Below are 114,688 nucleotides of genomic sequence, written 5' to 3'. Positions count from 1 at the left end.
CGACGTAGCGCCCGCGGCGGAATTCCTGGAACTCACGCTGCTTGGCGGTGAACGCCTCGTGCTTGCGGCGCTGGACGATCGGCAGGTAGGCGTCGATGTAGGCATCGCCGATGGCGCGCATGAAGGCGAAGCTGGTGTCGAAGTCCCACTCGTTCAGGTCATCGAAGAACAGGCCGCCGATGCCGCGCGGCTCGTGGCGGTGCTTGATGTGGAAGTAGGTGTCGCACCAGGCCTTGTAGCGCGGGTAGACGTCCGGGCCGAACGGCGCGCAGGCCTGGGCGGCGATGCGGTGCCAGTGGACGCAGTCTTCTTCGTTGCCGTAGTACGGGGTCAGGTCGAAGCCGCCGCCGAACCACCAGACCGGTTCTTCGCCTTCCTTTTCGGCGATGAAGAAGCGCACGTTGGCGTGGGACGTCGGCACGTGCGGATTGTGCGGATGGATCACCAGCGACACGCCCAGGGCCTCGAAGCCGCGTCCGGCCAGCTCCGGCCGGTGGGCGCTGGCCGACGGCGGCAGGCCGCTGCCGAAGACGTGGGAAAAGTTGACGCCGCCCTTTTCGATCACCGTGCCGTTCTCGATCACCCGGGTGCGACCGCCGCCGCCGGCCGGACGGGACCAGGCGTCTTCGACGAAGCGCGTGCCGCCGTCTTCGGTCTCCAGCGCGGCGCAGATGCGGTCTTGCAGGTCGAGCAGATACGCCTTTACGGCGTCGGTGCGGGTCGTCATGGCATCACCTTGGATCGGGCAAAACTGCGCGCGGCCCCCGCAAACAAGGGGCGCCGCGCAAATGGGCGCACAGCATACCATCGCAGGCGAGCCTGCCGCAGTTGACGAAGATCAAGCTTGGGGGTTCGATAGCAGGCTTCCCGAATGTCTCAAGGAGCAGGCAGATGGCCAAGCGTATCCAGTTCCGCGCCCACGGCGGCCCCGACGTGCTCGAATACGTCGACTACTCGCCCGTCGAGCCCGGCCCGCAGCAGGTCCGCGTGAGCAACAAGGCCATCGGCCTGAACTTCATCGACACCTACTACCGCAGCGGTCTGTATTCGCCGCCGTCCCTGCCGTCTGGGCTCGGCGCCGAAGGCGCGGGCATCGTCGAGGCGGTGGGCAGCGCGGTGACCCGGTTCAAGGTCGGCGACCGCGTGGCCTACGGCAGCGGCCCGCTGGGGGCCTACAGTGACGTGCATGTGCTGCCCGAAGCCAACCTGGTGCACCTGCCGGACGCCATCGGTTTCGAGACCGCCGCCGGCGTGATGCTCAAGGGCCTGACCGTGCAGTACCTGCTGCGCCAGACCTACGAGCTCAAGGGCGGCGAAACCATTCTGTTCCACGCGGCGGCCGGCGGCGTCGGCCTGCTCGCCTGCCAGTGGGCCAAGGCCTTGGGCGTGAAGCTGATCGGCACCGTCAGCTCCAAGGAAAAGGCTGAACTGGCCAAGGCCAACGGTGCCTGGGCGACCATCGACTACAGCCACGAGAACGTCGCGCAACGGGTGCTGGAACTGACCGACGGGAAGAAGGTCCCGGTGGTGTACGACGGCGTCGGCAAGGACACCTGGCCGGCCTCGCTCGACAGCGTGGCCCCGCGCGGGCTGGTGGTGAGCTTCGGCAATGCGTCCGGCGCGGTGGAGGGGGTCAACCTGGGGATCCTCGCGGCCAAAGGTTCGCTGTACGTGACCCGCCCGACCCTGGCGACCTACGCCAACAACGCCGAGAACCTGCAGCGCATGGCCGACGAGCTGTTCGGGATGATCGCCGCCGGCAAGCTCAAGGTGGAGATCGGCCAACGCTATCCGCTGGCGGACGCCGCCAAGGCGCAGACCGAACTGGCGGCGCGCCGCACCACCGGCTCGACCATCCTGTTGCCCTGAAGCCAGCCTGCTGGCGATGGCGGTGGGTCATTCACCACCGATGCCGGCAGTGCCGGCCTCATCGCTTGCAGGCAAGCTCCCACAGGGTTTTGGGGGGTGCAGGGATCCTGCTAATACCCGGGATCCTTTGTGGGAGCCAGCCTGCTGGCGATGGGGGTGCAGCCTGTCTCAGGCCGGGCGCACCACGTTGCCGGTCGCCAGGTCGCGGATCAGGCTAGGGTTCTTGCGCCCGCCGAGCATGCCGCCGAGCACCAGGTCGACCTGGCCGCGGAAATACTGCTCGACCCGCAGCCGGGTGCGCGCCGCCGGACGCCCCTGGGGGTTGGCCGACGTCGACACCAGCGGCCCCACCAGCGCGCACAGGTCACGCACCTGCGGATGATCGCTGACGCGCAGCGCCACGGTGTCATGCACGCCGGTGATCCACTCGGGCAGTAGGTTCTGGTGCGGCACCAGCCAGGTGTTGGGCCCGGGCCAGGTGGCGGCCATGCGGTCGATCCACTCCTGCGGGAAGTCTTCGAACAGGAAGTCGAACTGACGGATGTTGTCGGCGACCAGGATCAGCCCCTTGTCCGCCGACCGGTTCTTGATCGCCAGCAGCCGATCCACCGCCTCCTCGTTCCACGGGTCGCACCCCAGCCCCCAGACGGCTTCGGTTGGGTAGGCAATCACCGCCCCGGCGCGAATCTCTCGTGCGGCTTGCTGCACACGCCAACTGTTGACCATGAAACACTCTCCGCAAACAGGTTTCGCGCAGTTTACCGATCTTCCCCGTAAAACCCAGCCTCCCGAGCGTCAGCTCACCCGCGCCAGCCAGCGGCCGCTTTCGCACACGGCGCGGCCGTCCATCTCCAGCTCGGTCAGCGCCGCCAGCACTTTGGGCAGCGCCCAGCCGCAGCTTTCGGCCAGGGCTTCGCTGGTGTGCGGCGCGGCATGCAGCAGCCGCAGCAACGGGTGATCGGCCGGCGACGGGGCTGTGGACAACGGCACGCGCTGCCAGCCGCGCAGGGCTTCGAGGATGTGCTCGATGGTCTCCACCAGCGCCGCGCCGTCGCGGATCAGCTGATGGCAGCCCCGGGCGCCGGGATGATGGATCGAACCAGGTATCGCAAAGACCTCGCGCCCCTGTTCCGCCGCCAGCCGGGCGGTGATCAGCGAACCGCTGGCCACGCTGGCCTCGACCACCAGCACGCCGAGCGCCAGGCCGCTGATGATCCGGTTGCGCCGGGGAAAGTTGCTGGCGACGGGGCCGGTGTCCAGCGGAAACTCCGACACCACTGCGCTGCCGGAGGCGATCATCGCGTCGGCCAGCCGTCGGTTGCGCTGTGGATAAAAATTTTCCAGCCCCGTGCCCAAGACGCCGACGGTGCGCCCGCCGACGTCCACGGCGGCCTGGTGCGCCGCCGCGTCGATGCCCAACGCCAACCCGCTGGTGATGACGAACCCGGCCCCGGCCAGGCTGCGCGAGAACGCGGCGGCGCTGTCCATTCCAGGGCGCGACGCGCGGCGGCTGCCGACCATCGCCAGTTGCGGCCTCTCAAGGATCTGCGGGTCGCCGGCCACGAACAGCAGCGGCGGCGGATCGGCAATCTGCGCCAGCAGCGCCGGGTAATCGGGCTGGCCCCACATCAGCACATGCCGGTCCGGCCGCTCTAGCCAGCGCAATGCGTGGCTGGCGCCATCGCGCACCTGCGGACAACGCCGGGCCTCGGCGCAGGTCGCCGGCAACCCCAGCGCCCGCCAGGCGCTGGCCGGAGCGCTGATGGCCTTGGACGCCGAGCCGAAGGCTTCGAGCAGTTTGGCGAAACGTTTGGGACCGATGTCCGGCATACGGTGGAGGCGCAGACGCGCCTCCAGTTCCGCCGGGGAAACCGGCGTACAGGCAGACAGTTGCATGGATCATCCTTGACCGTCGGGCGTCCCGAACCATTCGGGACAAGCTGTGGATAACTCTGTTGGTAACTTGTGAAGCCAACTAAGGGTTGCGCACCTTGTCCAGCACCGCCAACGAGCGCGTGGCGTTCAGCACCAGGCCGTAACTGAGCTTGTCGTAGGTGCGGAACACCATCAGCAGGCCGGCGCGCTCGTCCGGGATCTTCAGCGGCTGGCCGGTGATCCGGTCGCGCACGGTTTCCCCGGTCTTCATCACCACCAGCACGTTGCCTTCGGCCAGGCCGTCGCGCTTGCCCTTGTTCAGCGTCACCACGTCCATGGCGCCGATCTGGGTGACGCCCCGCGGCACGTCGATGATCAGGCCGTTGATGTCGGTCTGCGGCGCGCTGGGCATGAAGGTCGAGTTGATCGAGCGCTCCTCGCCGCTGAACAGACGGTCACCCAGGCGCACTTCCTGGGTGGTGCGCTGCAGGGCGAGGGTGGCCACGTCGCCTTCGGTGGCGATGATCTCGCCGCCGCCGACGTCATCGGCGTTGATCCCCAGGAACTCCTTGCTCTGCGGGTCGGTGTAGACCTTGCCCTGGCGGAAGATCCCGTACACCGGCCGGCTCATGTCGAAGCGGCCGCGGGCGAAGATCCGGTCGCCGGTGCCGCTGAGCACCCGTTCGGCATCGCCGGCGACGATGTACGGCGCCTTGTCGAAATCCTCGACCTTGTCGACGATCCGGTTGCTGAGCAGGAAGCTGTTGATGGACTTGAGCGGAATGCTCGGGATGGCCTCGGCCACCGGACTGCTGCGCACCCGCGGCGACAGCTTGATGGTGCCGCGCGAGGCGCCGCGGTTGAGGGTCAGGCGCGGCTGGCCGTTGACGTAGTCGAGCGTCAGCGTGTCGCCCGGGTAGATCAGGTTGGGGTTTTCGATCTGCGGGTTGGCGTGCCACAGCTGCGGCCATTGCCAGGGCTCGCGCAGGTATTTGCCGGAGATGTCCCAGAGGGTGTCCCCCGAAACCACCGTGTATTGCCGTGGAAAACCTTCCTTGAGCTGCACTTGCCCGTGCGCGGCGCCGGCCGAGGCCAGAAGCAGCAGGGCGAACAGTGTTTTCCTCATGCGGTGAATCCCTTTATCATGTGCATTCGCGTGAATCGTCAGAGCCCCCGTGGCTCGCCCCGGCCTGCACTGCAAAAGCCAGGGGCTACGCTTCACAACGGTAGCCTGCATCCTCGGACCCGCCAGGCCATCGACCCGACTTTACCTCACACGTGCAGCAATCAAGCCTATGGCCATTTTGAACATCCTCGAATTTCCGGACCCGCGCCTGCGCACTATCGCCAAACCCGTGGCCGTAGTGGACGACGAAGTGCGTCAACTGGTCGATGACATGTTTGAAACAATGTATGAAGCGCCGGGCATCGGCCTCGCCGCGACCCAGGTCAATGTGCACAAGCGTATCGTCGTGATGGACCTTTCCGAAGACCGCACCGAGCCCCGGGTGTTCATCAACCCCGAGTTCGAGCCGCTGACCGACGAAATGGATCAGTACCAGGAAGGCTGTCTGTCGGTGCCGGGCTTCTACGAAAACGTCGACCGCCCGCAGAAGGTCAAGATCAATGCCCTGGACCGCGAAGGCCAGCCTTACGAACTGATCGCCGAAGGCCTGCTCGCGGTGTGCATCCAGCACGAATGCGACCACCTCAACGGCAAGCTGTTCGTCGATTACCTGTCCACGCTCAAACGCGACCGCATCAAGAAGAAGCTGGAAAAGCTCCACCGCCAGAACGCTTGATGCCCTCCTTCAAAGGCTTGCTGCGGCAAGCCTTTTTCTTTTTCAAGACGCTTTGCACTTAGAGACCCCCGAATGACTGAGCCACTGCGCATCGTTTTTGCCGGCACCCCGGAATTCGCCGCCGAACACCTCAAGGCCCTGCTGGCCAGCCCTTACGAGATCGTGGCGGTCTACACCCAACCGGACCGTCCGGCCGGCCGCGGGCAAAAACTGATGCCGAGCCCGGTCAAGCAGCTGGCTGTGGATAACCATATCCCGGTGCTGCAGCCGCCGACCCTGCGCAACGCCGACGCCCAGGCCGAACTGGCCGCCCTCAAGCCTGACCTGATGGTGGTGGTGGCCTACGGCCTGATCCTGCCGCAGGCGGTGCTGGACATCCCGCGTTTGGGCTGCATCAACAGCCACGCGTCCTTGCTGCCGCGCTGGCGCGGTGCGGCGCCGATCCAGCGCGCCGTGGAAGCGGGCGACGCCGAAAGCGGCGTGACCGTGATGCGCATGGAGGCCGGCCTGGACACCGGGCCGATGCTGCTGAAGGTCGTCACCCCGATCAGCGCCGACGACACCGGCGGCAGCCTGCACGACCGTCTCGCCGAAATGGGCCCGCCGGCCGTGGTGCAGGCGATCGCCGGCCTCGCCGCCGGGACGCTGGAAGGCGAGGTGCAGGACGACGGCCTCGCCACCTACGCCCACAAGCTGAACAAGGACGAGGCCCGCATCGACTGGCGCCGTCCGGCCATCGAACTGGAACGCCTGGTGCGCGCCTTCAACCCGTGGCCGATCACTCACAGCACCCTCGACGGCGAAGCGCTGAAAGTGCTGGCGGCCACCCTGGCCGACGGCAAGGGCGCCCCCGGCACCATCCTCGGCGCCAGCAAGGACGGCCTGATCGTCGCCTGCGGCGAGCAGGCGCTGTGCCTGACCCGCCTGCAACTGCCCGGCGGCAAGGCGCTGAACTTCAGCGACCTGTTCAACAGCCGCCGCGAGAAATTCGCCGTCGGCATCGTCCTCGGCGAAACGGCGGACACCCCATGAATCCACGTCTGGCAGCCGCCAAGGCCTTGGCCGCCGTCCTCAGCGGAAAAGCCTCGCTCAACAGTTCCCTGCCCACGCAACTGGACAAGGTCGAGGACCGCGACCGCGGCTTCACCCAGGATCTGGCGTTCGGCACCGCCCGTTGGCAGCCGCGGCTGTCGGCCCTGGCGGAAAAACTGCTGCAGAAGCCGTTCAAGGCCGCCGACGCCGACGTCGAGGCCCTGATGCTGGTAGGCCTCTACCAATTGCTCTACACCCGGGTGCCGGCCCACGCGGCCATCGGCGAAACCGTCGGCTGCGCCGACAAGCTGAAGAAGCCTTGGGCCAAAGGCCTGCTCAACGCCGTGCTGCGCCGGGCGCAACGGGAAAGCGAAGCGCTGTTCGCCGAACTGGCGCGGGACCCGGTGGTGCGCACCGCCCACCCGCGCTGGCTGCAGAAATCCCTGAAGGCCTTCTGGCCCGAGCAGTGGGAAGCGATCTGCGAGGCCAACAACGCGCACCCGCCGATGATCCTGCGGGTCAACCGCCGCCATCACAGCCGCGACGCCTACCTCGCGCTGCTGACCGACGCCGGGATCGCCGCGCAACCGTGCGCCTTCAGCCGCGACGGCATCGTGCTTGAGGCCGCCGCCGACGTGCGCAGCCTGCCGGGCTTCGCCGAGGGCTGGGTCAGCGTCCAGGACGAAGCCGCGCAACTGGCCGCCGACCTTCTGGACCTGGCGCCGGGCCAACGGGTGCTGGACGCCTGCTGCGCCCCCGGCGGCAAGATCTGCCATATCCTCGAAGCCGAACCGGCGCTGGCCGGCGTGGTGGCGGTGGACCTGGAAGCCAAGCGGCTGGTGCGGGTGAAGGAAAACCTCGAACGCCTTGGCCTGAGCGCCGAGCTGATCGCCGCCGACGGCCGCGACACCGCCGCCTGGTGGGACGGCAAGCCGTTCCAGCGGATCCTGCTCGACGCGCCGTGCTCGGCCACCGGCGTGATCCGCCGCCATCCGGACATCAAGCTCACCCGCCAAGCCGACGACATCGCCGCCCTCGCGCAACTGCAGGGCGAGCTGCTCGACACGATGTGGAAAACCCTGGAGGTGGGCGGCATCCTGCTCTACGCCACCTGCTCGACCTTGCCCACCGAGAACACCGAGGTCATCGCCGCGTTCCTTGAGCGCACCCCGGGCGCCCGGGAGCTGGACCTGGCCACGGCGGCCGGCATCAGGCAGCCCCACGGCCGTCAATTGCTGGCCCAGCAAGGCGGACACGACGGGTTCTACTACGCCAAGCTGATCAAGATCGCTGCCGCGCGCGGCTAAACGGATTCAACGGAGTGACTGGATGAAGATCATCATCCTCGGCGCGGGGCAGGTCGGCGGCACGCTGGCCGAACACCTGGCCAGCGAAGCCAACGACATCACCGTGGTCGACACCGACGGCGAGCGCTTGCGCGATCTCGGCGACCGCCTCGACATCCGCACCGTGCAGGGCCGCGGCTCGCTGCCCACCGTGCTGCGCCAGGCCGGCGCGGACGACGCCGACATGCTGGTGGCGGTGACCAACAGCGACGAGACCAACATGGTCGCCTGCCAGGTCGCCCACACCTTGTTCCACACCCCGACCAAGATCGCCCGGGTGCGCGAGGCCGCCTACCTGACCCGCGAGGAGCAGCTGTTCCAGAACGAAGCGATTCCGGTGGACGTGCTGATCAGCCCCGAGCAGGTGGTCACCAACTACATCAAGCGCCTGATCCAGCACCCGGGCGCATTGCAGGTGATCGACTTCGCCGAAGGCCAGGCCCAGCTGGTGGCCGTGCGCGCCTACTACGGCGGGCCGCTGGTGGGCCAGCAGCTGCGCCAGTTGCGCGAGCACATGCCGAACGTCGAGACCCGGGTCGCCGCGATCTTCCGCCGCGACCGGCCGATCCTGCCCCAGGGCGACACGGTGATCGAGGCCGACGACGAAGTCTTCTTCATCGCCGCCCGGGAGGACATCCGCGCGGTGATGAGCGAAATGCGCCGCCTCGACGAAACCTACAAGCGCATCGTCATCGCCGGCGGCGGGCAGATCGGCGAACGGCTGGCCGAAGCCATCGAAAGCCGCTATCAGGTGAAGATCATCGAGATGAACCCGGCGCGCTGCCGCTACCTCTCCGACACCCTCGACAGCACCGTGGTGCTGCAGGGCAGCGCTTCGGACCGCGACCTGCTGCTGGAAGAGAACATCGCCGACGCCGACATCTTCCTGGCCCTGACCAACGACGACGAGGCCAACATCATGTCGTCGCTGCTGGCCAAGCGCCTCGGGGCGAAGAAGGTGATGACGATCATCAACAACCCGGCCTATGTGGACCTGATCCAGGGCGGCGACATCGACATCGCCATCAGCCCGCAGCTGGCGACCATCGGCACCCTGCTGGCCCACGTGCGCCGCGGCGACATCGTCAGCGTGCACTCCCTGCGCCGAGGCGCTGCGGAGGCCATCGAGGCGGTGGCCCACGGCGACGCCAAGTCGAGCAAGGTCATCGGCAAGGCCATCGAACACATCGCCCTGCCGCCGGGCACCACCATCGGCGCGATCATCCGCGACGAAGAAGTGATCATTGCCCACGACGACACGGTGATTCAGGCCGGCGACCATGTGATCCTGTTCCTTGTGGACAAAAAGCACATCCGCGATGTGGAGAAGCTGTTCCATGTGGGACTGAGCTTCTTCTGAGGCTGGCTCCGACCCCTGCTCGCGATAGCGGTCTGCCTGAGCCCGACCGACAACTGACACAACCGGAAAAGGAGTCCACCGATGATCGAATCCCTGGAGAAAATGCTCGCCAAGGGTGTGGATAACGCACTGCTGCGCTTCGGCCTGGGCAAGGGCTACCTGGATCTGGGGGAGAACGCCAAGGCGGCGGAGCATCTGCAGCGCTGCGTGACGTTCGATCCGAAGTATTCGGCGGCGTGGAAGCTGCTGGGCAAGGCGCAGCTCGCGGCGGGCTCGCCCGACGCCGCGCGCCAGGCCTGGGAGCAGGGCCTGGAGGCCGCCCGCGCCCACGGCGACAAGCAGGCGGAAAAGGAAATGACGGTGTTCCTCAAGAAGCTCGACCGCCAGCCCCGCTGATCCCGCGACGCTACAGGTAACGCAGGCCGATGCCTTCGGCGTCCACCGTCACCACTTCCATCCGCACCCGCGGCGCGCCTGTGGGCAAGTCCTGGACCTGGCCGTACACCACGGCGCCCTTGGGCAGCGACGCCAGGCGCGGATGCTCGACGTACACCCCGGTCGTGGATAGGTTGCGGGTCTGGCCCAGGCATTCGCCGAAGCTTTCGTGAGTGATCTTGATGCGAAACGATTTGCGGTGTTCGGACATCTTCTGCGCCCTTGAATGAACGGTTGTGGATAACCTTGCCCAAGAAGGTTATCCACAGATCGTGCCAATCGACTCAATACCAGCGGGCCTCGCCCGGCGGACGTTTCTTGAAGCGTTTCATGCTCCACATGTACTGGCTGGGGTAGGCCGCGACGTAACGCTCGACCACCTGGCTCATGGCCGCGCAGGACACCTCGGTGTCGGTGCTGTACATGGCTTCGGGCGCGGCTTCGAGGATCACCTTGTAGCCGGAGCCGTCGGGCAGCCGCAGGGCGTGCAGGAACACGCCGACCGCCTTGCCGCCGGCCAGCATGTTCGGCACGAACTTGCTGGTCAGGGCCTGGGTGGCGAAGAACGGCACGAAGATCCCGGCGGATTCGGCCGGTTCCGGGTCGGCAGGGATGCCCACTGCACCGCCTTTGCGCACTTCCTTGATGACGCTGAGGATGCCTTCCTTGGTGGAGGCGGCGACGCGGTTGCCCAACTGCACCCGCTGCTTGCGCAGCAATTCGTCCACCGCCTTGAGCTTCGGCGGGCGGTAGAAGATGATCGGTTTGCACTGGCTGCAGTAGAAGTGGTTGAGCACTTCCCAGTTGCCCAGGTGGCTGGTGATGCCGACCACGCCCTTGCCGGACGCCAAGGCGTCCTTGAGGATGTCCAGGCCTTCGACTTCACGCACCAGTTCGATGGAGCGCCGGGCCGGCCAGATCCAGGCGCAGGCGCTTTCGGTCAGGGACTTGCCGATGTCCTTCAGGCTCTGGCCGACCAGGCGCTCGCGCTCGGCCGGATCCATCGCGGGAAAACACTTGGCCAGGTTGATCCGCACCACGTCGCGGGAGCGGTTGGGGGTTTTCCACATGATCCAGCCGATCGCCGAACCCACGGCCTGCACGGCCCGCCACGGAAGCAGGGCAAACAGCCGCAGAGCGCCTACCAGCAAGGCGCCTTTAAACTTATCCACAGGTCACTCCTGATCTTGTGCTGTGCGCGAGGCGGCCATTCTAACCGGCGTTGACGAGCTGCGCGTAGCGGTCGCAGTCCCGGGTGTGGTCCATGACCATGCCCGAGGCCTGCATCAGCGCGTAGCAGATGGTCGGGCCGACGAAGGTGAAGCCGGCCTTCTTCAGGCCTTTGCTCATGGCCTCGGCCTGCGGGGTGATGGCCGGGACTTCGCTGCGGTCCTGGAAATGGTTGACCACCGGCTCGTTGCCGACGAACGACCAGAGGAACCCCGCCGGATCCTCCAGCGCCAGCCAGGCCCGGGCGTTGCGCCGGGCGGCCTCAAGCTTGAGGCGGTTGCGGATGATGCCCGGATCGAGCATCAGCTCGGCGATGTACGCGTCGCTCATCTGCGCCACCCGCTGCGCGTCGAAGCCGAACAGCACCTGGCGGTAGCGTTCGCGCTTGCGCAGCACGGTGATCCACGACAGCCCGGCCTGGAACCCTTCGAGCAAAAGCAACTCGAACAATCCCTGCGCCTCGCGCAGCGGCGTTCCCCACTCCTGATCGTGGTAAGCCATGTACAGCGGATCTTCGGTGCACCAAAAGCAGCGTGGCATAAGGCTCCAGGGGGTGGTGGCGCGACTGAATCGGGTATACTCCCGCTCTTTAAATCGCAGCCCAAGAAACAGGTGAATTTCGTGAGCCAGCCTACGCCAGCCGTGCGTACCTTCCAAGACTTGATCCTCGCGCTCCAGCAGTACTGGGCCGAGCAAGGTTGTGTGGTACTTCAGCCCTACGATATGGAAGTAGGCGCCGGCACTTTCCACACCGCTACATTCCTGCGCGCCATCGGTCCCGAAACCTGGAACGCCGCCTACGTGCAGCCAAGCCGCCGCCCGACTGACGGCCGCTACGGCGAGAACCCGAACCGCCTGCAGCACTACTACCAGTTCCAGGTGGTGCTGAAGCCGAACCCGGAAAACTTCCAGGAGCTGTACCTGGGCTCCCTCAAGCACGTGGGCCTCGACCCGCTGGTGCACGACATCCGTTTCGTCGAAGACAACTGGGAATCGCCGACCCTCGGCGCCTGGGGCCTGGGCTGGGAAGTCTGGCTCAACGGCATGGAAGTGACCCAGTTCACCTACTTCCAGCAGGCGGGCGGCATCGAGTGCTACCCGGTGACCGGCGAAATCACCTACGGCCTTGAGCGCCTGGCCATGTACCTGCAAGGCGTGGACTCGGTCTACGACCTGGTCTGGGCCGACGGCCCGTTCGGCAAGGTGACCTACGGCGACGTGTTCCACCAGAACGAGGTGGAACAGTCCACCTACAACTTCGAGCACGCCAACGTCGACAAGCTGTTCGAACTGTTCGACTTCTACGAAAGCGAAGCCAAGCGCCTGATCGAACTCGACCAGCCGCTGCCGCTGCCGAGCTACGAAATGGTGCTGAAGGCTTCGCACACCTTCAACCTGCTGGATGCGCGCCGGGCGATCTCGGTGACCGCGCGTCAGCAATACATCCTGCGCGTGCGCACCCTGGCGCGTTCCGTCGCCCAAGCCTACCTGCTGGCCCGCGCCAAGCTGGGCTTCCCGATGGCGACCCCGGACCTGCGTGACGAAGTACTGGCCAAGCTGGAGGCTGCACAATGAGTGCTCAAGATTTTCTGGTTGAACTGGGCACCGAAGAACTGCCACCCAAAGCCCTGAACACCCTGGCCGAAGCGTTTTTGGCCGGCATCGAGAAAGGCCTGCAGGCCGCCGGCCTGAACTACCGGGGCAAGGCCGTCTACGCCGCGCCGCGCCGTTTGGCCGTGCTGATTTCCGCGCTGGACACCCAGCAGCCGGACCGCAGCATCAACCTCGACGGCCCGCCGCGCCAGGCCGCCTTCGACGCCGAAGGCAATCCGACCCAGGCCGCCCTGGGCTTCGCCAAGAAGTGCGGCGTGGAGCTGAGCGAAATCGACCAGAGCGGTCCGAAGCTGCGCTACAGCCAGAACATCGCCGGCAAGCCGACCGCCAGCCTGCTGCCGACCATCGTCGAAGACTCGCTGAACGACCTGCCGATCCCCAAACGCATGCGTTGGGCTGCGCGCAAGGAAGAGTTCGTGCGTCCGACCCAATGGCTGGTGATGCTGCTCGGCGACCAGGTCATCGACTGCACCATCCTGGCCCAGAAGGCCGGCCGTGAGTCCCGCGGCCACCGTTTCCACCACCCGGAAAACGTGCGCATCGGCTCGCCGTCGAGCTACCTGGCCGACCTGCGCGCCGCGTACGTGCTGGCCGACGCCAACGAGCGCCGCGAGATCATCAGCAAGCGCACCGAAGAGCTGGCCACCCGCCAGGAAGGCACCGCGATCGTGCCGCCGGCCCTGCTCGACGAAGTGACCGCGCTGGTCGAATGGCCGGTGCCGCTGGTGTGCTCGTTCGAGGAGCGTTTCCTCGACGTGCCGCAAGAAGCCCTGATCACCACCATGCAGGACAACCAGAAGTACTTCTGCCTGCTGGACGCCGACGGCAAGCTGCTGCCGCGCTTCATCACCGTGGCCAACATCGAGAGCACCGATGCGCAGCAGATCATCGCCGGCAACGAGAAAGTGGTTCGCCCGCGCCTGACCGACGCCGAGTTCTTCTTCAAGCAGGACAAGAAGCAGAAGCTCGAAGCGTTCAACGACCGTCTGCAGAACGTGGTTTTCCAGGAAAAGCTCGGCAGCGTCTACGACAAGGCCGAACGCGTTTCCAAGCTGGCGGCCTACATCGCTGCGCGCATCGGCGGCAACGCGTCGTGGGCGGCCCGCGCAGGCTTGCTGTCCAAGTGCGACCTGGCCACCGAAATGGTCGGCGAGTTCCCGGAAATGCAAGGCGTGGCCGGCTACTACTACGCCCTCAATGACGGCGAGCCGCAAGACGTCGCCCTGGCGCTGAACGAGCAGTACATGCCGCGCGGCGCCGGCGCCGAACTGCCGGCCACCCTGACCGGTGCAGCCGTGGCAATCGCCGACAAGCTCGACACCCTGGTCGGCATCTTCGGCATCGGCATGCTGCCGACCGGCAGCAAGGACCCGTATGCCCTGCGCCGTGCGGCCCTGGGCGTGCTGCGGATTCTGATCGAGAAGCAACTGGACCTGGACCTGAACGATGCCGTGGCCTTCGCGGTGAACGGCTTCGGCGCCAAGGTCAAGGCGGCAGGGCTGGCCGACTCGGTGCTGGAGTTCATCTTCGACCGTCTGCGTGCCCGTTACGAAGACGAAGGCGTGGATGTCGCCACCTACCTGTCGGTGCGTGCCCTGAAGCCGGGTTCGGCGCTGGACTTCGACCAGCGCGTGCAAGCGGTGCAGTCCTTCCGCAAACTGCCGGAAGCGGCGGCGCTGGCGGCGGTGAACAAACGTGTGTCGAACCTGCTGAGCAAGGTGGAAGGCTCGGTGCCGACCGTGGTCGAGGCCAAGTACTTCGACAACGCCAACGAGTTCTCCCTGTACTCCGCCATCCAGCAGGCCGACCAGGCCGTGCAGCCGATGGCCGCTTCGCGCCAGTACAGCGAATCGCTGGCGCGCCTGGCCGCCCTGCGCGAGCCGGTGGACGCGTTCTTCGAGGCCGTGATGGTCAATGCCGACGACGCCAACGTACGGGCCAACCGCTACGCGCTGCTGGCGCGCCTGCGTAACCTGTTCCTCGGCGTCGCCGACATTTCGCTGCTGGGTTGAGGGGTTGCCGTTGAAACTGCTGATTCTCGATCGGGACGGAGTGATCAATTACGACTCCGACGCTTACATCAAGTCGGTGGAGGAGTGGATTCCGTTGCCCGGCTCGATCGAAGCGATCGCGCAGTTGAGCAAGGCCGGCTGGACGGTGGCGGTGGCCACCAACCAGTCGGGCATTGCCCGCGGCTACTACGACCTCGCCACCCTGGAGGCCATGCACGCGCGCCTGCGCGCGCTCGTGGCCGAGCAGGGCGGCGAAGTCGGGCTGATCGTGCATTGCCCGCACGGGCCGGACGAGGGCTGCGATTGCCGCAAACCCAAACCCGGCATGCTCAAGGCCGTTGCGCAGCATTACGGCGTGCCCCTGGCCGGCGTGTGGTTCGTGGGCGACAGCCTTGGTGACCTGGAGGCCGCCAAAGCCGTCGATTCACAGCCTGTTCTGGTGAAGACCGGAAAGGGCGAAAAGACCCAAGCCAAAAACTTGCCGGTCGGCACCTTGATTTTTGACGATCTGGCGGCGATTGCCGCAGAACTTATCCACAACTAGAGTGCTTCTGACGTTCCTGACCAAGGATTGATCGGGAGTGCGCTTGAACAGTCGGGCATCGCCCGTAACGGTAAACGTCGCCATGTCGATACTGCAGGCCATCAGAATTGCTCTCTTTTACCTGCTGCTGGGCACCAGTTCCCTGCTGTGGTGCAGCCTGAGCTTTTTCATCGCGCCCTTTCTGCCGTTCAAGGCGCGCTATCGCTTCATCAACGTGTACTGGTGCCGCTGCGCCTTGTGGCTGAGCAAGGTATTCCTCGGCATCCGCTACGAAGTCAAAGGCGCGGAAAACGTGCCTGACCGGCCCTGCGTGATTCAGTCGAACCACCAGAGCACCTGGGAGACGTTCTTTCTCTCCGCCTATTTCCAGCCCTTGAGCCAGGTGCTCAAGCGCGAACTGCTGTACGTGCCGTTCTTCGGCTGGGCGATGGCCATGCTGCGCCCCATCGCCATCGACCGCGACAACCCGAAAGCCGCGCTCAAGCATGTGGCGGCCAAGGGCGACGAGCTGCTCAAGGACAACGTGTGGGTGCTGATCTTCCCTGAAGGCACCCGCGTTCCCTACGGCACCATGGGCAAGTTCTCGCGGGGCGGTTCTGCCCTGGCGGTGAACGCGTCGCTGCCGGTGCTGCCGGTCGCCCACAACGCCGGCAAGTTCTGGCCCAAGACCGGCTGGGGCAAGAAACAGGGCGTCATCACCGTGGTCATCGGTCAGCCGATGTACGCCGAAGGCGCAGGACCTCGGGCCATCGCCGAGCTGAACGACCGGGTCCAGGCCTGGAACGAGCAGGCCCAACGGGATATGGGCTCGCTGCCGCCGGCGCCTGTCGCCAATGGTGAGGCCACGGTCTGAGATTTTGTGGATAACCTGTGTACGAGTTCGTTGAAAAGTGGCGGATTCAAGTTTTAACTGGTTGATTTACTTATATATTTCCCAAGCTCATAAAACCCCGGAAATGGTGCATAAGTTTTTCCGGGCGCAAAGGAACCGGCTGATATAGCCGGTTTTTTTATGCGTGCTCTTCCGCCAACAGCGGCAGCTCCAGACGGAACGTAGTGCCTTGACCGACCACGCTCAGGCACTCGATCCGCCCGCCGTGGTGATCCACCACCGCCTTGACCATCGAAAGACCCAACCCGACGCCGTCGATGCCCTGGGCAGAGGAAAAACGCCGGTACTGGCTGAACAGTTCAGGCAGTTCCCCGGCGGCGATGCCCTTGCCCTGATCCGTCAGTTCGATGCACAACCAGTCTTCGTGACAACGGATCCGCAGGCGCACTGCCGTTCCCGGATCGCTGTACTTGATCGCGTTCTCCAGCAAGTTGAACAGGGCCCGGGTCAGCAGGCCCTGATCGGCCATGACCAAGCGCTCCTGGGCAGGCTCGTCTATGTCGTGAAGCAATTCGATGCGCTTTTGCTGGGCGATGGGCAGGGCCTGATCCAGCACGTCCAGCACCAGCATCGCGAACAGGCTCGGCTGGAACTGATAGGCCTGGGATTCGGCGCGGGCCAGCAGCACGAAGCCATCGGTGAGATCGAGCGCCCGCCGCACCTGGCGCTCGATCTGCTCGAACAAGGGCGAGTCCGCGCCGGCCTGGTGCCGGTGCACGTCCAGCAGGGCGAGGATCGCCGAATGCGGGGCGCGCAGATCGTGGGAGAGAAACCGCAACAGCACGCTGCGCTGCTCTTCCGCCGCACGCTCGGCGCTGAGGTCGGTCAGGCTCAACAGCCAGCCGATCGGCATGTCGCCGTCCACCGGCAGCAACGCCGCCCGTTCCAGCCGCAGGCTGCGTTCCTTGCGGTCGCGGAACTCCAGCAGGGGCAGGGCAGACAGCAGCGGGCGTGGCACTTGGTCCAGCTCCGGGTAGCCGAGGCGGGCCAGTTGATCGAGCACGTCGTCCCCCACCAGGTCGCTGCCGAACAGGTTCCGCGCATTGCGGTTGCCCAGCAGAATCTGGCCATGAGGATCGCTGATCAGGGTGGCCACCGGCAGGTATTCCAGGCCATCGGCAATGAAACGTCGGGTATCGCGGGTGCGGCTCATGGCCTGTTCCAGCGCCATGATCTGCCCCTGCAGACGGTCGGCGCCCTGAAACCGGGCGCGGCGGCGCTCAGGGAACACCTTCGGTTCGCTGTCCAGTCGCGCCAGCTCCCAGCCGAAGTACGTCAGCACCACGCTCAGGCGCCGCCAGTTCCAGATCAGATAACCGAACAGCATGCCCAGCACCGCCGGCGTCGGCGACCACCAATGGCGCAGTTCCGCCAGCCCGACGCTGGCCAGCAGCGCGCAGGCCATGCCGATCAAGGTCAGCCACAGCGCCAGGCGCGGACGCCACAGCAGCAAGCCCAGCACGCTCGTCACCAGCGCCACCGACAGCAGCGCGCCCATGACGGGCGAGGGGTCATCCAGGTTGATTTGCGAACGCCACGACAGCAGCGCAGTCAGCGGCAATAGCACTAGACTTATCCACAACCACTCACGCACCAGTCGCCGAAACAGCCTCTGCACTTGGCTCGGCACCCGACTTTCATGCCGGCGCGGGTTATTCATGGGGAACGGGGCAGGGCGGGTTGAATGGTTTCATCGGCCAAAGGTCTGAGGGCGTGTCTGAATGATTTCAAGGAATCATAGCGGACGCCGGAACACCGGGCCGCCGACTTTTGCAGTCCCGACCCACCGCCCAACGAAAAGGAATGATCGCGTATGCGCGTTGCGATACTGGACGACGAACCGGCCGAACTGCGCCGGGTCGAGCAGACCCTGCAGCAAATGGCCGAGAACGGCGAACAGCCCTGGTCGCTGCACAGCTTCGAGAGGGGCGAAGAGCTGCTGCGGCAACTGCGCCGGGAAACCTTCGACCTGCTGATCCTCGACTGGCAACTGCCGGACCTCACCGGCCTGTCATTGCTGCGCTGGACCCGCGAGCACATGGAAGCGCCGCCGGCCGCCATAATGCTCACCAGCCGCGACGGCGAAAACGACATCGTCCAGGCGCTCAACGCCGGGGCCGACGACTACGTCAGCAAGCCGTTCCGTCCCAATGAACTGAAAGCGCGGGTGTCGGCCGTGCTGCGCCGCCACGCCCAACAACGCCCGGCCGCCGGCGAAGTGCTGCACTTCAACGATCTGGTGTTCGACGACGGCGAACTGACCGTCACCCGCGACGGCAAACCGATCGCCATGACCGAACGCGAATACCGCCTGGCCCGCTGCCTGTTCAGCAACCTCGGCCGGCCGCTGTCCCGGGACTACCTGTACGAACGATTCTGGCCCCATGAGGAAATGTCGTCTTCGCGACCGCTGGACACCCACATCTATCGCCTGCGCAACAAGCTGGGGCTGACGGCGGACCGGGGTTGGCAGTTGTTGACGATCTATGGGTATGGGTATCGGTTGGAGAGTGTGGGGACTTAGTCACCAGTGCACCCGTGAGCATTCACTCTTCGGAGGAGTTGCCACGGAGCTTTTTCGCGGCTGCTTCGATTTGTTGGATGCTCTTTTTCGGTACGGGAAGTTCCTCAGGCATGGTTCCACCCAAGTCAGCGATGGTTTCCCGTACCTTTCTGCCAACCTCCAGATGCACCTGATTGGCCTGCTGCTTACCTTGCACCTTATCGCGACGCAGCTTTTCCTCAGCCTGGGTGGCACGGAACAGATTGGCGGCCAGTTCGGTCGACCCCATGTGATCCAGTATTCTCTGACTTTTTTTCAAACCTTTCCGCTGATGAATGGCCCTTTGATCGAGGCCGCCATAAAGCCCCTGATAACCATGATTCTGGAAGACAGCGAAATCGAGACCCGATTCGACCCCAGCCTGCTGCGCAGCTTCAACTAATTGCTTGTTGTGTTCTCGTAACTCGTTACGCAGCAGCAAACGCTTCTGATCATCCCTCAACGCCTGAAAGGAGGCATCGTCTGAGAGTTCTTGGCGTCTTGTCTGAACCGCGAAATAGGTCTGTCCCGCCGCGATGACAGATTTCGCAGGATCGCCATTCTGGACAGTCAGATAGCAGGCATAGCGAGAAAGGTGAAAATCCTTCAGCTCCCGCTGAGCCCCTGACCCTAAAGAAACCATTTTGGTGGTTTCAACAAAATGGTTGCCGACTGGATGATGACTGAGCTCGCAAGCCTGTACCGCTTTGCCGATGACGTTTTCGAAGTTCCGCCACTCCCGGTACTCCAAGAGGGGAGCAAGCTCTCGTGCAGACCAGTATTCCCCATCCTCATCGGATAGATGCCTGATCTCCTCAAAAGACTGGTGTTGCTCACTCAAAGGTCAATCCTCCCATGGAGAGCCGGAACAGACTCAGCTCAAAACTCACGTGAGACTCGCACTGATACATCGACTGATCAATGGCGTATTAACAACTGCACACATTGTCGGGCGGGGACATACGGTTTCCAGAGGAACCTGTACTGATTCAAAATGTGAACAGCCCGGTGAATCCAAGACTCACCGGGCTGTTCATTTGTTGGCCGTAGACCGCGTCTAGATCAGAAATCCAGGTTCGCCACCGACAGGGCATTGCTCTCGATGAAGTCACGACGAGGCTCGACCGCATCACCCATCAGGGTGTTGAAGATCTGGTCCGCGGCGATGGCATCTTCGATGGTCACTTTCAGCATGCGGCGCACGGTCGGGTCCATGGTGGTTTCCCACAGCTGATCCGGGTTCATCTCACCCAGACCTTTGTATCGCTGGATGGTGTGGCGCTTGGTGCTTTCGGCCATCAGCCAGTCCAGGGCTTCCTTGAACTCGGTGACCGGCTTCTTGCGTTCGCCGCGCTGGATGTACGCGCCCTCGTCCAGCAGGGTGCTCAGCTGGGCGCCGAGGGAAACGACGGTCTTGTAGTCGTTGCTGCCGAAGAAGTCGCGGTTGAAGGTGACGTAGTTCGACAGGCCGTGGGAGATCTGCTCGACCTCCGGCAGCCACACGCCACGCTCGCGGTCTTCGCGCAGGCTGGCCTTGTAGACCAGGCCGGACTTCTCGACGGTGCGCAGGCGCACTTCGTACTTGGCCAGCCATTCCTGCATGGCGGCGTGGTTGCCCAGCATCTCCAGGCTCACCGCCGGCAGGTAGATGAAGTGCTCGGTCAGCTCCTGCGGGTACAGGCGCGACAGGCGCTTGAGGGTCTTCATCACCATGCGGAAGTCGTTCACCAGGCGCTCCAGCGCTTCGCCGGAAATGCCCGGGGCGTCTTCGTCCAGGTGCAGGCTGGCGTCTTCCAGGGCCGACTGCGTCATGTACTCTTCCATGGCGTCGTCGTCCTTGATGTACTGCTCCTGCTTGCCCTTCTTGACCTTGTACAGCGGCGGCTGGGCGATGTAGATGTAGCCGCGCTCGATCAGCTCAGGCAACTGACGGAAGAAGAAGGTCAGCAGCAGGGTGCGGATGTGCGAACCGTCGACGTCAGCATCGGTCATGATGATGATGTTGTGATAACGCAGCTTTTCGATGTTGTACTCTTCGCGGCCGATGCCGCAGCCAAGCGCGGTGATCAGCGTGCCCACTTCCTGGGACGAGATCATCTTGTCGAAGCGGGCCTTCTCGACGTTCAGGATCTTGCCCTTGAGCGGCAGGATGGCCTGGGTCTTGCGGTTGCGCCCCTGCTTGGCAGAGCCGCCCGCGGAGTCACCTTCCACGAGGTACAGTTCGGACAGCGCAGGATCCTTTTCCTGGCAGTCGGCCAATTTGCCCGGCAGGCCGGCGATGTCCAGCGCGCCTTTGCGGCGGGTCATCTCACGGGCCTTGCGCGCCGCTTCACGGGCACGGGCCGCGTCGAGCATCTTGCCGACGACCAGCTTGGCTTCGTTCGGGTTCTCCAGCAGGAAGTCGGAGAAGTACTTGCCCATTTCCTGTTCGACCGCGGTCTTCACTTCGGAAGAGACCAGCTTGTCCTTGGTCTGGGAACTGAACTTCGGATCCGGCACCTTCACCGAGATGATTGCGGTCAGGCCTTCACGGGCGTCGTCACCGGTGGTGGCGACCTTGTGCTTCTTGGCCAGGCCTTCCTGCTCGATGTAGTTGTTCAGGTTACGGGTCAGCGCGGAACGGAAGCCCACCAGGTGGGTGCCGCCGTCGCGCTGCGGAATATTGTTGGTGAAGCACAGAAGGTTTTCGTTGAAGCTGTCGTTCCACTGCAGGGCGATTTCGACGCCGATGCCGTCCTCACGCTGAATGTTGAAGTGGAACACCTGGTTGACCGCGGTCTTGTTGGTGTTCAGGTATTCAACGAATGCGCGCAGGCCGCCTTCGTACTTGAACAGCTCCTCTTTGCCGCTGCGCTCGTCCTTGAGGACGATGCCGACGCCGGAGTTGAGGAACGACAGTTCGCGAATGCGCTTGGCCAGGATGTCCCAGCTGAAGTGGATGTTCTTGAAGGTTTCCTTGGAAGCCTTGAAGTGGATCTGGGTACCGGTGGTTTCGCTGTCGCCCACGATCGCCATCGGCGCCTGAGGCACGCCGTGCACGTAGGTCTGCTCCCAGATCTTGCCGCTGCGGCGAACGGTCAGCACCAGCTCTTCGGACAGGGCGTTCACCACCGACACACCTACACCGTGCAGGCCGCCGGAGACCTTGTAGGAGTTGTCGTCGAACTTACCGCCGGCGTGGAGGACGGTCATGATGACCTCGGCGGCGGAAACGCCTTCCTCCTTGTGCACATCCACCGGGATGCCGCGACCGTTGTCGCGCACGGTGATGGATTCATCCGGGTGGATGATGACGGCGATGTCGTCGCAATGGCCGGCGAGGGCTTCGTCGATCGAGTTGTCGACCACCTCGAACACCATGTGGTGCAGACCGCTGCCATCGTCGGTGTCACCAATGTACATACCGGGACGTTTGCGCACGGCATCCAGGCCTTTCAGCACTTTAATGCTCGATGAGTCGTACGTATTTTCTTCGCTCAATGCCTTCACTCCCGATGGTCGTGGGTCTGGGTGATACGGCCCTGTTCCACGTGGAACAGAGCGACTGGCGTTTCCGTCTGCCAGCCTTCCCTCAAAAATTCGTGGTCTACACAGGTGATAAAGACCTGGCAGCGTAAGTCTTCCAGCAAGCGGCACAGCGCACGGCGGTGCTGCTCGTCCAGCTCGGACGGCAAGTCATCCACCAGATAAATACACTGCCCGCGACGGGCCTGGCTCACCAGGTGCCCCTGGGCGATCCGCAAGGCGCAGACCACCAGCTTCTGCTGCCCCCGGGACAAGATGTCCGCGGCGTTGTGCGCACCCAATCGAAGGCGCAGGTCAGCGCGTTGCGGCCCGGCCTGGGTATGGCCCATCTGCTGGTCCCGTTGCAGGGAGCCGGCAAGCACGGCGCTCAGTTCCCGGTCCTTGTCCCAGCCCCGGTAATAGCTGAGCGTCAAACCCTCGAGCTCAACCAGTTCGCTCAAGGTCTGTTCAAAGACCGGTTTCAAGGCTTTGATGTAAGCGCGGCGGTATTCATCGATTTCAGCGCTGGCCTGGCACAGTTCCCTGTCCCAAACCGCTTGCGAAACGGCGTCAAGTGTACCATGCCGCAGCCAGGAGTTTCTCTGGCGCAAGGCCTTCTGCAAACGCTGCCAAGTGGCCATGAACCGCGGTTCGACGTGGAACACGCCCCAGTCCAGAAACTGCCGGCGGATCTTCGGCGCGCCTTCCAGAAGGCGAAAACTGTCCGGGTTGATCAACTGCAGCGGCAGGATTTCCGCCAGTTGCGCAGCGCTGCGGGCGTTCTGCCCGTCGATGCGGATCTGGAACTCACCCTGGCGGTCGCGGGATATCCCCAGCGCGCTGTGTCCGCCTTCGGCCAGCTCGACCTGGCCGAACACGGTGCAGCTGAGCTGTTCGTGCTGAATGACCGGCAACAGCCGCGTGCTGCGAAACGAACGGGCAAGCCCCAGCAGGTGAATGGCTTCCAGGACACTGGTTTTGCCGCTGCCGTTGGCGCCGTAAAGGATGTTGATGCGGGGAGAGGGGGAGAAGGTCACCGGGTGCAGATTGCGCACCGCGGTGACCGAGACGCGACTGAGCGACATCTAGTTGGCGCTGATTACAGACGCATCGGCATGACAACGTAAGCCGAATCGTCGTTGTCGGATTCCTGCACCAGCGCACTGCTGTTGGAGTCGGACAGGATCAGGCGAACCTGCTCGGTGGTCATCACGCCCAGCACGTCCAGCAGATAGCTGACGTTGAAGCCGATCTCCAGCGAGCTGCCGTTGTATTCCACGCCCACTTCTTCTTCCGCCTCTTCCTGCTCCGGGTTGTTGGCCTGGATCTTCAGCTGGCCGCTGGCCAGTTGCAGACGGATACCGCGGTACTTCTCGTTGGACAGGATCGCGGTACGGCTGAACGCCTCACGCAGGGCCTGGCGGTCGCCCAGCACCAGCTTGTCGCCACCCTTGGGCAGGACGCGCTCGTAGTCCGGGAACTTGCCGTCCACCAGTTTCGAGGTGAAGGTGAATTCGCCGGTGGTCGCGCGGATGTGGTGCTGGCCCAGCACGATGCTGACGTTGCCGTCCGGCTCGGTGAGCAGGCGCGCCAGTTCCAGGATGCCTTTGCGCGGCACGATCACCTGGTGGCGGTCCTGCTGGCCGATGTCGGCCTGCATCGAGCACATCGCCAGGCGGTGACCGTCGGTGGCCACGGCGCGGATCACGCCGGTGGACACTTCCAGCAGCATGCCGTTGAGGTAGTAGCGCACGTCCTGCTGGGCCATGGCGAAGCTGGTGCGCTCGATCAGGCGACGCAGCTTGCTTTGCTCAAGGCTGGTGGTCAGCGAGCCCGGGCCTTCTTCCACGGTCGGGAAATCGTTGGCCGGCAGGGTCGACAGGGTGAAGCGGCTGCGGCCGGCCTTCACCACCAGTTTCTGCTCGTCGACCTTGATGTCGATCAGCGCGTCGTTCGGCAGGCTCTTGCAGATGTCCATCAGCTTGCGCGCAGGCACGGTGATGGAGCCGGTTTCCGCAGGCTCTTCGAGCTGCACGCGGCCGACCAGCTCGACTTCAAGGTCCGTGCCGGTCAGCGACAGCTGCTGGCCGTCGACGACCAGCAGCACGTTGGACAGCACCGGCAAGGTCTGTCGGCGTTCGACGACACCTGCGACCAGTTGCAGGGGTTTCAACAGGGCTTCGCGTTGAATGGTGAAATGCATGGTCTAGTCCCTTGCCTCAATAAGCTGCGCTGGCGTTCATCAAGTGGTCAGTGTACGCAGCAGGTTCTTGTAGTCCTCGCGGATGTCCGCGTCGGATTCCTTAAGTTCGTTGATCTTGCGGCAGGCGTGCAGAACGGTGGTGTGGTCGCGGCCGCCGAACACATCGCCGATTTCCGGCAGGCTGTGGTTGGTCAGTTCCTTGGACAACGCCATGGCGACCTGACGCGGGCGCGCCACCGAGCGCGAACGGCGCTTGGACAGCAGATCGGAGATCTTGATCTTGTAGTACTCGGCGACGGTGCGCTGAATGTTATCCACAGAGACCAGCTTGTCCTGCAGCGCCAACAGATCCTTGAGGGATTCGCGGATCAGCTCGATGGTGATCTCGCGGCCCATGAAGTGCGAGTGGGCGATCACGCGCTTGAGCGCGCCTTCGAGCTCACGGACGTTGGAACGGATGCGCTGGGCGATGAAGAACGCCGCATCGTGGGGCAGCTCGACCTTGGCCTGGTCGGCCTTCTTCATCAGGATCGCGACGCGGGTCTCCAGTTCCGGAGGCTCGACCGCCACGGTCAGGCCCCAGCCGAAACGGGACTTCAGGCGCTCTTCGAGGCCTTCGATCTCCTTCGGATAGCGGTCGCTGGTGAGGATCACCTGCTGGCCACCTTCAAGCAAGGCGTTGAAGGTGTGGAAAAATTCCTCCTGGGAGCGTTCCTTGCGGGCGAAGAACTGGATGTCGTCGATGAGCAGGGCGTCCACCGAGCGGTAGAACCGCTTGAACTCGTTGATCGCGTTCAGTTGCAGCGCCTTGACCATGTCGGCCACGAAACGCTCGGAATGCAGGTACACGACCTTGGCGTTCGGGTTCTTCTTCAACAGGTGGTTGCCCACCGCGTGCATCAAGTGGGTCTTACCCAGGCCGACGCCGCCGTACAGGAACAGCGGGTTGTAACCGTGCTTGGGGTTGTCCGCCACCTGCCAGGCCGCCGCACGGGCGAGCTGGTTGGACTTGCCTTCGACGAAGTTCTCGAAGGTGAAGGTGCGGTTCAGGTAGCTGGTGTGCTTGAGGGCGCCCTCGACCTGCACGGTGCGCTGTTCGGTGCGCACCGGGGCCTGCTGGGAAGCGGCGCCGGCCATCGGATCGAAACTGTCGCGCGACGGCTCCTCGATGACTTCTTCGGCTTCGGCCTTCTGCGCAGCACGCTTGGCCGGCGCTGCCACCGGGGCCGGTGCGGGCGCGGCAGGCGCCGCATTCACCTGGGCCTGTGCCGCTGCGGCCGCCAACGGGGCGTTCGGCGCGGCGCGGGGGGCCGAGCTGCGTTTGCTGCCTATTAATAAGGAAAGCGCCGGCGCCATGCCGTTGCCGTGCTCATCCAGCAGCTCGAGGACGCGTCCCAGGTACTTTTCGTTGACCCAGTCCAGAACAAAACGGTTGGGCGCATAGACGCGCAACTCGTCGCCTTCGGCTTCGACCTGCAGTGGACGGATCCAAGTGTTGAATTGCTGGGCAGGCAGCTCTTCGCGCAAAAGCTCCACGCACTGCTGCCAAAGTTCCACTGACACGGAGATCCCCTAAGTTGAAAGCCGGTAAGGCAAAAACAAGCGGCCATTGTAGCGGCCAGCCGTCCACTTATCCACACGCAGGTGACCCGATGGAGGCGAATTATCAATGCGTTAACCGGGAAAAAGGTGACCGACGGTGTTCCAGGGAGCTCTGTGGATAACCGCCGATGAGGGCACTGGACAACTGGGGGCAAAAGCGCGTGGATAACCGGCCTGTGGATAACCATCCATTGCATACACAGGTTTTCCGGCCTCGCGGCACAGGCTGACCACGGTTTTCCAGCGTAGTTGTCATTCTCTGTACATCAGACGGAATAAGGCCTCGGCGTAGTTATCCACAAAGGAAGGCCACACTAGCTTTAACAAGCTTTACAGAAAAGCTTTAAATTCTTCGCTTCTTTATTTTTATGTTTGCCAGCGGGTTCTCAAGCCAGAAGGCCGAGGACGATCTGTCCATAAGGAAACGTTGGTTGGAAATTGACCTGAGGACTTGCTTTCTCTAGAATCCCCGGTCTCTTAAAACAGGGGCCATTCCGGCCGTTGTGGACGAACCAGGTAACACGACATGAAACGTACTTTCCAACCAAGCACTATCAAACGCGCTCGTACCCACGGTTTCCGTGCTCGCATGGCCACCAAGAACGGTCGTGCCGTCCTGTCGCGTCGCCGCGCCAAAGGCCGTGCGCGTCTGACCGTTTGATATCCCGGTACTGGAGGTGAGTCAGGACTTCAGTCGGGAAAAGCGTCTGCTTACACCCCGGCACTTCAAGGCAGTCTTTGACTCCCCTACCGGCAAGGTTCCGGGGAAAAATCTCCTGCTCCTTGCGCGCAACAACGATCTCGATCACCCCCGCCTCGGGCTGGTCATCGGGAAAAAGAGCGTAAAGCTCTCCGTCGAGCGCAATCGCCTCAAACGCCTGATGCGCGAGTCGTTCCGTCTGAACCAGGATTCACTGGTCGGCTGGGACATCGTCATCGTCGCGCGCAAAGGTTTGGGCGATGTTGAAAACCCCGAATTGATCCAACATTTCGGCAAGCTCTGGAAACGCCTGGCGCGCAACAAGCCGGCATCTCCAGCCAAAACCGAAACTGTGGGGGCTGACAGTCCAGATGCGTAAACTGGCGCTCGTTCCGATCCGGTTCTATCGCTATGCCATTAGTCCGCTGATGGCCAGTCACTGTCGTTTTTACCCCAGCTGTTCTTGCTACGCGTACGAAGCCATCGAAAATCATGGCCTTCTGCGCGGTGGCTGGCTGACCTTTCGTCGTTTAGGTCGCTGTCATCCGTGGAATCCCGGTGGTTATGACCCGGTTCCACCTGTCCCTACCTCCCGTTCTTCTTCGATGGCCGAGTAATCATGGATATCAAACGCACGGTCCTGATCGTCGCCCTGGCAATCGTGTCCTACGTCATGGTCCTTAAATGGAACCAGGACTACGGTCAAACTGCCCTGCCGACTCAGAATGTTGCCTCGAGCACGACCACATCTGGCTTGCCGGACACCGCAACCGGCAATAACGCCTCCGCCAACGACGACATTCCGCACGCCGCGAGCGACAGCAACGCGCCCGCCGAAGCGCCGGTCGCCGTCAGCAAGGACCTGATCCAGATCAAGACCGACGTGCTCGATCTGGCGATCGATCCACAGGGTGGCGACGTCGCTCAACTGACCCTGCCGCTGTATCCGCGTCGCCAGGACCGTCCGGACGTGCCGTTCCAGCTGTTCGACAACGGCGGCGAGCGCATCTACCTGGCGCAAAGCGGCCTGATCGGCACCAACGGCCCGGACGCGAACCCGGCCGGCCGTCCGCTGTACGCGTCGGAGAAGAAGACTTATCAACTGGCCGACGGCCAGGACCAACTGGTCGTCGACCTGAAGTTCAGCAAGGACGGCGTCAACTACATCAAGCGTTTCACCCTGAAGCGCGGCCTGTACGACGTGACCGTTTCCTACCTGATCGACAACCAGAGCGCACAACCCTGGACTGGCGCGATGTTCGCCCAGCTCAAGCGTGACGCCAGCGCCGATCCGTCGTCCACAACTGCCACCGGCACCGCGACCTACCTGGGCGCCGCTCTGTGGACAAGTTCCGAGCCGTACAAGAAAGTGTCCATGAAGGACATGGACAAAGGTCAGCTCAAGGAAACCGTCAACGGTGGTTGGGTCGCCTGGCTGCAGCACTACTTCGTGACCGCGTGGGTGGCTCCGAAGGGCGAAAGCAACATCGTCCAGACCCGCAAGGACAGCAAAGGCAACTACATCATCGGCTACACCGGCTCCACATTGACCGCTGCGCCAGGCGCCAAGGTCGAAACCAGCGCCGTGCTGTACGCAGGTCCAAAGAGCCAGGCGGTCCTGAAAGAGTTGTCCCCAGGCCTGGAACTGACCGTCGACTACGGCATCCTGTGGTTCATCGCCCAGCCGATCTTCTGGCTGCTGCAACATATCCACAGCATCGTCGGCAACTGGGGCTGGTCGATCATCTTCCTGACCATGCTGATCAAGGGTCTGTTCTTCCCGCTGTCGGCCGCCAGCTACAAGTCCATGGCCCGCATGCGCGCCGTGGCGCCGAAACTGGCTGCACTGAAGGAACAGCATGGCGACGACCGGCAGAAAATGTCGCAAGCCATGATGGAGCTGTACAAGAAAGAGAAGATCAACCCGCTGGGCGGCTGCCTGCCGATCCTGGTTCAGATGCCGGTCTTCCTCTCGCTGTACTGGGTACTGCTCGAAAGCGTGGAAATGCGCCAGGCGCCGTTCATGCTGTGGATCACCGACCTGTCGATCAAGGATCCGTTCTTCATCCTGCCGATCATCATGGGCGCCACCATGTTCATCCAGCAGAAGCTGAACCCGACGCCGCCGGATCCGATGCAGGCCAAGGTGATGAAAATGATGCCGATCATCTTCACCTTCTTCTTCCTGTGGTTCCCGGCCGGTCTGGTGCTGTACTGGGTTGTGAACAACTGCCTGTCGATTGCCCAACAGTGGTACATCACGCGTAAGATCGAATCGGCGACGAAAAAAGCCGAGGCGTAACTTACTCTGTGGATAACCACTCAAAACGCCCCCTAGTGGGGCGTTTTGCTATCTGCCACTTTTGTCTGGATACCGGTTTATGAGCGCACCTCGTGAAACCATCGCCGCCGTCGCCACTGCCCAGGGGCGCGGCGGTGTGGGCATCGTCCGCATTTCCGGCCCGCTGGCCGGTGCCGCGGCGAAAGCCATCAGCGGCCGCGAACTGAAACCCCGGTTCGCCCACTACGGCCCGTTCTTCAGCGCCGACCGAGAGGTGCTGGACGAAGGACTGGCGCTGTATTTCCCGGGCCCCAATTCCTTCACCGGCGAAGACGTGCTGGAACTGCAGGGCCATGGCGGCCCGATCGTGCTGGACATGCTGCTCAAGCGCTGCCTGGAACTGGGCTGCCGACTGGCGCGCCCCGGCGAATTCAGCGAACGCGCGTTCCTCAACGACAAGCTCGACCTGGCTCAGGCAGAGGCCATCGCCGACCTGATCGAAGCCAGTTCCGCACAAGCGGCGCGCAATGCGTTGCGCTCTCTGCAGGGTGCGTTCTCCCAGCGTGTGCATGAACTCACCGAGCAACTGATCGGCCTGCGCATCTATGTGGAGGCCGCCATCGACTTCCCCGAGGAAGAGATCGACTTTCTCGCCGATGGCCATGTGCTGAGCATGCTCGACAAGGTGCGTGACGACTTGTCCACCGTGCTCCGTGAAGCCGGGCAGGGCGCATTGTTGCGCGACGGCATGACCGTCGTGATCGCCGGTCGGCCGAATGCCGGCAAATCCAGCCTGCTCAATGCGCTGGCCGGCCGGGAAGCGGCGATCGTGACCGAGATCGCCGGCACGACCCGGGACATTCTGCGCGAACATATCCACATCGACGGCATGCCGTTGCATGTCGTGGACACCGCCGGCCTGCGCGACACCGACGACCATGTGGAAAAGATCGGCGTCGAACGCGCCCTCAAAGCCATCAATGAAGCGGACCGGGTGCTGCTGGTGGTCGACGCCACCGCGCCGGAGGCCGCCGATCCGTTCGCTCTGTGGCCGGAATTCCTGGAAACGAAGCCGGATCCGGCCCGCGTGACCCTGATCCGCAACAAGGCTGACCTGACCGGGGAGGCGATCGCCCTGGAGGTCAGCGACGATGGCCATGTCACGATCAGCCTCAGTGCGAAGTCGGCGGGCGAGGGGCTTGAGTTGCTGCGCGAACACCTCAAGGCCTGCATGGGCTACGAACAGACGGCGGAAAGCAGCTTCAGCGCCCGACGCCGGCACCTCGAAGCCCTGCGTCACGCGAGTGCGGCGCTGGAGCACGGCCGCGCGCAACTGACCCTCGCCGGCGCCGGTGAACTGCTGGCCGAAGACTTGCGCCAGGCCCAGCAATCCCTGGGGGAAATCACCGGCGCGTTCAGTTCGGACGACCTGCTGGGACGAATCTTCTCCAGCTTCTGCATCGGCAAGTAATCCAGCCGTCTCCCATAGACAGGCCCAATCGCGGCCTGTCTGCCCTTCCTTCCCATCATTCCTCTCTCAAACGTCGACCAGACACGTTCTGCCCGGTCGGATTTTCCATGCCCGGAGCGTTCTCGTTCGTCTGATTTCTGTGGATTAAGCCCTGTGAATAACTGCCGATGAGGTCAGTTGATAACAGGGCCTGAAAACTGGATATAACCGCATCTGTGGATAACGACCCCTTTCATCCACAGGCTTAAGGCGGTTATCCCAATGGCTCCGTGGCACATGGACACAGACTTATGAATCTCTGTACAGATTGAAAACAAAGGCGTTCAGCCTGTTATCCACAGATAGGGGCGGGCCTAAGAATAAACATAAAAACAAGGTTTTATACATTTCTTTCCTTTTTAATTTTTTTGTCCGCGATTTTTCCACAGCTGGTTAAATTTTGTGCAAAGGGTTCTTTAGGAAAGGCGAAGTCCCTATACTTGCCGACCAGGTCCAGAAACCTGAGATCGAATTTTTCCTTAAATACCTACTTAAGCAGGCACGAGGTGCGTGGTGGATTTCCCTTCCCGTTTTGAAGTGATCGTCATCGGCGGCGGTCATGCCGGTACCGAGGCAGCACTGGCGTCAGCGCGCATGGGGGCAAAGACCCTGTTGCTGACGCACAACGTGGAAACCCTCGGCGCCATGAGCTGCAACCCGGCCATCGGCGGCATCGGCAAGAGCCATCTGGTCAAGGAAATCGACGCCCTCGGCGGCGCGATGGCCATGGCCACCGATCTGGGCGGCATTCAGTTCCGCGTATTGAACAGCCGCAAAGGCCCGGCGGTGCGGGCGACCCGCGCACAAGCCGACCGGATCCTGTACAAGGCCGCTGTCCGCGAGATCCTGGAAAACCAGCCCAACCTGTGGATATTCCAACAGGCCGCCGACGACCTGATCGTCGAGCAGGAACAAGTGCGCGGTGTCGTCACCCAAATGGGTCTGCGTTTCTTCGCCGATTCCGTGGTGCTGACCACCGGCACGTTCCTCGGCGGACTTATCCACATCGGCCTGCAGAATTATTCCGGCGGCCGCGCCGGCGATCCGCCCTCGATCGCCCTGGCCCGTCGCCTGCGTGAGCTGCCGCTGCGCGTCGGCCGCCTGAAGACCGGTACGCCGCCGCGCATCGACGGCCGGTCTGTGGATTTCTCGGTGATGACCGAGCAGCCGGGCGACACGCCGATCCCGGTCATGTCGTTCCTGGGCACCAAGGAACAGCATCCGCGGCAGGTCAGCTGCTGGATCACCCACACCAACGCGCGCACCCACGAGATCATCGCGGCGAACCTCGACCGTTCGCCGATGTACTCCGACGCCGGCGAGATCGAGGGCATCGGCCCGCGCTACTGCCCGTCGATCGAAGACAAGATCCACCGTTTCGCCGACAAGGAAAGCCATCAGGTGTTCATCGAACCTGAAGGCCTGACCACCCATGAGCTGTACCCGAACGGGATATCCACAAGCCTGCCGTTCGACGTCCAGCTGCAGATCGTGCAATCGATCCGTGGCATGGAGAACGCGCACATCGTGCGGCCGGGCTATGCGATCGAGTACGACTACTTCGACCCCCGCGACCTGAAGTACAGCCTGGAGACCAAAGTCATCGGCGGCCTGTTCTTCGCCGGCCAGATCAACGGCACCACCGGCTACGAAGAGGCCGGCGCCCAAGGTCTGCTGGCCGGCGCCAACGCCGCGCTGCGGGCCAAGGGCAAAGAAGCCTGGTGCCCGCGCCGCGACGAGGCGTACATCGGCGTGCTGGTCGACGACCTGATCACCCTCGGCACCCAAGAGCCGTACCGCATGTTCACTTCCCGTGCCGAGTACCGCCTGATCCTGCGCGAGGACAACGCCGACCTGCGCCTGACCGAAAAAGGCCGCGAACTCGGCCTGGTCGACGACGCGCGTTGGGCGGCGTTCTGCAAGAAGCGCGAAGGCATCGAGCTGGAAGAGCAGCGGCTGAAAAGCACCTGGGTTCGCCCGGGCACACCCCAGGGCGATGCGATCGCCGAAAAGTTCGGCACGCCACTGACCCACGAATACAACTTGCTCAACCTCTTGAGCCGTCCGGAAATCGACTACGCTGGTCTGGTCGAAGTGACCGGGCAGGGCGCCGAAGATCCACAGGTCGCCGAACAGGTCGAGATCAAGACCAAGTACGCCGGTTACATCGACCGGCAGCAGGACGAGATCGCCCGCCTGCGCGCCTGCGAAGACACGAAACTGCCTGTGGATATCGATTACGCGAGCATTTCCGGTCTCTCCAAGGAGATCCAGGGCAAGCTCGGCGCGACCCGCCCTGAGACCCTGGGCCAGGCGTCGCGGATTCCGGGCGTCACCCCGGCGGCGATTTCCCTATTGATGATTCATTTGAAAAAACGCGGCGCGGGCCGTCAGTTGGAGCAAAGCGCTTGAGTTCTAAGGTCACTTCGCAACACGCCGAAGAGTTATCCACAGGAGCCCGTGCGCTCGGTGTCAACCTCAGCGAAACCCAGCACGAGAAACTGCTGGGTTACCTGGCCCTGTTGATCAAATGGAACCAGGCCTACAACCTGACCGCCGTGCGCGATCCGGACGAGATGGTTTCCCGTCACCTGCTCGACAGCCTGAGCGTGATGCCGTTCATCGAAAACGGCCGTTGGCTGGATGTGGGCAGCGGCGGCGGCATGCCGGGCATCCCGTTGTCGATCCTGTATCCGGACGCACAAGTGACGTGCCTGGACGCCAACGGCAAGAAGACCCGCTTCCTGACCCAGGTCAAACTCGAGCTCAAACTGGATAACCTGCAAGTTGTCCACAGCCGGGTCGAGGCCTTCCAGCCTGCGCAGCCGTTCAACGGGATCATTTCCCGGGCGTTCAGCAGCATGGAGAACTTCACCGGCTGGACCCGCCACCTCGGCGACGCCGACACCCGCTGGCTGGCAATGAAGGGCGTCCATCCGGCCGATGAGCTGGTAGCATTGCCGGCAGACTTCAAACTCGATAGCGAACACGCCCTGGCCGTACCCGGTTGCCAAGGCCAACGCCATCTGCTGATACTGCGCCGCACGGCATGATTGGGAACACAAGCAAGAATGGCTAAGGTATTCGCGATAGCGAACCAGAAGGGTGGTGTGGGCAAGACCACCACCTGCATCAACCTCGCAGCATCCCTGGTCGCGACCAAGCGCCGGGTGCTGCTGATCGATCTCGATCCACAGGGCAACGCCACCATGGGTAGCGGTGTGGATAAACATGGCCTGGAAAACTCGGTCTACGACTTGCTGATCGGCGAATGCGACCTGGCCCAGGCCATGCACTTTTCCGAGCACGGCGGTTATCAACTGCTGCCGGCCAACCGCGACCTGACCGCGGCGGAAGTCGTCCTCCTGGAAATGCAGATGAAGGAAAGCCGTCTGCGCAGCGCCCTGGCGCCGATCCGCGAGAACTACGACTACATCCTGATCGACTGCCCGCCGTCGCTGTCGATGCTGACGCTCAACGCGCTGGTGGCCGCCGATGGCGTGATCATCCCCATGCAGTGCGAGTACTACGCGCTCGAAGGCTTGAGCGACCTTGTGGATAACATCAAGCGCATCGCTGAACTGCTGAACCCCAACCTCAAGATCGAGGGGCTGCTGCGCACCATGTTCGACCCGCGCCTGAGCCTGATGAACGACGTCTCCGCGCAGCTCAAGGAGCACTTCGGCGATCAGCTGTACGACACGGTGATCCCGCGCAACGTGCGCCTGGCCGAAGCGCCGAGCTACGGCATGCCGGCCCTGGCCTACGACAAGCAATCGCGCGGTGCGCTGGCCTACCTGGCCCTGGCCGGCGAGATGGTTCGCCGTCAGCGCAAGAATTCACGCATCGCCGCCGCCCAGCCAACTTAAGGAATCCCCATGGCCGTCAAGAAACGAGGTCTCGGACGTGGACTGGATGCACTGCTGAGCGGTCCGAGCGTCAGCGCACTGGAAGAGCAGGCGGCGCAGGCCGATCTGCGCGAACTGCAGCACCTGCCGCTGGACCTGCTCCAGCGCGGCAAGTACCAACCGCGCCGGGACATGGATCCGCAAGCGCTCGAAGAGCTGGCGCAATCGATCAAGGCCCAGGGCGTGATGCAGCCGATCGTGGTGCGCCCCATCGGCAGCGGCCGCTTCGAAATCATCGCCGGCGAGCGCCGCTGGCGCGCCAGCCAGCAGGCCGGGCAGGAAACCATCCCGGCGATGGTGCGCGACGTGCCGGACGAAACGGCCATCGCCATCGCGCTGATCGAGAACATCCAGCGCGAAGACCTGAACCCGATCGAAGAAGCGATCGCCCTGCAGCGCCTGCAGCAGGAATTCCAGCTGACCCAGCAACAGGTCGCCGAGGCGGTGGGCAAGTCCCGCGTCACGGTGGCCAACCTGCTGCGGCTGATCGCCTTGCCTGAAGTGATCAAGACCATGCTGTCCCACGGTGACCTGGAAATGGGGCACGCCCGTGCCTTGCTCGGTTTGCCGGACAATCAGCAGGTCGAAGGGGCGCGACATGTTGTCGCACGCGGCCTCACCGTGCGCCAAACCGAGGCACTGGTTCGGCAATGGCTCAGCGGCAAACCGCAGCCTGCGGAGCCGGCCAAACCGGACCCGGACATCGCCCGCCTCGAACAGCGTCTGGCCGAGCGCCTAGGCTCTGCGGTGCAGATCCGCCACGGCAAGAAGGGCAAGGGTCAGCTGGTGATCGGCTACAACTCCCTCGACGAGCTTCAGGGCGTGCTTGCACACATCCGCTGAAACAATTCCTCTTGTAGCGCGCAGTCGGAAATCACTACCTGACAGTTGAATAGGGGCAGAACCGCCCCTATACTCTGCGCGCATTTTGTCGGCACAAATTATGCCAAGTTATTGAATTTCGGCAGCCGACCATTGGAGAGCAACAGTGATGGAAACCCGCACGCCAAACCGCTTGCCTTTCCATCGCCTGGCGGTTTTTCCGGTGTTGATGGCTCAGTTGGTCATTCTGCTGATCGCCGCTTTGGCGCTTTGGCAATGGCGCGGAGTCGTTGCCGGATACTCGGGTCTTTGCGGAGGCCTGATAGCCTTGCTGCCCAATGTTTATTTCGCTCACAAGGCATTTCGGTTTTCCGGCGCCCGAGCAGCCCAGTCCATCGTCCGGTCTTTTTACGCCGGCGAGGCAGGCAAACTGATTTTGACGGCAGTGCTGTTTGCACTGGTGTTTGCAGGTGTGAAGCCATTGGCGCCGATCGCTGTGTTCGGCGCGTTCGTGCTGACCCAGTCGGTCAGCTGGTTCGCTCCCCTGCTGATGAGAACAAGACTTTCGAGACCTTAGGGCGTTTGAGGCAACCATGGCAGAAACAACGGCTTCGGGCTATATCCAGCACCACTTGCAGAACCTGACCTTCGGTCAGCTACCCAACGGCGGCTGGGGCTTTGCCCACACCGCGGCAGAAGCCAAGGAAATGGGTTTCTGGGCTTTCCACGTCGATACCCTCGGCTGGTCGGTTGCCCTGGGCCTGATCTTCGTATTCCTGTTCCGCATGGCGGCCAAGAAGGCGACCTCCGGTCAGCCGGGCGCGCTGCAGAACTTCGTTGAAGTCCTGGTCGAGTTCGTCGACGGCAGCGTGAAGGACAGCTTCCACGGCCGCAGCCCGGTGATCGCACCGCTGGCGCTGACCATCTTCGTATGGGTGTTCCTGATGAACGCCGTCGACCTGGTGCCGGTGGACTGGATCCCTCAACTGGCCATCCTGATCTCCGGTGACCACCACATCCCGTTCCGCGCCGTGTCGACCACCGACCCGAACGCGACCCTGGGCATGGCGTTCTCGGTTTTCGCACTGATCATCTTCTACAGCATCAAGGTCAAGGGCATCGGCGGCTTCATCGGCGAGCTGACCCTGCACCCGTTCGGCAGCAAGAACATCCTGGTCCAGGCGCTCCTGATCCCGGTGAACTTCCTGCTGGAGTTCGTGACCCTGATCGCCAAACCGATCTCTCTGGCACTGCGTCTGTTCGGCAACATGTATGCCGGCGAGCTGGTGTTCATCCTGATCGCCGTGATGTTCGGCTCCGGCCTGCTGTGGCTGAGCGGCCTGGGCGTTGCGCTGCAGTGGGCGTGGGCTGTGTTCCACATCCTGATCATCACCCTGCAGGCGTTCATCTTCATGATGCTGACCATCGTCTACCTGTCGATGGCGCACGAAGAAAACCATTAAGGGCAGCTTCGGCTGGTCTGATGTCCCTCCCGGTCAAACGGGAGGGGGCTCCTGACGGGGCCTCTGAAACGATTTGTTTTACCGCTTTAATCTAAAAAACCTAAACCATACGACGTAAAAGTCGGGAGGAAAGATGGAAACTGTAGTTGGTCTAACCGCTATCGCTGTTGCACTGTTGATCGGCCTGGGCGCACTGGGTACCGCAATTGGTTTCGGCCTGCTGGGCGGCAAGTTCCTGGAAGGCGCTGCGCGTCAGCCGGAAATGGTTCCAATGCTGCAAGTCAAAATGTTCATCGTTGCCGGTCTGCTCGACGCCGTAACCATGATCGGTGTTGGTATCGCTCTGTTCTTCACCTTTGCGAACCCGTTCGTTGGTCAGATCGCTGGCTGATTACTCGGATCTTCCGGGTAATTTGGTGTGATGGACAACGTAACTGCGAGGTGTTGGCGTGAACATTAATGCGACCCTGATTGGCCAGTCCGTTGCGTTCCTGATTTTTGTACTGTTCTGCATGAAGTTCGTATGGCCTCCGGTCATCGCGGCTCTGCACGAACGTCAAAAGAAGATCGCTGATGGTCTGGACGCTGCCAGCCGTGCAGCTCGCGACCTGGAGTTGGCCCAAGAGAAAGCGGGTCAGCAACTGCGCGAAGCGAAAGCCCAGGCAGCTGAAATCATCGAGCAAGCCAAGAAGCGCGGTAACCAGATCGTTGACGAAGCCCGTGAACAGGCTCGCGTCGAAGCTGACCGTGTGAAGGCTCAGGCTCAGGCCGAGATCGAACAGGAACTGAACAGTGTCAAAGACGCGCTGCGTGCCCAAGTGGGCAGCCTGGCCGTTGGCGGCGCTTCGAAGATCCTGGGCAAGTCAATCGATCAAAACGCGCACGCAGAGCTGGTTAACCAACTGGCTGCTGAAATCTAAGCGAGGGCGATCATGGCAGAACTGACCACGTTGGCCCGACCTTACGCTAAGGCGGCCTTCGAGCACGCTCAGGCCCACCAGCAACTGGCCAATTGGTCAGCCATGCTCGGCCTGGCAGCAGCGGTGTCGCAAGACGGCACCATGCAGCGCGTGCTCAAGGCCCCGCGACTGACGAGCGCAGAAAAGGCCGCCACGTTCATTGACGTGTGCGGCGACAAGTTTGATGACAAGGCACAGAACTTCATCCACGTCGTTGCCGAAAACGACCGTCTCCCGCTGTTGCCGGAGATCGCCGCCCTGTTCGACCTGTACAAGGCCGAGCAGGAGAAATCGGTAGATGTGGAAGTCACCAGTGCATTCGCATTGAACCAAGAACAGCAAGACAAACTCGCCAAGGTTCTCAGTGCACGACTCAACCGGGAAGTGCGCCTGCAGGTCGAGGAAGACAGCTCCCTTATCGGGGGCGTTGTCATCCGCGCCGGCGACCTGGTTATCGATGGCTCAGTTAGCGGCAAACTCGCGAAACTGGCCGAAGCATTGAAATCTTGAGTTTGAAGGGGCAGCAGAGCAATGCAGCAACTCAATCCTTCCGAAATTAGTGAAATTATCAAGGGCCGCATCGAAAAGCTCGATGTGACCTCCCAAGCCCGTAACGAAGGCACTGTCGTCAGCGTATCTGACGGCATCGTGCGGATTCACGGTCTGGCCGACGTCATGTACGGCGAGATGATCGAGTTTCCGGGCGGCGTCTACGGTATGGCCCTCAACCTGGAGCAAGACTCCGTAGGTGCCGTTGTACTGGGCGCGTACACCAGTCTGGCTGAAGGCATGAGCGCCAAGTGCACCGGCCGCATCCTGGAAGTTCCTGTCGGTAAGGAGCTGCTGGGTCGCGTCGTCGACGCACTGGGCAACCCTGTCGACGGCAAAGGTCCGCTGAACAACACCGAGACCGACGCGGTCGAGAAAGTTGCTCCGGGCGTGATCTGGCGTAAGTCGGTAGACCAGCCTGTACAGACTGGCTACAAGGCCGTCGATGCCATGATCCCTGTCGGCCGTGGCCAGCGTGAGCTGATCATCGGCGACCGTCAGATCGGCAAGACCGCTCTGGCGATCGACGCGATCATCAACCAGAAAGACAGCGGCATTTTCTGCGTCTACGTAGCCGTTGGTCAGAAGCAATCGACCATCGCCAACGTGGTTCGCAAGCTGGAAGAGAACGGTGCACTGGCCAACACCATCATCGTTGCCGCCAGCGCCTCGGAATCCGCCGCACTGCAATTCCTGGCTCCTTACGCCGGTTGCACCATGGGCGAATTCTTCCGTGACCGCGGTGAAGACGCACTGATCGTCTACGATGACCTGTCCAAGCAGGCCGTTGCCTACCGTCAGATCTCCCTGCTGCTGCGCCGTCCGCCAGGACGCGAAGCGTACCCAGGCGACGTGTTCTATCTCCACTCCCGTCTGCTGGAGCGCGCATCCCGCGTTTCGGAAGAGTACGTCGAGAAGTTCACCAACGGCGCAGTGACCGGCAAAACCGGTTCCCTGACCGCTCTGCCGATCATCGAAACCCAGGCTGGCGACGTTTCCGCGTTCGTTCCGACCAACGTGATCTCCATCACCGACGGTCAGATCTTCCTGGAATCGGCCATGTTCAACTCGGGCATCCGCCCTGCAGTGAACGCCGGTGTTTCGGTATCCCGTGTGGGTGGTGCCGCTCAGACCAAGATCATCAAGAAGCTGTCGGGCGGTATCCGTACCGCGCTGGCCCAGTACCGTGAACTGGCGGCATTCGCCCAGTTCGCATCGGACCTGGACGAAGCGACCCGCAAGCAACTCGAGCATGGTCAGCGCGTTACCGAGCTGATGAAGCAGAAGCAATACGCGCCGATGTCGATCGCCGACATGTCGCTGTCGCTGTATGCCGCTGAGCGTGGGTTCCTGACCGACATCGAAATCGCCAAAGTCGGCAGCTTCGAGCAAGCGCTGATTGCTTACTTCAACCGCGATCACGCCGATTTGATGGCCAAGATCAACGTGAAGGGTGACTTCAATGACGAAATCGACGCTGGCCTCAAAGCCGGTATCGAGAAGTTCAAGGCCACCCAAACCTGGTAAGCCGCAGCGGGAGCCGCAAGGCTCCCGCTTGCTAACCTGATAGGTGTTACATGGCAGGCGCAAAAGAGATTCGCAGTAAGATTGCGAGCATCAAAAGCACGCAAAAAATTACCAGCGCCATGGAAAAAGTGGCGGTCAGCAAAATGCGCAAGGCACAACTGCGCATGGCTGCTAGCCGTCCTTATGCGGAGCGTATCCGCCAGGTAATTGGGCATCTGGCCAACGCCAACCCGGAATACCGCCATCCGTTCATGATCGACCGCGAAGTGAAGCGTGTCGGCTATGTCGTGGTGAGCAGTGACCGTGGTCTGTGCGGCGGCTTGAACACCAACCTGTTCAAGGCCCTGGTCAAGGACATGACGGTAAACCGCGAAAACGGCGTCGAGATTGATCTGTGCGTTGTAGGCAGCAAGGGTGCGGCGTTTTTCCGCAACTTCGGCGGTAACGTCGTCGCAGCCATCAGCCACTTGGGTGAAGAGCCGTCGATCAATGACCTGATCGGCAGCGTCAAGGTAATGCTGGATGCCTACCTGGAAGGCCGTATCGACCGCCTGTCCGTGGTGTCCAACAAGTTCGTCAACACCATGACGCAGACGCCGACCGTGGAGCAGTTGATTCCACTGGTGGCGACCCCGGATCAAGAACTCAAGCACCACTGGGACTATCTCTACGAACCGGACGCCAAAGAGCTGCTTGACGGCCTGATGGTGCGTTACGTGGAGTCGCAGGTGTACCAGGCGGTGGTCGAGAACAACGCGGCTGAACAAGCTGCGCGGATGATCGCGATGAAGAACGCCACCGACAACGCCGGTGATTTGATCAGCGATTTGCAGCTGATCTACAACAAGGCGCGTCAGGCTGCGATCACCCAAGAGATCTCGGAAATCGTCGGCGGCGCTGCCGCGGTTTAACGGTTCAAATATTCAGAGGATCCAGCTATGAGTAGCGGACGTATCGTTCAAATCATCGGCGCCGTCATCGACGTGGAATTCCCACGCGACAGCGTACCGAGCATCTACGACGCCTTGAAGGTTCAAGGCGCCGATACCACCCTGGAAGTTCAGCAGCAGCTGGGCGACGGCGTGGTTCGTACCATTGCGATGGGCTCGACCGAAGGCCTGAAGCGTGGTCTGGACGTCAACAACACTGGCGCAGCCATCTCCGTACCGGTCGGTAAAGCGACCCTGGGCCGGATCATGGACGTGCTGGGCAACCCGATCGACGAAGCCGGCCCGATCGGCGAAGAAGAGCGCTGGGGCATCCACCGCGCCGCTCCTTCCTTCGCGGAACAAGCCGGCGGCAACGACCTGCTCGAAACCGGCATCAAGGTTATCGACCTGGTCTGCCCGTTCGCCAAGGGCGGTAAAGTCGGTCTGTTCGGTGGTGCCGGTGTAGGCAAGACCGTAAACATGATGGAACTGATCCGTAACATCGCCATCGAGCACAGCGGTTACTCCGTGTTCGCCGGTGTGGGCGAGCGTACCCGTGAGGGTAACGACTTCTACCACGAGATGAAGGACTCCAACGTTCTGGACAAAGTGGCACTGGTCTACGGCCAGATGAACGAGCCGCCGGGAAACCGTCTGCGCGTAGCCCTGACCGGCCTGACCATGGCCGAGAAGTTCCGTGACGAAGGTAACGACGTTCTGCTGTTCGTCGACAACATCTACCGTTACACCCTGGCCGGTACCGAAGTGTCCGCACTGCTGGGCCGTATGCCATCGGCGGTAGGTTACCAGCCGACCCTGGCTGAAGAGATGGGTGTGCTGCAAGAGCGCATCACTTCGACCAAGCAAGGTTCGATCACCTCGATCCAGGCCGTATACGTACCTGCGGACGACCTGACCGACCCGTCGCCGGCGACCACCTTCGCCCACTTGGACGCCACCGTCGTTCTGTCCCGTGACATCGCTTCCCTGGGTATCTACCCAGCGGTAGACCCACTGGACTCGACTTCGCGTCAGCTGGACCCGAACGTGATCGGCAACGAGCACTACGAAACCGCTCGCGGCGTTCAGTACGTGCTGCAGCGCTACAAAGAGCTGAAGGACATCATTGCGATCCTGGGCATGGACGAGCTGTCGGAAACCGACAAGCAGTTGGTGGCCCGCGCCCGTAAGATCCAGCGCTTCTTGTCGCAGCCGTTCTTCGTGGCTGAAGTCTTCACCGGTGCTTCGGGTAAATACGTTTCCCTGAAGGACACCATTGCTGGCTTCAAAGGCATCCTCAACGGTGACTACGACCACCTGCCGGAACAAGCGTTCTACATGGTTGGCGGCATCGAAGAAGCGATCGAGAAAGCCAAGAAACTGTAATCCCGGCGCCCGGCAACGGGCGCTAATTTAGGTTGAGGCAATCAGATGGCTATGACAGTCCATTGCGACATCGTCAGTGCGGAAGGGGAAATCTTTTCCGGCCTGGTCGAGATGGTGATTGCGCACGGTGCACTGGGTGATCTGGGTATCGCCCTGGGTCACGCGCCGCTGATCACCAATCTCAAGCCGGGTCCGATCCGCCTGATCAAGCAAGGCGGGGATGCCGAGGTGTTCTACATCTCCGGCGGTTTCCTCGAGGTTCAGCCGAACATGGTCAAGGTTCTCGCCGACACCGTGCAACGTGCTGCCGACCTGGATGAAGCCTCTGCTCAGGAAGCCGTCAAGGCCGCCGAGCGGGCTCTGCACGACAAAGGCGCTGATTTCGATTACGGCGCTGCGTCCGCACGTCTGGCCGAGGCCGCAGCTCAGCTGCGTACCGTCCAGCAGATCCGCAAGAAGTTCGGTGGTTAATCCACCGGTCGCTTGTTGTGCGATTGTTAAAAAAGGGTAGCCTCGGCTACCCTTTTTTATTTCCGATTTTCACAACCCGGTCGCAATCGCTGACCACCCAGGATTGGTAGCCAGTCATGTCTCTTGAAATCGTTATCCTCGCGGCCGGCCAAGGCACCCGCATGCGTTCGGCACTGCCGAAGGTGCTGCACCCGATCGCCGGCAACTCCATGCTCGGCCATGTTATCCACAGCGCCCGCCAGCTGGAGCCGCAGCGCATCCATGTGGTGATCGGGCACGGGGCCGATGCGGTGCGCGAACGCCTGGCGGCCGATGACCTGAATTTCGTGCTGCAGGACAAGCAACTGGGCACCGGCCACGCCGTCGCCCAAGCCGTGCCGTTCATCCAGGCCGATACCGTGCTGATCCTCTACGGCGATGTGCCGTTGATCGAGGTCGACACCCTGCGCCGCCTGCTGAAGCAGGCAGGCCCTGAACAGCTCGGGCTGCTGACCGTCGAGCTCGACGACCCGACCGGCTACGGCCGCATCGTGCGCGACGCCGACGGCAAGGTCACGGCCATCGTCGAGCAGAAGGACGCCAACGAGGCCCAGCGGGCCATCACCGAAGGCAACACCGGCATTCTGGCCCTGCCGTTCCGGCGCATGGGCGACTGGATGGGCCGGCTCTCCAACAACAACGCCCAGGGCGAGTATTACCTGACCGATGTGATCGCCATGGCGGTCAGCGACGGCCTGGTGGTGGCCACCGAGCAGCCTGATGACGCGATGGAAGTGCAGGGCGCCAACGACCGCAAGCAGCTGTCCGAACTGGAGCGCCACTATCAGTTGCGCGCCGGCCGCCGGCTGATGGCCCAGGGCGTGACGCTGCGTGACCCGGCCCGTTTCGATGTGCGCGGGGAAGTGACCGTCGGTCGGGACGTGCTGATCGACATCAACGTCATTCTCGAAGGCAAGGTGGTCATCGAGGACGACGTGGTCATCGGCCCGAACTGCGTGATCAAGGACAGCACCCTGCGCAAGGGCGCGGTGGTCAAGGCCAACAGCCACCTCGAAGGGGCGGTGCTGGGCGAAGGCAGCGATGCCGGACCGTTCGCCCGCCTGCGCCCGGGCACCGTGCTGGAAGCCCGGGCCCATGTGGGTAACTTCGTCGAACTGAAGAACGCCCACATGGGCGAGGGCGCCAAGGCCGGGCACCTGACGTACTTGGGCGATGCGCAGATCGGCGCCCGCACCAACATCGGCGCCGGCACCATCACCTGCAACTACGATGGCGCCAACAAGTGGAAGACCGTGCTGGGCGAGGACGTGTTCATCGGCTCCAACAACTCGTTGGTGGCGCCTGTGGATATCTCTGCCGGTGCGACCACCGCGGCCGGATCGACCATCACCCAGAATGTGGATAAGGCCCAATTGGCGGTCGGCCGTGCGAAACAGCGCAACATCGACGGCTGGAAACGACCGGAGAAGATCAAGAAGGGCTGAGTTATCCACATCAGCAGGCGGGCCGACAGTTATGCACAGCTCGGCTCCTCCCTTTCGCGGGCAAGCCGCTCCAACAGGTTCCTTGAGAATCATGGTGGGAGCGGGCTTGCCCGCGAAGCTTTTCCACAGAAGAAATTCCAGCGGCAGGCTTGACCATTTTCCCCTGATAGGTTTTGATTGCGCCCATTATCTTTCGAATCGAAACTTAATCGGCCATGTCGAAACGCAACACGCCCCAACGCCGCCATAACATCCTGGCCTTGCTCAACGAGCAGGGCGAAGTGAGCGTGGATGAACTGGCGAAACGCTTCGAAACCTCCGAAGTTACGATTCGCAAGGATCTGGCCGCACTGGAAAGCCATGGCCTGCTGCTGCGCCGTTACGGCGGCGCCATCACCATGCCGCAGGAACTGGTGGCGGACACCAGCCAGAACGTCTCGAAATATAAGCAGGCCATCGCCCGCGCGGCGGTCACGCGCATCCGCGAGCACGCCCGCATCATCATCGACAGCGGCAGCACCACCGCCGCCATGATCCCGGAACTCGGCCATCAGCCGGGCCTGGTGGTCATGACCAACTCCCTTCACGTCGCCAATGCCTTGAGCGAGCTCGAGCACGAACCCGTGCTGCTGATGACCGGCGGCACCTGGGATCCGCATTCGGAGTCCTTTCAGGGCCAGGTCGCCGAGCAGGTACTACGCTCATACGACTTCGACCAGTTGTTCATCGGCGCCGACGGCATTGACCTGGTGCGCGGCACCACGACGTTCAACGAGCTGCTCGGCCTGAGCCGGGTGATGGCCGAAGTGGCGCGGGAGGTGATCGTGATGGTCGAGGCCGACAAGATCGGCCGCAAGATTCCCAACCTGGAGCTGCCCTGGAGCAGCGTCCATACCCTCATCACCGATGATCGCCTGCCTCAGGAGGCACGGGATCAGATACAGGCCCGCGGCATCAATTTGATTTGCGCGACTGTCAGTCAGGAGAAATAAGCATGTGTGGAATTGTCGGCGCCGTCGCTGAACGCAGCATCACCGCCATCCTGCTCGAAGGCCTCAAGCGCCTCGAATACCGGGGCTACGACAGCGCCGGCGTGGCGGTGTACACCAACGCCAACACCCTGGAGCGCACCCGCCGCGTGGGCAAGGTCAGCGAACTGGACGCGGCCCTGGCCGAGCACCCGCTGGTCGGTCGCCTCGGCATCGCCCACACCCGCTGGGCGACCCACGGCGCGCCGAGCGAGCGTAACGCCCACCCGCATTTCTCCGGCGACATCGCCGTGGTGCACAACGGCATCATCGAGAACCATGAAGCCTTGCGCGAACAACTGAAGGCGCTCGGGTATGTCTTTTCCTCGGACACCGACACCGAAGTCATCGCCCACCTGCTCAACCACAAGCTCAAGGAGCTGAAGGACCTGACCGTCGCCCTCAAGGCCACCGTCAAGGAACTGCACGGCGCCTACGGCCTGGCGGTGATCAGCGCGCAGCAGCCCGATCGCGTGGTCGCCGCCCGCAGCGGCAGCCCGCTGGTGATCGGCCTGGGCCTGGGCGAGAACTTCCTCGCCTCCGACCAATTGGCCCTGCGTCAGGTCACCGACCGCTTCATGTACCTGGAAGAGGGCGACATCGCCGACATCCGCCGCGACAGCGTGCAGATCTGGGACGTCAACGGCCAGGCCGTCGAGCGCCAGACCGTGCAGTACAGCGACGGCGCCGAAGCCGCCGACAAGGGCGAGTTCCGCCACTACATGCTCAAGGAAATCCACGAGCAGCCAACGGTGGTGCAACGCACCCTGGAAGGTCGCCTGAGCCAGGACCAGGTCCTCGTTCAAGCCTTCGGCCCGCAGGCCGCCGAACTGTTCGCCAAGGTGCGCAACGTGCAGATCGTCGCGTGCGGCACCAGCTACCACGCCGGCATGGTCGCCCGTTACTGGCTCGAAGAGCTGGCCGGCATTCCGTGCCAGGTCGAAGTCGCCAGCGAGTTCCGCTACCGCAAGGTGGTGGTGCAGCCGGACACCCTGTTCGTCACCATTTCCCAGTCCGGCGAAACCGCCGACACCCTGGCCGCGCTGCGCAACGCCAAGGAACTGGGCTTCCTCGCCAGTCTGGCGATCTGCAACGTCGGCATCAGCTCGCTGGTGCGCGAGTCCGACCTGACCCTGCTGACCCAGGCCGGCCGCGAAATCGGTGTGGCTTCGACCAAGGCCTTCACCACCCAACTGGTGGGCCTGCTGCTGCTCACCCTGTCCCTGGGTCAGGTGCGCGGCACCCTGGGCGCCGGTGTCGAAGCCACCCTGGTGGAAGAACTGCGCCGCCTGCCGACCCGCCTCGGCGAGGCCCTGGCCATGGACAGCACCGTGGAGAAGATCTCCGAGCTGTTCGCCGAGAAGAACCACACCCTGTTCCTGGGCCGTGGCGCGCAATTCCCGGTGGCGATGGAAGGGGCCCTGAAACTCAAGGAGATCTCCTACATCCACGCCGAGGCCTACCCGGCCGGCGAGCTGAAGCACGGCCCGCTGGCGCTGGTGGACAACGACATGCCGGTGGTCACCGTCGCGCCGAACAACGAACTGCTGGAGAAGCTCAAGTCCAACCTGCAGGAAGTCCGCGCCCGCGGCGGCGAACTCATTGTGTTCGCCGACGAAAAGGCCGGGATGTCCAACGGCGAAGGCACCCACGTGGTGCAGATGCCGCACATCAACGACATCCTGTCGCCGATTCTCTACACCATCCCGCTGCAACTGCTGTCGTACTACGTCGCCGTGCTCAAGGGCACCGACGTGGATCAGCCGCGCAACTTGGCGAAGTCGGTGACGGTGGAATAACTTATCCACAGCTGGCGTACCCTCAAGAATCGCAGCTTCGGCTGCGATTTTTTTCGACTCGAGGATTTCGATGGACCGCTTCCAGGAAATGCAGGTCTTCACCGCCGTCGCCCAGGAGCAAGGCTTCTCGGCGGCGGCGCGGCGGTTGGGGTTGTCGGCGGCCAGTGTCACCCGGGCGGTGGCGGCGCTGGAGCAGCGGATCGGCACGCAGTTGCTGGTGCGCACCACCCGCAGCGTGCATGTCAGCGAGGCGGGGCAGCGGTATCTGGAGGACTGCCGGCGGATCCTGGCCGAGGTGCAGGAGGCCGAGGATTCCGCCGCCGGCAGCCATGCCCGGCCCCGTGGGCAGTTGACGGTGACCGCGCCGGTGCTGTTCGGCGAGCTGTTCGTCACGCCGGTGATGGCCGGTTACCTGGCGCAGTATCCCGAGGTGTCGATCAATGCCTTGCTGGTGGATCGTGTGGTGAGCATGGTCGAGGAGGGCGTCGACGTGGCGGTGCGCATCGGGGAGTTGCCGGACAGCAACCAGCACGCGATCCGGGTCGGCGAGGTGCGGCGGGTGATCTGCGGTTCGCCGTCGTACTTTGCCGCGCACGGGCGGCCGGAGAGCCCGCAGGATCTGGCCGGGGCGCCGGTGGTGGCGACCTCTTCCATCGGTCAGGTGCGCAACTGGCCGTTCATCGAGCACGGCGAACCGGTCAGCGTGCGCCCGGAGCCTCGACTGGTGGTGACCGCCAACCAGGCCGCCATCGCCGCCGCGTGCCTGGGGCTTGGGCTGACGCGGGTGCTGTCTTATCAGGTGGCCGGCAAGATCGCGTCCGGCGAACTGGAGATCGTCCTCGCCGAGTTCGAGCTGCCGCCGCTGCCGATCCACGTGGTGTATCAGGGCGGGCGCAAGGCTGCGGCGCGGGTGCGCAGTTTTGTCGACTACGCCGTGAAGGCGCTGCGCGAGCATCCGGGGTTGAAGAATGCGGCGTTATTTCGCCCAGTGAAATAATCGATTGCGTTTGCTGGTAATTCTATAGGTCTGGTGAAAGGCGGAAGATGGCCGCCACGGTTGTCGCCCATTCCGGGCGGCGCTTTCCTCCTGCGGAGTCGACCATGCAAGCGATCAAACTGTACAACTTCCCGCGTTCCGGCCACGCACACCGCGTGGAGTTGATGCTCTCGCTGCTGCAACTGCCCGTCGAACTGATCCTGGTCGACCTGGCCAAGGGCGAGCACAAGCAAGCGCCGTTTCTCGCCCTCAACAGCTTTGGCCAAGTGCCGGTGATCGACGACGGCGGCGTGGTGCTGGCCGACTCCAACGCGATCCTGGTGTACCTGGCGCAGAAGTACGGCAACGGCCGCTGGCTGCCGGCCGACCCGGTGGGCGCGGCACGGGTGCAGCGCTGGCTGTCGGTGGCGGCCGGCCCCATCGCCTTCGGTCCGGCGGCGGCGCGGCTGGTCACGGTGTTCGGCGCGCAACTGAATGCCGAGGAACTCATCACCCGCGCCCACAACCTGCTCAAGGTCATGGACCTGGAGCTGGGCAAGACCCCGTACCTGGCCGGTGCGGAGCCGACCATCGCCGATGTGTCCGCCTACAGCTACATCGCCCACGCGCCGGAAGGCAACGTGTCGCTGGACGACTACGCCAATGTCCGCGCTTGGCTGCAGCGTGTCGAAGCCTTGCCCGGTTTCGTCGGCATGCCGCGTACGGTGGCCGGCCTGCAGAAAACCGCCTGATGTCCACGGCCCGGCCGAGCCGGGCCATCCACACTGCGCCGGCGGCGTAGGGGAGGCTCTGTGATGGAACGTTCACCCTGGCACGCCGGCGAACGGCAACTGCAAAACCATGTCGGCGTCGCCGAGCGGATGGAGGCGTTCGGGCGCAAGGTGATCCGCACCTGGATGCCGGACCAGCACCGCGAGTTCTACCGGCAACTGCCGTTCATGCTGTACGGCGCGGTGGATGGCGAAGGCCGGCCCTGGGCCAGCGTGCTGGAAGGCGAGCCAGGGTTCGCCCGCTCGCCGGATCCGGAGCATCTGCACTTCCTGGGCCTGCCCGCCGCCGATGACCCGGCGGCGTTGCAGGACGGCGCCGCCATCGGCCTGCTCGGCATCGAATTGCACACCCGCCGCCGCAACCGGCTCAACGGGCGCATCGGCGCCCTTGGGGCCGACGGTTTCGAGGTGACGGTTGAGCAGTCCTTCGGCAACTGTCCGCAGTACATTCAGTTGCGTCAGTTTCAGCGCGTGCCGCTGACGGATCCGGCGACGCGGCCGGCCACGCACCTGGACGCCCTCGACGATGACGCCCGCGCCCTGATCGAAGGGGCCGACACCTTCTTTGTCGCCAGTTACGTCGAGGTCGACGGCCAGCGTTCGGTGGACGTCTCGCACCGTGGCGGCCAGGCCGGTTTCGTCCGGGTGCAGGGCAATCGCCTGACCATTCCGGACTTCGCCGGCAACCTGCATTTCAACACCCTCGGCAACCTGTTGCTCAACCCCCGGGCGGGGCTGCTGTTCATCGACTTTTCCACAGGCGACCTGCTGCAGCTCAGCGGGCGCACCGAAGTGATCCTCGATGATCCGCAGATCGCCGCGTTCCAAGGGGCCGAGCGGCTGTGGACGTTCGAGGTAGAAAAACTGGTGCGGCGGCCGGCGGCGTTGGCCTTGCGCTGGCGCTTCGAGGGCATGTCGCCCACCAGCCTGCTGACCGGCAACTGGCCCCAGGCCGAGGCGCGCCTGCAGGCCCAGGCGCTGGGCGACCGCTGGCGGCCGTTGCGGGTGGCGCGGATCGAGACGCAGAGCCGCAACATCCGCTCGTTCTATCTGGAGCCGGTGGACGGCGCCGGGCTGCCGGTGTTTCAGGCCGGCCAGCATTTGCCGCTGCGCTTCACCCTCGACGGTGAGACGCACATCCGCACCTACAGCCTGTCCGGGGCACCGTCGGACGATTTCTTCCGGATCAGCGTGAAGCGTGAAGGTCGGGTGTCGACGCACCTGCATGAACAGGTGCGTGTCGGCGATGTGCTGGAGGCGCGGGCGCCCCAGGGGCATTTCACCGTGGCGGCGCTGGAGCGGCGGCCCTTGGTGCTGCTGGCCGCCGGGGTCGGGGTCACGCCGCTGCTGTCGATGCTGCGTGAGGTCGTGTATCAGGGCCTGCGCACGCGGCGGATCCGGCCGACCTGGTTCATCCAGAGTTCCCGCAGCCTGGCCGACCAGCCGTTCCGCGCCGAGCTGGACCGGCTGCTGGAGGACACCGGGGACGCGGTGAGGGTGCTGCGCCTGCTCAGTCAACCCGAGGACGGCCTGCGCGAAGGCGAGGACTTCGACCTGCGCGGACGGATCGACGGCGACCTGCTGCGCAATCTGTTGACGGTCGATGACTTCGATCAGGTGGACTTCGTTCTGTGTGGCCCCGGCGCCTTTACCCAAGGCGTGTACGACAGCCTGCTGGCGCTGGATGTGCGGGATGCGCAGATCCATGCCGAAACCTTCGGCCCGTCGACGTTGCGCCGCCGGGCGGATCCGGACGCGGTGGTGATCGATCAGCCGCCGGCGGCCACTGCCCCGGTGCCGGTGGTGTTCGAGCGGTCGGCCAAGGAAGCCCGGTGGCATCCGGAGGGCGGCAGCCTGCTGGAGCTGGCGGAAAGCCGCGGCCTGCGTCCGGAGTTCAGTTGCCGGGGCGGTTCGTGCGGCACGTGCCGGACACGGCTGGTCAGCGGCGCGGTGCATTATCCACAGCCCCCGGCCGAAAGCCCGGAGGACGGGCATGTGCTGATCTGCTGCGCGGTGCCGGCCGCCGGAACCCAGGCCCTGGTGCTGGACCTGTGACCGGACGGGCCTGTGGATAACCGGTTCGCCGGGGGCCGGCGACCGGTTCAGGTGTATTGAAGGGAATGCACGTGTTGCGGGACAGGGCCGGACGGCAGGTTGCGCAAGGTGTGTGCCGCCATTTGCGCACTGGCCTCGCGCCAGGTGAGCCATTTCCAGTCGGCGACGTCACGGGCTGCCGGGAAGCGGCCGCTGCGTTCGAAGTCGCCGATCAGGTCGGCCAGCGTCTGCGGGTCGTTCAAGTCGAAATAGGCCATGAACTCGCGGCCGATCTCGCGGAACACCGGAATGTCGCTGCCCATCGCGGGCAAGCCGCGCTGCATCGCTTCCACCAGCGGCAGGCCGAAGCCTTCGACGTAGGAAGGAAAGACCAGCGAGCTGGCGCGGGAGTAGGCGTATTCCAGGCTGGTGTCGTTCAGGTCGTTGAACATGAACAGCCGTTGGTTGAACTCGCGGTGGTTGCGGATCCGCGCAAGCAACGTTTCGCACTTCCAGCCGATGTGCCCGGCGATGCACAGGCGCGCCTTGGAGCCGGCGGCCCAGGCGCGTTCGAAGGCGTCGAGCAGGTAACTGTGATTCTTGCGTGGCTCGATGGTGCTGACCATCAGGTACACCGGCTTGGGGGTGGAGAACAGGCGTTCCAGGCCTGGCTCGACGGCCGCGTCGGCGGCGCTCAGGTCCAGCTCGCAGCCCAGGTGAAAATAGTCGAACCAGGTTTTGCGCGCCGCCGCGTGGCCGAGGCGCCGCTCCAGTTCGCTGCGCATCTGGTCGCGCACGGTCGCCGAAATGGCGACGTAACCGTCGGCGATGCGGGTGATCCAGTCGAACCAGGTGTTGAAGACCTGCACCAGGCGCGCGTCGTAGAAATGCGGGTGGGTCAGCGGAATGAGGTCGTAGATCACGGCCGTGATGCCGACGCCTTCACGCTTGAGCTGTTCGGCGTGGGGAAAGAAGTCCGGGTTCCACGAGGAGTCGAGCAGCACCAGTTGATCCCCCGGCCGATGCTGCAGCGGTTCGCAGCGGCTGGGCAGTTGATGGCGGTTGATCCGTTCGACCAGGCGCAGCGGCACGCTGAAGGCGGCCATGGCGCTGAGCCGGTAGGCTGCGTAAAACGCCCGGCGGGCGATCCGGCTGGTGAGGCGGCGGTCACGGGCCTGATACCACTGCAGGAAATGATGGGCCAGACGCTCCAGGCGTCCGCCGAACTCTACGATGCGGTTGGACAGGGGCGTGTCCAAGGGGGCCAGGCGCAGCACGCGGTACAGCTTGCCGTTGAGGAACACCACCGGCACGCACTCGACGCCGTCCACGCTGGGCGGCAATTGGTTGATGACGTTGCGCACCACCCGCTGGATGCCGGAGTTGATCTGCGGATGCTGGAAAACGTGGGTGCATTCCACCAGCAGGCGCGTCATGACATGCCCCCCGGCAGACGCCCGCCGGCCGTGTCCGGATGCAGCTTGGCAGGTGGCTCACCGGAGCCTTTGGTCACCGGAACGAACGGACAGTTTTTCAAACCGCGATCCCTTGGTCTTGAACTCTCACCGTTTTCCCACAGGCTTGGGGGGAATGTCTGTCAGACCGGAGCTAGAGCCCCTGTAAGAGGACAGGCGAGGTTGTTGTAGTTGTTTGGTTGCCAATCTGTGCCAATTAATCAGCAATTTCAACAAGTCTTACCGTGACCGGTCAGTTCTGCTTTGCGCTGCCCCATTTATTCGCGCCGGATGGTTCACGAAGTCGCGGCGGATGTGTTTAGAATGCCCCTCGTCACGATTGGCCGAGGTTCGGCAGGGCGACGCGAGAACCCTGTGAAGCTGACCACTAAAACAAGAACGTAGACGGATCGAACACCAGGGCCTGCGCCATCCGCGACTTGCCCGGTTGCAGTTCTCCGTCATGAAATGAAATGGCCGGGACGGCTGTTTCATCGTGGGATGCCATGAATTTCATTCTCTACTCCGACGTCAACGACCACTCCATCAGCCAGAGCCTGGGACGTCCCGAATACAGCTACTACTTTGTGCTCAAGGCCTACCGGCCGGTGCTCGAAAGCCTCGGGCAAGTGCATGTGGTGTCTTCCCCCGCCGAAGTCGATCCCCTTTACCGGCAGTTGCTCGCCCGTGGCGAAGACTGTCTGTTCCTGTCGTTCGCACCGCCCCAGAAAACCCCGACCGAGCTGGCCTGCCCGATGGTCTGCGTGGTCGCCTGGGAGTTCGATTCGATCCCCGACGAGCAGTGGGACGACGATCCGCGCCATGACTGGACGCGCATGCTGGCGCGCCATGGCCGGGTGATCACGCTGTCGAGCCACACCGCCCGGGCGATTCGCCGGGCCATGGGCGACGACTTTCCCGTGCTGGTCCTGCCCACCCCGCTGTGGGAGAACTTTGCCGCCATCCGCGAGCGGCAGGCCGATGCGCCGGTGAACCCGGGCATGACGCTGTCGATCAAGGGCTGCATTTTCGACACCCGCACCCTGGCCCTGTCGGCCGACGACCTGGTGCCCAAGCCGCTGACGCCGGAAGAGGAAGCGGCGCTCGAGGCGCTGCGTCCGCCGCCCTTGACCCTCAAGCGCCGTTTCGTCATCGCCCGGCACTTCTTGCGCCAGTGGGCGCTGGATCTCGGCCGCGAGCAAGGCGTGCCGCGGGTCAAGTTCCTGCACCACTGGTACTGGGAAGGGATCCGCGACCTGCTGTCGGACAAGGCCCACGGGTGGCTGGCCCGGCAACTGCCGGCGATCGCCGGCCCGCAGGCGGTGGCTGAGCCTGCGCCTGCGCCGCTGAACCTGCCGGACACCTCGCAGGTGGTCGAGACCCGGGTCGACGGGGTGGTGTACGTCACCGTGTTCAACCCCAAGGACGGCCGCAAGAACTGGCACCAGATGATCACCGCGTTCTGCTGGGCGTTTCGCGAAACGCCTGACGCGACGCTGGTGCTGAAGATCACCCAGAACGATCTGGCGTCCTATCACGGCGAGTTGATGACCCTGCTGGCGCAGCTGTCGCCTTTCGCGTGCCGCGTCGTGGTGATGCACGGCTACCTGGACGATGCCCAATATGCCCGGCTGTACGAGGCCGCCAGTTTCTACGTCAACGCGTCGCGCTGCGAAGGCCTGTGCCTGCCGCTGATGGAGTTCATGGCCAGCGGCAAGCCGGCCATCGCTCCGGACCATACGGCCATGGAGGACTACATCGACGACAGCGTGGCGTTCGTGGTCAAGTCCAGCGAAGAGCTGACCATCTGGCCCCAGGACTCGCGGATCATCTACCGCACGCTGCGCCACCGGCCCGACTGGGGATCGCTCAAGGACGCCTACGAAAACAGCTACCGGCTCGCCAAGAGCCAGCCGCAGGCTTACCGGCACTTGTCCGTCGCTGCGCTCGAACGCATGCGCGCCTACTGTGCGTTCGCGCCGGTGCAAAAAAGGCTGGCGGACTTCCTTGGGCTGGTGCCGCCGAGCGCCGTTGCCGCACCCGTTACGGAAGACGCCTCATGCTGATCATCATTCATTCCGAAACCAACCAGCACACCATCGAGCGCAACCTCGGCCGCTCCGAGTACAGCTATTACTTCGTGCTCAAGGAGTATCGGCCCGTGCTCGAGCGCCTGGGGCGGGTGGTCGAAGTCCGCGATCCGCAGCGCGAGGTCGATGCGCTGTACCTTGAGTGCGTCGCCCGCGGCGAGCCTTGCGTGTTCCTGTCCTTTTCGCCGCCGCACCGCACGCCGGTGCACCTGGCCTGCCCGACCTTGCCGGTGTTCGCCTGGGAGTTCAGCACCATCCCCGACGAACCGTTCGCCGGCGAGCCGCGCAACGACTGGCGCACCGTGCTGCAGGCCTGCGGCGCGGCCATCACGCATTCCGGCTACACGGTCGATGCCGTGCACCAGGCGATGGGAACCGATTACCCGATCATCTCCGTGCCGGCTCCGGTATGGGACCGCTTCAGCGCCCGTGGCACGTCGGCTCAGGCTCGGCCGCAGACGGGGCCGGTGCGTTTGACGATCAAAGGGCTGGTGGCCGACAGCCGTCAGCTCGACCTGGAGGCGTTCGGCCCGGTGCATCTTCGCCGCGGCAAGGCCATCGACTTCAAGGCGCCGGTCCAGGAGCAGGAACTGGTGCTCGACGGCGTGGTGTACACCTCGGTGTTCAACCCCGGCGACGGCCGCAAGAACTGGGAGGACATGCTCAGCGCCTTCTGCGTCGCCTTCCGCGACACCGAGGATGCGACGCTGGTGCTCAAGCTCACGCATCACGACGCCGAAGAGGCGCTCGGCGACATCCTCCATCACCTCTACAAGAACCAGTCCTATCGCTGCCGCATCGTGCTGATCCACGGCTACCTGGCGGATGCGGACTACGAACGGCTGGTGCAGGCGACCCGCTATGTGGTGAACACCTCCTACGGCGAAGGGCAATGCCTGCCGCTGATGGAGTTCATGTCCTGCGGCAAGCCGGCCGTGGCCCCGCGCACCACGGCGATGATCGATTACCTGGACGGGGACAACGCGTTCCTGGTGCGCACCACCGACGAACTCACCGCGTGGCCCCACGACCCGCGCAAGGCCTACCGGACCTTGCGCTACATCACCGACTGGGCGTCGGTGCGCGACGCCTACCGGGCCAGCTACGAGGTGGCCAAGCACGATCCGCAACGCTACGCGCAGATGTCGGCGCACGCGGTGCGCAGCCTTCAGGCCTTTTGCAGCCAGGCCGTGGCGGAGCAGCGCTTGCGCGATTTCCTGGGGCGGGCGCAGGCGTTGTGCGCGACGGTCCCTGCGCAAACCTGCGGTGCCTGAGCCGATGAGCGAACGGCGGATCCTGGACATCGAAGTGCTGCGGGCCATTGCGGTGCTGGGGGTGCTGTTCCATCACCTGCAAGGCAGCCTGTTCACCGATCCGGTGCCGTTGCTGGAGACGATCCATGCCTGGGCGCAGCCGTGGTGGGGCGTCGACCTGTTTTTCGCGATCTCCGGGTTCGTCATCGCCCGCAGCCTGATTCCGGTGCTGCGCGGTTGCGAAGGCCGCCAGGCGCAGTGGCTGCAGGTGCGCGACTTCTGGTTGCGCCGGGCGTTCCGGCTGCTGCCGTCGGCCTGGCTGTGGCTGGCGCTGATGCTGCTGGCCTGCGTGTTCCTCAACCGTTCGGGGGCCTTCGGCACCTGGCAGGCCAACGTGCAGGCCACCTTCGCAGGGGTGTTTCAATACGCCAACTTCCGCTTCGCCGACAGTTTTTTCCATTACGAGTACGGCAGCAGTTTCGTCTACTGGAGCCTGTCGCTGGAGGAACAGTTCTACCTGCTGTTTCCGCTGTTGATCCTGGTGTGCCGCAAGCGACTGGTCTGGGCCTTGCTCGCCTTGGTCGCGGTGCAGCTCTTCACCGTGCGCACGCCGCTGCTGATGGTGATCCGCACCGATGCGCTGGCGTTGGGCGTGCTGCTGGCGATGTGGAGCGCGCAAGCGTCGTGGCGGCGCTTCGAACCGAGGTTCCTGAGCCGGCCCTGGCTCGGCCTCCCGACGTTGATCGCGGTCGCGGCGTTGCTGAGCTTCATGGCCACCGACCGTTTCACCTTCGCCCCTTACCGCATCGGCTCGATCGCCGTGCTCGGCGCGGCGCTGGTGTGGATCGCATCGTACAACGGCAACTACCTGCTGCCGGCGGGTCGGACGCAACGACTGATGGCGTGGATCGGCAGCCGCTCCTACGGCATCTACCTGATCCACATTCCGGCCTATCAACTGGTGCGCGAACTGAGTTGGCGCCTGCAGGCCGCCGGCCTTCCCGACTTCGGCGGCCACCCGGTCGCCACGCTCCTGGCCGCCGCCGGCCTGATCGCGCTGCTGAGCGAACTGAACTACCACCTGATCGAAATGCCCATGCGCAACCGCGGCGCCGCCCTGGTGCGGCGCCTGCGCACGTCACCCACCGCCGTCCCATCCCCTGGAGCCACCTCATGCTGAGCCTTTTGAAGAAACTCACGGCGGCGCCGTCCGCCGAGCCTGTCGCCCCGGTCGCCGACAAGGTCGATCCGTACATGCTCGGGCTGCGCGACGCCATGCTCAGCGGCTGGTTCAACCAGGAGACCGGCGAGCTGTTCACAGGCTTTCCGGTGACGGCCGACGACACCCTGCTGGATGTGGGCTGCGGCGACGGCGGCAACGTGCATTTCTGCGGGATGCGCGGGGCGAAGATCATCATCGCCGACATCGACGGCGCCAAGGTCGAGGCCACTCGCCAGCGTCTGGGCGACACGCCGGCGCGCGACGTCGAGTGCCATGTCACCGACTGCAACCCGCTGCCGATCGCCGACGCCACCGCCACCCGCGTGGTGTCCACCGAAGTCATCGAGCACGTCGACGACCCGGCGCAGTTCCTCGCCGAACTGGTGCGGGTCGGCCGGCCGGGGGCGCTGTACCTGCTGAGCGTGCCGCACCCAAGCTCCGAAGACCTGCAGAAGGACATCGCCGCGCCGGAGTATTTCCAGAAGCCGAACCACATCCGGATCATCGGCGAGGAGCAGTTCAAGGGCATGGTCAGCGACGCGGGCCTGGAGATCATCAGCCACAGTTCGTACGGCTTCTACTGGTCGATGTGGATGCTGCTGTTCTGGGAGGCGAAGGTGGACTTCAGCAACGCCGACCATCCGCTGCTCAACCACTGGGCCGACACCTGGAAAACCGTGCTCGACTCGCCGCGTGGCGCGCAGATCAAGCAGGCGCTGGATGCGGTCGTGGCGAAAAGTCAGGTGATCATCGCCCGCAAGCCGTAGTGCCGGCGCGGGATAGTGCGGTGCGGTGACTGACGCCATCGCAGGCTGGCCCCACCGTGTGTGGGCCGCGCCGGCCACTGTGAGAGCGGGCTTGCCCCGGGCGGCGATCCGCCGATGGCGTCAGTTCAGTCAACCAAGATGTCGGTCGCTTGCAAAGGTTTTGTGTACCCTTGGCGCTTTGCGTGGTCAGGGAGTCGCAAGCAATGCGGTTTTTCATCGGGCTGTCGGCGGTGCTGGCCATCGCCACTTGGCTCACGGCCTGTGAGCGGACGCCGGCGCCGCCCCTCGACCAGCAGCTCTACATCTGGCAGCGCCAATGGACGCCCGCCCACGGGGCTGCGCTGCGTGACAGCCGCGCTGACTTTTCCACGGTGCGGGTGCTGGCGTTGCAGGCGTTTCCACAGGCGGGATGGAGCCGGGCGCGGATTGATCCGGCGTTGCTCCGCCAGGACGGTCGGCCGCTGATTGCGGTGGTTCGACTCGACGGCCAGCTCAAGTCCCTGGATCTTGCGCACGCCACGGCGCAGATCCTTCAGGTGCTCGACGACTGGCGCGGACAGGGGCTGACGTTGGCCGGCGTTGAGATCGACCACGATGCCGGCAGCGCACGGCTGCCGGCCTATGCCGAATTCCTCGCCCATCTGCGCCCGGCGCTGCCGCCCTCGTTGCCGCTGAGCATCACCGCGTTGCCGGCGTGGCTGGACAGCCCGCAATTGCCGGCGTTGCTGGCGACGGTCGACAGCAGTGTGCTGCAGGTGCATGCGGTGAGCGATCCGCGTCGGGGCCTGTTCGATGCGGATCAGGCGCGGCGCTGGGCGGACGCCTGGGGACGGGTCAGCGACAAGCCGTTCTACCTGGCGCTGCCGGCCTACGGTGTGGCGCTGTTGCCGGACAGCGGCGGGGCGCCGGAAGTGGAGAGCGAGGTCGCGATCCCGCGGCGCGGCGAACGCCGCGAACTGCTCGCCGATCCACAGGCCTTGAGCCGGCTGGCCAGCGGACTGCGGGATAACCCCCCGGCGCATCTGGCCGGCCTGATCTGGTTCCGCCTGCCGCTGGCCAACGACCGCCGGGCCTGGAGCCTGACCACGTTGCGTGCCGTCGCCCGCGGCGAACCCCTGTCGAGCAGCCTCGGCGTGAGCTTCACGGTGCAGGACGGACTCTACGACATCGGCCTCGCCAACCGGGGCAATCTCGACAGCGCTTGGCCCGCGCGCCTGACGGTCAAGGCCCGGGACTGCGTCGGCGCCGACGCCCTGGCCGGTTACTCGTTGCAACAAACGCCGGATCTGCTTACCTTCACCCGCCTGCGCGACGGCCGGTTGCCGGCGGGCGGTCAGCGTGCTGTCGGTTGGGCGCGTTGCGCACACATTGATCAAGGAGGTTCGCATGTTGACCCGTAACTGGCCCCGCCACCTGCTCTGCCTGAGCCTCAGCCTGCCGCTGGGCACGGCGCTGGCCTGCGGCCCGGACTTCCCGATGCGCCTGCTCGACAACCGCGGGCAATCGCTGGCGGAGCTGCCGGAGGGCAACTTCAACTTCGAGATCAGCCGCTTGGGCAAAGCCATCGACGGGCTCAAGCTCACGACGGTGGCCACCCACAACCCGGACGCCTACGGCGAGCCCGGCGAATACGTCGACGAGCGCGAGCAGGCCGAGCAGGCGGACCTGAGCGAAGCTGCGCAGGCGCAGGTCAAGCGCTTGCGCAGCCTCGGCGATGCCCGTCAGGCCTATGAGCAGGGAACCGGCCTTCCCGCCGAAGTTCGCCTGTACGTGGCCGGCGCCGTGGCGTTCGCCGCCGCCGATTACCCGCTGGCCGCCGACTACTTCAGACAGGTGCTGGCGCTGCCGGCGGATCAGCGTCCGTTGCGCAGCACGTGGGCGGCGTACTCCCTGGGCCGTTCCCTGTACGCCATGAGCGGGCAGGCGGACGACGCCCTCGACCCGCTGGAGCAGGCGCTCGCCGCGTTCCGCCAGACCCGCCAGCTGAACATCGACGGTTTCAGCGACCCGCTGGAACTGGGCGTGGCCAGCCTCGGCGAAGAGGCCCGGGTGCTGCGCACCACCGGCGACTGGAACGGCGCCATCGAACTGTACGCGGCGCAGAACCAGCATGGCTCTATGGTAGGGGCGTCTTCGCTGAAACTGCTGGTGAACGACCTGGTGGCGCTGCCCGAGGATCAACTGGCCAAGCTGCTGCGGGGCAAAGCGGTGCAGCAACTTGTCACGGCCTCGCTGATCAGCCGGATCGGCTGGTCGTTCGGCGAACAGCCGGAGCGCGAGAAAGCGCTGATCAAACTGCTGCAGGACAGCACCCGCGGCAGCCTGGACAACGCCGACCGCCTGGCGGCGATGAACTATCAGCAGGGCGACTACGCCACCGCCAAGGCGTTTCTCGAACACGCCGGGGACGGTGGGCTGGCCTGGTGGCTGCGGGCGAAACTGGCGGTGCGCGACGGCGATTCCAACGCCGCCGCAGCGGCGTACGCCAAAGCCGCCCAGGCCTTCCCGAAGGACGAATCGTGGGGCGAGCGGCGCACGCCGGACTGGGCCTTCGAAACCCTGCGGCCCAAGTGCCGGGTGGACGGCGAAAGCGCGATCCTCGACCTGCAGCGCGGCGATTACCTGCAAGCCTTCGACCGGCTGTACCAGAGCCAGGACATTTACTGGTTCGACGCCGCGACCGTGGCCGAGCGGGTGCTGACCCTCGATGAGCTCAAGCGCTACGTCGATGAGAAAGTGCCGGCGCCGCCGGTGCTGAGCCAGCAGGACCGCGACAACTACGTGCCGCTGTCGGTGGCGGCGAACCTGCGCAACCTGTTGGGCCGGCGCTTGCTGCGCGAAGGTCGCTACGAAGAGGCGGTCGGCTACTTCGACAATCCCGACCTGCAGAACAAGGCCCGGCTGTACGGTCAGCAGCGCCTGAACGCCGACTCGGCCTGGTGGCCGACCAAACGCGCCGCCGCGCTGTTCAACGCGGCCTGGACGGCCCGGGAATGGGGCATGGACATCCTCGGCTACGAGATGGCGCCGGATTACGCGACGTTCGGCGGCAACTACCGCCTGGAAACCACCGAACTGAAAGTCGGCCCGTTGGTGGCCGACGCCGAAGTGCAGCGCCAGAAGGCCAGCGAGGCGCAGCCCGACGTGCGTTACCACTACCGGTTCGTCGCCACCGCATTGGCCAACCGCGCGGCCGACAACCTGCCGCACACCAGCCAGGCGTTCGCCGCCGTGCTGTGTACGGCGGCCGGCTGGAACAGCAGCGAGGAGGATCAGCGCGGGCTGTACCAGCGCTATGTGAAGGAAGGCCCGTACGTGCCGTGGGCGGTGGACTTCGGCCACCAGTGCCCGTATCCGGACTTCGAGAATGCCGACAAGCGTTACGTGACCCAGGTCACCGACGCCGTGCGCTCGACGCTGCGCCCTTACAAGTGGCCGGTGCAGATCGGCGCGGCCGTGGTGCTGGCGGGCGCTGCGCTGTGGCTGTTCGGCCGCCGACGCAAGGCCCGCAAAGCCTAGGCCTGCTGGACGAACGTCAGGCGCACGGCGAAACCGATCAACAGGCTGCCGAACAGCCACTGTTGCAGGCGCTGAGCCGAAGGGCTGTTGTGCAGCCAGCGGCCCAGGGCGGCGCCGGCCAGGGCGTAGGCGCTGTCGAACAGCAGCCCTGCGCCCACCAGCAAGGCACCGAGCACGGCGAACTGGGTGAGCACCGGCGCACCGTCGGCGACGATGAACTGCGGCAGCAGCACCGAGCAGAACAGCAACGCCTTGGGGTTGAGCAGATTGGTCAGCAGGCCGCGGCGCACCGCTTCGCGCCACTGCGCCTTCGCGTCCGGCACTTGCGCCGCGTTCAGGTCCGGCAGCAACGTGCTGCGCAGGCACTGGACGCCGAGCCACAGCAGGTAGGCCGCCCCGGCCAGGCGCACCACGTCGAACGTCCACGGCGCGGCCTTGAACAGCGCCGCCAGCCCCAGCCCCGCCAGCGCCACATGGCAGCCCCGGGCCACCGCCAGCCCGACGGCAGTGGCCAGCGCCGCACCGCGGCCCTGACGGGCGCCGGTCTGCAACAGCAGGATCATGTCCGGGCCCGGAAGCAGGTAGACCACCGCCAATGCCAGGAAAAACAGCCAGAGACTCGCCATGCCGCACCCCTTTCGTTGTCGATTCGGTCGGCTCAGTCTAGGGCCGAAGGGCAGGGCAGGTGGTTGCGTAGTTCGCTTCAAATGCGCTTGGGATTGGCATAACCTGCTTTCTTTTTGCGCATAGACCATCAGGATCTGCCAACCATGAAACTGGACGCCTTCGACCGCAAGATTCTCGCCGCGCTGCAACGGGACGGACGCCTGAGCAACGTGCAGCTGGCCGACGAGATCGGCCTGTCGGCGTCGCCGTGCCTGCGGCGGGTGCGGATGCTGGAGGAGGCGGGGGTGATCCGCGGCTACCAGGCCAACCTCGACCGCGATGAAGTGGGCCTGGGGCTGACGGTGTTCGTCGGGGTCAAGGTGGAGCGGCACAACGATGAGCGGGCCGAAGCGTTCCGGGCGGCGGTGACGGCGCTGCCGGAGGTGATTTCGGCGTTTCTGGTGTCCGGCGAGTCGGACTTCCTGTTGCAGGTGGTGGTGCCTGACCTGCGGGCCTATGACCGCTTTCTCACCGGTTGCCTGCTGAAGTTGCCGGGGGTGAGTGACATCCGCAGCAACTTTGCGATCAACACGGTGAAGACGCCGGGGGCGTTGCCGTTGGGGCATCTTCCGGCTTGAGGCCGAGTTGAGCCCATCGCGAGCAGGCTCGCTCCTACAGGGACTGCATCAATCTCTGTGGGAGCGAGCCTGCTCGCGATAGCGGTCTGTCTGCAGGCGGCCTACATCTGCGTCGCCATCCCCTCCACATCCATCGCGGCCTGGCGCAGCGCCTCCGAGCGGGTCGGGTGCGGGTGGCAGGTCAGGGCGATGTCCTCGGCCGAGGCGCTGAACTCCATGGCCACGCAGTACTCGCCGATCATCTCGCTGACGCTCGGGCCGACCAGGTGCACGCCCAGCACTTCGTCCGTGCGCTCGTCGGCGATGACCTTGGCGAAACCTTCGGTCTCGTGGTTGATCTTGGCCCGGCTGTTGGCGGTGAACGGGAACTTGCCGACCTTGTAGGCCCGGCCTTCGGCCTTGAGCTGCTCTTCGGTCTTGCCGACGCTGGCCAGTTCCGGCCGGGTGTAGATCACGTTGGGGATCAGGTCGTAGTTGACCTCGGCCGCCTTGCCGGCGATCCGCTCGATGCAGGCCATGGCTTCGTCTTCGGCCTTGTGCGCGAGCATCGGCCCGGACGTGACGTCGCCGATCACCCACACCCCGGCGGCCTCGGTGCGGTGGCGGTCGTTGGCGAGCATGCCGCGCTTGTCGGTGCCCAGGCCGACGTTCTCCAGGCCCAGCCCGCGGGTGTACGGCCGGCGGCCGATGGCGACCAGCACATAATCGGCTTCCAGCAATTCGGCGTCGCCGCCGGCGGCGGGTTCGACGCTCAGTTGCACGCCGTTGGCCGTGGTCGTGGCGCTGGTGACTTTCGAGCTCAGCCTGAACGCGATCCCTTGCTTGCCCAGTGAGCGCTGCAAGGCTTTGCCGGCCTCGCCGTCGACGCCGGGACAGATGCGGTCCAGGTATTCGACCACCGTCACTTGCGCCCCGAGCCGGCGCCAGACCGAGCCCAGCTCCAGGCCGATCACCCCGGCGCCGATCACCACCAGGTGTCTGGGCACTTCGCCCAGCGACAGCGCGCCGGTGGAGTCGAGGATGCGCTTGTTGTCGATCTCCACGCCGGGTAGGGGCGTGGGCTCGGAGCCGGTGGCGATGACGATGTCCTTGGCGGTCAGCTCGATGCGGCTGCCCTGATCGCCGGTCACGCTGACCTTGCCGGGGCCGTCGATATGGCCCCAGCCCTTGATCCAGTCGACCTTGTTCTTGCGGAACAGGAACTCGATGCCTTTGGTCAGGCCGGCGACGCTTTCGTCCTTCTGCTTCATCATCTGCGCGAGGTTGAGCGAGGGTTTGACCTCGATGCCGAGGTTGGCGAATTCCGGCCCCAAGGCCGCTTCGTACAGTTCGGAGGCATGCAGCAACGCCTTGGAGGGCATGCAGCCGACATTCAGGCAGGTGCCGCCGAGGGTGGCGCGGCCCTCCACGCAGGCGGCCTTGAGGCCGAGCTGGCCGGCGCGGATCGCCGCGTTGTAGCCGCCGGGGCCGCCGCCCAGAATCACCACGTCATAGTTGCTCATGCGCTTGCTCCCGGTTGATGGATGCGGATCGGTAACGGTAGTCCGCACTAAAAATTACGAACGTAATATGTGCGTTTCCAGACATTTCGGTCAAGGCTTCAGGCAAGCGACAGGTGGGTCGTCTTTAGATAGTGGATTTGTGTACGAATATTTCACGGCATTTGTTATATCGTAACGATATGTGCCGTTAGCCAAGGGTTTTGGGGGGATATGCAAGTCGATCTGGAGGGGGATGGCACCCACGTGACCGGACTGCCGCGCTTTCAGCAGGCCGCGGCCCAGGGGCGCCGCTTGCGCCGGTTGGCCGTCGGGCTGGGCTCGCTGGCCGGGGCAGGGTGGGTGCTGGCGTTCTTTGTCGGGCTGTTTGCCCCGCAATCGTTGTGGCCGGCGCTGCTGGTCAACCTCAGCGCTGCGTTGCTGGTATTGGTGGCCGGGCTGCAATCGGCGTGGTGGGTGAGCCGCTGGCGGGCACGGGTGATCGATCCGCCCGCATCGGTCGTCCCCGAAGATGATTCGCCTGCGCCGGACGGTTGGTACGAGCGGTTGCTCGACCGGTTGAGTCGTCGCGGCCTGCATCTGCTCGGGCAGGTCGGCGCGCCCACGTTATGGCTGGGCGGCTGGGCCTTGGCGGCCGCGTTGAGCGTCGATCAGACGTGGAACCTGGCGTTGCCGTCCGCCGCTGTGGGCATATCGGCGACGGTCGGCGCCGCGCTGGCGTTGGTGCTGGCGTTCGGGTTGCTGGTGCTGGAGCGGCAATGGGCCCAGGAGCCTCCAGCGCAATGGCCTGAAGCGGGGTCGCTGGCGCAATTGGCGCGTGTGGCGATCATCTGCCTGGTGTTGGCGGCGTTGTGCCTGTTGTTCGCCAGCGAAAGCGCCGTGTGGCCGGTTCGCGTCGCGGTGCTGATCGGCCTCCTGCCGGGCGTGGTGGCGCTGGAGTTGCTGCTGCGTGCGGTGTTGTCGCTGTTCAGCCCGCGCCGGGAGACGCTCGAGCCGACCCTGCTGGCGCGCAGCGTTGTGGCGGATCTGCTGCGCTGGCCGCCGCAGCCGCTGCTGGCCTTGCAGCATGAACTGCACAACCGCTTCGGCATCGATCTGCGCCAGATCTGGGCCTTCAGCTACATGCGCCGGGCCCTGCTGCCGGTGCTGGCGCTGGTCGCAGCGGTGGGGTGGCTGCTGACCGGGCTTCATGAAATCCCGATGCAAGGCCGCGGCATCTACGAGCGTTTCGGCAAACCGGTGCAGGTGTTCGGCCCCGGCCTGCACGCCGGTCTGCCCTGGCCGTTGGGGCGGGTGCTGAGCGTCGAGAACGGCGTGGTGCATGAGCTGGCCACCAGCGTCGGCGAAAACCCGGCGCCCGTTCAGGCGGAGCCCGCCGAAGGTCCGCCGCCGCTGACGGCCAACCGCTTGTGGGACGCCAGCCACGTCAACGACAAGTCCCAGGTGATCGCCGGCAGCCGGGGCGGGCAGCAGAGCTTCCAGATCGTCAACATGGACGTGCGCTTCGTCTACCGCATCGGTTTGAGCGATCAGGCTGCCTTGGCCGCCACCTACAACAGCGCCGATGTGCCGACGCTGATCCGCAGCACGGCCAGCCGGATTCTGGTGCACGATTTCGCCTCACGAACCCTCGACGGTTTGCTGGGGCAAGACAGGACAGGGCTCGCCGAGGAGATCGGCCGGGCGGTGCAGCACGACCTGCAGAAACTCGACAGCGGCGTGGAAATCCTCGCCACGGTGGTCGAGGCCATTCATCCGCCAGCCGGTGCGGCCAATGCCTATCACGGCGTGCAGGCCGCACAGATCGGCGTGCAGGCGTTGATCGCCCGCGAGCGCGGCGCAGCAGCCGAGGCCAGCAACCAAGCGCAACTGCAGGCCAGCCTTGCCGGGGATCAAGCCACCGCCAATGCCCGTGAAACGGAAGCGGCGGCACGGGCGGCGGACCTGAAGTTTTCGGCCGAACAAAAGGCCTACGCCAGCGCCGGTCAAGCGTTCGTGCTGGAGCAGTACTTCGCTCAGCTCAGCCAAGGGCTGAGCAAAGCCCGGCTGCTGGTGCTCGACCATCGCCTGGGCGGCAGCGGCAATGCGCCGACCATTGACCTGCGCACCTTCACACTGCCGGCCGATCCCGCGCCCGCACGCAATGTTGCTCAACCAGGAGTCACCCATTGAGCCAGTCGCACACTCACGATCATTCCGATCACAGCGGCCACGGTCATGCTCATGGCGGGCATCACCATCACCACGGTCATCATCACCATCAGCACGGCGAGCCGGAAGAAGCGGGGCCGTTCCCGTGGCGGCGCATGGGCTGGGCGGCGTTGCTGGTGGCCTTTGCCGTCGCGGCGGCGAGCCTGGTGCAGGTGCGCTCCGGGGAGGCGACGGTGATCACCCGCTTCGGCAACCCGACCCGGGTGCTGCTGGATCCCGGGCTGGGATGGCGCTGGCCGGCGCCGTTCGAGGCGGCGATCCCGGTGGACTTGCGTCTGCGCACCACGTCCAGCGGTCTGCAGGATGTCGGCACCCGCGACGGCTTGCGCATCATCGTGCAGTCGTATGTGGCGTGGCAGGTGCAGGGCGATCCGGACAACGTGCAGCGTTTCATGCGCGCCGTGCAGAACCAGCCGGACGAAGCCGCGCGGCAGATCCGCACGTTTGTCGGTTCGGCGCTGGAGACCACCGCCAGCCGTTTCGACCTGGCGAATCTGGTGAACACCGATGCCGCTCAGGTGCGCATCGGTGACTTCGAGGCGCAGTTGCGCCAACAGATCGACCAGCAATTGCTGGCGACCTACGGGGTGCGGGTGGTGCAGGTCGGCATTGAGCGGCTGACCTTGCCGTCGGTGACGCTCACGGCCACCGTCGATCGGATGCGCGCCGAGCGTGAAACCATCGCCACCGAACGCACGGCGGTCGGCAAGCGCGAAGCGGCGCAGATCCGCTCCGCGGCCGAACGCGATGCGCGCATGGTGCAGGCCGACGCCACAGTGAAGGCGGCAGAAATCGAGGCGCAGTCCCGGGTCGAGGCGGCGCAGATCTACGGACGCGCCTATGCCGGGTCGCCGCAGTTGTACAACTTGCTGCGTTCGCTGGACACCCTTGGCACCATCGTCACGCCTGACACCAAGCTGATTCTGCGCACCGACGCCGCGCCGTTCCGCGCCTTGGTGGACGGTCCGCCGACGCTCGACAGCAAAAGCGGATCGCAGCCATGAGTGAAGTTCCACGTGGAACACAACCGTTGAACAGCCCGTGGATACAGGCCGGACGCCTGGCGTTCTTTGCGCTGTACGCCGTGACCGTGCTGGCGGCGCTGGCCTGGGCATTCTCCAATGTGCGGCAGATCGATCCGCAGAACCGCGCGGTGGTTTTGCATTTTGGTGCGTTGGAGCGGATTCAGAATGCCGGTTTGCTGTTGGCCTGGCCCGAACCCTTCGAGCAAGTGGTGCTGCTGCCGGCGGCGGATCGGGTGATCGAGCGTCGGGTCGACAATCTGCTGCGTAGCGACGCGGCCTTGCAGGCGGATCGCGTGGTGACATTCGCCACACCGTTGAGCGACGCGCTGGCCGGTTCCGGCTATTTGCTCACCGGGGATGCTGGCGTCGTGCAACTGGATGTTCGGGTGTTCTACAAAGTGACCGACCCTTATGCGTATGTGCTTCAAGGTGACCATGTGCTGCCCGCGCTGGATCGCCTGGTGACCCGCAGTGCGGTGGCCCTGACGGCCGCCCGGGACCTGGACACGATTCTGGTGGCCCGACCTGAACTGATCGGCGCCGATAACCAGGCCGCCGAGCGTCGTGAACGGTTGCGCGGCGATCTGGTGCAAGGCATCAACCGACGCCTGGCCGAGCTGAAGGCAGACGGGCAGGGCATCGGCATCGAAGCGGTGCGGGTCGACGTGCAGTCGAGTCTGCCGGCGCCGGCGGTGAGTGCGTTCAATGCCGTCTTGACCGCCAGTCAACAGGCCGACAAAGCCGTGGCCAACGCCCGCACCGAAGCGGAGAAGCTCACCCAGACCGCCAACGAACAAGCCGACCGCACACTGCAGGTCGCCCATGCGCAGGCCGGTGAGCGGCTCGCCAAAGCCACCGCCGACACGGCGACGGTTCTGAGCCTGGCCAAGGCCCGGCAGCAAGGCAGCGACCCGCAGATGTTGCTGCGTCTGTACCGCGAGCGCATTCCGAAGGTCCTCGGCCAGGCTGGTTCAGTCACCACGGTGGATCCGAAGGACGATGCCCGGCTGATCATTCAGGGAGCCAGCAAATGACCACGAACACCCTTCCTGCGCCGAGCCTGTTGTCCTCGGCGGAACAGCGCCGCGCCGCACGCCAGTTGACCCTGGCGATGCTCGCCCTGGGCCTGCTCGGGCTGGGGCTGATCTGGCGCTGGCTGATGCCGGAGCAGACCGGCGTCAGCCAGTTGCTACTGGGCGTCGCGTCGGTTCTGGTCGCGGTGCCGGTCATGCGTTCGGCCTGGTTCAGCCTGCGCTATCCGAGCCTGCACGGCATCACCGATCAGTTGATCGCGCTGGCCCTGCTCGGCGCCTGGGCCACCGGTGACCTGCTCACGGCGGCGTTGCTGCCGATCATCATGATCTTCGGCCACGTGCTGGAAGAACGCAGCGTGATCGGCTCCCAGGAGGCGATCCATGCGCTGGGCCAGTTGACCCGCAGCCATGCACGCAAGCTTCAGGCCGACGGCTCGGTCATCGAAGTCGACAACAGCACGCTCAAGGCCGGCGACACGGTTGAGGTCCGGGCGGGGGACCGGGTGCCGGCGGACGGGCGGGTGCTGTCCGGCCAGGCCAGCCTCGACACGGCGTCGATCACCGGCGAGTCGGTGCCGGTGGAGGCGGGCGTCGGCATGGAGGTGTTCGGCGGGGCGATCAACCTCGACGGCCTGCTGCGCATCGAGGTGACTCGCACCGGCGATGAATCGACCCTCGGCAAGGTCATCGGCCTGATGCAGAACGCCGAACGCTCCAAGCCGCCGATCACTCGCCTGCTGGAGCGTTACGCCGGCAGCTACATGGTGCTGGTGTTGCTGCTGGCGGCGGTGACCTGGTTCATCACCCACGATGCGCAAGCGATGCTTGCGGTGCTGGTGGCGGCTTGCCCGTGCGCGTTGGTGCTGTCGGCGCCGGCCACCGCGATTGCCGGTGTGGCGGTGGCGGCGCGGCACGGGATCCTGATCCGCAGTTCGGCGTTCCTTGAGGAGCTGGCCGATCTCACCTCGTTGGTGGTGGACAAGACCGGCACCCTGACGTTCGGCACCTTGCGCTTGCAGTCGGTCGACAGCCCCCGCGTCGAGCACGGCACGGTGATTGCGCTGGCGGCGGCGCTCGGTGCAGCCAGCAGCCATCCGGTCAGCCGTGCGCTGGCCGGTCTGGCCGAGCCGGACAGTGACCTGGCGCTGACCGACATCCACGAGCGGCAAGGCTTGGGCGTGGTCGCGATGACGACCCGGGGCGAAGCGGCGCTGGGTCGCCCGGAGCTGTTCACGCAGTTGGGCATCGTCACCACCGCCGTACCGGAGCACGACGGCCCGATCGCCGGGCTGGCGCTGAACGGCGAATTCCTCGCCTGGCTGCTGCTCGCCGACAGCGTCAAGCCGGAAGCGCGGCTGGCGCTGGGTGAGTTGCGCGACCTGGGCCTGGGACGGCAATTGCTGCTGACCGGCGATCGCCACAGTGTGGCGAACGCGCTGGCCCGGGATGTCGGCCTGCACGAAGTCGAGGCCCAAGCGTTGCCGGAGGACAAGCTCAACCGGGTGCTGAAGGAGATCGACAGCGGCTTCCGGCCGATGGTGGTCGGCGACGGCATCAACGACTCATTGGCGCTCAAGGCCGGGGTGGTCGGTGTGGCGATGGGGGCAGGAGGTGCCGACATCGCGCTGGCCTCGGCCGACATCGTGCTGATCGGCAGCGACCTGCGACGCCTGGGCACCTGCGTGCGGCTGAGCCGCCAGTGCCGACGCACGTTGCAGGTGAACGTGGTCATCGGCCTGGGCTGGACGCTGGCCATCGTCGTGTTCGCCGCGTTCGGTTGGCTCGGTGCAGCCGGGGCCATGATCGCTGCGCTGCTGCACAACCTCAGCACCTTGCTGGTGCTGGGCAATGCCGGGCGCCTGCTGCGGTTCCAGGAACCGTTGCTGAAACTGAAGGAAGATTGATCATTTTTTGAACGGTGCGCCGGCCCCGAAGTCTTCCGAACAGGCGCACCGTACAAGGATGACCGTGCAGGCGCAGGCGTTCCGGTTCATAGCGGACGGCTATTAAATCGATAGCCTGCTATTTTTCAAGGATGGTCTACCCTCAGATCAGACGTCTGAAACCAGGGGGATATTCCATGCTCGCGCAACTTCCACCGGCCTTACAGAAACTGCAGCTACCGCTTCGCCTGCGGCTCTGGGACGGCCATGAGTTCAATCTCGGGCCGACGCCCAGCGTCACCATCGTGGTCAAGGACCCGCAGATGGTCACCCAGTTCACCCATCCGAGCCTGGACGCGCTGGGGGCGGCGTTCGTCGAGGGCAAGCTTGAACTGGAAGGTTCGATCAGCGAGGTCATCCGAGTCTGCGACGAGCTGAGCAATGCGCTGCTCGACGAAGACGAAGGCAGCCAGCCGGTGCGCTCGCTCCACGACAAGGAAACCGACGCCAAGGCCATTTCCTATCACTACGACTTGTCCAACGCGTTCTACCAGCTGTGGCTGGACAGCGACATGGCGTATTCCTGCGCCTACTTCGAAACCGGCAGCGAAACCCTGGAACAGGCCCAGCAGGCCAAGTTCCGCCATCTGTGCCGCAAGCTGCGCCTGCAGCCCGGCGACTACCTGCTGGATGTCGGCTGCGGCTGGGGCGGGCTGGCGCGGTACGCCGCCCGTGAGTTCGGCGCGAAGGTGTTCGGCATCACGTTGAGCAAGGAACAACTGGCGCTGGCCCGCGAGCGGGTCAAGGCCGAAGGGCTGGAAGACCAGGTCGAGCTGCAGTTGCTCGACTACCGCGACCTGCCCCAGGACGGCCGTTTCGACAAAGTGGTCAGTGTCGGCATGTTCGAGCATGTGGGCCACGCCAACCTCGCCGAATACTGCAAGACCCTGTTCGGTGCGGTGAAGGAGGGCGGCCTGGTGATGAACCACGGCATCACCGCCAAGCACACCGACGGTCGTCCGGTGGGACGCGGCGCCGGGGATTTCATCGAGAAGTACGTGTTCCCTAACGGCGAGCTGCCGCACCTGGCGATGATCTCTGCCGAGATCAGCGAGGCGGGTCTGGAGATCGTCGACGTCGAAAGCCTGCGCCTGCATTACGCGCGGACCCTGGACCACTGGAGCGAGCGCCTGGAGGACAACCTGGAGACCGCCGCCAAACTGGTGCCGGAGCAAGCGCTGCGCATCTGGCGCCTGTATCTGGCCGGATGCGCCTACGCCTTCGCCCACGGCTGGATCAACCTGCACCAGATCCTCGCCGTGAAGGCCCACCCCGACGGCAGCCATGAACTTCCGTGGACCCGGGACGACATCTACAACCCGTAGGCCTCAGAGAATCGGCGAAATGAGCCGGGCGATCCGCATGCCGACCTGTTGCAGGTGGTGGATCTCCCGGCTTTCGTCTTTGGCGATCTCGTTGGCCTGGGCGAAGTCATCGTTGAGCATCTGCTCCACGCGGGTGGCGAATTCGCTGTCCACGGTCAGCAGCATCACTTCGAAATTGAGGCGGAAGGAGCGGTTGTCCAGGTTGGCGCTGCCGATGGCGCTGATTTCGCTGTCGATCAGCACCACCTTCTGGTGCAGGAACCCGGGCTTGTAGCGGAACACCCGCACCCCGGCGCGCACGGCTTCGAACGCATAGAGGCTGGAGGCGGCGTAGACGATGCGGTGGTCGGGGCGCGACGGCAGCAGCAGCCGCACATCGACGCCGCGCAGCACCGCCAGGCGCAATGCCGCGAACACCGCTTCGTCCGGAATGAAATAGGGGCTGGTGATCCACACCCGCTCGGTGGCGGCGTGGATCGCTTCGACGAAGAACAGCGAGCAGGTCTCGTAGGGGTCGGCTGGGCCGCTGGCGAGCAATTGGCAGAGCACGCCGTCCTCCGGATAGGCCTCCGGCAGGATCATCGGCGGCAGGGCGCGCGCGGCCCAGAACCAGTCCTCGGCGAACGATTCCTGCATGCAGGCCACCACTGGGCCGCGCACTTGAATGTGGGTATCGCGCCACGGTGCCAGCGGCGGTTTCTCGCCCATGTACTCGTCACCGACGTTGTGGCCGCCGACGAAACCGGTCATGCCGTCCACCACGACGATCTTGCGGTGGTTGCGGAAATTCACCTGAAAGCGGTTGAGCCAGCCGCTGCGGGTGGCGAACGCCCGCACCTCGACGCCGCCGTCGCGCAGGGCCTGCACGTAGCTGTGGGGCAGGGCATGGCTGCCGATGCGGTCGTAGAGCAGATGCACCGCCACGCCTTCGGCGGCCTTCTTCAGCAAAAGGTCGCGCAGGCGCTGGCCGAGCTGATCGTCGTGGATGATGAAGAACTGGATCAGCACCGCCTCCCTGGCCTGGCCGATGGCGTTGAACAAGGCCTTGAACGTGGCCGGGCCGTTCACCAGCAGTTGCACGTCGTTGTTGGCCAGGCACGGCATCCGTCCCAGCCGGGGCATCGCGCGCAACGAGGCGTAGGCATTCGAGGCGCGGGCGGTCAGGGCCTCTTCCACCCACGGTCGCCAGTTGAGTTCGGAGATCGCCTGACGCATCTGTTCGTTGGCCTGGCGTCGCGCCTTGATGTAGCCGTCGAAGGTGCTGCGGCCGAAGACCAGGTACGGGATGAGCGTCAGGTAGGGAATGAAGATCAGCGACAGCGCCCAGGCGATCGAGCCTTGCGCTGTGCGCACGGTCAGCACCGCGTGAAGGGCGGCGATCGAGCCCAGGGTGTGGATCAGGGCGATCAGGTAACCGAAGAGGTGCGGTCCGAAGTAATCCATGGGGCAGCCGTGCTCCTGAAGTTTCAATGCCTAACAGACCATGTTCCGTTGCGGTTGTCGCCATTTAATTGGAGCATGAACCGAAGCGACCGGCCGACGTCTAACGGCCACTACTGATCAGGAGTCTCGCAATGAACGTTCGTCTGCTGGGTTTGGCGCTGGGCCTGGGTTTGGCTTTGCCGGTGGTTGCTCAAGCGCAAATGCTGCAGCCGGGTTTGTGGGAAATGACGTCGAGCAACGTCAAGGTCGATGACCAGGCCATGGACGTGCAATCGATCCTCGGCCAGATTCAAGGGCAAATCACGCCGCAGCAACGGGCGGCGCTGGAGAAGCAAGGCATCAACATCGGCGGCAAGGGCATCCGCGCCTGCCTGACGCCGCAGCAAGTGGCGACCAACGACATTCCCCTGGCGGATCCGCAGTCGGGGTGCAAGCAGCAGATCACCGAGCGCAACGGCAACCAGTGGAAATTCCGCTTCAGTTGCCCGCGGGCCCAAGGCACCGGCGTGGCGACGTTCCTCAGCGACCGGGAGTTCACCACGGTCGCCAACGGCACCTTCAATGCCATCGGCATCAACCAGAAGGGCAGCCTGGAAACCCGCGCGGTGTGGTTGGGGCAGGACTGCGGCACCGTCAAGCCAAGAGCCTGAAAGGCTTCGCGGGCAAGCCGGGAAGGCTTGCCCGCGAACGCGTCACCGATTCAACGCATGAACCTCAGGGGCAACCCCCGACACCCTTCGTTCACCCGCTGGCCATCCCAGGCGATCTGTCCCGACACGACGGTCAGGCTCACCCGATACCTGAACCGCCGTTCGGCGAACGGCGTCCACCCGCATTGCGACAGCACCGGTTGGCGTGACACGGCGACCCCTTGCGGCTCCGGTCGTATCAGCACCAGATCCGCCCAATATCCCTCACGCAAATAACCCCGGTCCGGGATGGCGAACAGATCCGCCACCCGGTGGCTGGTCTTCGCCACCAGGGTGGTGATCGGCAACACGCCGTCGGCCACCAGCTCCAGCAGCGCCGGCAAGGCGTGCTGCACCAGCGGCAAGCCCGCCGGCGCCTGGTCGTACGGTCGCTGCTTTTCGGCCCACGTGTGCGGCGCATGATCGCTGCCGATCACATCCAGGCGGTTGCTCAGCAAGGCCTGGCGCAAGGCGTCGCGGTCGGTGCGGGATTTGATCGCCGGGTTGCATTTGATCCGGTTGCCCAGCGTCGGGTAGTCGCGGTCGTCGAACAGCAAATGGTGCAGACAGACTTCGGCGGTGATGCGTTTTTGGGTCAGCGGTTTGTCTTCGAACAGTTCCAGCTCGCGGGCGGTGGTGAGGTGCAGGACGTGCAGGCGGGTGCCGTGGCGTCTGGCCAAGTCCACGGCGAGCGAAGAGGAGCGGTAGCAGGTCTCGGCATCACGGATCAGCGCATGGGCGTCGGGCGGCAGGTGCTCGCCGTAGCGCTCGCGCAGCCTGGCGGCATTGGCCTCGATGCTGGGCGTGTGTTCGCAGTGGGCCAGCAAGATCGTCGGCACCTCGGCGAACAGCCGTTCCAGGATCCGTGGATCGTCCACCAGCAGGTTGCCGGTGGAGGCGCCCATGAACACTTTCACCCCGGCCACTTCGCACGGGTTGAGCGCGGCCACCGTGTCGAGGTTGTCCTGGCTGACGCCGAAGTGAAAGCCGTAGTTGGCCACGGAACCGATGGCGGCCCGGCGCTTCTTGTCGGTCAGCGCGTCGAGGGTGAGGGTGGCCGGGGAGGTGTTGGGCATGTCCATGAAACTGGTGATGCCCCCGGCGACGGCCGCGCGGGATTCAGAGTGAATGCTGCCCTTGGCCGGCGAGCCCGGTTCGCGGAAATGCACCTGGTCGTCGATCATGCCCGGCAGCAGCCACTGGCCGGCGGCGTCGATTTCCTGCGCTGCGTTCTCGCCGAAGATGCTTGAGGCGATTTTGACGATGCGGCCATGGCTGACCAGCACGTCCGCTTCGAATTCCCGTCCTTCGTTCACCAGCCGCGCATGGCGGATCAGCAGGTTGCCCATGGCTCAGAACTCGTTCTGCAGGGCTTTGTAGCCGCGCACCAGATCGACGTTGGTGCGCGCCACGTCCTCGGAAAACTCCGAAGCGCTGACGCTCACCGGCGGGAACTGCGAAAGGTCGGTGCCCGGGCCGATGCGGGTGGTGGAGGGGACATAGAACGCATCCGGCAGGTCGCGTCCGTCCACCACCGAGTTGTGCCGCACCACGCAACCGTTGCCGACGGCGCAGTTGAACAGCACGCTGTTGAAACCGATGAACACCCGATCGCCGACCTTGCACGGGCCATGCACGATTGAACGGTGGGCAATGGAACTGTACTCGCCGATGGTCACCGCCGCGCCGGACTTGGAGTGAATCACCACGCCGTCCTGAATGTTCGAGTTGGCGCCGATGGTGATCGGCTCCATGGCGCCGGAGGCGTCCACTTCGTCGGCGCGGATCACCGCGTAGGGGCCGACGAACACGTTTTCGCCGATGACCACTTTGCCGCAGATGATCGCGGTTTTGTCGACGTAGGCGGATTCGGCAATCAGCGGCAGGTCGCCGGAAGGGTTCTTGCGGATCATGGTTGGCCCAGGGCTTGGTAGAGGGTGTTGAGGTTGTGTTCGAACAGGCCGGCGAACGTGCTGGCCGGTCCGGTGGCGGCGAGGGCGTCGGAGTACAGGGTGCCGCCGATGCGGGCGCCGGTCTCTTCGGCGATCTGCTTGAGCAGGCGTGCGTCTTTGATGTTTTCCATGAACACCGCTTTGACCTTCGCCTGGCGGATCTGGGTGATCAATGCAGCGACTTCGGCGGCGGACGGCTCACGCTCGGTGGACAGTCCTTGCGGCGCCATGAAGTCGATGCCGTAGGCCTGGCCCAGGTAGCCGAAGGCGTCGTGGCTGGTGACGATCTTGCGGTTGCCCGGCGGCAGCGAGCCGAGCTTGGCGCGGGCGTCGGCCAGCAGGGCGTGGATCTGTTTCAGGTAGGCCTGGCCGTTGCGCTCGTAGTCGGATTTATTGGCCGGGTCGGCGGCGCTCAGCGCTTTGGTGATGTTGGCGATGTACAGCTCGATGTTCGCCAGGTTGTGCCAGGCGTGCGGGTCGGGGACGGTTTCGCCGTCCTCGTCAAGCGAGCGCGGAATCACGCCGCGGCTGGCGGTGACCACCGTCGCGGTGGTGGCGGTGCTGCTCACCAGGCGATCCAGCCAGGGCTCGAACCCCAGGCCGTTCTTCACGATCAGCCGGGCCTTGAGCAGGGCCTTGGCGTCGTCCGGCGTGGGCTCGTAGGTATGGGCATCGGCATCCGGCCCGACCATGTCGGTGATCTGCACATGCTCGCCGCCGACCTGGTGCACCAGGTCGGCGAGAATGCTGAAACTGGTGACCACCGGGATCTTTTCCGCCGCCGACAACGACATCGACAGCGTCAGGCTGAACAGCAGTAATAGAACGCGCATCGGAAAACACCTCATGGTGATGTGAGCAAAGGCGGGCGGCGCAACAGACCGTGGATCGGTCCGAACACCACGGACAGCAGGTAGCCGACGCCCGCGATCAGGACGATGGCGGGGCCGCTGGGCAGCGAGCAGTGGAACGACAACAGCAAACCGAACCAGACCGACAGGCAGCCGATCAGCGCCGCGATGGCGATCAGAACCGGCAGGCGCCGGCTCCAAAAGCGCGCAGCGGCGGCGGGCAGCATCATCAGCCCGACCACCATGAGCGCGCCGATGGCCTGAAAGCCGATCACCAGGTTCAGCACCACCAGGGTCAGAAACACGCCATGGGCGATCGGGCCGAGCCGGCTGACGGTCTTCAGGAACAGCGGATCGAGGGTGTCGAGCACCAGCGGCCGATAGATCAGCGCCATGGCCGTCAGGCTCAGGGCGGACACCCCCAGCATGCCGTTGAGCGTCGGCCCGTCCACCGCGAGTGCCGAACCGAACAGCAGGTGCAGCAAATCCAGACGCTTGCCGGCGATGCCCAGAATCAGCACGCCGGCCGCCAGCGACATGGGATAGATCGCCGCGAGGCTGGCGTCTTCGCGAAGGCCGGTGCGACGGGTGATCCAGGCGGCGAGCCCGGCCATGCCTAAACCTGCGCCGAGTCCGCCGACGGTGAGGGCGGGCAGACTCAGCCCGGCGAACCAGAAGCCGAGCGCCGCGCCGGGGAGAATGCCGTGGGCGACGGCGTCGCCGATCAGGCTCATGCGGCGCAGGATCAGGAACACGCCCAAGGGGGCTGTGCTGCAGGCCAGCAGCAGCCCGCCGATCAGGGCCCGGCGCATGAACATGAATTCGTGGAACGGTTGCCAGAGGTGGACGAAGGTGTGCATCAGGCCACCTGCGGTGGGAGTGTCTGCTCGATCAGTTCGGCGGTGCTGCCGTATACGCAGCCGGTGTGCCTGATCAGCAAGGTATGCGGGATGTGTTGACGCACGGCGGCGAGGTCGTGGCAAACCACCACGAGGGTTCGCCCTTGCGCGTGCCAGGCATGCAGGTGCTGCCACAGCAATGCCTGCCCCTGTTCATCGAGTGCGGCATGCGGCTCGTCGAGCAACAGCAAAGGCGTATCGGCAAGGCTCAGGCGGGCGAGCAGGGCGCGTTGCAGCTCGCCGCCGGAGAGGGCCATCAGCGGGCGCTGTTCCAGGCCGCTCAGTTGCCAGTCCTCCAGTGCGCTCGCGAGGCGCCGCTTTCGCAAGGGTGAAGACAACCGGCGTCCCCAGAAACCCGCCGCCACCAGTTCCCGCAGGGTAATAGGGAACTGGCGGTCGAATTGCTGTTGCTGGGGCAAGAAGGACAGGCCGCCTTGCCGTGGAACACCCAAGTCGACTCTGCCCGACAACGGCTTCTGCAGTTTCGCGATGACCTTGAGCAGGCTGCTCTTGCCGCTGCCGTTCACCCCGACCACGGCGGTCAGACTGCCGGTCTCCAGAGAAAGGGAGAGAGCGGGGGTCAGCGGTTGGCCGAGTGCTCCCCACGTCAAGGACTGGCAACGGATCATTGAACCTCCCGCCGCCAGCGGCTTTCGGCGACGGCGTCATGGGCATGGAGGCTTTCGGCGTGGATCACTCGCAGATGGAACTCACGGACTCCGGGCGAGCGGCGCAGGGCCAGATTCAAGCGACGGGCAGCGTCCTCGCAGAACATCAGGTTTTGCCCATTGGCGAGGGCGAAGGCTTGTTCGTCGGCGCGTTTCACGGCCGTCTGGACGGCAGTGCCGAGGGCAGCTTCGGCCTGGTTGATGAAGTCGGTCAGCGAGAGGTGTTCTGTCGCAGCATCGAGGTGCAGGTGCAATTGCGCGGTGCTGCGCTGGCTGTGGGGCGTGGCGACAATGCCTCGGGTCGAGCCCAGCCAAGCTAATACATCGGCATGTTGAAGAGGCTTGTTGGCAAAGTCGTCAACGAACTGTTGCTGGATCAACTGCCGCGCGAGCGCCGCCGAGCACGGACAGGTCGACGAATACGGCACCTCGATTTTAAGTTCCACGTGGAACATTCCGTTTTTCAGGTGCGCGGCGAGGGTGACGGGATAGGTCTTCCAGCCGGCCAGCGGACTGACCAATGCCGGCCGCTTGAGCATCAGATCGGTATGGATGTTCAGGTAAGCGCTGCTCGACAGCCCTGTGTGGCTGTCGAGAAAAGCCTGCAGAACCTCACGCATGAGGCTGGGGCTCAGGTTCTTTGTTTCCAGACTTTCTAGCGCCAAGTAAAGCCGGGACATGTGAATCCCCCGGGCCTCGCCGTCGTCCAGACTGACGCCAGCATCCGCTTTGGCGCACAGGCGTTGTCCCTCGATCAAAACGGGCAGTGCGATGCCGCGCATGCCCACCCATTCGAGCGCAAGGGGCTGGCGAGCGGCTTGCGCTGCGATATCCGGAAGCGTCAACGCATTCATGAGCGGGTCCATCGTGTGATTTGAATTGATGTTATATTATAACAATTACAATCGCGATGCCTTTTTCATGAGCGGGCTTTCCTATGCACAGACGTCACTTGCTTCACCTGATGCTGGCCAGCGTCGCCTTGGCCTTTCCCTTTGGTGCGAAAGCCGCGCAGATCCGTCAGGCGCGGCTGTGGCGATCCGACGACAAGCTGCGGTTGGTGTTCGATCTCAGCGGCCCGGTGAGCTACAAGACGTTCTCCTTGGGCTCGCCGGATCGTCTGATCATCGATGTGGCAGGAGCGGAGGCGAGCAGTGATTTCAGTCAACTGCCGTTGAAGGACACGGTCATCCGCTCCATCCGTTCCGGACGTTATGGGCGCGGTGATACACGGATCGTGCTGGATCTGAAGAATCCAACGCAGTTGAACAGCTTCTTGCTGGCACCCCAGGACGGCCAAGGTCATCGCTTGGTGCTGGATCTGGTAAGCAGCGCAGCGCCAGCACCGATGGTTCCACGTGAAACACTCGCGCAGACCTCCAGGGCGCACGCCAAACGCGACATCATTGTCGTGGTGGATCCGGGGCACGGCGGCAAGGATCCGGGGGCCGTGGGCGCCAAAGGTGCGCGGGAAAAGGACGTCGTGCTGTCCATTTCGCAGTTGCTCGCGCGGCGCTTGAAACGGGAGAAAGGGTTTGATGTGAAGCTCGTGCGCAACGACGACTTCTTTGTTCCACTGCGCAAGCGTGTGGACATCGCCCGTCAGCACAAGGCCGATATGTTCATCTCCGTGCACGCCGATGCGGCCCCTCGTCTGACGGCAGCCGGGGCGTCGGTGTACTGCTTGTCTGAAGGGGGTGCGACGTCGGCCACCGCACGCTTCATGGCCCAGCGTGAAAACGGTGCGGATCTGCTTGGCGCCACCAGTCTGCTCAACCTCAAAGACAAGGATCCAATGCTCGCTGGCGTGATCCTCGATATGTCGATGAATGCCACCATCGCCGCCAGCCTGCAGTTGGGCAGTACGGTGCTCGGCAGTCTCGCCGGCATCACCACGCTGCATCAGAAACGTGTGGAACAGGCCGGATTTGCCGTGCTGAAGTCACCTGATGTGCCGTCGATCCTGGTGGAGACCGGTTTCATCTCCAATGCCCGCGACAGCCAACGACTGGTGAACCCCCGCCACCAACAGGCAATTGCCGATGGTTTGTTCGAGGGATTGCAGCGCTACTTTCAGAAGAATCCGCCGCTCGACAGCTACCTCGCCTGGCAGCAGGCGCAGAAAAGTCCCGTGGTCTAGCAGCCCGTAAGGCGGTTGCAGGTGAATTTGGCGCTGCCGCCGCCGGAGCTGGAATAGCGGTTGATCGTGGTCCAGCCCACGCGGCGGTTATAGCCGACCCAGGCTTCGCCGTCGGTGGCGATGCCTGTGAAGAAGGTCAGTTGTCCGTAGCGGCTGTTGGTCTGCGCCCAATAGCGTTGGCCGGCCTTGTCGAAGCCGCGCAGGTAGATCGTGCTGCCCGCGGTGTTGACGCTGTAGGCGTTGCCCTCGGCATCGACGCAGGCCAGCAGATTGGCGCTGCGTGTGCACGTGGCCAGGCCGGGGAGTTGTCCCCAGGCGGTTGAGGCCAGCAGCAATCCAAGGCCCAGCAGCGTGCGTTTCAGCGCCTGTTTCATGGCAATTTCCGACGGGTTAGACGGTGTACAGCTTCCTGCGCGACGGCGCTTGGGGCAAGAGAAGAGTGGTCAACTTATATTGTTATACTATAACATTAATTTGAATCGCCTTTACCCCCCTGATTTTCAAGCGCCTGCTTCTGTGGTGGCCTCCTGGAGGCTTCAAGAGCGCCAGATCGCAAAAACCGACCGTTTGATGAGGATTACCCCATGTCATACATGTTGCCAGTGACCGTTTTGTCAGGCTTTCTCGGCGCCGGAAAAAGTACGCTTCTGAATTACGTACTACGTAATCGGGGCGGCCTGCGTGTGGCCGTCATCGTCAACGATATGAGCGAAATCAACATCGATGGCAGCGAAGTCCAACGTGATGTCAGCCTGAATCGCTCCGAAGAGAAACTCGTGGAGATGAGCAACGGCTGCATCTGCTGTACGTTGCGCGAAGACCTGCTCGAAGAAGTCGGCCAGTTGGCCCGTGAAGGCCGTTTCGATTACCTGCTGATCGAGTCCACCGGAATCTCCGAACCGTTGCCGGTCGCCGAAACCTTCACCTTCCGCGACGAGCAGGGCCAAAGCCTGGCTGACATCGCTCGCCTCGACACCATGGTCACTGTAGTCGACGGCCTGAATTTCCTGCCCGACTACCAAGCCGCCGAAAGCCTCGCCGCACGGGGTGAAGTCCTGGGGGAGGAGGACGAGCGCTCCATCACCGACCTGCTGATCGAACAGATCGAGTTCGCCGACGTGCTGCTGATCAGCAAAATCGACCTGATCGGCAGCCGTGAACGGGAAGAGCTGATGGCCATCCTCAGGCGCCTGAACGCTCAGGCCGAGATCATCCCGATGGTGATGGGTGAAGTGCCGCTTGCGAAGATCCTCAACACCGGCCGTTTCGACTTCGAGAAGGCCGCCCAGGCCCCGGGCTGGCTGCAGGAGCTGCGCGGCGAGCATGTTCCCGAAACCCAAGAGTACGGCATCGCCTCCACAGCCTATCGGGCCCGGCGGCCGTTCCACCCCCAGCGTTTTTTCGACTTCCTCAACCGGCCCTGGCTGAACGGAAAACTGCTGCGCTCCAAGGGATTCTTCTGGCTGGCCAGCAAACCCGCCGACGCCGGCAGTTGGTCGCAGGCCGGCGGCCTGATGCGCCATGGGTTCGCCGGGCGCTGGTGGCGGTTCGTACCGAAGGAGCAATGGCCGCAGGATCGGGAAAGCACTGCCGCGATCATGGAAAACTGGACGGCCAGTGTGGGGGATTGCCGACAGGAGCTGGTGTTCATCGGTCAGGACATCGATTTCGCGCAGCTCACGGCGGACCTCGATGACTGCCTGCTGAGCGACGCGGAAATGGCCGTCGGCGCGCAGGGCTGGCGGCAGTGGCCGGATCCGTTCGGCCCTTGGCACGAAGAGGCTGCCTGATGCTCGCCTTGAACCCGTCGTATCGCGCCACCCGTGTGCAGCATCAGGGGCCCACGCCGCAGGATCTGGCGCGGATCCTTGAGGACGACATCAACCTCGCGGTCTGGCAACGGCAACTGCCGCTGCACATCGCGGATTTTGCGGATCTGCTCCTGTCGCTGGAGGTGCCGTACGCCGAAGCGCTGTGCCTGGAGCTGCCTGACGAAGAGGCGGAGCCGGACCTGGACGGCCTCGCCGGCGAGTTCCGCGACCTGGCCGGCCACGAAGCGTTTGTCGCCGACCTGAAATGGCTGACCGGCGCCTTCGCCTGCCTGCTCGGCGCCACGCGCATCGGCCTGCGCCTGCGGGTGCTGGACAAGGCCATGTGCCCGCGGTTTCACGTCGATCATGTGCCGGTGCGCCTGATCACCACCTATGCGGGCATCGGCAGCGAATGGCTCAGCGAAGGATCGATGGATCGCCGTCTGCTGGGCAACCCCGACGCCGAGCCCGCAGAGCCGTCGAGCATCCAGCGGCTGAAGGCTGGTGAAGTGGCCTTGCTCAAGGGCGAGAAATGGCATGGAAACGAAGGGTTCGGCCTGATCCACCGTTCGCCGCAACCGGCGCCGGGCCAGCGCCGGCTGATGCTCACCCTCGACTGGCTCGGCTAGCGCCTCAAGGCTTGAGCCAGCGGCCGTGGCTCTGGTTCTCGCAGTACGGTTGCAGGTACGCCGCGTCGGAGGCCACGCCGTAATAGTGGATATCCTGGCGATAGGGCATATTGGCGACTTGCGCGTCGCTGCAGACGCCGAAGGCGCCGGCGGGGCATTGGTCGACGTACCGGACCTCGACGGTCTGCCCGGCCAGGGTGGGTCGGCAGAAGCCGTCGCTGAACAGTTTCTGCGGGATGTTGCGGTTCTGCTGGCAGACCTTCACGTCCAGCCGTTCCGCCTGGCTGTGCACCACGCAGGCCTGGGCCAGCGCCTCGCTCGACACCAGCGCCAGCAGCAACGACCATCCCATCCACCGCATCTTCGACCTCCAGAACACTTCAGCCATGTTGCAGAACATTCCCACCCACGTCATCGCCGGGCCGCTGGGTGCAGGTAAGACCAGCCTGATCCGCCAGCTCATGGCCCAGCGCCCGGCGCACGAGCGCTGGGCGGTGCTGATCAACGAGTTCGGCCAGATCGGCCTCGACGCCGCGCTGCTGACCCGCGACGCCGATGGTATCGCACTGGGCGAAGTGGCCGGCGGCTGTTTGTGCTGCGTCAACGGCGCGCCGTTCCAGGTCGGGCTCGGTCGGCTGCTGCGCAAGGCCAGGCCGGATCGCCTGTTCATCGAACCGTCGGGGTTTGGGCATCCGGCGCAGTTGCTCAAGCAGTTGGGCGAGGCGCCCTGGCTGGGTGTCCTGGCTGTGCAGCCTTGCGTGCTGGTGCTGGATGCCCAGGCGCTGGCGGACGGCAAGCCGCTGCCGGACACGCAAAGGCAGGCCTTGGCCGGCGCCGGCCTGCTGTTGCTGAACAAATCGGAAAACCTCGCAGAGCCAGCGCGGCAAGCGATCGCCGCGCAATTGCCGGCGGTCAGGTTTATCTGGACGGAGCAAGCCCGGATGCCGCTGAGCGAGCTGCCGGGTCTGACGGCGCAGGCGGTGGCGGGGGCGGAGCCGTTGAATGTGCCGAAGGGGTTGGCGCAGATCCCGGCGGTCTGGAGCGATCCGGCGCTGCCGATTTGCCTGCACCAGGCCCAGGACGATGGCTGGAGCATCGGTTGGCGCTGGCACCCCGGGCAGGTTTTCGACAGCGTGCGTATCCGGCAGTGGCTGGAAAGCCTGGTTTGGCGTCGGGCGAAACTGGTGATCCACAGCGCGGACGGCTGGCGATCGATGAATGCCCTGGATAACGCGCCGGCGCCATGGCAGCCCAGCGAATGGCGCAAGGACTCGCGGATCGAGCTGATCTTCGCCGAGCGGCAGGATGCCGCGACATTGCAGGCAGGTCTGGCGGGTTGCCGGATCGGGGTCGCCTAGCTCAGGGCTTCCACTTGGTGTGTTCCTGCCGCCACTGGCTCAGCTCGATCACTTCGGCCCGGGGCTTGGCGACGTCCGCCACCGGCGGCGCCTCGTCGAACGGCGCCGGGTAGGGTGCCAGTTCGATCTGTGCGCTGTGCGCGCCGAACTGAGTGATGGTGCCGTTGTGGCGGGTCTCGCCCGTCACGGTGAATTCGAAGCCGTAGACCCGGGCCAGCCGCCGGCGGCCGCTGGCGTCCTTGATGAAGCCGATCCGCTTCAGCGCGACATTGCCGTCGAGCAGCTCGACGCCGACGTTCACGCAATGCTGCTTGACCCGTTCCAGCGCGCGCTCCCGCAAGCCGTGGTTGTGCCAGAGCCATGCGCCGGCGGCGGCGAACAGCATCAGCACGAATATGTTTTCCAGGGTCAGCATCAACGGGGAACTCCAAAAGAGGGCATCAGCTTAACTGCGTCGCCGGTCTGTCGTACAGGCTGCGTTTCGTCGCATACTGCGCGGCTTGAATTTCAATCGTTTTACGGAAAATCCCGAATGAAACGTACGCCTCATCTGCTCGCCATCCAGTCCCATGTGGTGTTCGGCCACGCCGGCAACAGCGCTGCGGTTTTTCCGATGCAGCGGGTCGGGGTGAATGTCTGGCCGCTCAACACCGTGCAGTTTTCCAACCACACCCAGTATGGCCAGTGGGCCGGCGAAGTGCTGCAGCCGCAGCGGATTCCGGAGCTGGTCGAAGGCATCGCCGCCATCGGAGAGCTGGGCAACTGCGATGCGGTGCTGTCGGGCTACCTGGGCAGCGCCGCCCAGGGCCGGGCGATTCTCGAAGGGGTGGCGCGGATCAAGTCGGTCAATCCCAAGGCCCTTTACCTGTGCGATCCGGTGATGGGGCATCCGGAGAAGGGCTGCAGCGTGCCGGCGGAGGTCAGCGACTTTCTGCTGGAAGAGGCGGCGGCGGTGGCCGACATCATGTGCCCGAACCAGCTGGAGCTGGACAGCTTCGCCGGACGCAAGCCGCAGTCGTTGTTCGACTGCCTGGCGATGGCCCGCGCGTTGCTCGCCCGCGGTCCCAAGGCTGTGCTGGTCAAGCACCTGGACTATCCGGGCAAGCCGGCCGAAGGGTTCGAGATGTTGCTGGTGACGGCCGAGGGCAGCTGGCATCTGCGCCGTCCGCTGCTGGCGTTCCCGCGACAGCCGGTGGGCGTGGGCGACCTGACGTCCGGGCTGTTCCTGGCGCGGGTGCTGCTGGGCGACAGCCTGCTGGCGGCATTCGAGTTCACGGCGGCGGCGGTGCATGAGGTGCTGCTGGAGACCCAGGCCTGCGCCAGCTACGAATTGCAGCTGGTGCGGGCCCAGGACCGGATCGCCCACCCGCGGATGAAATTCGAGGCGACCCCGATCAGCCTGTGACCCACGCAAACTGTGGGAGCCAGCCTGCTGGCGATGGCGTCAGCAGGGACACAGCCTGACAGCGGCGGTGCGACGTGCCCGCGAAGGCTGTCGATGAAACGGCTTCACGAAGGGCTCACGCGTCGCCCTTGATCTCCTGATAGCGCTTCTCCAGCTCCTGACGAATCTGCCGGCGCTGCTGGGCCTGCATGAAACGGCGCTTCTCCTCGCTGTTCTGCGGCTGCAGCGGCGGCACCGGCGCAGGCTTGCGCTGGTCATCCACCGCGACCATGGTGAAGAAGCAACTGTTGGTGTGGCGCACCGAGCGCTCGCGGATGTTCTCGGTCACGACTTTGATGCCGACTTCCATCGAGGTGTTGCCGGTGTAGTTGACCGACGCCAGGAAGGTCACCAGTTCGCCGACGTGGATCGGCTCGCGGAAAATCACCTGGTCCACCGACAAGGTCACCACGTACCGGCCGGCGTAACGGCTGGCGCAGGCGTAGGCCACTTCGTCGAGGTATTTGAGCAGGGTGCCGCCATGGACATTGCCAGAGAAGTTGGCCATGTCGGGTGTCATCAGTACCGTCATCGACAGCTGGGCGTTTCCGGGTTCCATAACGTTCTCACGGGTCAAGGCAGGATTGCTGGAAGAAGCGCCTCTGCGGGCGCCTGGTCGTTTTTCAAACCACCGTTATCGGGACGCCGGGCAACTGGCCGCCGTCACGCCCGATCGATCTGTTTCCATATATTGCACCGCCTTCCGGCCGGAAGTCGCGGTGTTACCCTGCCAAAGCCACTTCCCAAGGGCGATTCCCACACCAAAAGCGGATTTTCATTCAGCTTGCCCAGCCTGTTTCCCAGGCCAGCGGCGAGCCTTGCCATTCAAGGAGCCCACGCCATGCATGCCATCAGTTTCATTCAGGACCTGGCAGTGATCATGTTGGTCGCGGGCGTGGTGACCGTGCTGTTCCACCGCTTCAAGCAGCCGGTGGTGCTCGGCTACATCGTCGCCGGGTTCATCATCGGCCCGCACACGCCGCCGTTCGGCCTGATCCACGACGAAGACACCATCAAGACCCTCGCCGAACTGGGGGTGATCTTCCTGATGTTCTGCCTGGGCCTGGAGTTCAGCCTGCGCAAGCTGTTCAAGGTCGGCGCCACGGCGTTCATCGCGGCCTTCCTCGAAATCGTGCTGATGATCTGGATCGGCTACGAAATCGGCCGCTGGTTCGACTGGAACACCATGGATTCGCTGTTCCTCGGCGCAATCCTGGCCATTTCCTCGACCACCATCATCGTCAAGGCGCTCAATGACCTGAAGATGAAGAACGAGCGTTTCGCCCAGCTGATCTTCGGTGTGCTGATCGTCGAGGACATCCTGGGCATCGGCATCATCGCCTTGCTGTCGAGCATCGCCGTCAGCGGCACGGTGAGCTCCGGCGAAGTGTTCTCCACGGTCGGCAAGCTGTCGCTGTTCATGATCGTCGCCTTGGTCATCGGCATCCTGCTGGTGCCGCGCCTGCTGGCCTACGTGGCGAAATTCGAAAGCAACGAGATGCTGCTGATCACCGTGCTGGGCCTGTGCTTCGGCTTCTGCCTGCTGGTGGTCAAGCTGGAATACAGCATGGTGCTGGGGGCCTTCCTGATCGGCGCGATCATGGCCGAGTCGCGGCAACTGCTGAAGATCGAGCGCCTGATCGAGCCGGTCCGCGACCTGTTCAGCGCCATTTTCTTTGTCGCCATCGGCCTGATGCTCGACCCGATGATCCTGCTGCAGTACGCCTGGCCGATCGCGGTCATCACCGTGGCGGTGGTGTTGGGCAAGATGCTGTCCTGCGGCCTCGGTGCCTTTATCGCCGGCAACGACGGACGCACCTCGCTGCGGGTCGGGATGGGGCTTTCGCAGATCGGCGAGTTTTCCTTCATCATCGCGGCGCTGGGCATGACGCTGCAGGTCACCAGCCATTTCCTCTATCCGGTGGCCGTGGCGGTCTCGGTCATCACCACGTTGCTGACGCCGTACCTGATCCGCGCCGCCGATCCGCTGTCGATCAAGCTGTCCGCCGCCATGCCGCAGCGCCTGGGCCGGGTGTTCGGCCTCTACGGCGAATGGCTGCGCAGCATCCAGCCCCGTGGCGAAGGGGCTTTGCTGGCGTCGATGATCCGGCGGATCCTGCTGCAGGTCGGGGTGAATCTGGCGCTGGTGATCGCGATTTTCCTGGCCGGCGCCTTTTTCGCCGGGCGCATTTCGGTGTGGCTGCAGGACTGGATCGCCGATCCGGGCTGGCAGAAGGCATTGATCTGGGGGGCGGCGCTGCTGCTGTCGTTGCCGTTCCTGATCGCGGCTTACCGCAAGCTCAAGGCGCTGTCGATGCTGTTGGCGGAGATGGGCGTCAAGCCGGAAATGGCCGGACGCCATACGCAGCGGGTGCGGCGGGTGATCGCCGAAGTGATTCCGCTTCTTTCGCTGCTGGTGATTTTCCTGCTGTTGGCAGCCTTGTCGGCCAGTATCTTGCCGACCAACAAGTTGCTGGTGCTGGTCGCCGTGGTGGCGGCCGCCGTGGCGGCGCTGCTCTGGCGCTGGTTCATCCGGGTGCACACACGGATGCAGGTGGCCTTGCTGGAGACCCTCGACAACCACAAGGAGCCGTCGGGGCACTGAAGGCCGCCCTGGGCGACGGGGCGGATCAGCTTTCCAGCCAGACGTCCCGTGCCCAGTGCCAGACCGACTCCCAAGACTCTTCGGTGACCAGTTCCTCTTCGCCCGACCACAGCACCACGGTGCCGTCCTCTTCGACGCAGTAGTAATCATCGCCGTCCTGACAGATCGGGATCAGGTCGCGCGGCACGCCGGCATCCCAGGCGTTCGCGGCCACTTCGGGCAGGTAGGTGTGGGACTGCGGGTCGGTGACGGTCACCGGCTCCAGGCTGCCGTACACCACGTCGCTGACGGTCAGCAGGAACTCCTTGAAGACGAACGGGATGTTGATGAAGAGCTGTTCTTCGATCTCAACCAGTTGGTCTTCGTCAGGCAGTTCCAGGGGAACCGGCACGGGCTCGTTGGCTTCGCGCAGTTGTTCGATGATTTCTTCCACGTCCGGGATCCTCTTGCTTGTATGGCGCGGTTTGCATGGGGCGGTTTATACAGTAGCTCGCTATGGATGCAACCGCGAAATAGAAAACCCCGGCCATGGCCGGGGTTTTCGGTACTGCAGGCCTGACGCGCCTGGGATCAGCCGTTCTGGCGGATGCCGGCCACCAGCCATGGCTGGTTTTCGCCCTGCGGACGTTCCATGTTCCAGCTTTCGCTGAACACTTCGCCCTGGTCGAAACGCGAGGTCTTCGACACGCCGCTGAAGGTCAGGGTGGCGATGGTCTTGTCTGCACGGTCATCCACGCCGTCCAGTTGCACCTGGAGGTTGTCGATGTAGGTGGACTGGAAGCCGTCGCCCAGGTCCGCGCGCTCGCGCTTGAGGAACTCGAGCATCTGCGGGGTCACGAACTCGGCGATCTTGTCCATTTCGTTGGCGTCCCAATGCTGCTGCAGGGCCTGGAAGTGGCTGCGGGCGGCTTCGAGGAAACGCTGTTCGTTGAACCAGGCCGGTGCGTTGATCACCGGACGGGCGGCAGGGGCTGCCGACCCGCCGAAGATCGAGCCCATGGCGGCCGGCTTCTGCTCGAACGCTTCACGCTGCATCGGCGCATGGCCGGCCGGCGCGAACTGGTCCTGCTGCTTGCGGCGACGGGCGGCGATGAAGCGGAAGATCACGAACGCGATGAGGGCCATGATCAGGATGTCGAAGAACTGCATGCCTTGGAAGCCGTCGCCCATGAACATGGAGGCGAGCAGGCCGCCGGCGGCGATGCCGGCCAGCGGGCCGAGCCAGCGCGAGGCACCGCCGGCCTTGGCGGCCGCGCCTGCGGCACCGGCAGCACCGGCGGTCGCCGCAGCGCCGCCCATGCCCGGGGAAGAAGGAGCCATCTGGCTGGTCTGGTGCGTCGGCGCGGCGCCGGAGCTTTTGCCACCACCGAAGCGCTTGGCTGCGTTGACATCGAGGCTCATCGTCAGGCCGATGCACAACGCCATGGCGATGCTGAGGAAACGTTTCATAAAGGGTATTCCCGTTTGTGGAGAGCACGCGCGCCATGTTGCACAGCTGAAGTGTCACTGGCTAGCGGCAGAGTGTTTCGGGCTTTTGCCTGACAGGCTAGGTTCAGCTCGGTCGAGGCAATAGGCCCATGTACATTTGTCTGTAGGAAAAATAGGAAGGTTCAGCGGGTTTCTATTCAGCGGCGCAAGGCCAACAAGACGACGCCCGCGGTGATCAGGCCGATCCCGCCCCATTGGCGCAGGTCGAGCTTCTCGCCGAGCAGGAGCGCGCCGAGCACCGCCACCAGCACCACGCTGAGCTTGTCCACCGGGGCGACCAGCGAGGCCGGGCCGACCTTCAGGGCGCGGAAGTAGCACAGCCACGACGCGCCGGTGCCCAACCCGGACAGCAGCAGGAACAGGTAGCTCTTGGCGGAGATCGATCCCAACGACTGATATTGGCCCGTCGCGTACAAAATCAAGGCCAGGCTGACCAGCACCACGAAGGTGCGCAGCAGGGTGGCGAAGTCGGAATTGACGTTCTCGATGCCGACCTTGGCGAAAATCGCGGTCAGCGCGGCGAACAAGGCCGAGAGCAGGGCCCAGAAGGTCCACGAGGAGAAGAAGCCTGAGCCCATGAATCGCTCCCTGTCGGATCAAGGTTCACACACGCCGGTGCGGGAGCGAGCCGGCTCGCGATTGAAACGCCGCGGTTCGACTGACGAACCGCATTGAAGCCATCGCGAGCAGGCTCGCTCCCACACAAAGGCGGATTCAGTTTCAGATCGCTTCCAGCTTCGCGTAGCCCAGCATCAGCCACTTGCTGCCTTCGCTGAAGTTGACCTGCACCCGCGCCTGGGCGCCGGCGCCTTCGAAGTTGAGGATCACGCCGTCGCCGAAGATCGAATGGCGCACGGCCTGGCCGAGGCTCAGGCCGGTCTCCGGGATCGCGCTGCCGCTGAACAGATTGCTGCCGCTCATCGACTGGTTGCCGCCGAACGGACGGCTGACGCTGTTCGACAGGCGCACTTCCTGGATCAGGCCCTTGGGCACTTCCCGCACGAAACGCGACACCTTGTTGTAGGTCTCGCTGCCGTACAGGCGTCGGGTCTCGGCATAGGTCATCACCAGGTTCTGCATGGCGCGGGTGATGCCGACATAGGCCAGACGCCGTTCCTCTTCGAGACGTCCCGGTTCCTCCAGGCTCATTTTGTGCGGGAACAGGCCTTCTTCCATGCCCACCAGGAACACGTAAGGGAATTCCAGGCCCTTGGCGCTGTGCAGGGTCATCAGCTGAATGCTGTCTTCGTGCTCGTCGGCCTGGGTGTCGCCGGCCTCCAGCGACGCGTGGCCGAGGAACGCCGCCAGCGGCGTCAGGTCCTCGTCCTCGTCGGTGTTCTCGAAGTTGCGCGCGGCGCTGACCAGTTCCTCAAGGTTTTCCACCCGGGCCTGGCCTTTCTCGCCTTTTTCCGCCTCGTGGTAGGCGATCAGGCCGGACTGCTCGATGACGGTCTGGGTCATCAGGTGTAGCGGCATGTCGATGCACTTGGCGGCGAGGTTCTCGATCAGTTCGATGAACGCGCCCAGGGCGCTTGCCGCGCGGCCGGTCAGGCCTTTGTTGGCGACCAGCTGGCGCATCGCTTCCCACATCGACACGTCGCTGTGGCGCGCGTGCTCGCGGATCGCCTCGACGGTCTTCTCGCCGATGCCCCGGGCCGGAACGTTGATCACCCGTTCCAGCGCCGCGTCGTTGCCGCGGCCTTCCAGCAGGCGCAGGTAGGCCATGGCGTTCTTGATTTCGGCCCGTTCGAAGAAGCGCTGGCCGCCATAGATGCGGTACGGGATGCGTTCGCGCAGCAGGGCCTCTTCCAGCACGCGGGATTGGGCGTTGGAGCGGTAGAGAATCGCGATGTCGCTGCGGGACAGGCCGGTCTTCAGGGCGCTTTCGATGGTTTCGACCACGTAGCGCGCTTCGTCGTGTTCGTTGAACGCGGCGTACAGGCTGATCGCTTCGCCGTCGCCGCCGTCGGTCCACAGCTCTTTGCCCAGACGCCCGGTGTTGTTGGCGATCAGGGCGTTGGCAGCCTTGAGGATGCCGGCGGTGGAGCGGTAGTTCTGCTCCAGGCGGATGGTTTCGGCGTCCGGGAAGTCGGCGGAATACTGATGGATGTTCTCGATCTTCGCCCCGCGCCAGCCGTAGATCGACTGGTCGTCGTCGCCCACCACCATCAGGCTGTCGCCGCCCTTGGCCAACAGGCGCAACCAGGCGTACTGCACGGCGTTGGTGTCCTGGAACTCGTCCACCAGGATGTGCCGGAAACGTTTCTGGTAATGGGCCAGCAGGCCCGGATGGTCGCGCCACAGATCCAGGGCGCGCAGCAGCAGTTCCGAGAAGTCGATGACCCCGGCGCGCAGGCACGCGGCCTCGTAGGCTTCATAGATGCCGCGCATGGTGGCCAGGAACAGGTCGCCGCCGGCCTGGATGTGCTGCGGGCGCAGGCCTTCGTCTTTCTGCCCGTTGATGAACCATTGGGCCTGGCGGGCCGGCCAGCGTTGCTCGTCCAGCCCCAGCTCGCGGATCACCCGCTTGACCAGCCGCTGCTGGTCGTCGCTGTCGAGGATCTGGAAGGTCTGGCTCAGCCCGGCCTCCTGCCAGTGCGCCCGCAGCAGGCGGTGCGCCAGGCCGTGGAAGGTGCCGACCCACATGCCGGCCGGGTTGATGCCCAGCAGCTGTTCGATGCGGTGGCGCATCTCGGCGGCGGCCTTGTTGGTGAAGGTCACCGACAGGATGGAGTGGGGCGAGGCGTTTTCGACCTGGATCAACCAGGCGATACGGTGCACCAGCACTCGGGTTTTGCCGGAGCCGGCACCGGCCAGGACCAATTGACGGCCAACGGGGGCCGCTACGGCCTGGCGTTGGGCATCGTTGAGGGAGTTCAGCAGAAGGGAGAGATCATCGCGCATCGGGGCATTCTAGGGTGCGCCGCAGGCCCGGGCAAACCAAGCGTTGCATGAACCGATGAAAGCGCTGCCGATGACGACCGGCCAGTCACCGGCCGCATGCGTTGGCCCGCTTGGTTCCGGGGCTTTCGCGGGGCAGCCGGCGGGGCGAAGTTTCGGCGAAATTATGATCTGGAGCAGTTTGGCAAGTGAATCGGCTTGTGTATGCTCCGTCCACGTTTCGGGCCCATGCTCACCTTATAAGAACAAGAACGTTGCCTATGACCCTCAGCCCCGACCTGTCGGGCCCCCTCGTGGAGCCCCGGGCTATCCGCAAGCACTACGCCATGCAGATGGCGGTCGAGCGCACGCGCCTGCTGTATCAGGGCTCACTGTTGCCCACGCTGTTCATGCTGATCAACGGTCTGGTCTGCGCCGGCCTGCTCTGGAGCCCGCAGCGCTACTTCGTGGTCAGCGTCTGGCTGGTGTGGCTGCTGTCGCTGGTCGCCTTGCGGGTGATTCAGGTCGCCGCCTTCGATTCGGCGATCCCCGACCGACAAGCCCAGCCCGTCTGGCGCCGGATGTTCCTGCTCGGCTCGACCATGACCGGACTGACCCTGGCCGGCGCAGGCATCGCCCTGGTGCCGGCGGACAACTTCATGCAGCAGGCCTGGGTGTTCGGCCTGATCGGCGCCGCGACCCTGTCGGCCAGCGTCGCCTACGCCGTGAGCATTCCGGCGTTCCTGTCCTTTACCTTGCCTTGCCTGCTGCCGGCCATCGGTTACCTGTTCTGGGGCGGCGACGAGCAGGCCCGCGGCTGGGGCTGGCTGGGGCTGATCCTGCTCGGTTCGCTGAGCGTGGTGGCCTGGCAGATCAACCGGCTGATCGACCGCGGCCTGCTGCGGCGTTTCCAGAACCAGCACCTGATCGAACACCTGCAGCGGGCGCAGGCGCGCAGCGAGCAGCTCAACCAGGAGCTGGCGAAGGAAATCGAGCAGCGCCGCTGCGCCGAGGGACGTTTGCGCGAGGCCCAGGTCGAGCTGGAAGACCGGGTCGCCCAGCGCAGCCGTGAGCTGGACGCCGCCAACCAGGCCCTGAGCAAAAGCGAGGCGCGCCTGGCGCTGGCGCTCAAGGCCAGCGAGCTGGGCCTGTGGGACTGGAACCTGCAGACCGACGAAGTCCATCACACGCAGATCCAGGAACTGTTCGGCATCGACCCTGAGTACGTCACCGGGCTGCTCAGGCATCTGCGTCCGCGCCTGCACCCCGAAGACGTGCCGCCGCTCAAGCGGGCGCTGATCGAGCACCTCAAGGGCCGCACCGAGGACTATCAGATCGAGTACCGCGTGCGCCACGGCGACGGTCACTGGGTCTGGATCGAAGACCGCGGCCGCGCCGTGGAACGCAGCGACAGCGGGCAGGTCACCCGCATGGTCGGCACCCGGCGCGACATCAGCGTCAGCAAAAGCCAGGAAGCGCAACGGCAACTGGCGGCGACGGTGTTCGAGGCGGCCAGCGAGGGCATCGTGATCCTCGATCCGAACTACTCGCTGATCGCCATCAACCAGGCGTTCAGCCGGGTCACCGGTTACGACATCGAAGACATGCTCGGGCGCAACGTCGTCGAACTGCCGTGCAGCCGCGATGCCCGCCGGCACTACGTCGCCATCCGCCATGCGCTGGAGCAGCACGGCACCTGGCAGGGCGAACTGGTGGAAACCCGCAAGAACGGCGAGCTGTACCCGCAGTGGCTGCAACTGAACGCTGTGCGCGATGATCGGGGAAACGTCAGTCATATCGTGGGCTTCTTCGCCGATCTGTCGGCTCGACGCGAGTCCGAGGAGCGCATGCGCTTCCTGACCCATTACGACGAACTCACCGGCCTGGCCAACCGCTCGCTGTTCCGCGAGCGCCTGCACGAGGCCCATCAGCGTGTGCGTCAGGGCGGGCGCCGCAGCCTGGCGCTGCTGCACATCAACCTGGACCGGTTCAAGCTGCTCAACGACAGCCTGGGCCATGAGGTCGCCGACCAGTTGCTGCAACGGATGGCCCGGCGGCTGGTCAGCGCGCTGCCGGAGGCGGACACCATCGCGCGGTTGTCCGGCGACGAGTTCGCGGTGCTGTTCGATGCCTACGGCAACCTGTCGAGCCTGGCGCGGGTCGCCACGCGCCTGCTGGCCAAGCTGCGCCTGCCGCTGACCGTGGAAGGGCACGAACTGGTGGTCAGCGCCTCCATGGGCATCAGCCTGTTGCCGGACAGCGCCCGGGAGATTGCCGCGCTGGTCAGCCAATCGAACATGGCCATGCAGCACGCCAAGCACCTGGGCGGCAACAACTTCCAGTTCTACACCGACAGCCTGCAAGCCAGCACCCTTGAGCGCCTGCAGCTGGAAAACCAGTTGCGCAAGGCGATCGAAGACAAGCAACTGCACGTGTTCTACCAACCGAAGCTGTGCCTGGCCACCGGCCGCCTGAACGCCGCCGAAGCGCTGGTGCGCTGGGATCATCCGACCCTGGGCCGGGTGCCGCCGGGGGACTTCATCGGGCTCGCCGAAGAGACCGGTCTGATCGGCCCCATCGGCGAATTCGTCCTGCGCCAGGCCTGCCAGCAGGCCTGCGAGTGGCAGCGCCAGGGGCTGGAGCCGATCCGGGTGTCGGTGAACCTGTCGGTGCATCAGCTGCGCCAGGGCAAGCTGGCCAGCCTGGTGCGCCAGGTGCTGGAGGAAACCGGCCTGGCCCCGCACTACCTGGAGCTGGAACTGACCGAAAGCCAGTTGCTCGACAGCGTCGAGCACATCATCGCCACGTTCCAGCAGCTGCGCGACCTGGGGGTGAAGCTGGCCATCGATGACTTCGGCACCGGCTATTCCTCCCTCAGCTACCTCAAGCGGATCCCGGTGGATTACGTGAAGATCGACCAGGCGTTCATCCGTGGCCTGGGCGAGGGCAGCGAGGACGCGGCGATCACCCGGGCGATCATCGCCATGGCCCACGGACTGACGCTGAAGGTGGTGGCCGAAGGCGTCGAGCGGCCCGAGCAACTGGCCTTCCTGAAGGCCGAGGGGTGCGACGAAGTGCAGGGCTATCTGATCAGTCGTCCGGTGGAGGCCGACGCCCTGGCCGACCTGCTGCGCGGGCAGGAAAACCTGCGCTGAAGGGCTACATGCGGCGGATGCCGCCTGATACGGGGATATCGAGTGATGCATTGAGCAGGCAAAAAGCCAATTCATGTAGTATAACTACAAGCTTGCTACATGCCTTGCGACTGCCCATGGCAAGCGCCTGACCACAACAAGAGTCCAGCCCTTGAATCTGCTGCAACATATCGCCCAGTCACGTCACCTGTTACGCAAGTCGGAGCTCAAGGTCGCCGACCACGTGCTGCTTGACCCGGCGGCGGTGATGCACAGTTCCATGGCCGACCTGGCCCACAGCGTCGGCATCAGCGAACCGACCATCGTGCGCTTCTGCCGGGCCATCGGCTGTTCCGGTTTCCAGGACCTCAAGCTCAAGCTGGCGCAGAGCCTGGCGGCGGGCGCCAGCTTCGGTCAATTCGCGATCCATGAAGACGATTCGGTCGCCGACTACAGCCTGAAGATCTTCGACACCACCCTGCACACGCTGATGGAGGTGCGCGAGAAGCTCGACCCTCAGGAGCTGCAGCGGGCGGTGACCCTGATGTCCCAGGCCCAACGCGTCGAGTTCTACGGCTTCGGCGCGTCCGGCGCGGTGGCGGCGGATGCGCAGCACAAGTTCTTCCGGCTGCTGCTGACGGCGGCGGCGTACTCCGACCCTCACATGCAGGCGATGTCCGCCGTGACGCTGAAGCCGACCGACGTGGCGATCTGCATTTCCCAGTCCGGCCGCTCCAAGGATCTGCTGATCACCGCCAACCTCGTGCGTGAAAGCGGCGCTTCGCTGATCACCCTGTGCCCGAGCCAGACGCCGTTGGCCGAGCTGTCCACCGTCAACCTGGCGATCGACGTGCATGAAGACACCGAGATCTACACGCCGCTGACTTCGCGCATCGCCCACCTGGTGGTGATCGACGTGCTGGCGATGGGTGTGGCAATGGCCCGCGGCCCGAGCCTGGTCAACCACCTCAAGAGCGTCAAGCGCAGCCTGCGCAGCCTGCGGCTGTCGCCCAAGGCCGTGAAACCCCTGGACGACTGACGCTGCAGGATCCTGGGGCGAGGGAGCCGGCGCCCTCGCCACATTCATCCGCCTGTAACCTCCGCGCCGCCAAACCGTCATCCCCCGGGCCTATCGTGAAACTCCCGTACTCGCCTTGGGAGACTCGAAATGGCTCAGCCCTACGAAGAACGCAACAGCGCTGCGAAAACCCGCCGTCAACAGGAAGACCAGCGCCGCATGGAGTTTCGCCGCGCCATCGAAGACCGCTTCGAGTTGCGCCAGCTTCAGGCCGAAATCAGCGGCGTGCCCTCGGATTTCGAGTTCAACTACTGGCAGGCGGCACCGTCGGCTTCCCGGCGAAGCGCTCAACCAGCGCGCTGATCTGCGCACGTTCGCTGCGGATGAACGCCAGAAAGGCGTGAGCCACCGGTGACAGGCGCTTGGCCTTGGCCTGCACCAGGCACCAACTGCGCAGCAGCGGCAGTTCTTCGACCGGCAACTCCACCAGGCCGCCGGTCGCCAGCTCCAGGTTCAGGGCGTGGCGCGTCAGCAGCGCCAGGCCCAGGCCGGCCAACACGCATTCGCGCTGGGCTTCGGCCGAGGCCACTTCCTGGGTCTGGGTGAAGTGCACGCGCTTCTCCTTGAAGTATTCCTCGCAGGCCAGCCGCGTGCCGGAGCCGGGCTCGCGGATCAGCAGGGTATAAGGCTCAAGATCCTGCAGGCGCAGCGGCCCCATGTGCGACAGCGGATGGTCCGGCGGCGCCACCGCCACGATCGGGTTGTTGAGGAACGGCAGGAATTCCAGGCCCATGTCCTGGGGCACCATGGACATGATCACCAGGTCGTCGCGGTTGTCGGAAAGGCGGCGGATGACCTGGCCCCGGTTGACCACCGTCAGTTGCAGGTTCACTTCCGGGTGCTGACGCTTGAAGGCGGCGAACAGGTGCGGCACGAAGTACTTGGCGCTGGACTCCACCGCCAGTTTCAGCTGGCCCTGCAACGATCCCTGCATGTCCGAAAGCTGCATGTCGAGGTTTTCCAGGCGGCCGAAGATGTCCCGGCTGGCCCGTTGCAGCGCTTCGGCGGCCTCGGTCATGTAGAGTTTCTTGCCCACATAGTCGAACAGCGGCTGGCCGATCAGCTCTTCGAGCTGACGGATCTGTAGGCTGACGGCCGGTTGCGTGAGGGACATTTCGTCGGCGGCGCGGCTGTAGGAGCGCAAGTCACACACTTCGTTGAAGATCTGCAATTGACGCAATGTCATACGCATCAAGGACTTACGCATTTTCTACCGGCTCTGGCAGCGACTGGGTGCAATGACTATAAGTCTTTACTTATGCCTGTCCCAATTTTTATTCATTTTTGTTAATCCCTTGCCGGCGCTAGTGTGAAGCGGCGACCAGATTGAAACATTTGGTCACGCGTCGACCTGGGTCTAGCAGGTCGTGGTTACCACCGGCTCAAGGGAACCTCCAAGTGATAACAAAGATCCTGATCGCCAACCGTGGTGAGATCGCCGTACGAATCGTGCGTGCCTGCGCCGAGATGGGCATCCGCTCGGTAGCGATTTTTTCCGACGCCGACCGGCATGCCTTGCATGTGAAGCGTGCGGACGAGGCCCACAGCATCGGTGCCGAGCCGCTGGCCGGTTACCTCAACCCGCGCAAGCTGGTGAACCTGGCGGTGGAGACCGGCTGCGATGCGCTGCACCCCGGTTACGGTTTCCTGTCGGAAAACGCCGAACTGGCGGAGATCTGCGCCGAACGCGGGATCAAATTCATCGGCCCGTCGGCGGAAGTGATCCGCCGCATGGGCGACAAGACCGAAGCGCGCCGCAGCATGATCAAGGCCGGCGTGCCGGTCACGCCGGGCACCGAAGGCAACGTGTCGGGGCTCGAAGAGGCCCTGAGCGAAGGCGACCGCATCGGTTACCCGGTGATGCTCAAGGCCACCTCCGGCGGTGGCGGCCGGGGCATCCGCCGCTGCAACAGCCGCGAAGAGCTTGAACAGAACTTCCCCCGCGTGATCTCCGAGGCCACCAAGGCGTTCGGCTCGGCGGAAGTGTTCCTGGAAAAGTGCATCGTCAACCCGAAGCACGTCGAGGCGCAGATCCTCGGTGACAGTTTCGGCAACGTGGTGCACCTGTTCGAGCGTGACTGCTCGATCCAGCGCCGCAACCAGAAGCTGATCGAGATCGCCCCAAGCCCCCAGCTGACCCCGGAGCAGCGCGCCTACATCGGCGACCTGTCGGTGCGCGCCGCCAAGGCTGTGGGCTACGAGAACGCCGGCACCGTGGAGTTCCTGCTCGCCGACGGCGAGGTGTACTTCATGGAGATGAACACCCGGGTGCAGGTGGAACACACCATCACCGAGGAAATCACCGGGATCGATATCGTCCGCGAACAGATCCGCATCGCCTCCGGCCTGCCGCTGTCGGTGAAACAGGAAGACATCCAGCACCGCGGTTTCGCGCTGCAGTTCCGGATCAACGCCGAAGACCCGAAAAACAATTTCCTGCCGAGCTTCGGCAAGATCACCCGCTACTACGCCCCCGGCGGCCCGGGTGTGCGCACCGACACGGCGATCTACACCGGCTACACCATTCCGCCGTTTTACGACTCGATGTGCCTGAAGCTGGTGGTCTGGGCGCTGACCTGGGAAGAGGCCATGGACCGCGGCCTGCGCGCCCTCGACGACATGCGCCTGCAAGGGGTCAAGACCACTGCGGCGTACTATCAGGAAATCCTGCGCAACCCGGAATTCCGCAGCGGCCAGTTCAACACCAGCTTCGTCGAAAGCCATCCGGAACTGACCAACTACTCGATCAAGCGCAAACCCGAAGAGCTGGCCCTGGCCATCGCCGCCGCCATCGCCGCCCACGCAGGCCTGTGAGGAAAAGAACAATGAGCAAGAAGATTCATGTAACCGACACCATCCTGCGCGACGCCCACCAATCGCTGCTCGCGACCCGCATGCGCACCGAAGACATGCTGCCGATCTGCGACAAGCTCGACAAGGTCGGCTACTGGTCGCTGGAAGTCTGGGGCGGCGCGACGTTCGACGCCTGCGTGCGCTTTCTCAAGGAAGACCCGTGGGAGCGCCTGCGCCAACTGCGCGCCGCGCTGCCGAACACCCGCCTGCAGATGCTCCTGCGCGGCCAGAACCTGCTGGGCTACCGCCATTACAGCGACGACGTGGTCAAGGCGTTCGTCGCCAAGGCCGCAGTCAACGGCATCGACGTGTTCCGCATCTTCGACGCGATGAACGACGTGCGTAACCTGCGGGTGGCCATCGAAGCGGTGAAGGCCGCCGGCAAGCACGCCCAGGGCACCATCGCCTACACCACCAGCCCGGTGCACACCATCGAGGCTTTCGTGAACCAGGCCAAGCAGATGGAAGCCATGGGTTGCGACTCGGTGGCGATCAAGGACATGGCCGGCCTGCTGACCCCGTTCGCCACCGGCGAACTGGTCAAGGCCTTGAAGGCCGAGCAGTCGCTGCCGGTGTTCATCCATTCCCACGACACCGCCGGCCTGGCCGCGATGTGCCAGCTCAAGGCCGTCGAAAACGGTGCCGACCACATCGACACCGCCATCTCCAGCTTCGCCTGGGGCACCAGCCACCCGGGCACCGAATCGATGGTCGCCGCCCTCAAGGGCAGCGAGTTCGACACCGGCCTGAACCTGGAGCTGCTGCAAGAGATCGGCCTGTACTTCTACGCCGTGCGCAAGAAGTACCACCAGTTCGAAAGCGAGTTCACGGCGGTCGACACCCGTGTGCAGGTCAACCAGGTGCCGGGCGGCATGATTTCCAACCTGGCCAACCAGCTGAAAGAGCAGGGCGCCCTGAACCGCATGAACGAAGTGCTGGCGGAAATCCCGCGGGTGCGCGAAGACCTGGGCTACCCGCCGCTGGTGACCCCGACGTCGCAGATCGTCGGCACCCAGGCGTTCTTCAACGTGCTGGCCGGTGAGCGCTACAAGACCATCACCAACGAAGTGAAGCTCTACCTGCAAGGCGGTTACGGCAAGGCCCCGGGCACGGTGAACGAGCAGCTGCGCCGCCAGGCCATCGGCAGCGAGGAGGTGATCGACGTGCGTCCGGCGGACCTGCTCAAGCCGGAAATGACCAAGCTGCGGGCCGACATCGGCGCCCTGGCCCAGTCCGAAGAGGACGTGCTGACCTTCGCCATGTTCCCGGACATCGGCCGCAAGTTCCTCGAAGAGCGTGCCGCCGGCACCCTGACGCCGGAAGTGCTGCTGCCGATCCCGGAAGCGGGCAAGGTGACTTCGGCGGGCGGTGAAGGCGTACCGACCGAGTTCGTCATCGACGTCCACGGCGAAACCTACCGGGTGGACATCACCGGCGTCGGCGTGAAGGCCGAAGGCAAGCGCCACTTCTACCTGTCCATCGACGGCATGCCGGAAGAGGTGGTGTTCGAACCGCTCAACGAGTTCGTCGGCGGCGGCAGCAGCAAGCGCAAGCAGGCTTCGGCGCCGGGCCACGTCAGCACCACCATGCCGGGCAATATCGTCGATGTGCTGGTGAAGGAGGGCGACACCGTCAAGGCCGGCCAGGCCGTGCTGATCACCGAAGCCATGAAGATGGAGACCGAAGTCCAGGCGGCCATCGCCGGCAAGGTCACCGCCATTCATGTCGCCAAGGGTGACCGGGTGAATCCGGGCGAGATCCTGATCGAGATCGAGGGCTGACCGACAGCGCCGATGCAACGCTTTATACCTCGGGGGGGCATGTGCCCCCCTTTTTTTGTCCGCTGTTTCCGGCGGGAACGGCACACTCCGCCGTTCCCGCAGAACAGATCGGGCCGGCGCCGTCAGAAGGCCATGCGCCATTGGCCTGACACGCCGTGCCGACGGCTGCGGTGACCGATATCGCCGCTGTAGCCCACGCCCAACGAATGTCTTGGCGAAACGGCCAGGTCCAGCCCCGCGTCCAGCGTCAGGTTGTTGCGGTTCAACGCTGTGCCTTTCACGGTGAAGTCCCTGCTGCCGGCCGCCAGTTTCTGGCGGGTGTGGCTTTGGACGTCGCCGTAGGTGTGTTTCCACCCGGCGCTGAACCGCGGCGTCAGTTGCAGGCCGTCCTCCAGTGCCTTGACGTAGGCAAGGCGCAGCCCAAGGGTGCTGCTGACGTTCTGTTGCGTCTGGCCATGGACCTGCAGCGAGGCATCGCCACCCTTTTCGGTATGGCTGTCGCGCCGATAGCGTTGAATGCCGAGGCTGGCAAAGGGTTCGGCGCTCAACCGGCCTTGGCCGAGGTTGTAGCCGAGCTCGGCAAAGGCCTGACCGGTGTGCGCCTCATATTTGCCCTTGGGTCGGTCGCTGAATCCGTTGTAGGTGACGCTGCGGTTACTGGCGCCGGCATGGTTGCCGTAGGCAGCGCCTAACCGAATGGTCATCGGCCCGCTCTGGCGCAAGGCGTAGGCCCCCAGGTGCCAACTGTCGAGCCGGCCCTCGTACTGCCGCCCGTCCAGTCGGGTTCGCGACTGCCCTCCGAGCACTCCCAGACGCCAATGCTCATCCGCTGCCCAGTCCGCCCCCAGCAGCAAACCTTGGGTCGCATGCCGCAACGTACTGGCGCTTTCGCTGCGATCCAGCGTGCCGCCGTCGCCGAGAGCCTGCAGCCAGACACGGCTGCCGGTTTCGCCGCCGTTGGCCAGGAGCGGCGGGTTGCGCTCCACCGAGGGGCCATCGCCCGTCTGGCGCATGGCGGACAGCAGACTGGCGCCGACCGGTGCGACACTGCCCAGCGTCGCTCCCGCCAGGTTGGCGTTGCCGCCGGCGGACAGTTGTTCGAGGGCATGGGATGCGGTGATCCGGTTCGTGGTCAGCAAGGCTTTGACGGCGGTGTTGCCTGGGGCCGTCGCTCCTGCGGTGACAATGCCCGGGCTGGCCGGCGCCGATGGACCAGGCGCCTCGGGGGACGTCGGTGGCCCGTCGGTCCCGGCAGGCTGTTCGGCGACCGGGTCTTGAGGGACAGTGTTTTGCGGCATGCCCGGATCGAGTGCTGGCTCCTCGATGCTTTTGGCGAGTTCGCGCCCGTTTTCACTGGCGGCTGCGTCATCGAGCGGAACATCGTTGCGGGCATAGGTCAGGCCGACCGTCTGACCGGTGTAGTTCACGGTTGGGGTCATGAAGGCCAGATCGCTGGTGACCTGACCGAATTGGCCCTCGACCAGGCTGGCCTGGATGATCGTATGTTGGCTCGTCTGCGCATAGTCGCCCGGCGCCGCGATGATGTTCAGGGTCGCGTCGCCGAGGCGGGCGGTGCCGCCGACATTGATTGTTTCGCCGACGTTGGCGGCGTCGATTCCATAGGCCAATACGGCCGTCTTTTGCAACTCGAGATCGCCCCGCACCCGAGGCGCCCCGTGAAGCGCGTTGACCTCCAGCTTGCCGGCAACCAGCAGATGGCCGGCTTCGCCGTTGCCGCGCAAGGTCGCTCGCCGATCCACCGAGACCTGGCCAAAAATGCTTCCCCGGTTGTTCAGCGTGGCGTTGTCCGCGACGAAGGCGCCGCCGGGGAAGTCGCCCGTTCCGGTCAATGTCCATTGGCCGCGCTTGATTCGCACATGATCGAAGTTGCGGCTTTCCCCGAGTTCGCCGACGTTGGCCGTGTCGAGCGTCATGGCGTTGACGCCTTCGCCGCCGTCGACGATGCCGTCGAACCGGCCTTTGCGGCTGACATTGACCAGATCGTTGGCGTCGCCCAGTTTTCGCGCGATGCCGTCGGAGCCGGATTCCGGCCGGATGACCGAAGTCGCTTGCGTGTCCGGATCCTTGAGATAGCTGTCGATCCGCGCCTTGTGCTCATCGAGCGGCATGAGTGCGGCGGGAAGGTCCTGAGCCGCCGCGTAACCGGCATGGCCGAGGGCGACGGCGACTGCCAAGGCCACGCAGTGTGGGCGAAACGTAGGTCGGTTGAGCATCGGGTTCTGCCTCGCTGGAAAGGAGGCCAAACTCTAAAAGTCGATGCCGGTGCGCCGATGCCGGGCGATTCTGCGTGTCGTGCAGGGGATGGAATCCGGTTTCGTAGCCGGGAGGAGGATGATCGGCCGACGTTCGTCATTTCACCCAGCGACATGACGCTATTGCCTACGGTCGGTGCTGAAACTTCGATTGGCGAAATGTCAGAAGCCCATCTACCGAGTGCGATGGTGATGCCCTGAATGCATCTGCATTGTTTTGCGTTTTTTACGACGAGAAACAGCCACATCTGCATTTTGTTGCAGATCTGGGGGCGCTTGGCGCCCAACGAACGCATTACAGTTCACCTACAAAACTGGGGCAGTATTTGAATATGTGGGATCTGAAATGAGCATGACTGTCGTCGAGCGCACAGTGCTCATCGAAAGCATTCAGCAGCGCTGGCCCAAGGAACCTTGGAGATCGGCGAAGCCGTTCGCCGTTTGCGCGTGGAAGTGACCGGATTGCACCAGACCCAGTTCGCGAAGATGTGCAGGATTTCGGTGCGCACGCTGGTGCATATCGAGCACGGGGAAGGCAATCAGACGCTCAAGTCGCTGAATGCCGTGTTCCGCCCGTTCGGGCTGAAGATGGGCGTGCTGAGGATCCGCAGCGATGACCACTGGCCCCGCAGCACACCCGATGCAGGGTAAGCCTTATGCGCGACACTCGGCCAGGCCCTTCACCTGCCCCGACGCCGTCTGGTTTTCGTCGCTCAGCCAACGCTCGAACCCTGCCGCCACCGCCGGCCATTCCGAGTCCAGGATCGAATACCACGCCGTGTCGCGGTTCTGGCCCTTGACCACCATGTGCTGGCGGAACACGCCTTCGAAGGTGAAGCCCAGGCGTTCGGCGGCGTATTTGGAGCGGGCGTTGGCGTTGTTGCACTTCCACTCCAGGCGGCGGTAGCCCAGGGCGAAGGATTCCTTGGCCAACAGGTACACCGCTTCGGTGCTTTTCGGCGAGCGCTGCATCGGGGCGCCGAAGGTGACGTGGCCGATTTCGATGCGGCCCTGGGCCGGCACGATGGACATCAGGCTGAGGATGCCCTGGACCTGGCCGCTGGCGCGGTCGATCACGCTGAAGAAATACGGGTCGCTGGCGGCGGCGTGATGGTTCAGCCAGTCGTTGAACGCGCTGCGTTGCGGGAAAGGGCCGTAAGGCAGGTAGTCCCACAGTTTCGGATCGGCGCCGGGGCCTTGCAGGGCGTTGAACAGGTCATCGCCATGGCGGGCCGGGTCGAGTTTTTCCAGGCGGATGAAGCGCCCTTCGATCAGTGTGGTCGAGGGGGGCGGAACGCCTTTCCAGTCAGCGAGCGGGGTGGTCATGAAGGTTGATCCTCAAATGGCTTTGCGAAACTGGATGAAGCCCGGACGCTCGGCGATGCGCTCGTAGAGGCGGATCGCCGTGGCGTTGGTTTCGTGGGTCAGCCAGTGCACCTTGCAGCAGCCGTCGGCCTTGGCCGTGGCGTAGACGTGTTCGATCAGCAGACGCCCGACGCCGGTGCCGCGGGTTTCGGGCGCCACCAGCAGATCCTGCAGGTAGCAGGAGTTCTCGATGCTCCAGTTCGAACGGTGGTAGATGAAATGCACCATGCCGACGGCTTTGCCGTCTGCCCAGGCGAGGGCCGCATGGGTCGGTTCGGCGGGGTCGAGGAAACGCTGCCAGGTGCTCTGTGTCACGGCGTCCGGCAACTCCGTTTGGTAGAAGCGCAGGTAGGCCTGCCACAGCGGCAGCCAGGCTGAGTGGTCGTCGGCGGTGACCGGGCGGATGTCGATCTGACTCATGGTGAGGATCCTTAGCGCATCAAGTGGGCGAGGGTGCGGTCGGTGAAGTCGGGACTGGCGGTCAGCCCTTCGCGCACGCCGGCGATGTCTTCGGCGCTGCGGTTCTGGCTGAGCTTGCGTTTGCCTTCGAGGCGGTCGATGGGGATCGCGAAGCCGACGATGGCCTTGAGCATGCCGTCGATGTAGTCGGCGGGGGCGTCCTCGACTTTCCACGGTGTGGGGCGGTTCGCTTCATGGCGGTCGGTGAGGGTGCTGACGATGTCGAGCAGACGTCCGCCGTCGCTGAAGGTCTCGGCGTGGCCGTAAGCGTGCACGGCGATGTAGTTCCAGGTCGGCACGACTTTGCCGTGCTCGGCCTTGCTCGGGTAGAACCCGGGGCTGACGTAGGCGTCGGGGCCGGCGAAGATCACCATCGCTTCGGCGCCGTCGCGCAAGTCTTTCCATTGCGGATTGGCCTTGGCCAGATGACCGTACAGCGTGCCGTGTTCGCCTTGTTCACGATGCAGCAGCACCGGTACGTGGCTGGCCTGCAGACCTTGCGCCCCGTGGGTGACGAGGATGGCGAGGCGGGTGGCGAGGATCAGTTCGTGCAGCTGGGAGAGGTCGTCGACGGCGAAGGCGCGTGGCGTGTACATGAAGAAAATTTCCTTGGCGGTTGCCTGCATCCTAGGCAGGCTATTGGTCTGTTGTAAGAGCCACTCACGACCAATTTCATGGAGCCATTGCCATGGCCACCGAGCCGTTGTCCTTGTCCTTCAACCCGGCGGGCATCGAACTGGACCGACGCCAGGGCCTGAGCCGTCAGCTGTACCAGGCGTTGCGCCTGCGGGTGCTGGACGGGCGCCTGGCCAGCGGCATGCGCCTGCCGGCGAGCCGGGATCTGGCCGCCGCGCTGGGAATCTCCCGCAACAGCGTGGTGCGGGCCTACGATCAGTTGTATGCCGAAGGGTTCATCGAAGGGCGGGTCGGCGATGGAACGTACGTGGCGCAGTTGCCGCAGGCGTCGCTCTCGGCGGAAAAGTTTTCCACAAAAGTATCCACAGGGTTTTCAACAAGCTTACCCACAGCCTTATCCACAAAATGCGAAGATTTTCCTGGGTATTTATCCAGCAAAGTTATCCACAGCGCTGCCTTGGCACGGGTCACGGAGAACCATTTGCCGATGCCGCCCAGCGGGCCGCCCAAGGCGTTCCGCGTCGGCATTCCGGCGTTCGACCTGTTCCCGTTCGAGGTCTGGGCCAAGCTGAACGCGGGGTTCTGGCGCAAGCCCGACCTGCATCAGCTGTGCTACGGCGACCCGGCCGGCGATGCGCGGCTGCGCGGGATGATCGCGGCTTACCTGCGCAGTTCGCGTGGCATGCAGTGCACCGCTGAACAAATTGTGATCACCAGTGGCGCGCAACAGGGAATCAGCCTTTGTGCACAGTTGCTGGTGGAGCCGGGCGACGGTGTGGCCATCGAGAATCCGGGCTACCGGGCGGCGGGCCACGCTTTTGCGCTGGCCGGCGCGAACCTGCACGGGGTGGCGGTGGACAGCGAAGGCATTGACTGCGGCGGGCTGGAGCGGCTCGGCGATTGCCGGCTGGCCTACGTCACGCCTTCGCACCAGTACCCCAGCGGCGTGGTCATGAGCCTGGCCCGGCGCCTGGAGCTGCTGGCCTGGGCCGAACGCACCCGAGGCTGGATCGTCGAGGACGACTACGACGGCGAATACCGCTACCGCGGCGCGCCGCTGGCACCGTTGGCGGCGCTCGACCGTCACGGCCGCGTGCTGTACGTCGGCACTTTCGGCAAGGTCGCGTTTCCGGCGCTGCGCCTGGGCTATCTGGTGCTGCCTGTGGGGCTGGTGCAGGCGTTCGCGCAGCGGCGCGCCGTGGACGTGCGGCACTCCGAGGTGAGCACCCAGGCGGTCATGGCCGAGTTCATGGCCGCCGGCCACTTCCAGCGGCATATCCGGCGCATGCGCCGCGCCGCCCTGAGCCGGCTCAACTGTCTGCAGGCCCATTGGCCCGCCGGCATCCGTGGCGTCGGCCCGTTGCCCGACGTGATGGCCGGCCTGCACCTGACGGTGCCGGTCGACAGCATGGCGCGCGAGCTCGAACTGGTCGAAAAGGCCCGAAACGCCGGCGTCGAGGTCAACGGGCTGAGCGGTTACTGGCTGCCCGATCCGTCACCGCCGGCGGATCGGTGCGCCGGCCTGGTGCTGGGGTTCGCGGCGGTGCCCGAGCCGGCCATAGAGGCTGCGCTGGCACGTCTGGCCACGGCGTGGCGCGATTGACGCCGTGTGCCCTGGGGCTCAAGGCCCGGGCGGGGCGGGCGAGCGGACCTTCAGAAACAGGTCGATCGCCTCGGGCTTGATCAACCGGCGCAGGGCGTTGTCCACCTCGTCGAACGTGCCCAGTTCCTGGCGCGCCGCTTCCGGCAGGGATTTGAGGTACTCGTCGGCGGGCTTGAGGTGGGCGACGGTGAACCCGCCTTCGGCGTCGGTCACGTTGGCGTAGTGGAAGTGAGCGACCCACAGCGGCTTGTTCTGCTGTGTCTTGTCGAGCACGCGGTACTCCTGGAACCAGTCCTTGCGTTGCCGGGTCCTGATGCGGCCGCGCGGGTCTTTGACGATGTTGACCTGGCCGTGTTCATGCAGCCATTGAAGGTAGGTTTCCCGGGGTTTGCGTCGTTTGATCATGTCGCCGTAGATCCGGATGCCTTCCCGATTGCATTTGGCGGCCGCCGAACGTAGATCCTGGCTCAGCCTGCTGAAGGCGTAAGGCGTGTTGCCCGACGCGCTCATGCGCCCGTAGGCCGCATCGACGTCCTTGGCCGCCTGCTGAAGGCGGACGGCCTGTTGGTCGAACAGATCCTTCATGTCCGCAGGAATGCGCCGGGGCCGCCGGGAATCCGCGCTTGTGTGCTTGATGAAGAGATCGTTGTCGTCGTACAGCGAACGGCCCCGTTCGAGGATCTGACCGTCCTCCGCCGGAAGGGGCTGCACGGTGCGGCGAACGGGAGCCTTGAAGACGGGCACCTTCTCGACCGGGGTCGGTTTGGGCGCAGGGCCTGCCCGCACCGCCTCAAGAACCCGTGGCTGCAGCCTGGTCACTTTGCCGAGGGGCCTCGAGGTCGACGGCCCGGGATCCAGCCTGGCCATGGCGGCCAACGGAATCTCCTCCGGTTCGGGCAGCCGTTCGAGCAGGCGTTTGCGCGACAGTTCGAGGAACTCGGTGACCAGCCCCTGAATCCGGCGGAAGCGGATCGGCTCCAACTGCCCGGGCGAGTCGGCGAGCAGTTCCCGCAGACGCCGGTCACAGGCTTCCAGGCGATCGACCAGCGCGGTGGCCTCCTCCATCTCTTGCAGGGGCGTGACCGCCGTTTCGGGATCGGCGCTGCGCCCGGCCAGCGCGTGGCCCGCGATTCCCGCTTCGTCGAACACGGTCATGACACTCTGGCGCAACGCCTCGGCGTCCTTGCCCGGCCCGTCGATCAGGCACAGTTCGGGGGACATGCCGATCTCATTGCCGAGAAAGTCATAGCGCGACAGTGTCGGGCGCAGGTCGCGCAGGCCCAATGCGGTCTTGCGGGTCTGTCCGGACTCTTTCATCAGCCGATCCAGCGAGCTGTCTAGCTGATCGAGCTGTGCGACGATTTCGTCGCTGATGGCGATGGACCGCCGTATGTTTTCGATCTGCTCGGCACGGGGCAAGGGCGGCGATTCCGCCGTCTGGCGGATCAGCGGTACGACCTGTTGGGCGTACTCGCGCAATTTCATCCTCATCCAGCCGTTGATGAATCGGTGCTGTTCGGCGGTGAGGCGCATCAATTGCGCTTCATAGAACTTGCCGGTGCCTCCGGCGGTGCGCCAGGCAAGCAGGTCGGTCAAAGCCTGGGTGTAGCCGTTGGCGAGACTTTCGGATTGCGTCAGGTAGGCGGCAATGGCCTGCGGCGACATCTCCGATGTCAGGTCATGGTCCTCGGAAGGCACCAGGATCTTTTGCAAGGCCGCCTGCTGGGTGGGTTCCTGTGCCCAGAACGCCTGCAGCGCGGCCCAGGCCTTGTCCCGCTCAGCGGCTTTCTTTTGCCGCAGCGCCGCGATCTTGCTCGTCGGCTGGCCGCCGCGCAACCTCAGCCTGAGGTCCCAGACCCAGCGGTTTTCCGCCGCGTCGAAGCGGATGGCCAACCCTGGTCGGCCGGCATCTTCGGGGTCGGTCACCCAGGTGGCCCCATCGCCGTCGGTGCGCACCTGGAACCAGCGTTTGCCCACCTGGGCGTAGCGTTTTCCTCCCGCCCCGTACAAACGGTCTGCGTCCGGGGTCGATGCTGCGGACAGCTCCGGTGCCGCCTGCAGCCGGTCGATGAATTGCTCGAACCGCGTTCCGGAGGCGGTGCGCACTCCGTTGATCGGTGCCAGGTCGCCAAGGTGGGCCTCAGGCAGGGCGGCTTGCGGCAGGGGCGGATTCTGGAAGACCCTCGCCTGCACCGGTGAGCCTGGTGCTTCGATCAGGGCCGGCTCCGGCAAGGGTTCGGCCTCGGTGCCCTTAACCGTGGGGCCTGCAAGCCGGAGCCGGCTCCACGCCATGCGGTGGGTCAGCAGGATGCTCAGCGTCAGCAGCACATCGCCGGTGGACGACCATTGCACCACCGTATCGCCGCGTTCGTGGGCTTCGAGGGCCTGCTGGATCTGGCTGATGCCTTGCCAGACCCAGACGGCGGTGCTGGCCGGGCCGCTGAGGAAGCTGGCGGCCACACCGAACATCGCCCAGCCGCTCTCCACCAGCAGTGTCCGGCGCCGTTCGGCGTTCGAGGTCGACTGGCGGTCGGCGAGGCTGACCAGTGCCCGGCTGTGGTCGTTGTACAGCGCGGTGGGGATATCGCCCGCAAACGGCGCGCCGGCCAGCTCGATCGAGGGGGACAGGCCGAGGTGGATGAACGGCTCGAACGCCAGGTCGACGATGGTGCGCGGCGAGGGGATGCCGTTGGGAAACACGTACTGGGCGTACTCGAAGCTGCGCTCCTCGTCGGCCAGCCAGGCGAGCACCGAGTCACGCAGTTCGCCGGGCTGGTGGAAGGCGTACAGCATGTTCTGCGCGGACTCGAACTGGAGCAGCGAGCGCTTCATCAGGGGCCGGTACAGCAGGCACGGCTCGCTGCGGCCCTGGTCCGGGCCGATGACGTACATGCCGGTGACGGTGTCGGTCCCGCTGCCCAGCCGGAACCGCGGCAAGAACGCCAAGGGCCGGATCTGCACCGGCCAGTCGGCGGGCGGGGTGCTGCCGGCCATGGATGCCGCCAGCCGGCAGATCTGCCGGTATCCCCGTTCATCCACGCTGCCTTCGTGCTTGAGCTTGCACTCCAAAGCCCGCAGTTGCAGCAGGGTCGGCAACTGAAGGCAGTAGAGCCGCCTGTGGCGCCGGGCCCGCTCCGGGTCGTCGATCAGGGTGCGCTTGACCAACTGCGGGTAGATTTCGCCGACATCGACCTTTTCGGCGATGCGTGTCAGAAACGCTGGCGTCATCCAGTCCGGCGTCGCCGACCCGTCGGCGTAGGCGACGGCCGCCATGTAGGGGGGCGTGTTGCTCAGGGCGAACTGGCCGAGGGTCTGGACGCTGCGCTCGAACGGCGAAGGCAGGAAGAGGCCGCCGACCTCGAAGCTTTGGGTCACGGTGATCCGCACGTCATCCAGGTGCAGCGCCGCAGCCGTGTCGCCCTTTCGTTCGGCAACGATGGCTTCGCGCATTCGCCGTTGGGCGTAGGTCTGTATCGACGGGAGGCCTGCGGGGTCGAAGGCGTCCTCGGCCTCCTCGTGCAGCAGGCCCAAGGTGTTCAGGCATGCGCTGTAGGTCTGGATGTCCTCCAGCGAGGCGGTCGACAACCATGGCGGCATCGCGTCGGCCAGTTGGGCGATGCGTTGGTTGTCGCGGGGGCTGAGGGTGCGGATCTCGGTCTGGCGCGGCGCGAACCGGGCCTCGGCCGAGCGGCTGGCCGGGTCGAGCGCGTCGATGGAGTCGAGCTGGCAGTTCACCAGCGCCCAGGCCATGGCGTCGAAGACGTTTCCTTCCGGCTCGTAGAGGCGCCACTTCAGGCTGAAGCCGCCGAGATTGACGTCGATCCGTTCGGGCAGCACGGCACCCAGCTGCTCCATCGAATCGAAGGCTTCGTAACCGTCGGAGACGGTGTACATCACGATCAGTTCGCGGTCGCCGCAGTTGGCGGTCAGCACCAGCGCACCGGGTGACATCAGGTGCCGGGTGTCGAAGGAGTCGGCGAAATCGAAGGCATAGTCCAGGTCCGGCAGGCGGGCGCGGACATTCGACAGACCGCTGTCCTCCAGCGGACGCGAGGCCTTGTCGGGGAACCTTGAGACCAGGCGGCTCAAGGCGCATTGATCCGTATCCCAATCGTTGACCGCGCCCACGTCAAGCGCGGCCCTGAGCATGTCGGACAGCCGTTGCCAGCGCGGCAGCGCACCGACGGCCTCGTTCCAGTAGTCCAGCTGGGATTGCTGGAAGTTCGTGAAGATCTGCGGCGCCTGCTCGTTGAGCAGCGCCGTCAGTGCATCCATGCCGACGGGCAAGTGGACCGGCTCCTGGGCATAGGGCGTCAGGGTCAGGAAATGTTCGCCTTCGATGTAGTTGGCGCTGTTCCGGTCAAGGGCCAGGCGCACCAGTGCATGGCTCAGCGATTCGAAGTGGCTGCTGCCGCTGACCAGCGCGCCGTTGCGCTCGTGCCAGACCGGGGCCATTACCACCGCCACGTCCGGATCGATGTCGAGGTCGGGAAAGCGCTGCTTCAGTGCGTCGCGCAATTGTCGTGTCGTGGCGGCATGCAGGGTCGGGCCGCGGCTGATCTGTTCGATCACGTGGCTTTTGTTCTGCAGCAGCGGGACGGGCGTTTCTGTCGGGGTTTCGCTCATGGGTCGCAACCGTTGGGAGGCCTGTGGGGAATCTTGTTCGCTGCCACGGTATCCGTGCCTCGGACGGTGCCTGCGGTAGCCGGTTACCGCAGGCAAAAAAAAGACCCGCACGGGGCGGGTCTTGTCGGTTGGAGCCGGATCAGGTGCCGGACTTGATCCGGATCCAGGCCCGGGTGCGGGCGCGCTCGGCGTCGCGGGGCAGCGGCTGCAGGGTGTAGAGCGTGTTCATGGCCGCGTCGGTCGGGTACAGGTTGGGGTTGTTGCGGATCGCCGGGTCGACCTGTTGCGTGGCGTCCTTGTTGGGGTTCGGGTAGCCGACGAAGTCGCTGACCGGTGCGATCACCTGCGGCTGCAGCAGGTAGTTGATGAAGGTATAGGCGTCCTGCGGGTTCTGCGCGCCCTTGGGGATGGCGAGCATGTCGAACCAGATCGGCGCGCCTTCCTTGGGCAGGCGCATGTCCACCACCACGCCGTTCTTCGCTTCCTTGGCGCGGTTGGCGGCCTGGGAGAAGCTGCCCGAGTAGCCCACCGCTACGCAGATGTCGCCGTTGGCGATGTCGGCCATGTACTTGGAGGAATGGAAGTAGGTGACGTACGGACGGATCTTCAGCAGCAGCGCTTCGGCCTTGGCGTAGTCCTGCGGGTTCTTGCTGTTGGGGTCCAGCCCCAGGTGCTGCAGGGCCAGCGGCAGGATCTCCGACGGCGAGTCGAGCAGGGCGACGCCGCACTGCTTGAGTTTGCTGATGTTCTCTTCCTTGAAGATCAGGTCCCAGCTGTCCACCGGGGCGTCGTCGCCCAGCACCGCCTTGACCTTGGCCGGGTTGAAGCCGATCAGGATGGTGCCGTACATGTACGGCACGGCGAACTTGTTGCCCGGATCGTTGGCCTCGATCAGCTTCATCAGTTTGGGGTCGAGGTGGTTCCAGTTCGGCAGACGGCTGCGGTCCAGCGGCTGGAACACCCCGGCCTCGATCTGCTTGGCCAGGAACACGTTGGACGGCACCACCACGTCATAGCCGGAGTTGCCGGTCAGCAGCTTGGCCTCCAGCGCTTCGTTGGTGTCGAAGATGTCGTAGACCAGTTTGGTCTGGGCGTTCTGTGCCTTGAAATCCTCCAGGGCCTTGGGGGTGATGTAGTCGAACCAGTTGTAGACGCGCAGGGTGCGTTCTTCGGCGTGGGCCGCGCCGCCGAGCAGCGCGGCGCACAGCGCGCAAGCGATGAGGGTCTTGAGGCTGTTCATTGTTCGAAGCCTTCGAGCACGTTCACCGCGTTGATGCCGATTTCCTCCACGGCGTAGCCGCCTTCCATGACGAACAGCGTCGGCTTGCCCAGGGCGGCGATGCGCTTGCCCATGGCCAGGTAGTCCGGGCTGTCGAGCTTGAACTGCGAGATCGGGTCGTCCTTGAAGGTGTCCACGCCCAGGGACACGACGACGATGTCGGCGCCGTAGCGCTCGATCTCTTGGCAGGCCTGCTCCAGCGCGGCGCTCCAGACGTCCCAGCCTGCGCCGGCCGGCAGCGGGTAGTTGAAGTTGAAGCCTTCGCCGGCGCCTTCGCCGCGCTCGTCTTCATAGCCGAGGAAGAATGGGAACTCCGCCTCCGGGTGGCCATGGATCGAGGTGAACAGCACGTCGCTGCGTTCGTAGAAGATCGACTGGGTGCCGTTGCCGTGGTGGTAGTCCACGTCGAGGATCGCGACTTTCTTGTGGCCCTGATCGAGGAACGCCTGGGCGGCGATGGCGGCGTTGTTGAGGTAGCAGTAGCCGCCCATCAGGTCGCTGGCGGCGTGGTGTCCCGGCGGACGGCACAGGGCGAAGGCGCTGTGGGCGCCGCGCTGGATTTGCGCCTGGGCGGTCAGCGCCACCTGCGCGGCGCTGTAGGCCGCCTGCCAGGTGCCGGCGGTGATCGGTGCGCCGCCGTCGAAGCTGTAGTAGCCGAGCTGGCCGTGCAGGCTGGTCGGCTTCACCTGGCGCAAGGTGCGCGCCGGCCAGGTGTAGGGCAGCAGGTCGCCGTCGGTGTTGAATTCGGTCCAGCGCGTCCAGGCGCCCTTGAAGAAATCGAGGTAGTCGCGGCTGTGGATGCGGGCGATCGGCTCGAGGCCGAAATCCTTCGGCGCCTGCACCGGGCCCAGGTTCTGGTGCCTGACCCGTTGCAGCACGTGGTCGGCGCGGGACGGCATCTCGAAGCACGGCTTGAGCTGGCCGTCGATGAGTTCGCAGCGGCCGTGGTGCAGGTGGTGGTCGTCCGAGTAGATCGTCAGCATTTGTTGTTCTCCGCAGGGCTGATTCGGTTGAACACAGTGTTGCGGCCCGAGGCGGATCGGAGAACGGCGGGAGCGGCCAAAAGGGGATCGATGCGGCCAAAAGTGCTGACCTCAATTCGCCCCTCGCGCGTGCCGAGGCGGGGCTCAGCCGTGGGGGCGGAACTGGCTCGGGGCCACGCCGCTCCAGCGCACGAACGCATGGCGGAAGCTCGCGGTCTCGCTGAAGCCCAAGGTCTCGGCGATGCGGTAGATCGGCATCTGGTCTTCGCACAGCAGCTGCTTGGCCCGCTCGAAGCGCAGCTCATCAAGCAGTTCCTGATAGCTGCAACCCATGTCCTTGAGGTGCCGGCGCAGGGTGCGCGGCGAGCAGTTCATCTGCTGCGCGAGCCCCTCCAGCCCCGGTGCGCAATTGAGCTGCGCGCCGAGCAACTGGCGGATCCGTCCCAGCCAGGCCTGGCGCCCGGTGAACTCGGTGTTCTGCTTGCGGCAGCGCTCGGCCATGGCCTGGTGGGTGATGGTGTCGGCCAGCGGCAGCGGTTGGTCGAGCCAACGCCGCTCGAACGCGAAGGCATTGTCCTTGGCGCGAAAGTGCAGCGGACAGTCGAACGGTTGGGCGTAGCTGTCGCGGTAGTCCGGGGCGGCGTGTTCGAAACGGGCGGCGCGCAACGGCAGCGGGTGGCCGAGCAGGTCGTCGCA

Annotated in this window: 100 protein-coding genes and 1 pseudogene (2 of these 101 only partly in view); 61 read left to right on the top strand and 40 right to left on the bottom strand. The window is 64.5% G+C overall.

The genetic code is table 11. The features are described from left to right. Window positions 1-727: the 5' portion of an oxygen-dependent coproporphyrinogen oxidase gene (gene hemF / locus CAG33_RS13050; protein WP_085579323.1), read on the bottom strand. Its footprint begins 188 nt before the window's first position; only the first 727 of its 915 coding nucleotides appear in the window; it begins with the start codon at window positions 725-727; the stop codon falls past the left edge of the window. A gap of 164 nt (window positions 728-891) precedes the next feature. On the opposite strand from hemF, the gene CAG33_RS13045 reads away from it, so the two are divergent. Then, on the top strand, window positions 892-1,869 hold the full coding sequence (locus CAG33_RS13045; RefSeq protein WP_085630363.1) for an NADPH:quinone reductase: 978 nt from the start codon (window positions 892-894) through the stop codon (window positions 1,867-1,869). Between the two features lie 168 nt (window positions 1,870-2,037). Here the strand turns inward: CAG33_RS13045 and CAG33_RS13040 are convergent, their stop codons facing one another. From CAG33_RS13040 to CAG33_RS13030, 3 genes are all read right to left on the bottom strand, one after another. Beyond that, window positions 2,038-2,595, bottom strand: a complete 558-nt coding sequence (locus CAG33_RS13040) for an L-threonylcarbamoyladenylate synthase (RefSeq protein ID WP_085579318.1) — start codon at window positions 2,593-2,595, stop codon at window positions 2,038-2,040. 69 nt (window positions 2,596-2,664) lie between these two features. After that, a complete protein-coding gene (gene dprA, locus CAG33_RS13035) occupies window positions 2,665-3,765 on the bottom strand; it encodes a DNA-processing protein DprA (RefSeq protein ID WP_085579316.1) in 1,101 nt (366 codons plus the stop codon). Window positions 3,766-3,844: 79 nt separating this feature from the next. Next, window positions 3,845-4,870: a LysM peptidoglycan-binding domain-containing protein gene (locus CAG33_RS13030; protein ID WP_085638717.1), complete on the bottom strand. Its 1,026-nt coding sequence runs from the start codon at window positions 4,868-4,870 to the stop codon at window positions 3,845-3,847. Window positions 4,871-5,039: 169 nt separating this feature from the next. Here CAG33_RS13030 and def point away from each other — a divergent pair, with 169 nt between their 5' ends. From def to CAG33_RS13005, 5 genes are all read left to right on the top strand, one after another. Beyond that, window positions 5,040-5,546: a peptide deformylase gene (def, locus tag CAG33_RS13025; protein WP_085638714.1), complete on the top strand. Its 507-nt coding sequence runs from the start codon at window positions 5,040-5,042 to the stop codon at window positions 5,544-5,546. Between the two features lie 72 nt (window positions 5,547-5,618). Next, entirely contained in the window at window positions 5,619-6,578 is a 960-nt protein-coding gene (fmt, locus tag CAG33_RS13020; RefSeq protein ID WP_085579310.1) for a methionyl-tRNA formyltransferase, read from the top strand. Beyond that, window positions 6,575-7,885: a 16S rRNA (cytosine(967)-C(5))-methyltransferase RsmB gene (gene rsmB, locus CAG33_RS13015; RefSeq protein WP_085638711.1), complete on the top strand. Its 1,311-nt coding sequence runs from the start codon at window positions 6,575-6,577 to the stop codon at window positions 7,883-7,885. The genes fmt and rsmB overlap by 4 nt, the downstream gene beginning before the upstream one ends. 22 nt (window positions 7,886-7,907) lie before the next feature. Further along, window positions 7,908-9,284, top strand: coding sequence for a Trk system potassium transporter TrkA (gene trkA, locus CAG33_RS13010; protein ID WP_085579306.1), 1,377 nt, complete (start codon window positions 7,908-7,910; stop codon window positions 9,282-9,284). 81 nt (window positions 9,285-9,365) lie between these two features. Further along, window positions 9,366-9,680, top strand: a complete 315-nt coding sequence (locus CAG33_RS13005) for a tetratricopeptide repeat protein (protein WP_085579304.1) — start codon at window positions 9,366-9,368, stop codon at window positions 9,678-9,680. 10 nt (window positions 9,681-9,690) lie between these two features. On the opposite strand, the gene CAG33_RS13000 is transcribed toward CAG33_RS13005, so the two are convergent. From CAG33_RS13000 to CAG33_RS12990, 3 genes are all read right to left on the bottom strand, one after another. Then, window positions 9,691-9,930, bottom strand: coding sequence for a PilZ domain-containing protein (locus CAG33_RS13000; RefSeq protein ID WP_085579302.1), 240 nt, complete (start codon window positions 9,928-9,930; stop codon window positions 9,691-9,693). 73 nt (window positions 9,931-10,003) lie between these two features. After that, entirely contained in the window at window positions 10,004-10,891 is an 888-nt protein-coding gene (locus tag CAG33_RS12995; RefSeq protein ID WP_085579300.1) for a lysophospholipid acyltransferase, read from the bottom strand. A gap of 40 nt (window positions 10,892-10,931) precedes the next feature. Next, window positions 10,932-11,489 (bottom strand): DNA-3-methyladenine glycosylase I, encoded by a 558-nt coding sequence (locus CAG33_RS12990; protein WP_085630355.1) that lies wholly within the window; start codon window positions 11,487-11,489, stop codon window positions 10,932-10,934. Window positions 11,490-11,570: 81 nt separating this feature from the next. On the opposite strand from CAG33_RS12990, the gene glyQ reads away from it, so the two are divergent. From glyQ to CAG33_RS12970, 4 genes are all read left to right on the top strand, one after another. Further along, entirely contained in the window at window positions 11,571-12,524 is a 954-nt protein-coding gene (glyQ, locus tag CAG33_RS12985; protein WP_022641565.1) for a glycine--tRNA ligase subunit alpha, read from the top strand. Continuing rightward, entirely contained in the window at window positions 12,521-14,575 is a 2,055-nt protein-coding gene (gene glyS / locus CAG33_RS12980) for a glycine--tRNA ligase subunit beta (RefSeq protein ID WP_085579296.1), read from the top strand. The genes glyQ and glyS overlap by 4 nt, the downstream gene beginning before the upstream one ends. Before the next feature lie 4 nt (window positions 14,576-14,579). Continuing rightward, window positions 14,580-15,119 carry a D-glycero-beta-D-manno-heptose 1,7-bisphosphate 7-phosphatase gene (gmhB, locus tag CAG33_RS12975; protein WP_170929991.1) on the top strand — a complete coding sequence of 180 codons (540 nt, stop codon included), beginning with the start codon at window positions 14,580-14,582 and terminating at the stop codon, window positions 15,117-15,119. Window positions 15,120-15,201: 82 nt separating this feature from the next. Beyond that, window positions 15,202-15,972 carry a 1-acyl-sn-glycerol-3-phosphate acyltransferase gene (locus tag CAG33_RS12970; protein WP_085579292.1) on the top strand — a complete coding sequence of 257 codons (771 nt, stop codon included), beginning with the start codon at window positions 15,202-15,204 and terminating at the stop codon, window positions 15,970-15,972. A 157-nt stretch (window positions 15,973-16,129) separates the two neighbouring features. On the opposite strand, the gene CAG33_RS12965 is transcribed toward CAG33_RS12970, so the two are convergent. After that, the gene (locus tag CAG33_RS12965; protein ID WP_085579290.1) at window positions 16,130-17,671 is read right to left on the bottom strand and encodes a HAMP domain-containing sensor histidine kinase; all 1,542 of its coding nucleotides are present in this window, start codon (window positions 17,669-17,671) and stop codon (window positions 16,130-16,132) included. Between the two features lie 153 nt (window positions 17,672-17,824). Here CAG33_RS12965 and CAG33_RS12960 point away from each other — a divergent pair, with 153 nt between their 5' ends. Beyond that, window positions 17,825-18,535, top strand: coding sequence for a response regulator transcription factor (locus tag CAG33_RS12960; protein ID WP_085638708.1), 711 nt, complete (start codon window positions 17,825-17,827; stop codon window positions 18,533-18,535). 22 nt (window positions 18,536-18,557) lie between these two features. On the opposite strand, the gene dinD is transcribed toward CAG33_RS12960, so the two are convergent. From dinD to dnaA, 5 genes are all read right to left on the bottom strand, one after another. After that, on the bottom strand, window positions 18,558-19,394 hold the full coding sequence (gene dinD, locus CAG33_RS12955) for a DNA damage-inducible protein D (RefSeq protein WP_085579286.1): 837 nt from the start codon (window positions 19,392-19,394) through the stop codon (window positions 18,558-18,560). A 221-nt stretch (window positions 19,395-19,615) separates the two neighbouring features. Next, window positions 19,616-22,033 (bottom strand): DNA topoisomerase (ATP-hydrolyzing) subunit B, encoded by a 2,418-nt coding sequence (gyrB, locus tag CAG33_RS12950; protein ID WP_085579284.1) that lies wholly within the window; start codon window positions 22,031-22,033, stop codon window positions 19,616-19,618. Between the two features lie 5 nt (window positions 22,034-22,038). After that, window positions 22,039-23,142: a DNA replication/repair protein RecF gene (recF, locus tag CAG33_RS12945; protein ID WP_085579282.1), complete on the bottom strand. Its 1,104-nt coding sequence runs from the start codon at window positions 23,140-23,142 to the stop codon at window positions 22,039-22,041. Window positions 23,143-23,156: 14 nt separating this feature from the next. Further along, window positions 23,157-24,260: a DNA polymerase III subunit beta gene (dnaN, locus tag CAG33_RS12940; protein ID WP_085579280.1), complete on the bottom strand. Its 1,104-nt coding sequence runs from the start codon at window positions 24,258-24,260 to the stop codon at window positions 23,157-23,159. 39 nt (window positions 24,261-24,299) lie between these two features. Beyond that, window positions 24,300-25,823, bottom strand: a complete 1,524-nt coding sequence (dnaA, locus tag CAG33_RS12935; RefSeq protein WP_085579278.1) for a chromosomal replication initiator protein DnaA — start codon at window positions 25,821-25,823, stop codon at window positions 24,300-24,302. A gap of 565 nt (window positions 25,824-26,388) precedes the next feature. Between dnaA and rpmH the strand changes: the two genes are divergently transcribed. The 24 genes from rpmH to CAG33_RS12810 all read left to right on the top strand — a co-directional run bounded on the left by rpmH (window position 26,389) and on the right by CAG33_RS12810 (window position 50,500). Further along, window positions 26,389-26,523, top strand: coding sequence for a 50S ribosomal protein L34 (rpmH, locus tag CAG33_RS12930; RefSeq protein WP_013793569.1), 135 nt, complete (start codon window positions 26,389-26,391; stop codon window positions 26,521-26,523). A 16-nt stretch (window positions 26,524-26,539) separates the two neighbouring features. Then, entirely contained in the window at window positions 26,540-26,941 is a 402-nt protein-coding gene (gene rnpA / locus CAG33_RS12925) for a ribonuclease P protein component (RefSeq protein WP_170929990.1), read from the top strand. Continuing rightward, entirely contained in the window at window positions 26,934-27,179 is a 246-nt protein-coding gene (yidD, locus tag CAG33_RS12920; RefSeq protein WP_085579274.1) for a membrane protein insertion efficiency factor YidD, read from the top strand. The genes rnpA and yidD overlap by 8 nt, the downstream gene beginning before the upstream one ends. Window positions 27,180-27,181: 2 nt before the next feature. Beyond that, entirely contained in the window at window positions 27,182-28,864 is a 1,683-nt protein-coding gene (gene yidC, locus CAG33_RS12915; protein WP_085579272.1) for a membrane protein insertase YidC, read from the top strand. Between the two features lie 79 nt (window positions 28,865-28,943). Further along, complete coding sequence (gene mnmE / locus CAG33_RS12910) at window positions 28,944-30,314, top strand: tRNA uridine-5-carboxymethylaminomethyl(34) synthesis GTPase MnmE (protein ID WP_085579270.1); 1,371 nt, start codon at window positions 28,944-28,946, stop codon at window positions 30,312-30,314. 552 nt (window positions 30,315-30,866) lie between these two features. Next, window positions 30,867-32,765 (top strand): tRNA uridine-5-carboxymethylaminomethyl(34) synthesis enzyme MnmG, encoded by a 1,899-nt coding sequence (gene mnmG, locus CAG33_RS12900; protein WP_085638705.1) that lies wholly within the window; start codon window positions 30,867-30,869, stop codon window positions 32,763-32,765. Then, a complete protein-coding gene (gene rsmG / locus CAG33_RS12895; protein WP_085579265.1) occupies window positions 32,762-33,406 on the top strand; it encodes a 16S rRNA (guanine(527)-N(7))-methyltransferase RsmG in 645 nt (214 codons plus the stop codon). The genes mnmG and rsmG overlap by 4 nt, the downstream gene beginning before the upstream one ends. An 18-nt stretch (window positions 33,407-33,424) precedes the next feature. Continuing rightward, complete coding sequence (locus CAG33_RS12890; protein WP_085579263.1) at window positions 33,425-34,222, top strand: ParA family protein; 798 nt, start codon at window positions 33,425-33,427, stop codon at window positions 34,220-34,222. Window positions 34,223-34,231: 9 nt separating this feature from the next. Further along, entirely contained in the window at window positions 34,232-35,104 is an 873-nt protein-coding gene (locus CAG33_RS12885) for a ParB/RepB/Spo0J family partition protein (RefSeq protein WP_085630347.1), read from the top strand. 148 nt (window positions 35,105-35,252) lie between these two features. Further along, the gene (locus CAG33_RS12880; protein WP_085579259.1) at window positions 35,253-35,660 is read left to right on the top strand and encodes a F0F1 ATP synthase subunit I; all 408 of its coding nucleotides are present in this window, start codon (window positions 35,253-35,255) and stop codon (window positions 35,658-35,660) included. Between the two features lie 16 nt (window positions 35,661-35,676). Continuing rightward, the gene (gene atpB, locus CAG33_RS12875; protein WP_085579257.1) at window positions 35,677-36,546 is read left to right on the top strand and encodes a F0F1 ATP synthase subunit A; all 870 of its coding nucleotides are present in this window, start codon (window positions 35,677-35,679) and stop codon (window positions 36,544-36,546) included. A 133-nt stretch (window positions 36,547-36,679) separates the two neighbouring features. After that, window positions 36,680-36,937, top strand: a complete 258-nt coding sequence (atpE, locus tag CAG33_RS12870) for a F0F1 ATP synthase subunit C (RefSeq protein ID WP_003097235.1) — start codon at window positions 36,680-36,682, stop codon at window positions 36,935-36,937. Window positions 36,938-36,995: 58 nt separating this feature from the next. After that, window positions 36,996-37,466, top strand: coding sequence for a F0F1 ATP synthase subunit B (locus CAG33_RS12865; RefSeq protein ID WP_085579255.1), 471 nt, complete (start codon window positions 36,996-36,998; stop codon window positions 37,464-37,466). A 12-nt stretch (window positions 37,467-37,478) separates the two neighbouring features. Next, entirely contained in the window at window positions 37,479-38,015 is a 537-nt protein-coding gene (locus CAG33_RS12860; RefSeq protein ID WP_085579253.1) for a F0F1 ATP synthase subunit delta, read from the top strand. A gap of 21 nt (window positions 38,016-38,036) precedes the next feature. Then, window positions 38,037-39,581, top strand: a complete 1,545-nt coding sequence (gene atpA / locus CAG33_RS12855) for a F0F1 ATP synthase subunit alpha (RefSeq protein WP_085579251.1) — start codon at window positions 38,037-38,039, stop codon at window positions 39,579-39,581. Window positions 39,582-39,631: 50 nt separating this feature from the next. Beyond that, window positions 39,632-40,492 carry a F0F1 ATP synthase subunit gamma gene (gene atpG / locus CAG33_RS12850; RefSeq protein WP_085579249.1) on the top strand — a complete coding sequence of 287 codons (861 nt, stop codon included), beginning with the start codon at window positions 39,632-39,634 and terminating at the stop codon, window positions 40,490-40,492. Window positions 40,493-40,519: 27 nt separating this feature from the next. Continuing rightward, entirely contained in the window at window positions 40,520-41,896 is a 1,377-nt protein-coding gene (gene atpD / locus CAG33_RS12845) for a F0F1 ATP synthase subunit beta (RefSeq protein WP_085638702.1), read from the top strand. A gap of 45 nt (window positions 41,897-41,941) precedes the next feature. Continuing rightward, window positions 41,942-42,367 (top strand): F0F1 ATP synthase subunit epsilon, encoded by a 426-nt coding sequence (locus tag CAG33_RS12840; RefSeq protein ID WP_085579247.1) that lies wholly within the window; start codon window positions 41,942-41,944, stop codon window positions 42,365-42,367. A 116-nt stretch (window positions 42,368-42,483) separates the two neighbouring features. Next, on the top strand, window positions 42,484-43,851 hold the full coding sequence (gene glmU / locus CAG33_RS12835) for a bifunctional UDP-N-acetylglucosamine diphosphorylase/glucosamine-1-phosphate N-acetyltransferase GlmU (RefSeq protein WP_085579245.1): 1,368 nt from the start codon (window positions 42,484-42,486) through the stop codon (window positions 43,849-43,851). 215 nt (window positions 43,852-44,066) lie between these two features. Then, window positions 44,067-44,843: a DeoR/GlpR family DNA-binding transcription regulator gene (locus CAG33_RS12830; protein WP_085579242.1), complete on the top strand. Its 777-nt coding sequence runs from the start codon at window positions 44,067-44,069 to the stop codon at window positions 44,841-44,843. A 2-nt stretch (window positions 44,844-44,845) separates the two neighbouring features. Continuing rightward, complete coding sequence (glmS, locus tag CAG33_RS12825; RefSeq protein ID WP_085638699.1) at window positions 44,846-46,678, top strand: glutamine--fructose-6-phosphate transaminase (isomerizing); 1,833 nt, start codon at window positions 44,846-44,848, stop codon at window positions 46,676-46,678. Window positions 46,679-46,748: 70 nt separating this feature from the next. Further along, window positions 46,749-47,675 (top strand): LysR family transcriptional regulator, encoded by a 927-nt coding sequence (locus CAG33_RS12820; protein WP_085630345.1) that lies wholly within the window; start codon window positions 46,749-46,751, stop codon window positions 47,673-47,675. Window positions 47,676-47,779: 104 nt separating this feature from the next. After that, entirely contained in the window at window positions 47,780-48,406 is a 627-nt protein-coding gene (locus CAG33_RS12815) for a glutathione S-transferase family protein (RefSeq protein WP_085579229.1), read from the top strand. A 63-nt stretch (window positions 48,407-48,469) separates the two neighbouring features. Beyond that, window positions 48,470-50,500, top strand: coding sequence for a pyridoxamine 5'-phosphate oxidase family protein (locus tag CAG33_RS12810; RefSeq protein ID WP_085630341.1), 2,031 nt, complete (start codon window positions 48,470-48,472; stop codon window positions 50,498-50,500). A gap of 47 nt (window positions 50,501-50,547) precedes the next feature. On the opposite strand, the gene CAG33_RS12805 is transcribed toward CAG33_RS12810, so the two are convergent. Beyond that, window positions 50,548-51,915, bottom strand: a complete 1,368-nt coding sequence (locus CAG33_RS12805; protein WP_085638696.1) for a glycosyltransferase family 1 protein — start codon at window positions 51,913-51,915, stop codon at window positions 50,548-50,550. 524 nt (window positions 51,916-52,439) lie between these two features. On the opposite strand from CAG33_RS12805, the gene CAG33_RS12800 reads away from it, so the two are divergent. The 6 genes from CAG33_RS12800 to CAG33_RS12775 all read left to right on the top strand — a co-directional run bounded on the left by CAG33_RS12800 (window position 52,440) and on the right by CAG33_RS12775 (window position 60,784). Then, on the top strand, window positions 52,440-53,999 hold the full coding sequence (locus CAG33_RS12800; RefSeq protein ID WP_085638693.1) for a glycosyltransferase: 1,560 nt from the start codon (window positions 52,440-52,442) through the stop codon (window positions 53,997-53,999). Next, a complete protein-coding gene (locus CAG33_RS12795) occupies window positions 53,993-55,297 on the top strand; it encodes a glycosyltransferase (protein ID WP_085638690.1) in 1,305 nt (434 codons plus the stop codon). The genes CAG33_RS12800 and CAG33_RS12795 overlap by 7 nt, the downstream gene beginning before the upstream one ends. Window positions 55,298-55,301: 4 nt before the next feature. Continuing rightward, window positions 55,302-56,456 carry an acyltransferase gene (locus tag CAG33_RS12790; RefSeq protein WP_085638686.1) on the top strand — a complete coding sequence of 385 codons (1,155 nt, stop codon included), beginning with the start codon at window positions 55,302-55,304 and terminating at the stop codon, window positions 56,454-56,456. After that, window positions 56,450-57,265, top strand: coding sequence for a class I SAM-dependent methyltransferase (locus CAG33_RS12785; RefSeq protein ID WP_085579219.1), 816 nt, complete (start codon window positions 56,450-56,452; stop codon window positions 57,263-57,265). The genes CAG33_RS12790 and CAG33_RS12785 overlap by 7 nt, the downstream gene beginning before the upstream one ends. A 203-nt stretch (window positions 57,266-57,468) precedes the next feature. Next, complete coding sequence (locus tag CAG33_RS12780) at window positions 57,469-58,665, top strand: DUF3142 domain-containing protein (protein WP_085638683.1); 1,197 nt, start codon at window positions 57,469-57,471, stop codon at window positions 58,663-58,665. Then, window positions 58,652-60,784, top strand: coding sequence for a hypothetical protein (locus CAG33_RS12775; protein ID WP_085638680.1), 2,133 nt, complete (start codon window positions 58,652-58,654; stop codon window positions 60,782-60,784). The genes CAG33_RS12780 and CAG33_RS12775 overlap by 14 nt, the downstream gene beginning before the upstream one ends. Here the strand turns inward: CAG33_RS12775 and CAG33_RS12770 are convergent. Further along, window positions 60,781-61,410, bottom strand: coding sequence for a LysE family translocator (locus CAG33_RS12770; RefSeq protein WP_085630326.1), 630 nt, complete (start codon window positions 61,408-61,410; stop codon window positions 60,781-60,783). The genes CAG33_RS12775 and CAG33_RS12770 overlap by 4 nt on opposite strands. A gap of 144 nt (window positions 61,411-61,554) precedes the next feature. Here CAG33_RS12770 and CAG33_RS12765 point away from each other — a divergent pair, with 144 nt between their 5' ends. Continuing rightward, window positions 61,555-62,028 carry an Lrp/AsnC family transcriptional regulator gene (locus CAG33_RS12765; RefSeq protein WP_085579211.1) on the top strand — a complete coding sequence of 158 codons (474 nt, stop codon included), beginning with the start codon at window positions 61,555-61,557 and terminating at the stop codon, window positions 62,026-62,028. Window positions 62,029-62,129: 101 nt separating this feature from the next. Here CAG33_RS12765 and lpdA read toward each other — a convergent pair whose 3' ends face one another. Further along, complete coding sequence (gene lpdA, locus CAG33_RS12760) at window positions 62,130-63,530, bottom strand: dihydrolipoyl dehydrogenase (protein WP_085579209.1); 1,401 nt, start codon at window positions 63,528-63,530, stop codon at window positions 62,130-62,132. Between the two features lie 210 nt (window positions 63,531-63,740). Here lpdA and CAG33_RS12755 point away from each other — a divergent pair, with 210 nt between their 5' ends. From CAG33_RS12755 to cfaB, 5 genes are all read left to right on the top strand, one after another. Continuing rightward, window positions 63,741-65,699 carry an SPFH domain-containing protein gene (locus tag CAG33_RS12755; protein WP_085638677.1) on the top strand — a complete coding sequence of 653 codons (1,959 nt, stop codon included), beginning with the start codon at window positions 63,741-63,743 and terminating at the stop codon, window positions 65,697-65,699. Further along, window positions 65,696-66,742, top strand: a complete 1,047-nt coding sequence (gene hflC, locus CAG33_RS12750; RefSeq protein ID WP_085638674.1) for a protease modulator HflC — start codon at window positions 65,696-65,698, stop codon at window positions 66,740-66,742. The genes CAG33_RS12755 and hflC overlap by 4 nt, the downstream gene beginning before the upstream one ends. After that, window positions 66,739-67,797, top strand: a complete 1,059-nt coding sequence (gene hflK, locus CAG33_RS12745) for a protease modulator HflK (protein ID WP_085638671.1) — start codon at window positions 66,739-66,741, stop codon at window positions 67,795-67,797. Before hflC ends, hflK begins: the two co-directional genes overlap by 4 nt. Then, window positions 67,794-69,701 (top strand): heavy metal translocating P-type ATPase, encoded by a 1,908-nt coding sequence (locus CAG33_RS12740; protein WP_085638668.1) that lies wholly within the window; start codon window positions 67,794-67,796, stop codon window positions 69,699-69,701. The genes hflK and CAG33_RS12740 overlap by 4 nt, the downstream gene beginning before the upstream one ends. Before the next feature lie 176 nt (window positions 69,702-69,877). Continuing rightward, the gene (gene cfaB / locus CAG33_RS12735; protein ID WP_085579199.1) at window positions 69,878-71,065 is read left to right on the top strand and encodes a C17 cyclopropane fatty acid synthase CfaB; all 1,188 of its coding nucleotides are present in this window, start codon (window positions 69,878-69,880) and stop codon (window positions 71,063-71,065) included. A gap of 3 nt (window positions 71,066-71,068) precedes the next feature. Here cfaB and cls read toward each other — a convergent pair whose 3' ends face one another. After that, a complete protein-coding gene (cls, locus tag CAG33_RS12730; protein WP_085630316.1) occupies window positions 71,069-72,508 on the bottom strand; it encodes a cardiolipin synthase in 1,440 nt (479 codons plus the stop codon). 131 nt (window positions 72,509-72,639) lie between these two features. On the opposite strand from cls, the gene CAG33_RS12725 reads away from it, so the two are divergent. Beyond that, window positions 72,640-73,158, top strand: a complete 519-nt coding sequence (locus CAG33_RS12725) for a DUF3617 domain-containing protein (protein WP_085579193.1) — start codon at window positions 72,640-72,642, stop codon at window positions 73,156-73,158. Between the two features lie 50 nt (window positions 73,159-73,208). Here the strand turns inward: CAG33_RS12725 and CAG33_RS12720 are convergent, their stop codons facing one another. The 6 genes from CAG33_RS12720 to folE2 are packed head-to-tail and all read right to left on the bottom strand — an operon-like array spanning window position 73,209 to window position 78,421. Beyond that, the gene (locus CAG33_RS12720; protein WP_085638665.1) at window positions 73,209-74,546 is read right to left on the bottom strand and encodes a dihydroorotase; all 1,338 of its coding nucleotides are present in this window, start codon (window positions 74,544-74,546) and stop codon (window positions 73,209-73,211) included. 3 nt (window positions 74,547-74,549) lie between these two features. Continuing rightward, window positions 74,550-75,110, bottom strand: coding sequence for a DapH/DapD/GlmU-related protein (locus tag CAG33_RS12715; protein WP_085579189.1), 561 nt, complete (start codon window positions 75,108-75,110; stop codon window positions 74,550-74,552). After that, the gene (locus tag CAG33_RS12710; protein ID WP_085638662.1) at window positions 75,107-75,982 is read right to left on the bottom strand and encodes a metal ABC transporter substrate-binding protein; all 876 of its coding nucleotides are present in this window, start codon (window positions 75,980-75,982) and stop codon (window positions 75,107-75,109) included. The genes CAG33_RS12715 and CAG33_RS12710 overlap by 4 nt, the downstream gene beginning before the upstream one ends. 11 nt (window positions 75,983-75,993) lie before the next feature. Continuing rightward, complete coding sequence (locus CAG33_RS12705; protein WP_085638659.1) at window positions 75,994-76,860, bottom strand: metal ABC transporter permease; 867 nt, start codon at window positions 76,858-76,860, stop codon at window positions 75,994-75,996. Further along, window positions 76,860-77,528, bottom strand: coding sequence for a metal ABC transporter ATP-binding protein (locus CAG33_RS12700; RefSeq protein WP_085638656.1), 669 nt, complete (start codon window positions 77,526-77,528; stop codon window positions 76,860-76,862). Before CAG33_RS12700 ends, CAG33_RS12705 begins: the two co-directional genes overlap by 1 nt. Then, window positions 77,525-78,421, bottom strand: coding sequence for a GTP cyclohydrolase FolE2 (gene folE2, locus CAG33_RS12695; protein WP_085630306.1), 897 nt, complete (start codon window positions 78,419-78,421; stop codon window positions 77,525-77,527). Before folE2 ends, CAG33_RS12700 begins: the two co-directional genes overlap by 4 nt. A gap of 83 nt (window positions 78,422-78,504) precedes the next feature. Between folE2 and CAG33_RS12690 the strand changes: the two genes are divergently transcribed. After that, entirely contained in the window at window positions 78,505-79,707 is a 1,203-nt protein-coding gene (locus CAG33_RS12690) for an N-acetylmuramoyl-L-alanine amidase (protein WP_085638653.1), read from the top strand. On the opposite strand, the gene CAG33_RS12685 is transcribed toward CAG33_RS12690, so the two are convergent. Beyond that, on the bottom strand, window positions 79,704-80,081 hold the full coding sequence (locus CAG33_RS12685; RefSeq protein WP_085579177.1) for a glutamine synthetase: 378 nt from the start codon (window positions 80,079-80,081) through the stop codon (window positions 79,704-79,706). The two genes, CAG33_RS12690 and CAG33_RS12685, sit on opposite strands and share 4 nt — an antisense overlap. 210 nt (window positions 80,082-80,291) lie before the next feature. Here CAG33_RS12685 and zigA point away from each other — a divergent pair, with 210 nt between their 5' ends. After that, window positions 80,292-81,497, top strand: a complete 1,206-nt coding sequence (zigA, locus tag CAG33_RS12680) for a zinc metallochaperone GTPase ZigA (protein ID WP_085630302.1) — start codon at window positions 80,292-80,294, stop codon at window positions 81,495-81,497. Next, on the top strand, window positions 81,497-82,147 hold the full coding sequence (locus tag CAG33_RS12675; RefSeq protein ID WP_085579172.1) for a DUF1826 domain-containing protein: 651 nt from the start codon (window positions 81,497-81,499) through the stop codon (window positions 82,145-82,147). The genes zigA and CAG33_RS12675 overlap by 1 nt, the downstream gene beginning before the upstream one ends. 4 nt (window positions 82,148-82,151) lie before the next feature. Here the strand turns inward: CAG33_RS12675 and CAG33_RS12670 are convergent, their stop codons facing one another. After that, complete coding sequence (locus tag CAG33_RS12670; protein ID WP_085579170.1) at window positions 82,152-82,508, bottom strand: NADH:ubiquinone oxidoreductase; 357 nt, start codon at window positions 82,506-82,508, stop codon at window positions 82,152-82,154. 25 nt (window positions 82,509-82,533) lie between these two features. Between CAG33_RS12670 and CAG33_RS12665 the strand changes: the two genes are divergently transcribed. After that, window positions 82,534-83,505 (top strand): GTP-binding protein, encoded by a 972-nt coding sequence (locus CAG33_RS12665; RefSeq protein ID WP_085638649.1) that lies wholly within the window; start codon window positions 82,534-82,536, stop codon window positions 83,503-83,505. Window position 83,506: 1 nt separating this feature from the next. Here CAG33_RS12665 and CAG33_RS12660 read toward each other — a convergent pair whose 3' ends face one another. Then, on the bottom strand, window positions 83,507-83,920 hold the full coding sequence (locus CAG33_RS12660; RefSeq protein WP_085630450.1) for a DUF3301 domain-containing protein: 414 nt from the start codon (window positions 83,918-83,920) through the stop codon (window positions 83,507-83,509). 117 nt (window positions 83,921-84,037) lie between these two features. On the opposite strand from CAG33_RS12660, the gene pdxY reads away from it, so the two are divergent. Then, entirely contained in the window at window positions 84,038-84,910 is an 873-nt protein-coding gene (pdxY, locus tag CAG33_RS12655; protein WP_085638646.1) for a pyridoxal kinase PdxY, read from the top strand. 115 nt (window positions 84,911-85,025) lie between these two features. Here pdxY and CAG33_RS12650 read toward each other — a convergent pair whose 3' ends face one another. Further along, entirely contained in the window at window positions 85,026-85,508 is a 483-nt protein-coding gene (locus tag CAG33_RS12650) for an acyl-CoA thioesterase (protein WP_085579164.1), read from the bottom strand. Window positions 85,509-85,790: 282 nt separating this feature from the next. Between CAG33_RS12650 and CAG33_RS12645 the strand changes: the two genes are divergently transcribed. Then, complete coding sequence (locus CAG33_RS12645) at window positions 85,791-87,554, top strand: cation:proton antiporter (protein ID WP_085579162.1); 1,764 nt, start codon at window positions 85,791-85,793, stop codon at window positions 87,552-87,554. Between the two features lie 25 nt (window positions 87,555-87,579). Here CAG33_RS12645 and CAG33_RS12640 read toward each other — a convergent pair whose 3' ends face one another. The 4 genes from CAG33_RS12640 to uvrD form a co-directional block, all read right to left on the bottom strand. Continuing rightward, window positions 87,580-87,987, bottom strand: a complete 408-nt coding sequence (locus CAG33_RS12640; RefSeq protein ID WP_085579160.1) for an SMI1/KNR4 family protein — start codon at window positions 87,985-87,987, stop codon at window positions 87,580-87,582. A 137-nt stretch (window positions 87,988-88,124) separates the two neighbouring features. Beyond that, window positions 88,125-89,003, bottom strand: a complete 879-nt coding sequence (locus CAG33_RS12635) for a Tim44 domain-containing protein (RefSeq protein ID WP_085579158.1) — start codon at window positions 89,001-89,003, stop codon at window positions 88,125-88,127. Window positions 89,004-89,179: 176 nt separating this feature from the next. Continuing rightward, window positions 89,180-89,620 carry an EamA family transporter gene (locus CAG33_RS12630; protein ID WP_085579156.1) on the bottom strand — a complete coding sequence of 147 codons (441 nt, stop codon included), beginning with the start codon at window positions 89,618-89,620 and terminating at the stop codon, window positions 89,180-89,182. 142 nt (window positions 89,621-89,762) lie between these two features. Next, the gene (gene uvrD, locus CAG33_RS12625; RefSeq protein WP_085630291.1) at window positions 89,763-91,946 is read right to left on the bottom strand and encodes a DNA helicase II; all 2,184 of its coding nucleotides are present in this window, start codon (window positions 91,944-91,946) and stop codon (window positions 89,763-89,765) included. Window positions 91,947-92,203: 257 nt separating this feature from the next. On the opposite strand from uvrD, the gene CAG33_RS12620 reads away from it, so the two are divergent. The 3 genes from CAG33_RS12620 (at window position 92,204) to CAG33_RS12610 (ending at window position 96,437) form a co-directional block, all read left to right on the top strand. Continuing rightward, window positions 92,204-95,077: a GGDEF domain-containing phosphodiesterase gene (locus CAG33_RS12620; protein ID WP_085638643.1), complete on the top strand. Its 2,874-nt coding sequence runs from the start codon at window positions 92,204-92,206 to the stop codon at window positions 95,075-95,077. Between the two features lie 151 nt (window positions 95,078-95,228). Next, window positions 95,229-96,095 carry a transcriptional regulator HexR gene (gene hexR / locus CAG33_RS12615; protein WP_085579149.1) on the top strand — a complete coding sequence of 289 codons (867 nt, stop codon included), beginning with the start codon at window positions 95,229-95,231 and terminating at the stop codon, window positions 96,093-96,095. Between the two features lie 129 nt (window positions 96,096-96,224). Continuing rightward, entirely contained in the window at window positions 96,225-96,437 is a 213-nt protein-coding gene (locus tag CAG33_RS12610; RefSeq protein WP_085638639.1) for a PA3496 family putative envelope integrity protein, read from the top strand. On the opposite strand, the gene CAG33_RS12605 is transcribed toward CAG33_RS12610, so the two are convergent. Continuing rightward, window positions 96,379-97,341, bottom strand: coding sequence for a LysR family transcriptional regulator (locus CAG33_RS12605; RefSeq protein ID WP_085579145.1), 963 nt, complete (start codon window positions 97,339-97,341; stop codon window positions 96,379-96,381). The two genes, CAG33_RS12610 and CAG33_RS12605, sit on opposite strands and share 59 nt — an antisense overlap. 191 nt (window positions 97,342-97,532) lie before the next feature. Here CAG33_RS12605 and CAG33_RS12600 point away from each other — a divergent pair, with 191 nt between their 5' ends. Both CAG33_RS12600 and oadA read left to right on the top strand, forming a co-directional pair. Continuing rightward, on the top strand, window positions 97,533-98,948 hold the full coding sequence (locus tag CAG33_RS12600; protein WP_085638636.1) for an acetyl-CoA carboxylase biotin carboxylase subunit: 1,416 nt from the start codon (window positions 97,533-97,535) through the stop codon (window positions 98,946-98,948). A gap of 11 nt (window positions 98,949-98,959) precedes the next feature. After that, window positions 98,960-100,768: a sodium-extruding oxaloacetate decarboxylase subunit alpha gene (gene oadA / locus CAG33_RS12595; protein WP_085579141.1), complete on the top strand. Its 1,809-nt coding sequence runs from the start codon at window positions 98,960-98,962 to the stop codon at window positions 100,766-100,768. 122 nt (window positions 100,769-100,890) lie between these two features. Here the strand turns inward: oadA and CAG33_RS12590 are convergent, their stop codons facing one another. After that, the gene (locus CAG33_RS12590) at window positions 100,891-103,002 is read right to left on the bottom strand and encodes an autotransporter domain-containing protein (protein WP_085638634.1); all 2,112 of its coding nucleotides are present in this window, start codon (window positions 103,000-103,002) and stop codon (window positions 100,891-100,893) included. A 385-nt stretch (window positions 103,003-103,387) separates the two neighbouring features. On the opposite strand from CAG33_RS12590, the pseudogene CAG33_RS12585 reads away from it, so the two are divergent. After that, a pseudogene (locus CAG33_RS12585) lies at window positions 103,388-103,692 on the top strand (helix-turn-helix domain-containing protein). Between the two features lie 3 nt (window positions 103,693-103,695). Here CAG33_RS12585 and CAG33_RS12580 read toward each other — a convergent pair. Genes CAG33_RS12580 through CAG33_RS12570 form a run of 3 tightly spaced genes read right to left on the bottom strand, consistent with a single transcriptional unit; the run spans window position 103,696 to window position 105,461 of the window. Continuing rightward, a complete protein-coding gene (locus CAG33_RS12580; protein WP_085579137.1) occupies window positions 103,696-104,367 on the bottom strand; it encodes a GNAT family N-acetyltransferase in 672 nt (223 codons plus the stop codon). Window positions 104,368-104,379: 12 nt separating this feature from the next. Beyond that, window positions 104,380-104,826, bottom strand: coding sequence for a GNAT family N-acetyltransferase (locus CAG33_RS12575; protein WP_085579135.1), 447 nt, complete (start codon window positions 104,824-104,826; stop codon window positions 104,380-104,382). A gap of 11 nt (window positions 104,827-104,837) precedes the next feature. Further along, window positions 104,838-105,461 carry an FMN-binding negative transcriptional regulator gene (locus CAG33_RS12570; RefSeq protein WP_085638805.1) on the bottom strand — a complete coding sequence of 208 codons (624 nt, stop codon included), beginning with the start codon at window positions 105,459-105,461 and terminating at the stop codon, window positions 104,838-104,840. A gap of 92 nt (window positions 105,462-105,553) precedes the next feature. Here CAG33_RS12570 and CAG33_RS12565 point away from each other — a divergent pair, with 92 nt between their 5' ends. Continuing rightward, entirely contained in the window at window positions 105,554-107,104 is a 1,551-nt protein-coding gene (locus CAG33_RS12565; protein WP_085638631.1) for a PLP-dependent aminotransferase family protein, read from the top strand. 18 nt (window positions 107,105-107,122) lie between these two features. Here the strand turns inward: CAG33_RS12565 and CAG33_RS12560 are convergent, their stop codons facing one another. The 4 genes from CAG33_RS12560 to CAG33_RS12545 form a co-directional block, all read right to left on the bottom strand. Continuing rightward, a complete protein-coding gene (locus CAG33_RS12560) occupies window positions 107,123-111,730 on the bottom strand; it encodes a DUF6543 domain-containing protein (protein WP_085638628.1) in 4,608 nt (1,535 codons plus the stop codon). 139 nt (window positions 111,731-111,869) lie between these two features. Beyond that, the gene (locus tag CAG33_RS12555; RefSeq protein ID WP_085638626.1) at window positions 111,870-112,970 is read right to left on the bottom strand and encodes a polyamine ABC transporter substrate-binding protein; all 1,101 of its coding nucleotides are present in this window, start codon (window positions 112,968-112,970) and stop codon (window positions 111,870-111,872) included. Further along, window positions 112,967-113,992: a histone deacetylase family protein gene (locus CAG33_RS12550; protein ID WP_085579127.1), complete on the bottom strand. Its 1,026-nt coding sequence runs from the start codon at window positions 113,990-113,992 to the stop codon at window positions 112,967-112,969. The genes CAG33_RS12555 and CAG33_RS12550 overlap by 4 nt, the downstream gene beginning before the upstream one ends. 144 nt (window positions 113,993-114,136) lie before the next feature. After that, window positions 114,137-114,688, bottom strand: the 3' portion of a protein-coding gene (locus tag CAG33_RS12545; RefSeq protein ID WP_085579125.1) for an AraC family transcriptional regulator. 447 nt of this gene lie beyond the right edge of the window; the window shows 552 of its 999 coding nt (coding positions 448-999); its start codon lies off the right edge, out of view; the stop codon is at window positions 114,137-114,139.

Source organism: Pseudomonas sp. B3(2017) (assembly GCF_002113595.1).
Classification (GTDB): domain Bacteria; phylum Pseudomonadota; class Gammaproteobacteria; order Pseudomonadales; family Pseudomonadaceae; genus Aquipseudomonas; species Aquipseudomonas ekonensis.
Note: the sequence above shows the minus strand (reverse complement) of the source record. Positions and strands in the feature narration are given on the sequence as shown.

Excerpts from the sequence above, each read along its gene's own strand:
- CAG33_RS13045 (WP_085630363.1), top strand. The coding sequence starts at position 892 with ATGGCCAAGCGTATCCAGTTCCGCGCCCACGGCGGCCCCGACGTGCTC.
- CAG33_RS13040 (WP_085579318.1), bottom strand. The coding sequence starts at position 2,595 with ATGGTCAACAGTTGGCGTGTGCAGCAAGCCGCACGAGAGATTCGCGCC.
- dprA (WP_085579316.1), bottom strand. The coding sequence starts at position 3,765 with ATGCAACTGTCTGCCTGTACGCCGGTTTCCCCGGCGGAACTGGAGGCG.
- CAG33_RS13030 (WP_085638717.1), bottom strand. The coding sequence starts at position 4,870 with ATGAGGAAAACACTGTTCGCCCTGCTGCTTCTGGCCTCGGCCGGCGCC.
- def (WP_085638714.1), top strand. The coding sequence starts at position 5,040 with ATGGCCATTTTGAACATCCTCGAATTTCCGGACCCGCGCCTGCGCACT.
- fmt (WP_085579310.1), top strand. The coding sequence starts at position 5,619 with ATGACTGAGCCACTGCGCATCGTTTTTGCCGGCACCCCGGAATTCGCC.
- rsmB (WP_085638711.1), top strand. The coding sequence starts at position 6,575 with ATGAATCCACGTCTGGCAGCCGCCAAGGCCTTGGCCGCCGTCCTCAGC.
- trkA (WP_085579306.1), top strand. The coding sequence starts at position 7,908 with ATGAAGATCATCATCCTCGGCGCGGGGCAGGTCGGCGGCACGCTGGCC.
- CAG33_RS13005 (WP_085579304.1), top strand. The coding sequence starts at position 9,366 with ATGATCGAATCCCTGGAGAAAATGCTCGCCAAGGGTGTGGATAACGCA.
- CAG33_RS13000 (WP_085579302.1), bottom strand. The coding sequence starts at position 9,930 with ATGTCCGAACACCGCAAATCGTTTCGCATCAAGATCACTCACGAAAGC.
- CAG33_RS12990 (WP_085630355.1), bottom strand. The coding sequence starts at position 11,489 with ATGCCACGCTGCTTTTGGTGCACCGAAGATCCGCTGTACATGGCTTAC.
- glyS (WP_085579296.1), top strand. The coding sequence starts at position 12,521 with ATGAGTGCTCAAGATTTTCTGGTTGAACTGGGCACCGAAGAACTGCCA.
- CAG33_RS12970 (WP_085579292.1), top strand. The coding sequence starts at position 15,202 with ATGTCGATACTGCAGGCCATCAGAATTGCTCTCTTTTACCTGCTGCTG.
- CAG33_RS12965 (WP_085579290.1), bottom strand. The coding sequence starts at position 17,671 with ATGAATAACCCGCGCCGGCATGAAAGTCGGGTGCCGAGCCAAGTGCAG.
- CAG33_RS12960 (WP_085638708.1), top strand. The coding sequence starts at position 17,825 with ATGCGCGTTGCGATACTGGACGACGAACCGGCCGAACTGCGCCGGGTC.
- recF (WP_085579282.1), bottom strand. The coding sequence starts at position 23,142 with ATGTCGCTCAGTCGCGTCTCGGTCACCGCGGTGCGCAATCTGCACCCG.
- dnaN (WP_085579280.1), bottom strand. The coding sequence starts at position 24,260 with ATGCATTTCACCATTCAACGCGAAGCCCTGTTGAAACCCCTGCAACTG.
- rpmH (WP_013793569.1), top strand. The coding sequence starts at position 26,389 with ATGAAACGTACTTTCCAACCAAGCACTATCAAACGCGCTCGTACCCAC.
- yidD (WP_085579274.1), top strand. The coding sequence starts at position 26,934 with ATGCGTAAACTGGCGCTCGTTCCGATCCGGTTCTATCGCTATGCCATT.
- yidC (WP_085579272.1), top strand. The coding sequence starts at position 27,182 with ATGGATATCAAACGCACGGTCCTGATCGTCGCCCTGGCAATCGTGTCC.
- mnmE (WP_085579270.1), top strand. The coding sequence starts at position 28,944 with ATGAGCGCACCTCGTGAAACCATCGCCGCCGTCGCCACTGCCCAGGGG.
- CAG33_RS12890 (WP_085579263.1), top strand. The coding sequence starts at position 33,425 with ATGGCTAAGGTATTCGCGATAGCGAACCAGAAGGGTGGTGTGGGCAAG.
- CAG33_RS12885 (WP_085630347.1), top strand. The coding sequence starts at position 34,232 with ATGGCCGTCAAGAAACGAGGTCTCGGACGTGGACTGGATGCACTGCTG.
- CAG33_RS12880 (WP_085579259.1), top strand. The coding sequence starts at position 35,253 with ATGGAAACCCGCACGCCAAACCGCTTGCCTTTCCATCGCCTGGCGGTT.
- atpB (WP_085579257.1), top strand. The coding sequence starts at position 35,677 with ATGGCAGAAACAACGGCTTCGGGCTATATCCAGCACCACTTGCAGAAC.
- atpE (WP_003097235.1), top strand. The coding sequence starts at position 36,680 with ATGGAAACTGTAGTTGGTCTAACCGCTATCGCTGTTGCACTGTTGATC.
- CAG33_RS12860 (WP_085579253.1), top strand. The coding sequence starts at position 37,479 with ATGGCAGAACTGACCACGTTGGCCCGACCTTACGCTAAGGCGGCCTTC.
- atpA (WP_085579251.1), top strand. The coding sequence starts at position 38,037 with ATGCAGCAACTCAATCCTTCCGAAATTAGTGAAATTATCAAGGGCCGC.
- atpG (WP_085579249.1), top strand. The coding sequence starts at position 39,632 with ATGGCAGGCGCAAAAGAGATTCGCAGTAAGATTGCGAGCATCAAAAGC.
- atpD (WP_085638702.1), top strand. The coding sequence starts at position 40,520 with ATGAGTAGCGGACGTATCGTTCAAATCATCGGCGCCGTCATCGACGTG.
- CAG33_RS12840 (WP_085579247.1), top strand. The coding sequence starts at position 41,942 with ATGGCTATGACAGTCCATTGCGACATCGTCAGTGCGGAAGGGGAAATC.
- glmU (WP_085579245.1), top strand. The coding sequence starts at position 42,484 with ATGTCTCTTGAAATCGTTATCCTCGCGGCCGGCCAAGGCACCCGCATG.
- CAG33_RS12830 (WP_085579242.1), top strand. The coding sequence starts at position 44,067 with ATGTCGAAACGCAACACGCCCCAACGCCGCCATAACATCCTGGCCTTG.
- glmS (WP_085638699.1), top strand. The coding sequence starts at position 44,846 with ATGTGTGGAATTGTCGGCGCCGTCGCTGAACGCAGCATCACCGCCATC.
- CAG33_RS12820 (WP_085630345.1), top strand. The coding sequence starts at position 46,749 with ATGGACCGCTTCCAGGAAATGCAGGTCTTCACCGCCGTCGCCCAGGAG.
- CAG33_RS12815 (WP_085579229.1), top strand. The coding sequence starts at position 47,780 with ATGCAAGCGATCAAACTGTACAACTTCCCGCGTTCCGGCCACGCACAC.
- CAG33_RS12810 (WP_085630341.1), top strand. The coding sequence starts at position 48,470 with ATGGAACGTTCACCCTGGCACGCCGGCGAACGGCAACTGCAAAACCAT.
- CAG33_RS12805 (WP_085638696.1), bottom strand. The coding sequence starts at position 51,915 with ATGACGCGCCTGCTGGTGGAATGCACCCACGTTTTCCAGCATCCGCAG.
- CAG33_RS12800 (WP_085638693.1), top strand. The coding sequence starts at position 52,440 with ATGAATTTCATTCTCTACTCCGACGTCAACGACCACTCCATCAGCCAG.
- CAG33_RS12795 (WP_085638690.1), top strand. The coding sequence starts at position 53,993 with ATGCTGATCATCATTCATTCCGAAACCAACCAGCACACCATCGAGCGC.
- CAG33_RS12790 (WP_085638686.1), top strand. The coding sequence starts at position 55,302 with ATGAGCGAACGGCGGATCCTGGACATCGAAGTGCTGCGGGCCATTGCG.
- CAG33_RS12785 (WP_085579219.1), top strand. The coding sequence starts at position 56,450 with ATGCTGAGCCTTTTGAAGAAACTCACGGCGGCGCCGTCCGCCGAGCCT.
- CAG33_RS12780 (WP_085638683.1), top strand. The coding sequence starts at position 57,469 with ATGCGGTTTTTCATCGGGCTGTCGGCGGTGCTGGCCATCGCCACTTGG.
- CAG33_RS12775 (WP_085638680.1), top strand. The coding sequence starts at position 58,652 with ATGTTGACCCGTAACTGGCCCCGCCACCTGCTCTGCCTGAGCCTCAGC.
- CAG33_RS12770 (WP_085630326.1), bottom strand. The coding sequence starts at position 61,410 with ATGGCGAGTCTCTGGCTGTTTTTCCTGGCATTGGCGGTGGTCTACCTG.
- CAG33_RS12765 (WP_085579211.1), top strand. The coding sequence starts at position 61,555 with ATGAAACTGGACGCCTTCGACCGCAAGATTCTCGCCGCGCTGCAACGG.
- lpdA (WP_085579209.1), bottom strand. The coding sequence starts at position 63,530 with ATGAGCAACTATGACGTGGTGATTCTGGGCGGCGGCCCCGGCGGCTAC.
- CAG33_RS12755 (WP_085638677.1), top strand. The coding sequence starts at position 63,741 with ATGCAAGTCGATCTGGAGGGGGATGGCACCCACGTGACCGGACTGCCG.
- hflK (WP_085638671.1), top strand. The coding sequence starts at position 66,739 with ATGAGTGAAGTTCCACGTGGAACACAACCGTTGAACAGCCCGTGGATA.
- CAG33_RS12740 (WP_085638668.1), top strand. The coding sequence starts at position 67,794 with ATGACCACGAACACCCTTCCTGCGCCGAGCCTGTTGTCCTCGGCGGAA.
- cfaB (WP_085579199.1), top strand. The coding sequence starts at position 69,878 with ATGCTCGCGCAACTTCCACCGGCCTTACAGAAACTGCAGCTACCGCTT.
- cls (WP_085630316.1), bottom strand. The coding sequence starts at position 72,508 with ATGGATTACTTCGGACCGCACCTCTTCGGTTACCTGATCGCCCTGATC.
- CAG33_RS12725 (WP_085579193.1), top strand. The coding sequence starts at position 72,640 with ATGAACGTTCGTCTGCTGGGTTTGGCGCTGGGCCTGGGTTTGGCTTTG.
- CAG33_RS12720 (WP_085638665.1), bottom strand. The coding sequence starts at position 74,546 with ATGGGCAACCTGCTGATCCGCCATGCGCGGCTGGTGAACGAAGGACGG.
- CAG33_RS12715 (WP_085579189.1), bottom strand. The coding sequence starts at position 75,110 with ATGATCCGCAAGAACCCTTCCGGCGACCTGCCGCTGATTGCCGAATCC.
- CAG33_RS12710 (WP_085638662.1), bottom strand. The coding sequence starts at position 75,982 with ATGCGCGTTCTATTACTGCTGTTCAGCCTGACGCTGTCGATGTCGTTG.
- CAG33_RS12705 (WP_085638659.1), bottom strand. The coding sequence starts at position 76,860 with ATGCACACCTTCGTCCACCTCTGGCAACCGTTCCACGAATTCATGTTC.
- CAG33_RS12700 (WP_085638656.1), bottom strand. The coding sequence starts at position 77,528 with ATGATCCGTTGCCAGTCCTTGACGTGGGGAGCACTCGGCCAACCGCTG.
- folE2 (WP_085630306.1), bottom strand. The coding sequence starts at position 78,421 with ATGAATGCGTTGACGCTTCCGGATATCGCAGCGCAAGCCGCTCGCCAG.
- CAG33_RS12690 (WP_085638653.1), top strand. The coding sequence starts at position 78,505 with ATGCACAGACGTCACTTGCTTCACCTGATGCTGGCCAGCGTCGCCTTG.
- CAG33_RS12685 (WP_085579177.1), bottom strand. The coding sequence starts at position 80,081 with ATGAAACAGGCGCTGAAACGCACGCTGCTGGGCCTTGGATTGCTGCTG.
- zigA (WP_085630302.1), top strand. The coding sequence starts at position 80,292 with ATGTCATACATGTTGCCAGTGACCGTTTTGTCAGGCTTTCTCGGCGCC.
- CAG33_RS12675 (WP_085579172.1), top strand. The coding sequence starts at position 81,497 with ATGCTCGCCTTGAACCCGTCGTATCGCGCCACCCGTGTGCAGCATCAG.
- CAG33_RS12670 (WP_085579170.1), bottom strand. The coding sequence starts at position 82,508 with ATGCGGTGGATGGGATGGTCGTTGCTGCTGGCGCTGGTGTCGAGCGAG.
- CAG33_RS12665 (WP_085638649.1), top strand. The coding sequence starts at position 82,534 with ATGTTGCAGAACATTCCCACCCACGTCATCGCCGGGCCGCTGGGTGCA.
- CAG33_RS12660 (WP_085630450.1), bottom strand. The coding sequence starts at position 83,920 with ATGCTGACCCTGGAAAACATATTCGTGCTGATGCTGTTCGCCGCCGCC.
- pdxY (WP_085638646.1), top strand. The coding sequence starts at position 84,038 with ATGAAACGTACGCCTCATCTGCTCGCCATCCAGTCCCATGTGGTGTTC.
- CAG33_RS12650 (WP_085579164.1), bottom strand. The coding sequence starts at position 85,508 with ATGGAACCCGGAAACGCCCAGCTGTCGATGACGGTACTGATGACACCC.
- CAG33_RS12645 (WP_085579162.1), top strand. The coding sequence starts at position 85,791 with ATGCATGCCATCAGTTTCATTCAGGACCTGGCAGTGATCATGTTGGTC.
- CAG33_RS12635 (WP_085579158.1), bottom strand. The coding sequence starts at position 89,003 with ATGAAACGTTTCCTCAGCATCGCCATGGCGTTGTGCATCGGCCTGACG.
- CAG33_RS12630 (WP_085579156.1), bottom strand. The coding sequence starts at position 89,620 with ATGGGCTCAGGCTTCTTCTCCTCGTGGACCTTCTGGGCCCTGCTCTCG.
- uvrD (WP_085630291.1), bottom strand. The coding sequence starts at position 91,946 with ATGCGCGATGATCTCTCCCTTCTGCTGAACTCCCTCAACGATGCCCAA.
- CAG33_RS12620 (WP_085638643.1), top strand. The coding sequence starts at position 92,204 with ATGACCCTCAGCCCCGACCTGTCGGGCCCCCTCGTGGAGCCCCGGGCT.
- CAG33_RS12610 (WP_085638639.1), top strand. The coding sequence starts at position 96,225 with ATGGCTCAGCCCTACGAAGAACGCAACAGCGCTGCGAAAACCCGCCGT.
- CAG33_RS12605 (WP_085579145.1), bottom strand. The coding sequence starts at position 97,341 with ATGCGTAAGTCCTTGATGCGTATGACATTGCGTCAATTGCAGATCTTC.
- oadA (WP_085579141.1), top strand. The coding sequence starts at position 98,960 with ATGAGCAAGAAGATTCATGTAACCGACACCATCCTGCGCGACGCCCAC.
- CAG33_RS12590 (WP_085638634.1), bottom strand. The coding sequence starts at position 103,002 with ATGCTCAACCGACCTACGTTTCGCCCACACTGCGTGGCCTTGGCAGTC.
- CAG33_RS12580 (WP_085579137.1), bottom strand. The coding sequence starts at position 104,367 with ATGACCACCCCGCTCGCTGACTGGAAAGGCGTTCCGCCCCCCTCGACC.
- CAG33_RS12575 (WP_085579135.1), bottom strand. The coding sequence starts at position 104,826 with ATGAGTCAGATCGACATCCGCCCGGTCACCGCCGACGACCACTCAGCC.
- CAG33_RS12570 (WP_085638805.1), bottom strand. The coding sequence starts at position 105,461 with ATGTACACGCCACGCGCCTTCGCCGTCGACGACCTCTCCCAGCTGCAC.
- CAG33_RS12565 (WP_085638631.1), top strand. The coding sequence starts at position 105,554 with ATGGCCACCGAGCCGTTGTCCTTGTCCTTCAACCCGGCGGGCATCGAA.
- CAG33_RS12560 (WP_085638628.1), bottom strand. The coding sequence starts at position 111,730 with ATGAGCGAAACCCCGACAGAAACGCCCGTCCCGCTGCTGCAGAACAAA.
- CAG33_RS12555 (WP_085638626.1), bottom strand. The coding sequence starts at position 112,970 with ATGAACAGCCTCAAGACCCTCATCGCTTGCGCGCTGTGCGCCGCGCTG.
- CAG33_RS12550 (WP_085579127.1), bottom strand. The coding sequence starts at position 113,992 with ATGCTGACGATCTACTCGGACGACCACCACCTGCACCACGGCCGCTGC.